This window comes from Parachitinimonas caeni (assembly GCF_030129945.1).
GTDB lineage: Bacteria > Pseudomonadota > Gammaproteobacteria > Burkholderiales > Chitinimonadaceae > Parachitinimonas > Parachitinimonas caeni.
Window position 1 is genome coordinate 112,943 of the sequence record NZ_JARRAF010000005.1, and the last position, 112,520, is coordinate 225,462.

Consider the following 112,520-nt stretch of genomic DNA (forward strand, 5'->3'; position numbering starts at 1 on the left):
CCGGCCAGGAAGATGTCGGCATCTGGCGTGTCAATCTGAAGACTGGCGTCGCAGAGGGCAAGCCGTTTTACGAGACCCGGACGTTTGATCCCCACAGCCGGATCGCCCGCGATGTCGAGGGTCTGACCATCTGGTACGGTCGCGACGGGCGTGGATATTTGCTGGCATCCAGCCAGGGCAAGGCGCATGGCAAAGTACCCAACCCGACGCCGGGCCTGGACAACACCTTTGCCGTGTTTATGCGCGAGGGTGATAACGCACCGATAGGCAGCTTCTCGATCGGGGCCAATCGTGGCCTGGGCATTGATGCGGTGCAGGAAAGCGATGGGGCAGATATTTCGACCGTGGCATTGCCCGGTTTCCCGTTCGGGGTGCTGATCACGCAGGACGGGTATAACGATGATCTCAATCATCTCGATGGCACGGTAAAGGCCACCAACCTGAAATTCACGCCGTGGCAGCGGGTGGCCAATAGCTTTTCAAAGGCGCTGAGTACCGACAGCAACTACGATCCACGCAACCCTTGATCTGGCTTGGCAACAGGGCATAGGCTCTGTTGCCTTTCACCATCAAGTGCCCTTGGGGGGCCTCCGCCATGATCGACTTTCCGTTACAGCTTGATACCTCACGATTGCTCCTGCGCCAGTTCAAGCACGACGATTGGGTGGGTCTGCATGATCACTACAGCGATGCTGAATGCACCCGCTTCACCTTCCGTCGGGCGCTGACCGAGGGCGAAAGCTGGCGCGCCATGAGCAGCATGGTGGGGCATTGGACGCTACGTGGATATGGGCCTTACGCGGTCGTTGAACGGAGTACTGGCAAGGTGGCGGGAGCAGTAGGGCTTTGGTATCCCAATGATTGGCCGGAGCCGGAGATCAAATGGGCGTTGGCGAGACAGTTTTGGGGTAGGGGCTACGCGTCGGAGGCCGTCCGGGCGGTGCAGGCGCCGGCCCGCCAGCATCTGGGCAAGGCACCGATCAGTTTTATCAACGCCGAGAACGAACCCTCGATCCGGCTGGCGCTGGCGGTAGGAGCTACCCATGAAAAGACCGTGGAGTTCAGAGGCTCGCCCTGGCATGTCTATCGCCACCCAGGTTGATCGGCAAAAGGACCTGAGCGCTGTTGCAATTTTGTTTTCGGATCGCGTTTCGTCGGATTTGGGCCTGATGCAAGGAGAAAAACGCGCCGCCTAGGGTAAGCCATGCGATTTCCCATCTGAGCGCACAGGCTATAAGGCTTGCGTTGCAAGCCAACAGCCTGGCCGTCAACGCAGCAGCAGGCCCAAATCCGACGAAACCCTTTTTCCCTGCAAGGGGGACGCCGTGGCTGTAAGCCCCTTTGCGGCAATAGCCACGCAAGGCCGGGGTCGTGAGGTGGGATCGCTTATTTAGCTCGCTAAACGGCACTTACTCGGCCTCGCCCAGCCCCAAAACTCGGCCCAGCGCGACCGGAAACAAAACACCAACAGAGCCTGGAAGATTGCCACTATTTAGGGTTGGCCCAGGCAATCGGTGAAATCGCTTGTGTGGCACATTTCAATAAAAAGCGGCTCGATTGAGCCGCTTTTGCTTTGGTTTGATGTGTAGCAATAACGGGTTGAGGCTTAAAAAGAAAACCTCGCCGTAAACCCGGATAGCTGCTTGGCCAGATTTGATAGATGCGCAGCGGCGGTGGCGACTTCGCGGGTGGCGAGGTCGTTTTCGTCTGCCATGGCGGCAATGCGCTCGACATTCTTGGCAATTTCCTCGTTGGCCTTGCTTTGCTCACGGACGGACGAAAAGATCTGCTCAACCCCGCTGCTGGATTGGGTAACCGCGCCGGCAGCCTCTTCCAGAATCGAGCTGAGCTCCTTCAGGGCATGCTGGCTTTCATTGAGCGAGTTGAGCCCCCGTGTGACCACTGCCGCTACCGAGCGTGACTGGCTGGCAATCTGCTCGGTGACAGCGCTGATCTGGCCGGCAGAGGTGCCGGATTTTTCAGCTAATTGCCGTACTTCATCGGCCACCACGGCAAAACCCCGGCCTTGCTCGCCAGCGCGGGCGGCCTCGATGGCCGCGTTGAGGGCCAGCAGATTGGTCTGTTCGGCCAGATTCTTCACTTGCCCGGTGAAGGTGGCGATCTGGTTGGTGCTATCCACAAAAGCCCGCACGCTGCTGGCGATTTCCTGCACATCGCGGTTCAGAGCAGCCATGGCATCGCTCATGGCATGCAGTCCTTCCTGCCCGGCGCGCGTGCCGCTCAGACCTTGGGCGGAAGCCTCGGCGGCATCGCTGGCGTGGTCGGCTACCATGCTGATGCTGACGGCAACCTGCTGAACTGCAGCCGCAGTGGTGGCCGAAGCATCTTTCTGCGCCCGCGATGCGGTGGCTACCTGATCGGATGTCTGTGCGAGCTGGGTGGCGTCTTCGGCTACCTGCAGCGATGAATCGACCATACCCTGCAAAACGGTGGCGAGGCGGCCGGACGTTTCAGAAATCGCCATCAACAAGGCGCCGGCTTCATCTTCGCTATGCGGCTTGGGGCGATAGGTAAAGTCGCCATCGGCCAGCTTGCGCGCGGCGTAGACGGCCTCGGACAGCGGCTTGCTGACGGTGCTGCGGATGGTTAGCCAGAGCAGGCTGCTCAGCAGCAACAGTAAAGCTACCGTGCCGCCGATCAAAACCAGCTGCACATGGCGGGCGCCAGCCAGAAATTCGTCTTTGACACCCACCACGACGATGCGCCAGTTCCATTCAGGCAAGGATGACCATGCTGCCAGCGTGTTGCCGAGCTTCGGGTCGTGATATTCGAGTTTGCCTTCGGGTTTGCTCAGAATCTCGCTGATGTAGGCGAAGCCATCGGCGTCTTTGGCGTCTTTGATCACTTCCCCTTCGGTGCCTGGGTGCAAAACCACCGTGCCGGCAGACTTGGTGCTGCTGTCGATGGCGAATACATAGCCGCTCTGGCCGATACGCAGTGCCCCCAGCTTGCTCTTCAGGGCTTTTAGCCCCTCCGTAAAATCAAGGCCAATGTAGCGGGCCGCTACCACTTTGCCCGCATCGTCTTTGACCGGCTCGTAGCCTGTCATATAGTCGCGCCCAAACAATCTGGCTTTGCCGATGTAGCTGTCCCCGCGTAGCAACAAGGGATAGGCTGGGTGATCGTGAGCGAGGATGGTGCCAACAGCACGATCACCATTTTCTTTCTTCACCGACGTGGCCACCCGAACGAAGTCCTCGCCCTTGCGCACAAAAATGGTGGCAGTGCTGCCTGTGATCTGCGTAAAGGCATCTACCTTGGCGAAGTTGAGGTTCTGCACTTCGCCATTGGCCTGCAGGCTGGGGGTTTCATGCTCGCCCACTTTGACCACATTGCCGGCATCGACCGTGATCGGGCCGAGTTTGTCTTTCAGAACGGAGAGTAAGCGCGCCGACTGCTCGGACAGGCTGTCGTTGTATGCCTTGGTCAGATCGGTCGCCAGCCGGTTGAGGGCGCTGACTTCCTCATTGGCGATATGCATGAAGGCATTGGTGATGAGCTGCGAGGCAATCAAGGTCGCCAGTGACATGGCTACCAGCAGGGTGAGTGCCTGACCAAAGATCAGCTTGCCGCCGATCGACAGTTTTCGATAAACACGCATGAGACTTCTCCCAACAAAGACAATCAAAGTTCTTCATCGAGCCGAGGCAGTGAGCGAGTTTTTTGAATGTTTATGGTGCTTCGGCGGGCTGATGCGAATCCGGCTACCGATGCAGGTAGCGGGCGGCCCGGTGATATTGCTTCAAGCTGGTTACAAATGGCCGGGCGAAATAGGCACTCAATTACTATAGACAGCATTCTGCAAGTTTGAACCTCTTTATCCGTTGTGCGCCGGTTTCACGTCGTTCAACACCAGCGTTTCCCAGTCCACAACTATCTTGTTGTCCCACAGGAACGCGGCGCAATGATGCGTCTCGTAGCTGGCGGCATAGACCACGTGTTGGGCTATGGCGCGTCGCTGCCATTCGTTCGCCTCATCATGCTTGCCCATTTTCCAGGCAACCAGACCGCGCAGCCACAAGGCGGTGCCGTAGTTCTCATCCATCTTCAGCACCGCATCCAGATCCCGTCTCGCTTCCTCCAGATAGCCGGTCATCAGGAAGACCTCGGCCCGGGCGCGGCGCATTTTGTAGTGCTGGTTGTACAGAATGTACTGGTCCAGCGTATCTCCTGCTCGCTCCTCTAGCCCCAGCCAGCAGGCGGTTATGATGGCCTCGAAGGCCGCTTCATTCAGCAGGCAGGTCTGAACAGGGGGGTACAGGGTGGCAGCGCGTTCCAGATAAGGCAGAGCCTGCTCGACGGCGCCAACATCTTTCATCCGGCGCCCCATGCCATAGCAGGCCGGGTAATACCCTGGGGCCAGTTGCGCGGCCTCACGGTAATACAGCCACGCTAGCCGCTTGTCATTCATTCGCTCGGCATCGGCAGCTGCCTGGTAAGTCTGAATACCTTTAACGGTCACGCCTTCCCGCAGGATGGACTCTCCATTGAGCAAGGCCTGCCGGATGGCGCCGAGATCCCAGCACGCGGAGTCATGCCAGTCTTCATCGATAAGGTATTGATGCTCATCCCGCAGTACATAACGGGCGTCATGCCACGGAATCACTGTACCCGGCAAACTGCTGTGATGGCTGTAATCCCAGTTAGCCAGCAAAAACACCAGCGTGTCCCGGGATAGCTTGATATCGCTGACGCTGTAAAACCAGCTGAATAGATATGGGGTGTTGAGCGTGATGCGGGGGCTGCTTCGCACGGCCTCATGGTCATCGGCATACAGCTGGGCGAAATACTTGACATGCACCGTTCCCATGCACTGAAGGCTCTCCTCTTCCAGATAGAGCTCGTCTGCATGAACGTCACCTGTTACCCACAGCGAGAAATTCGTGCCATCGCTTACCCGTAAATTGCCTTCCACCAGCAGGATGCATCGCCCTGTCCGGGAGAAAGCCAGTGCTTCATCCCAACGGCTATCCAGCGTGTAATCCCCTCTCAGGTATACCACCTCCAGTGCATCATGGTCGTCGATGTCCCAGTCTTCCGCATCAAACTCAAACTGGGTGAAACGCGCCAGCGCCGCTGCCAGCGACAGGACTTCATACTGGTCCGGCTCGGGGATACCTTCAGCTCCAGCAACCATGGAAACACTCCAGCAAAGGTGGCAGGCGTCCCTGCCATGAATCGGACAACTAAGCGGCGCGCTTACGGCCTTGCATCAGGCCCAGATCTGACGAAGCGCGATCCGAAAACCAGACGTCAGCAGAACCTGGGCAGCATATCTGCAAGTGTGAACCATGCTTGGCGATTCTGGGTGCTGTGGACGTGGCGCTGTCTGAGCGGCAATGAAATGTCCCCTGCGCTTTGGGTATTCCCCCACAGCAGTGCCGAACAGACATTCCGAGAGATCGGCAGACTCGTCCTCAAAAAGTTCAGGATGGCTGAAAGTTTGTTGAGGTGAGGTCAAGGCAGATTCAAGCCCGCCTGAAACCTGGCATTCCGTCGGCGTACTACGATGCCGGGCCGGCCGCCACCTCTGGCGCCAACACTGAAGATATAGAAAGCTGATGCAAAGACCTACCCGTTATGGCGACGAAGTCGTCACCCTTGATCGCGTCGCCCGCGAGGCCGGGGTTTCACCCAGTACGGTGTCGCGCATCCTCAATGGTACCGCCAGGGTCAGCGAAGCCAAGCGTGATGCGGTTGAGCAGGCCATTCGCCGCTTGAACTACCAGCCGAATGCCGTAGCGCGCGGCTTGGCCAGCGGCCGTACCCTGAGCATTGGCGTGCTGGCGCCGGACATCGCCAGCCCTCTGTATGCCGACGCCTTGCGCGCTATCGAACAGTCATTGGCTGATCAAGGCTATTGGCCTTTGTTCGTGAGTCGGCAGGGTGATGACAGGCACGAATATGCCCAGCTGTGCCAGCTGGCTTCACGCCAGGTCGATGGCGTGATCTTGCTTGCCGGACAAGTCGAAGATGAACGGTTGCGCGACTACGCCTTGCGAACACCGATCTGTCTGATCGGGCGTCAATTGCAGGCCCCCAATGTGCAATCAGTTGTTGCGGATATCTCGGCAGGGGCGAGCATGGCAGTGCAGCATCTGCTGGATCTGGGGCATCGGCGGATTGCTTACATCGGCCCGGCGGGAGATAGCCCGGAAGCGCAGGCCTGTCTGCATGGTTATCAGCAAACCCTGCGGCAAGCTGGTTTGGAATTCGATCGGCGTCTGGTGCTGGGGGCGGAGGGGCAGGGTGCTGGCGGTATGCTGGCGATGCAGCGTCTGCTGGATTCGCGGCTGGATTTCTCCGCAGTGTTTGCCGGTGACGACCAGCTGGCCTTGGGTGCGCAACTGGCGTTGCGTCGGCGCAATCTGCGGATACCGGATGAGATGTCGCTGGTGGGCTTTGGTGACTTGCCCGTAGCGCCTTACACCACCCCGCCACTGACGACCGTACGCCTACCCGGCCACGAGCTGGGCAGCCTTGCGGCGAAAGCGATTGTCAGGTTGATCGACGGCGAAACGCCCAGACTCGAAGTGCCACCCTTGCAGCTGGTGATTCGGGAATCTACACGCCGATTGCGGCGCTGAATGCTAGGTTCTGTTGACGTAAGGTTTGCGACTGTAAACCTTACGTCAACAGAACCCAGGCACGGCAGAGCAAGTCTGCCGTGCCTGGCAAGAGGCAAGGGCAAAACAGACAGGCTTACTTGAAAGCCCAGCGCTGTGCTCTGGTGCCGTTGCAGCTGACGATCTGGATTTGCGTACCATCGCTGGCGTCGCCGTTAGCGATATCCAGGCACTTGCCACCCGGACCCCGGATTTCACCGTTGGCCAGTGTCCAGCGTTGTGCCTTGGTGCCGTTACATTCCCAAAGCTGGACGCGTGTGAAATCAGCGGTCGAGCCGTTGTCCACATCCAGGCACTTGCCTGCCAGACCACGGATTTCCCCGGTCTTGGCAACAAAGTTCCAGGCCTGCGCCTTGGTGCCATTGCATTCCCACAGTTGAATGCGTGTACCGTTTTCGGTCATCTGGTTATCGACATCCAGGCACTTGCCCATAGCTTGAATCTGATCAGCGTAAGCCGATACAGGGGCCAGCAGACAGGCGGCTACCAGGGTCAGGGCGAATTTTGAAGTCTTGCTCATTGGCTTGCTCTCGAAATGAGTGAATAAAATCATCGCTTATGCAAATAAAGATAAAGCGATTGGCGGATATATAGAGGTCAGTGATATTCAAATGAAACGATGGTGGCTATTTGGCTGATCGAGTCGAGTTATTCACTCGGTAATACAATCTTGATTGCCTCAGCGTATTAAGCGCCATCGCTGCATCGGACTCTGCCTCGATCCAGTGGCTGCAGAATGCGATGACGGGTCTGATAGGGTCAAATAATCACCGCTAATCTCACTAAGCAAACGCTAACGGGCCTTAACGACACCAGGTTTCATCAGGCTTTGGTGGACTGGAGCATTGAAGCTGGGTTTGCCCCGGATGCAGCAAAATGCAGTACACGATTTCGTGAGGGATGGATAAATATATGGTGAGTGAAGACACGCATTGGGGTGAGCGTGTTGCGGTGCCGACATGGATCCGGGAAGGCCATGAGCACAGGAATGGATTGAATCAAATAATTGATGGTTTTTCTATGTGTCTGCAAGTATTTGGATTATATGCGAGCAAACTATATCGGGTTGTGCAACGCAGTTATTGACACCTTTGGGTGGTGGACATTCAGCTGCCATGATGTAAAAGTAAATGCCTGCCCGATGGTAGGGTGGAATATCTAAAACAAACTAAGAGTATTTTATATGAAAAAAAGTGTTATTGCGTTAATGATGCTATCTGGTTTAAATGTTTTATCTGTTGCCCATGCAGCAACACCAGGGCAGGAAGCATTTGTAGACCGCATGTATCGCCAGGCTCTGGGGCGCGCTCCCGAGCCAAGCGGATTTGCCAGCCATATCCAGTTCATCAATAGCGGGTTTTGTACTAAGGAGCAGGCTGGTCAGGTAGCCAGAGGGTTCTTTGACTCTGCAGAGTTCAAGAGCTTCAATCTTACCCCCACTGAAGCCATTCGCCGGGTCTATCGTGCCGTGCTGAATCGTGAAGCGGAACCGGAAGGTTTGGCAAATGCTGTTGCGGCAGTGAATGCAGGAACCTCTGTGGCAGCCATTGCGGCCTCATTTACCAATTCGCAGGAGTTTATTACGACGCAATTGCCGACTTACTGTAATGGCGCACCGCCTGTGAATTGTAATGGCGCTGCGGTCGGAGCAACCAAGGAAGAGTATTGGCCATTCCCTGAATATGATTTTCCACGCCAGATAGGAACGACTAAAGATTTCCTGGGGCGCGAGGTTTTGCTCTGCCAAAAAACAAGATACAGAGTCTATAACAAATTTGTTTGCAACTCTCAGGGGGCGTGGATTCAGGAGTTTCCAAGAACTAGAGTCTTTGATGGGTTTGAAAGCTATCAATCATCCGGATTTATCTGCTTTTGATTGAGTAAATGAATGAATAAAAATGGCCAGCATTAAAAGGTGCTGGCCATTTTTATTGATATTTTCGGTTTTTTTAGGGGTTCTGATGGTTGGGGCATTTCAAACCAATAGCCATCTGTATTGGCTCATTCATGCGCTTTTGCCCACTCGACCACTCGCTGTGTCAAAGTCATTCGCTGATCATTGAACCCGTGGTCCGTATCGAATCGGTAGTCGGTGACCCGGCTCCGGGCACGATAGAGGTCGGCCAGGCTGGGGCCGGGTGGTGGCTCAGCGCCGGTGCCTTCACTGGCGACGATGATTAGCAAGGATTTGCCTGCAAGGGCGTCGGTAATAGCGGTTGGCGACCAGAAATCAGCGTCGTGCAGAATCTCATCGACATAGGCCGTGGCCGACTCGACTGTCACCATTCCCAGCGATTGCAGCCAGTTCATGAAGGGCTGTGGTGCTTTGCGCAGCTCTTCTATTTCGCTTCGCATATCCGTGCCATCAATCAGCGCTACGCCGCGAATCCGGGCGTCTGCGGCGGCAGCGCGTAACACAGCAGGGCCACCCAGGCTGTGCCCCAGCAACATCAGGCGTTCCGGGTCGATGCGGTATTCCTGCTGGTTACCTGCGGTTCTTAGAAAACCAACGGCGGCTTCGATGTCTTGCAGGGAGTGTCGAAGTGAAAATGTGCCGGGTGAGCCCCAGCAGCCACGGTAATTGAAACTGAGCACGTTGAAACCCGCTCGCCGCAACGCCATACCGACATCCAGACTGCCGAGGGCATCGGGTAAGCCGCGTGCCAGAATCACAGTTGGATGTGGTCCGGGTCCATCAGCCAGAAACAGTCGCCCGGCTAACTGGGCGCCTTGGCTTGCGAAGCGGACGTCTCTGGCCGTGGCAGGATGCGAGGTGCTACGTTGTGCGGGGTCTTGGCTGAGGGGATCGAAGTGGCGGACTGGGGTGCAGGCAACCAGACCGGCCAGCAAGGTTAAGGCCAGACAGCGCATGGGTACTCCCTGGTTGGATGGGGCTGAGATGCGGCGGGTGTGGCAACAACCCGAACCCGGTCAGGTGGTGACGGGGTCCGGGTCTGCGGGGAATTTTGGCTAGCGTGGAGCCAGGCGCAAGGCGCCATCCAGGCGGATGGTTTCACCGTTGATCATGGCGTTTTCGAAGACGTGGCGGACCAAGGCTGCGTATTCGTCGGGTTCGCCCAGGCGGGCCGGGAAGGGAGTTTGCGCGCCGAGTGAGTCCTGAATTTCCTGTGACATGCTGGCCATCATCGGTGTCTTGAAGATGCCTGGGGCGATGGTGACGACACGAATGCCGAGTTTGGCCAGCTCGCGTGCGGCGGGCAGAGTCATGCCGATTACACCGGCTTTCGATGCCGCATAGGCAGCTTGTCCAATCTGGCCTTCATAACCGGCAATCGAGGCGGTATTGATGACAACGCCGCGCTCACCGCCGGCGTTCGGAGTGTTCTTCGACATGGCGTATGCCGCCAGTCGCATCATATTGAAGCTACCCACCAGGTTGATGTCGATCACGCGTTGGAAATTGGCCAGCAGATGCGGACCTTCGCGGCCAACGACGCGCTCACCGGGGGCGACGCCTGCGCAGTTGACCAAGCCGTCGAGCTTGCCGTGACGGGCGACAGCCGTGTCGATGGCGGCCTGGGCACTGGCTTCGTCGGTGACATTGGTGCTGACGAATACCGCGCCGACTTCTTGCGCCAGGGCCTCACCGGCTGCGGCATTGACGTCGGCAATCACCACTTTGGCACCTGCCGCGCTCAGCATGCGCACTACTGCGCCTCCAAGGCCGGATGCGCCCCCTGATACAACAAATGATTGGTTTTCGATCTGCATCGTGCATTTCCTTTTGAGAATGAACTGGCTAAACAGCGTGGCCGCTTCTGGCAGCCTGAGAACCTGCCTGCGACTGTTGACGCCGGGCGCAGAACAGGTCTCTGGGGATTTGGGGCGGGGAGCCTAGGCTTTGGCGGGTTCGCGCACAATCAGCGCCATCATGCGGTCGGCCAGCTCGTCGATACTGAGGCTGCCCTGCCGGTTGTACCACTGGATGGTCCAATGCAGGCCACCGAGAACCAGACGGCGTAGCAGCGAGGTGTCTTCGGGGACCAGGCCTGCGCGTGCGGCTTCATTCAAGATGTCCTGCCACAGGGTTTCATATTCGTCCCGCAAGGGCACCAGCTGGTCGCGCGCTTTCGAGGAGAGGCTGGGCCATTCATAGAGCAGCACGGATAGCGCGCCCTTGTCTTCGCCCAGCAGGGTGTTCAGGTGAACCCGAAACAGCGTCGTCAAACGCTCACGCGGGTCGTGGACATCTTCGAGTGCTTCGCGCAGGCAGTCGGTGATGTCGCCAATACCGGCAGCCATTACGGCAACCAGCATCTCTTCTTTGGTGCGGAAATGGTAGAACAGACTGCCAGATTGCATGCCGACCGCCTGGGCCAGATCACGCACGGTGGTGCGCTCATAGCCTTTCTCGCTAAATAGCCGGGCAGCGGCGGCGATCAGTTCGGTTCGGCGGGTTTTTTCTTCTGCGGTTGTCATCGTCAAGCTCATGGGTAGGGCACGAAGGCCATGTAATTGTTCTGGCTGCAAATTTACAGCGTGATCCTGAATCATCCAGCAATGCCGGTAGCGGCATCCTGTTCAAGAACCATGCCGGCTTGGCGATATTGTGGTACAAGCGGGCGCTCTTTGTCAGCCGGAAGTCGAGCAGTTGCTCGGTTTTTTCTGCCGGAACAAGCAGGGCAAGAAGGGTGGAAGGCAAGCCTGGGGCGCTTCCGAGCGTGAAATCATGCGGCCTGCCACCTAATATCCCAATAGGCTGATTCGCGATTAAGCACATCTCCTTTTTAATACCCTCATCGAGGTCCTCATGCGCCATCTGACGCTTGCCTCTCTCGCTGTATTGGCATCCACCCGGCTCTTTGCTGCCGAAATCGAAATGTTTGCGCCTCAAGGGGCCGTCACTCAGGTGCGTCAGGTCAAGGCACGCTTTTCCGCGCCGATGGTGGTGTTTGGTGAGCCACGCCTGCCCGCGCCCTTTGAAGTGAGCTGCCCGGAGAAAGGGAGCGGACGCTGGATTGACGAACGGACCTGGGTGTATGACTTTGAACGTGATGTGCCGCCGGCCGTCAGCTGCCACTTCAAACTCAAGGCCGGCCTGAAAACGCTGGCTGGCGAGGTTGTGAATACCCCGGCACCTGCCGCAGAGGGGGAGGCTGCGGGAGTGGCTCGCGTCAGTACCCTCAGTTTCAGCACGGGCGGGCCGGAGGTGATCCAGCACTGGCCGCAGACCTATACCGCTATCGACGAAAATCAGGCGTTTGTGTTGCGCTTTGGCGCCAGACCGACGGCTGCCAGCCTGCAGCAGAAGGCCGGCTGCCTGGTTGAGGGCGTGGGCGAGCGCATGCCTATCAAAATCCTGACTGGTAGCGAGCGGGAACGGATTCTGTCAGCGGTCTTCGGCAAAAATGGGCGACCGGACAATCTGGAAGTCGTGCGCTGCCAGCGCACCTTACCCAACGGAGTGGGGACAACCCTGCTGCTCGATGCGGGCCTGGCAACGGCCAATGGAGCGACCTCGGCGCAGCCTAACAAGCTGGAATTCCGGGTGCGTGAACAATTTACCCTGACCCAGTATTGCGAACGTTCCAATAGCAAAGCCGGCTGTATACCGATATCCGATCTGCGCCTGCGTTTTTCCTCGCCCGTCCCTTGGGCGCAGGCACAAAAAATCGCGCTGACTACGGCAGATGGCAAAACCCGCTTCAAACCACGACGCGATGAGGAAGAGCCAGATGCCAAGTCGGTAGACGGCATCCGCTTTGCACCGCCGTTTCCCGAGAGCGCGGTGCTCAAGTTGACGGTGCCGCCCGACTTGCGCGACGAAGAGGGGCGCAAGCTGGAAAACGCCAAGTCCTTCCCGTTGTCGATCAAGATGGATGCCTACCCGCCGCTTGCCAAGTTTGCGGCCAACTTCGGCATCATCGAACGCAATGCCGGGGCTTACCTGCCGGTTACCGTGCGGAATGTGCGGCCAGATCCCGCTGCCGAGAAACCCAAGCAGGAACGCAGCCTGCTGGGCACCCTGGCAGATGCTATCGGTTCCAGCAACAAGGCGCCTGCTGCGCCTGCCGGGCTGCCTTACCGGATTCTGACCCTGACTTCGGATGCGGACATGATCGCCTGGTTCAAGCGGGCGCAGCGCGGGCCGGAGCAACCCAAGGAAGGCACGCCTGGCGTTACCGTGGATGCGCGCAGCTGGTCGTTATTGTCCAATCAGCCTCTGGCCAAGCCTTATCAGCTACCCGTGCCCGCTGATGACAAGCCGGCCGAGGTTATTGGCGTGCCGCTGCCCAGCTCGGGCTTGCATGTGGTGGAAGTGGAAAGCCGCCGTCTCGGCGATCGGCTGCTGGAGCCAACGGCGTCCATGTATGTATCGGCTGCGGCACTGGTGACCAATCTGGGCATCCATTTCAAGGAAGGCCAGGACAATGCGCTGGTGTGGGTGACCACGCTCGATAAAGGCTGGCTGGTGAATGGCGCCACGGTTGCGGTGTACGACTGTAATGGCAAGCCACTGGCCAGCGGCAAAACCGACAAGACCGGCCTGTTTCAGATCGGCAAGTCTCTCGCCAGGAAAGATTGCAACCGCTTCATCATCGCCCGTGTTGGCGATGATATGGCGCTGGCTTCGTCAGACTGGGATAACGGTATCGAGCCCTGGCGCTTCAATCTGAACACCGCCTATCAGTACGGCAATCAGGATAACCGCCTGCTGTTCCATTCGATTTTCGATCGCTCCCTGCTGCGGCCGGGCGAGACCATTTCGATGAAGCATGTCGGTCGTCGTCAGAGCATGCTGGGGTTTGATCTGCTGGGGGATAACCAACAACCGAATCAGATGGCGCTGGTTCATGAAGGCTCGGGCGAGCGGGTGACGGTGCCGCTGAACTGGACCCGCAGCGCCTCGGAGGCCAAGTGGAAGATTCCCAAGGAGGCCAAGCTTGGCCGCTACGATGTGGTGCTGGAGCGAACAAAGGCCACAGGCAAGAAAGAGCCGCAAATTGAAGCCAGCTACCATGCCGGCAGCTTTACCGTGGGGGAGTTCCGGGTACCTTTGCTCAAGGGCTTCGTCAAGCCCGCGACGTCGCCGTTGATCGATGCCTCAGAGGCCAATCTGGCCTTGCAGCTGAGTTATCTGTCCGGCGGTGCCGCATCGGGTGAGCCGGTGGTGCTGCGGGGAGTCGTCCGGTCTCGTTACCTTGATTTCGATGGCTGGGACGGTTTCACCTTCAGCAATGGTGATTTGCCGCCCGATGTACTGTCCGGCGCCAGCAAGACCCGAACGGAAAACGAGGAAGGCTCGGAGGGTGTTGAAAGTGGTGAAGCCGGACCACAGGACCAGCTGCTGGAGACGCAAAAGCTGGTGCTGGATAAGAACGGTGCCGCCGTCGGCAAGCTGGTCGGCATTACCAAACAGCCGTATCCGACCGAGTTGCTGGCTGAAATGGAGTATCGCGACCCGAATGGTGAGCGCCGGACGACTTCGACGCTGGTGCCGTTATGGCCATCCGCCAATGTGACCGGGGTGCTGGTGGATGCCGAGCGCAAGTCTGGCGATGCCATGCCGATCAAGTTGGCTGTGGCCGACTTTGCAGGCAAGCCCAAACCTGGTGAAAGCGTCGAGCTGTATGCCTATCGCCGCAAGGTGATTTCGACTCGCAAGCGCATGCTGGGTGGTTTTTATTCTTACGATCATCAAACCAGCTATCAGGTACTGGGCAAGGTGTGCAGTGGCAAGACCGATAGCAAGGGCGTGCTGGCCTGCAGCTTCGCCAGCAAGGAAAGCGGCGACATTCTGCTGCGCGCCGTCAGCCGTGATGCGCAAGGTCGTCAGAGCGTGGCCCACACCGAGTATTCGGTTTACGCCGGTGGCGAAAGCTGGAATGAAGTCGGCAACACCGATCGCATCGACGTGATTCCCGACAAGAAGCAGTACGAGCCAGGGCAGGTGGCCAAGCTGCAGGTCAGGATGCCTTTCCGTGAGGCGTCGGCACTGGTGACGGTCGAGCGCGAAGGCGTCATAGACAGCTTCACCACCACTCTCAAAGCAAACAGCCCGATCGTGCAGGTGCCGATCAAGGGCCACTATGCACCGAATGCGTTTATTTCTGTGTTTGTCGTGCGGGGCCGGGTCGGAGATGTTCAGCCGACCGCCATGGTCGATATGGGCCGACCCGCCTTCAAACTGGGGATTGCCGAGGTTCAGGTGGGGGGGCGTGCCAATCAGCTTGATGTGAAGTTGACGGCCGATCAGCCCGTCTACGAGACCCGTGCCAAGGCGAAGGTGAAAGTACAGGTGAAGACGGTTGATGGCCGACCGCTGCCCAAGGGTGGAGAAGTGGCCTTCGCTGCGGTGGATGAAGGCTTGCTGCAGCTGATGCCGAACGAGAGCTGGAAGCTGTTTGACGCGATGATGGCCAAGCGCCCCTACGCAGTCAAAACGGCTACTGCGCAGATGGAGATCATCGGCAAACGCCACTTCGGCAAGAAAGCCCTGCCACCTGGTGGCGGTGGCGGTCGCTCATCCACCCGCGAGCTATTCGACACGTTGCTGAAGTGGCAAGGCAGGGTGGTTCTGGATGACAAGGGGATGGCCGAGATCGAAGTACCGCTCAACGATTCGCTGACGGCCTTCCGTCTGGTAGCGATTGCGACGGCGGGCAGCGACCGCTTTGGCACCGGTGAAACCAAGATCCGCAGCAATAAAGATGTGATGGTGCTGCCAGGATTGGCGCCACTGGTACGGGAGGGCGATAAGCTCGATGCCCTCTTTACCGTGCGCAATACCACCGCCAAGCCGGTCAGCCTGACGGTGAGCGCCAAAGTCACCGTACGCGGGGCGGCTAATTTCACGCCAGAACCGCAGACGGTGGAGTTACCGGCCAACGGTGCCCGTGAGATCGCTTTTGCTTATGAGGTGCCTTTCAATGCCAGCAACCTCAGCTGGCAGGTCGAAGTGCTTGGGGCGGATGGTAAGCGTTTTGATTCGTTGAAACTGGGGCAGGCCGTCAGCGCTGCGGTGCCGGTCAGAGTCTGGCAGGCCAATTTGTCCCAGCTTGATGGCGAAAGCAGCCTGAAGGTTGAACGGCCTGCCGATGCGCTGCCCGGCCGGGGCGAGGTGCGGATCGGCTTGTCACCCAGCCTGGTCAATATCGGGTTGGAAGGGGTCGATCGCTATATGCGCAACTACCCTTACGTCTGCCTTGAGCAGAAGACGTCGAAAGCGATTGCCCTGCGCGATAAAGATCTGTGGATCGACATTACCCGCCGTCTGCCGATCTACATCGACGACGATGGCCTGGCAACTTACTTCCCACGCACCGGGCGAGGGAGTGACACGCTGACGGCTTACTTCCTCTCGATTGCGGCGGAAGCAGGTTGGGAGATTCCGAATGATTCGAAAGAACGGCTGTTGGCGGGCCTGACGGCATTTGCCGAAGGCCGTCTGGAACGCAAGCTCTACGAGTGGGATCTGCGCAGCCGAAGCGCCCGTCAGCTGGCTGCGGTGGCCGCCCTGGCCCGCCACGGTGCTGCGCGACCAAAGCTGCTCGAATCGATTGTGATCGAACCGAATCGTTGGCAGACCGGGGCTGTGCTCGACTGGCTGGCCATCTTGCAATACAGCAAAGATTGGCCCAATCGTGCCAACCTGATCAAAGCCGCCGAGCAGGTGTTGTGGGGGCGACTGGATCTCTCGGGCACGGTCGCACGTTTCTCGACAGAGCGCGACGATTACTGGTGGTGGCTGATGCAATCCCCCGACGCCAACGCCGTGCAGGCACTGCTGTATGCCGTCAACTCCGACAGCTTCAAGGCCGATGCCGGCAAGCTGGCGCGTGGCGCCCTGGCACGCCAGCGTGAGGGGCACTGGAATACCACACTGGCCAACGTCTGGGGGGTGGTGGCGATGGATCGCTTTGCCAAAGTATTCGAAAAAGTGCCGGTTGCTGGCGTGACCTCGGCCAGTCTGGGCGGCAAGAGTGACAACCTGAACTGGACCAACAAGCCAGAGGGCGGATCGCTGGTGCTGCCGTGGCCCGACAAGCCGGGAGCCCTGGCCGTGAGCCACCAGGGGGCTGGCAAGCCATGGGCAATGGTACAAAGTCGAGTGGCCATGCAACTGAAAGAGCCTTTCTCCGCCGGGTTCAGCGTCAAAAAGACGATCACTGCTGTCGAAGCGGCTGGCACTGGTTATTCGCGAGGCGATGTCTGGAGAGTGAAGCTCGATTTCACTGCACAGGCAGACATGACCTGGGTTGTCGTCAATGACCCGATCCCGGCTGGCGCCACTTTGCTCAATCGAGGTTACGGCGGCGACTCTGCCATTCTTGGCGCTGCCGAGACCCGCACAGGGGCCTGGCCAACCTTTGAAGAGCGGGCATTTGATGGGTATCGCGCGTACTACGAGTACCTGCCCAAAGGCAGTCATAGCATTGAATACACCGTGCGTCTGAACAACCGTGGCAACTTCAACTTGCCGCCAACTCGGATAGAGGCCATGTACTCGCCAGAAACTTTCGGCGAAAATCCCAACCCGAACTGGCAAGTCAAGTAGCTTTTGTACATACAATGAAACAAAACCCAGCTGCTTCTTTTGCAACAAGCGATAGGTTCGGCGTGGCGAAAGTGCAGACTTTCCAGGCGCCAGGCATGAAAATCGTATGATCAAACATCTAGTCTGGATCGGATTGTTACTAGGCCTCACTGGCTGCGAACGTCTCAATGACATCGCCAATCAGGCCAAAGCCAACGGCAAGGCCGTTGGCGCGGCCTGCCGTCATAGCGGCAGGGCGTTGGAGGATTGCTATCGGCGCAATCCCCGCATCGCCAAGGCTGACATCTATGCAGGCTGGAAAGAGATGAACGAGTACATGCTGACCAAGAAGATCGAAGTCGTGCCGCCGCCAGAAGATCCCGAGCCTATCAAGAAGGCCAAGAAATCTGTGCCGACGGTCGAGATCGGCGGTGGTGAGACAGCTGGCGCAGACAAGCCCTCGGGCGAGCCGGACAAAGCCAAAGCACACGGCGCCGCTGAATAGCAGAACAGCAGTTGGATCATTGCACTATGCAGCGTAGAGTCCCGGTCGTATCTGGGCTACGCTGTTCCCTATCAAACCAAAGCGATGGAGGGCCGCATCAGCGGCATGCGTATGGCAGCATCTCTTAAGCAGATCCCCCTGTTTTCCGGTCTCTCAGATGAAGAGTTTGCCAAGATCGAGGCATCCTCAAGTACCAAGACATACAACAAGGGCACCATCATCATCAACGAAGGCGACTCAGGCACTTCGATGTATATGCTGCTGTCCGGTCGGGTCAAAGTGTTTGTGTCCGATCAGCATGGCAAAGAATACATCCTGGCCGTACTGGGACCAGGCGAGTACGTTGGCGAGCTAGCCTTGCTGGACGATGAGCCGCGTACTGCCTCGGTAGAAACAGAAGAGCAATCAACCTTTCTGGTAATCCAGAAAGACGATTTCCTGAAGTTGGTGGCAGCGCATTCTGACTTGCAGTTCAAGTTGATGCTGAACCTGGTTGGGCGGGTTCGCAGTCTGACCGAAGCCGTCAAAAACCTCGCTTTGCGTGATGTTTATGGACGTGTTCGCCTGCTGCTCGAAGACATCGCAGTGAATCGCGATGGTGTTGTGATCGTTGAGGAGCCTTTGACCCAACAAGCGATTGCCGACCGCGTCGGCTCCTCACGCGAGATGGTGGCGCGGATCATGAAAGAGTTGGTATATGGCGGCTATGTGAGAATCGAGAACAAACGCCTCATCATTCTCAACAAATTGCCAGAAAATTTCTAAGCATCTGGCAAGGGGCTAAGTCGCCCCCTGACGCAAAAAAGCAACATGACAAACAGCCGGTTTTGATACCGGCTGTTTGTTTATGGGCCTAACAATCCAAGCGGGCATCAGCCTGCAATGAATCACTGGCAGTAATCAGCCCCTCACACCTCAATAACCTCGAAGTCGTGAGTGATTTCTGCCGTCTTACCGAGCATGATCGACGCAGAGCAGTATTTTTCCGCAGACAGCTGAATGGCCCTCTCTACGGCCTCGTGCTTGAGTCCACGACCGCTGACGCGAAAGTGGAAATGAATCCGGGTAAAAACCTTGGGTTCGGTGTCGGCACGATCTGCGGCGACCGCCACTTCGCAATCCGACACGTTATGCCTGCCCTTCTTCAGGATGTGGACGACATCAAAGGCCGTACAACCTGCGGTACCCATCAATACCATTTCCATCGGTCTGAGGCCGAGATTCCGGCCTCCGCTGTCGGGTGGGCCATCCATCAAAACGGCATGGCCGCTCTCACTCATCCCCAGAAAACTGGCTTCTTCTATCCACTTGACTCTTGTTTTCATGCTGACTGATCTCTTGATTGAAAAGTGCAAAAATTGCGGCAATGCGACATTTGCGGCATGGCCTTCGTCATTCTCATGTGGAGTGTAATGGCAAAATTTCTAGAGTTATTCACCTATTTTTGCAAAGGTCTTTTGTTTGCTTGTTGGATTTTATACTGCGCCGCACAAAAAATTGCTTGCAATCTTTGCAGTGCAACGGCATAATTGGTTCTGCATTAGGGCATTGCACGCAATGTGAGTGCTTTGATGTTGTCTCCTCCATCCTCCTTCTTTGGTGGAATTCTGCGCAACCCCAAAATCGGTTGCGCTTTTTTTTGCCTGTTCCACACAAATTCGAGTGATCTGCAGGATGATTCTGGGCGGTAAGAACGAATCGACCAAAGGCGTTTGACACCGGCTTGCCGATTCCCATAGAATTACCGACTTTCCGAAAATTGAACAACTGGAAGAGCAGTCATGAAAACCTTTTCTGCCAAGCCGCATGAGGTCAAGCGCGACTGGTACGTGATCGACGCGTCCGATAAAGTTCTGGGCCGTCTCGCTGCCGAAGTTGCTCGCCGCCTGCGTGGTAAGCACAAGCCTGAATACACCCCTCACGTTGATACCGGTGATTTCATCGTTATCGTTAACGCAGGCAAGCTGCGTGTGACGGGTGATAAAGCACAAAGCAAGAAGTACTTCCGCCACTCGGGTTACCCCGGCGGTATCTACGAGCGTACTTTCAACGAAATGCAGCAGAAGTTTCCTGAGCGCCTGATCGAAAAGGCTGTAAAGGGCATGTTGCCGAAGGGCCCGCTTGGTTATGCGATGCTCAAGAAGCTCAAGGTTTACGCGAGCTCCGAGCACCCGCACTCGGCTCAGCAGCCTAAAGTTCTGGATATCTGAGGATAATTATCATGGTAGGCAAGTACTACTACGGCACTGGCCGTCGCAAGAGCGCCGTTGCTCGTGTGTTTTTGGCCAAGGGCAGTGGCAAGATCACTGTTAATGGCAAGCCTGTTGACGAGTTTTTCTCTCGTGAAACTGGTCGTATGATTTGTCGTCAGCCTCTGCTGATCACCGACAACCTTGAGTCGTTCGACATCCTTGTCAACGTAACAGGTGGTGGTGAATCTGGCCAAGCTGGTGCAGTTCGTCATGGCATTACCCGTGCTTTGATCGACTACGATACTGGTCTAAAGCCAACTCTGTCGCACGCTGGTTTTGTTACACGTGATGCCCGTGAAGTTGAGCGTAAAAAGGTTGGTCTGCACAAGGCCCGCCGTCGCAAGCAGTTCTCGAAGCGTTAATTACACGTCTTTCAGACTGCCTTCCCGGAAAGCCGCCACAGCTATGTGGCGGCTTTTTGTTTATGTGCTGCCGATGAGTCGGCTATTATTTGCTGTTGGCTGTGCAGGAGAGAGCAAAATGATAAAGGTGGGAATTGTTGGTGGTACTGGCTATACGGGCGTCGAGTTGATTCGCCTGCTGTTGGGGCATGGTGGTGTTGAGCTGACTGCGGTTACTTCGCGCAAAGAGGCTGGTATGCCGGTTGCGGAAATGTTTCCCAGTCTGCGCGGGTTTGTTGATCTCGCATTTTCCGATCCGGAGTCTTCCGATTTGAACCGATGCGATTTGGTGTTTTTTGCAACGCCAAATGGTATTGCCATGCAACAGGCAAGGTCGTTACTCGACGCGGGTGTCCGCGTTATTGATCTTGCAGCAGATTTCCGCATCTCTGATGTGCAGGAATGGGAAAAATGGTACGGCATGAGCCATGCCAGTCCCGAGCTGGTTGCTCAGGCCGTATATGGACTGCCTGAGGTGAATGCGGAGGCTATACGGTCCGCGCGTTTGGTGGCGAATCCAGGTTGTTATCCTACCGCTGTTCAGCTTGGATTCCTGCCGCTGATCAAGGCTGGGGTGATTGAGCTGGATAGCCTGATTGCCGATTGCAAGTCTGGCGTTTCTGGTGCGGGGCGCAAGGCTGAAGTACATACCTTATTCCCTGAAGCGGGTGATAACTTCAAAGCCTATGGGGTGAGCGGGCATCGGCACTTACCCGAAATACGCCAAGGCCTGTCTCGGGTCGCGGGACAGTCTGTTGGTTTGACCTTCGTACCGCATCTCACGCCTTTGATCCGTGGTATTCACGCGACGCTCTATGCGCGCCTGAAGTCGGATGTTGATCTGCAAGGGTTGTATGAGCAGCACTACAAAGAGGCGGCCTGCGTAGATGTTCTGCCCAAGGGGTCTCATCCTGAAACACGATCTGTGCGCGGTGCAAACGTCTGCCGCATGGCAGTCCATCGGCCTCAGGCAGGAGATACCGTAGTTGTGCTCTCGGTGATTGATAATCTGGTCAAGGGTGCTGCGGGCCAAGCTATTCAGAATATGAATCTGATGTTTGGGCTGCCAGAGTCCCAAGGGTTGCGCCAAGTGCCGTTGTTGCCTTGAGTAAGTCATTGATGCGCCGGTTGTCTCGCCGTGGTAATCCACTGTCAACTGCCAGGTTGACAGTGAAGACCCATATCAGCTGGCCTTTACGCATTGTATTTGCGCTCGGTTGTGCTTTGGGTCTGTTTGCAATTGGCTACTTTCTGTATGAATTTGGTCGGCAGAAGGGGACTGAAGAGGTGCTGGCTGATCAGCGACTTCGTTCCATCCAGTCTGAGAATGAATTGCTACGGCGTGAGCTGGTTGACCAGAAGGGACGCCAGGCGGGTCAGGCGCAGACGTTGAAAGTCGAATTGACTACACGAGAAAGCCTCATTGACCAGTTACGCCAGTCGCAGTCAGAAAATGCCAAGTTACGGGAGGAGGTGGCGTTTTATGAAACACTCCTCACCAAGACTGATCGTTCTCCAGCGCTGAGCATTGAGTCTTTCCGTGCTGAGCCACAGGGCAGTGGCTATCGTATTCGTCTTTTGTTGCTGCAGGGGCAGAGTAGTCCGGAGCCATTCAAGGGAGAAGTGGAATTCAAGCTTGTCGCCAAGGGTAATGGTCAGGCGCATGCAACGCTCTGGCCAGTCGGGCATCGCTTGCCGCTTGATGTCAGGCGTTTTGCCAGGATTGAGCAGGAAATTCCGGCCTTGCGGTTACAGCAGGTGGAAGTTCGAATCTATGCTGCCGGAGATAGCAAAGTCCGGCTTTCCCGTACTTTCGATGTGAAAGGGTGATCGTGTTTGGTAGCAAAAAGCAGAAGGCATCAACGCGAATTGACAGCTTGATTGGTGTGGAAGCGAAAATACAAGGCAACATCATGTTCGCAGGTGGCTTGCGGGTAGATGGCGAAATCGTTGGTGATGTCAGTGCTAACGATGACAAGCAGAGCACATTGGTGGTCAGTGAGAAGGCAAAGATCAGTGGTTCAATTCAGGTTGGCCATCTTGTTTTAAATGGGATGGTTGAAGGACCCATACATGCGACCCAATATCTGGAATTGCAGTCCAAGTGCAAGGTAGTGGGGGATGTCTTTTACGCCACGCTGGAAATGCACCCTGGTGCAATTGTCGATGGCAAGTTGATCCACCTGAATGGTGCCAACGGTGCGGCGGCAACGATGATTGACCCGCCCAAGCCTGCGGCGGATAATTTATAAATAAATTGCGTGATCAAATACTTGATTGGAGTTTGCCATGAATGCGGCTACTGAAATTCCTGTACCGTTTGTGTTTACCGATAATGCTGCTGCCAAGGTCAAATCCTTGATCGAGGAGGAAGGCAATCCAGATCTGAAACTGCGCGTGTTTGTGACGGGCGGTGGCTGTTCCGGCTTTCAGTACGGTTTTACTTTCGATGAAATCGTCAATGACGATGACAGTGCCTACGAGCGTAACGGTGTTACCCTGCTGATTGATCCTATGAGCTACCAGTACCTGGTGGGTGCCGAGATTGATTACAGCGAGAGCATCGAGGGCTCGCAGTTTGTGATCAAGAATCCCAACGCAACATCGACCTGTGGTTGCGGTTCTTCGTTCTCAGTTTGATTGGAGAGCGTGATTGACCCGATAGCGGCAGGCTACTGGGCAAAAAAGGCAGTCGTCCCCATGTGGGATGGCTGCCTTTTGTTTTTTGCGGATGCGAGCTGTATCGGGCGCATCCGCAAGGTCTATGCTGAAACCGGTAGACCATTCCAATGAACTTGGCGGGCATGAATATGAGTAGCCATCAAGGAGTTGTGCAGGATGTTTGAAACGGCAGAACTTGGTCACAAGCTGGATAAGGCGATCTATCGGCAAGAAGAGCCCGGCCTGAGGCAGGCCTTGCTTGAAGCTCAGTATGAGCTGAAGCAGCGTAGCGAGTTTGCCGTGGTCATTCTTATCAATGGTGTGGATGGGGCGGGTAAAGGCGAAACGGTGAATCTGCTCAATGAGTGGATGGATCCTCGGTTGATTCAAACCCACGCTTTTGGGGCACCTTCGGATGAGGAGTCTGACCGTCCGCGCATGTGGCGCTATTGGCGTGCCCTGCCGCCGAAGGGGCGTGTGGGAATCCTGTTTGGCTCCTGGTACAGCGAGCCGATTCTGCAAAGAGTATCGGGTGACATCAAAGCGGCTCGATTCGAGCAGGAAAACGAAGAGATCGTGCGCTTTGAGAAGATGCTGGTGCATGAAGGGGTTCTGCTCTTCAAGTTCTGGTTTCATCTGGCGAAGGATCGGCAAAAAAAGCGGTTGAAAGAGTTGGAGAAGGACCCGCGCACCCGCTGGCGGGTGACGGATGCTGATTGGGAACACTTCAAACACTATGATGAGTTTCGCGAAGTCAGCGAGAAGAGCCTGCTTAAAACCAGCAGCGCCGAGGCGCCGTGGGTGGTGATTGATGGCGAAGATACCTGCTACCGCAGCCTGACCGTGGGCCGGCTGCTTTTGGCCGGGATACGCAAGCGCCTGGATCAGCCGGATAGCCGGGTGATGGCGATAGAAGCCGCCCCGTTGCTGCCGCCACTGGACAAGCTCTACTTGCTTGATCGCCTGACCCTGAATCAAACCATGGAGAAAGCCGATTACGAGCGTGAGCTGGAAGCGTGGCAGGGAAAACTGAATACGCTGTCTCGTCATCCGGCATTTACCAAGCGAAGCGTCGTTGCCGTGTTTGAGGGGCATGATGCGGCAGGCAAAGGCGGGGCAATCAGACGTCTGACGGCCGCCCTTGATGCCCGGCAGTATCAGGTGGTACCCATTGCCGCGCCGACAGAAGAAGAGCGGGCACAGCCTTATTTGTGGCGCTTCTGGCGGCATTTGCCCCGCCGTGGCCGCCTGACGATTTTTGATCGCTCATGGTATGGGCGCGTTCTGGTAGAGCGGGTTGAGGGATTTTGCGCCGAGGCTGACTGGATGCGGGCTTATGCGGAAATCAATGATTTCGAGCGTGAGATGGTTGAAAACGGTGTGATTGTCGTGAAGTTCTGGCTGGCAATAGATCAGGACGAGCAACTCAAGCGATTCAACGAGCGTGAGCAAATTGAGTTCAAGCGCTTCAAGATCACTGAGGAGGATTGGCGCAATCGGGAAAAATGGGGGCAGTACGCGGTTGCTGTGCACGATATGGTCGATAGAACCAGTACCTCGATAGCTCCCTGGACTTTGGTGGAAGCCAATAACAAGTTGTATGCCCGAATCAAGATCCTCAAGACCCTATGCAAGGCGATAGAGTCTGCCTTGGCCGCCCCCAAAGGCGAGCGTAACGGTTAGGTGTTCTGAAGGCATTGCATATTGAGCATCCATCGCAAAGTGGCCTTCAGTTGTGGCGTAAATGTTTACACGGGTATCCTCGCGATGCCCGTAGTCAGGGCTCCAAGGTTTTCCTGTTTTTGATTTAACTGAACACGGCGAAATCAGTCATGCCGGATAAGAGGGAATAGATGCAACAAGTATTGGAACAAGCCGCGCTGGATCAATTATTCAACCACGCCCGCACCAACAGCCATTGGCTGCCAAGAGAAGTGTCTGATGAAACTTTGCAAGCGGTATACAACCTCGCCCGTATGGGCCCGACCAGCGCCAACAGCAGCCCGGCGCGCTTTGTTTTTGTGAAGTCTGCAGAAGCCAAGGCCAAATTGAAGCCTGCGCTGGATGCCGGCAACATCGAGAAGACGATGGCAGCCCCTGTGACAGTCATTGTTGGCATGGACTACGCGTTTTATGAGCAGATGTCCAAGCTATTCCACGACCCGAGTGCGCGGTCCTGGTTTGAAGGCAAAGAGCTGGTGATTCATAACACCGCATTCCGGAACAGCTCGCTGCAAGGCGCTTATCTGCTGATGGCGGCGCGGGCCATGGGGCTCGATTGCGGCCCGATGTCCGGTTTCAACGGCCAGCTGGTCGATGAAACCTTCTTCGCAGGTACTCAGATCAAATCGAATTTCCTGATTAACCTGGGCTATGGTGATCCGGCCAAATTGCATCCCCGCAATCCTCGGCTGGCCTTCGAGGAAGCGTGCAGCCTTCTGTAAGAGGGATCGGCAATGGGAAACATGCTGTTCGGGATCGACAAGCAGAAGAAAACCGAGACATGGGACGTGTGGAAAGAGCTGGATGACCTGCGGCAAGGTCATAAAGAGCTAACCCACATCTTTGCCCGTGTTGGCTTATCGATTGAAATTGCCCAGATGTCGAATAGCTTGCGCCTTGATTTGCAGCGCCGCCCTCCGGCGGCGCCGCTGATGACTGGTGAGCGTGACAAGGATGCGCAGCTGGTTGAAGAGCATAAAAGGCTGTTCCAGAGCCATTACGAAGAGATTTTTTTTAAGATTGACAGCTTTCTGCATATGCCGTGGCTGAATGAAGCGGCGCCTATGGCGGCAGAAGTTAGAGCAGAGCTGGAGGCCCAGCGTCGCTTTCTGGCCAAGCAACCGCTGACGCCACCGATTCTGGACCGGCTGGATGAGCTGATCGTGCGCTATTCCAGTCTGGAGGCAATGTCGGATCGGATCGACAAAGGCCCGATTGAAGAGCGGCGGCAGCTATTGATTGATGTATTGGGCTTTCCCCTGACCGTCAAACGTCAGCTGGCTCATCCGGAATGGGATCTGATGCCCCCGCTGGCGAGTGATGGCTATCAGCAGATGCTGTCGTCCAAGATGGCGACTTACCGCCAGACTGACTGGCTGCACAACCGGCTATACGATAAATGGTTTGTAGCCCTGGAGTTTGACGCGATCTGGGCACGCCTGAAGCGCGATGCTAATGATCGGCAGCGGATTATTGGGCAGCTCAAACTTAATTGGCCCAAGCTGGGCAATTGGGTGCCAGAGTTTCCTCATGCCGATCTTGTCTGGTATCTGCTGCTGGTACTTTCTACCGTGGTTGCGCTGTTTGTAGAGTGGTGGTGGACGGCAGCGGGCTTGCTGGTTTGGCTGCAATTGTCGGTGATTGTCGAAAAGCACCATGCGCAGCTCGTCAATAAACGTCGTCAGGCATTGCTGTTGGAATGTGGACGATTCAAACGCCTACGCGACCAGATTGCCACCGGAAAATATGACCCAACCTGGGCGCTACGGCAGATCAAGCAATTCAATTTCCGCCACTATGTTTCTGATCAATGCATGTCCATGCTGCAGGCGCAGTCCATGCACGGTGGGAAGCACTAGGTTCTGTTGACGCGTTGTTTTCCGGTATCCCCTCGTGGGGACTTCGGGGTTCGCCGGCTAGGGGCCTGCTGCCGCGTTGGCTGCCAGGCTATTGGCTTGCATCGCAAGCCTTACCGCCTGTGCGCCCAGACGGAAAACTGCGTGGCTTGCCACTAAGCGGCGCGCATTTCTCGCTGCGCAGAGGCATACTTCAAACACCCGCCCGGCACGACCAGACTTCACCCTATCCAATCCAACCCAGCCCCCTGGTTTGGAACTTGCCACTGCGAGGCGGCCCGCTAGTTTGTGGGGAGCCTGTGCGGCGCCCCATCGACAAACATCAGAATTTCCCCGGTTCGCATCGCCGTCCAAACTTCGTTGTCCGTTAAAGGTTGGGTGGCAATAACGGCTACCCGATCATCGGGTGTTGTTACCTCGCTGAAATCGATCGAGACATCTTCATCAACCAGATGAGCAACCGTGAAGGGCGCCTGCCGCACCAAATAGTGCAGATGGGTAGCGCAGTGCGCAAACAGGCACTCGCCGTTACTCAGCATGAAGTTGAACACACCCCGTTCGGCCAATTGCGCTGCGAGATCGGCAATATAAGGAAAGAGCTCGTCACGGTGAGGCCGGTCTTCAAAGCGTTGCGCCAGCTGATCCAGCATCCAGCAGAAAGCATGTTCGCTATCCGTCGTGCCAACCGGCTGGAATCGTTTTCCAGTCAGATTGGGTAAGGTTTTCAGATCGCCATTGTGGGCAAAAATCCAGTATTGCCCCCACAACTCGCGCCGGAAAGGGTGGGTGTTTGCCAGCCCGATTTCCCCCTGTGTCGCCTTGCGGATATGTGCGATTACATTCGTTGACTTGATCGGGTACTGCCGGACAAAAGCGGCGATTGGCGATGTTGCCGATGGCTGATAGTCCAGAAACAGGCGGCAGCCTCGGCCTTCAAAAAAGGCAATCCCCCAGCCATCGCTATGATGATCGGTCAGGCCGCCGCGGCAGCTGAATCCTTCAAATGAAAAGCAGATGTCGGTAGGAACATTGCAGTTCATGCCCAGTAATTGGCACATGGGTGTTTCCTCAAAATGGGGCCGTGTTATCGGCACATCCGGCTACAACTTAAACTTTTTCAAGCGTATGATAATCAAACGCTTATTGCGTGCCTGGCAGAATCCGGCTAGCGGTTTACCGGTCTTTTTCTACGTCAGGCGTAATGCAATTTCATGCCCGAATCCACGCGGTACCGGATGGTGACAAGGTGGAAGGCCGCTATGAATATTGATAGCTTGAGACGTGCGATCAGTCTTGACGACGTATCGTCGCCAGTTACGGCGGTGAGTGCGTCGGCACGTACCGCATCGTCTCGCCCACTTGGCATTGCGCCAGATTATCTGCAGGCTTCTGTTTCGTCACGCGTACAGATCTCCGATCAGGGCCGGTTGCGCGCCGCATTGGCTGATTTTCAGACCGCTGTGGGCGAGTTCTCCAGCGCGGATCGCATTGCTCCCATCATTGCCGAGTCGGATAACACCCGGGTATCTGCGACGGTTGAAAGTAGTGAGGGCTTGCCCAAGTCGCTCGAAGTCAATGTGTCACAGCTGGCGCAGTCGCAGCAATTGCAGAGTACCGACTTTGCAGATCGCGATGCTTCACTGGTGGGAACAGGTACCTTAACGCTGGAGTTTGGTCGATATAACCCCAGTGGTAATACTTTCAATCAAGGATTTTCTCCAACCCGTACCGTCAAGATAGAGGTCAACGACGGCACGGTTGCCGGTATTGCGAAGACCGTTAATCTCGCCAATACCGGCATTTCTGCACAAGTTCAGGTCGAGAATGGCCGATTTCGTCTGAGTTTTACCACCGCTTCCGGGGCTGAACAGTCTGTGCAGATAGCCGTCGATGATTCGGACGGTAGTAATCGGGATGATGCTACCGGCCTGTCCCGACTCTCTTTCATTCCCTCCGAGCAACCGGCAACCGGGCGCAATCAGACCGAGGTGACAACGGCGCAGGATGCCTTGTTAACCGTGAACGGCGCGCCGGTGATCAGCAGCGAAAATACGGTGCGTAATGCCATACCGAATGTCAGTCTTGATCTGAAAGAGGCAGGGCTTGCAACCATTACGTTCCGCCGGGATGTCGATGCAGCAGTGCGCAACCTGCAGTCGTTGGCAACGGCCTATAACGACTTCCGTGGCAGTGCGGCATCATCAGCGACCCGGCAATCAACGGATGTGACCGGAAAGCTGGCAGCGACATTGCGTAGCACTCAGCTAGAGAATACCGATACGACGCTAACGCTTGCCGATGTCGGGTTGGAACTGTCGGATGAGGGCGAGTTGGTGGTTAACGAAGCTAGCGTGCGTGCGGTATTTCAGTCTCGTCCGGAAGATGCCGTCACGCTGATTGCCAGTGCAGCCCAGCAACTCTCCGATACGGCGCGGAACGAGCTGGGTGCTTTGCCGGAAATCAAGGACACGCGGGTTGCGGCGGGAGATGGTGGCGAGAACCCGTTTGTTGCCAATGCAAGATTGCAACAGCTGCAATCGGTGTTGAATGGCCAGCCGACCTTGCTGGCCGCGTCGTTGAGTACGCGCAATCTGTATGGACTAGCGCAGTATCTGGCGATTGCCCAGCTATGAAAAATAAAATGACTTGAAATAATCTGCAGATCAGTCAGGTCAGTATGAGATAGGTCTGGGCGTAAAAAAGCCGTTTACCCAGCAAGGTAAACGGCTTTTTTACGCCCTCGTCATTTCTGCTAAAGCAGGGGGAGATTACTGCTTGCCACCCAACAACGCACGTTTCAATGTCGGGTCTGCGGGGCGTTCGCCGAGCCAGATTTTCAAAATTGAATTGTAAAAAGCTTGCTCAGGCAGATCCACATTCACCGGCTTGTTGTTGATCTGAACCAAAGTTGCATGGCCGTTCCAGTCCACGGTGATGGTGTCTTTTTCCTTCAGCTTTCGTACTGAGCCGAAGATTTTGCCGATTTCCAGCATCTGGTTAAAAAACTTCAGCTTTTCATCGTTGGATGTGTTGTTGTTGATACCGTCAATCAGGCCTTGGCTCATGGTGTCGGCATTTACTTCGCGCAACATGGTCAGCACGACACGTTTGGGGCCGGGTAATGCCAGCACTTCTTCTGTGCTGGTTTTTTTATCTCCGGCATAAATGGCCGCTACATATACTTTAAAAAAACCTTTATAGCGAATACCTGCACCATTTAATTTAAGCTCGGTATTGCCGATTTTGGTGCTTTCATCAACATTGATGCCAGATACTTCCAAAGCAGCGCTGGCACTGCTAATGGCAAAAACGCTGCCAGTAATAATCGCGGCTTTTTTGAGGATGTTTACGATATTCATATTTAATGTCAGCTCCGAAATATTTGAAATGGCACATGAGGGGATTGCCACGCTCATGCTGATGCGGCGTCTTCTTGTCGCGGCAGCGAGTATCAGCCTGCATCACTCTGGCCACTGGTCATGCGATACGCTTCAGAAAATACTGTAACTCTCTGAAAACGAACATTTTGCCGGCCATAAGCAAACGCTAATGCTATTTCACCACAGCTTTGAAAGACATGCTAGTTCTAGCAAGCAGCAGCTTGAATATATATGTATTTTCCTGAGGTTGGTGCGAATGTTTTTAAACTGAGCATTCAGTAAGTAAATGGGCTGTTGTCAGTGAGGTGTCAGTTATTTGTAAGTTGATAGGCAAATATCCCGTAAATGCAAATGGAATAAATGATTGAATGCGGTAATGGAGGGAAACTTAATCAAGCGTAATCGCTAAAAAGCGCGATTGGGTAGAGGTGGCGACATTGATGTGATGGGTTGTCTCGCCGGAGACATCCGAATCAGGAAGCCGTGCATGCCACCTGACGTTCCATAGTGCGGAAGCTGTCAGATGGCAGGGGGATTTCGGTTGTAACGGTGGGGGGCTGGTGGAACCCAACACCTAGGCAATGGCAGGCAGAGTGGCCAGATCCCAGCGCGGGCGCACGGTGTAGCCGCCCGCGGCCTGGGCTTGTGTCAGTCGCAAGGAGCCGGCAAAGGCAATCATGGCGCCGTTATCGGTGCACAAGTCCAGAGGCGGGTAATACACCTTGAAATGCCGGCGTTTGGCGCTCTGGTCGAGTGCAGCGCGTAGTTGCCGGTTTGCCCCTACACCTCCCGCAACCACTAGTTGATCCATGCCGGTTTCTTTCAGGGCTTTCTGACATTTACTGACCAGCACTTCAACCATGGCAGCCTGAAAGGCGGCGCAGATGTCGGCCCGGGTGGCGTCGTCGAGTGGTGCTTGTTTGTTGGCCAGGGTTAAAACGGCCGTTTTAAGGCCGGCGAAGCTGAAGTCCAGATCGCCGGAATGTAGCATCGGGCGGGGCAGGGTAAAGCGCTTGGCATCGCCCTTGTCTGCCAGCTTCGAGAGTGCCGGGCCACCAGGATAGCCAAGGCCCAGCAGCTTGGCGGTCTTGTCGAAAGCTTCGCCTGCAGCATCATCGAGCGTTTCACCGAGCATGCGGTATTGACCGACCCCTTCGACGGCCATCAGTTGGCTGTGTCCGCCAGAGACCAGCAATGCCACAAACGGGAAGGCAGGGGCGGGATTTGCCAGCATAGGCGAGAGCAAATGCCCTTCCAGATGGTGAACAGCAATAACCGGCTTATCGAGCGCAAAGCCCAGTGCCTGGGCAACCGATGCGCCAACCAGCAGGGCACCGGCCAGCCCGGGGCCTTCGGTGTAGGCGATGGCATCAAGGTCGGCTAGGGTCTTGCCTGCCTCCTTGAGGCATTGCCGGGTCAGCGGCAGTACCCGTCGGATATGGTCACGCGAGGCCAGTTCGGGCACGACGCCACCATACTCGGCGTGCATGGCGATCTGGCTGTGGATGTGGTGGGCGAGTAGCCCGGCTTCGCTGTCATACAGGGCGATGCCAGTCTCGTCGCAGGAGGATTCAATACCTAGTGTCAACATAGAGTGTGGTTCTAACAGGCCATGCCTGCAGTAATTCAATGAGTGCTGCCGATTGCCAGCAGATTGCGGGCGACCGAAAGCTCTTCTGGCGTTGGTGTGTGGTAGCGCTGCCAGCTGGCACGCAGTGGGCCGCCCATTTTCTGTTCAAGCGCCGTTTGGCGTTTCTCCAGGCTGGCGGGATACCAGAAACTCTCTAACCCTGACACCCCCAGCCGCTTTAAGTCGGCCGGGTGTGGCAGCCATACCTCGAAGGCGCGTATCGGTGTGCTTTGCAGCTGGCCCTGTCGGGCCTGCCAGCGCCCGTCGCTGGCCTGAACCAGATTTTCCCGCCGGGAACGCAAGAGTGGGCCGCCAGTGACCAGCGCAGAGAAACGGATGAGCGCCAGATTTACCCCATGCTTCTGGTAGAACGAGCGCTCGGTCTGCATGGCCGAGAGCAAGGCCAGCCGTAGCCGATGGTCCCAGGCTTCCCGTGCCGGCTGAGCCCGGCACATGGCTAAAGTCGGGCCACGCTGGAGGCGTTCCACCTCCTGTGCCAGTGCCACATCATCGCAGACCTCTTCGCAATCATACTGGTTGACCCCACCATGCCAACCGACAAAGGAGTCGGGCTCGACTGTCTTGTGACGGGCGGCAATAAACAGATAGTTGGCGCAGGCTGAAAGGCACAACCCGCGCACGGTCAAATCCAGCTGGTGTTGCTGGATGATGTCGCCGATTGCCATGGCGGTAACGAGGTCGCCGCCGGGCGTATCGACCACCACCCGCCGGATGCCCGGCTGGGTGGCTGCTTGTCGAAACAGCAGATCGTCCCCCCGGCTGATCTCGCCGCTGAGCATGATCTGACCGGGCTCCAGGCTTATATGGGCAGCCCAGGCGGATTGCGACAGCAACAAGACCAGAAGCAGCCGGCGCAAGTGCATGCTTAGCCGGCCTTCCGGACCAGCAAGCCCTTGAGGTAGTCGCTTTCCGGGAAGTTCAACGCGATCGGGTGGTCGATGTCTGCGGTAAAGCGGCCGACGATGCTGGCATCGGCGTGCGCATCCAGTGCAGCACCTGCGACGATTTTCTGGAACAGGTCGGCGCTCATGCCACCTGAACAGGTAAAGGTGGCGAGGTAGCCACCCGGTCGCAACAGCTTGAAGCCGTAGAGGTTGATGTCCTTATAGGCACGAGCGGCGCGCTCAACATGCTGTGCGGTCGGGGCAAACTTCGGCGGGTCCAGCACGATCAGATCAAAGCTGCGCCCGGCATCGCGCAGTTTGCGCAGATGCTGGAACACGTCGGCTTCCAGCCATTCTGCGCGATCTGCCGGTAGTTGGTTGAGTTCGAGGTTGGCGCGTGCGGTATCGAGTGCTTCGGCTGAAGAGTCGATTGACAAGACCGACTTGGCGCCGCCACGCAACGCGGCCAACGAGAAGCCACCGCTGTAGCAGAAGCAGTTGAGTACATCGCGGCCTGCGGCCAGTTCGCCTACGCGGCGGCGGTTGTCGCGCTGATCAAGATAAAAGCCGGTCTTCTGGCCTTCCGCCACGTCAACACGATAGCGCAGCCCGTGTTCGATGATTTCAACACTGCCGGGCAGACTGCCAGCCAGCAGGCCGGTGCGTTGTTCCAAGCCTTCCAGTGCCCGCACATCGGCATCTGAGCGCTCATAGATCGCTGCAGCGCCGGTCAGCTCCTGCAGCAGCGGAATCAGCGTGCCGCGCCAGGCTTCGACACCCGATGCCAGCATCTGTACTACCAGTACATCGCCGTAACGGTCCACGACCAGACCCGGCAGGCCATCTGATTCCGCGTGGATCAGACGAGCCGCATTGCCGGCCTGTGCCAGTGATGCGCGTGCCGACAGAGCGGCCTGCAAACGACGGCGGAAAAAGTCAGCGTCGATACGGTCGTTTTCATCAAAACTCCATACCCGCACCCGAATCTGCGACTCCGGACTGTAGGCGCCCCAGCCAAGAAAGCGGCCATCCTGGGCGACGATACGGACGGTTGCACCCGGAAACGGCTCACCTTCAACTTTGGCAATGCCACCCGAGAACAACCATGGGTGGCGTGCCAGCAGCGATTTTTCGCGGCCGGCTTTCACTACAAGACGTACTGTCATTTCAACTCCAATTCAATATCTCCGGTCTCGGCGGCCGCCTCTTTGATCAGGCTGACCACATCGTCAAACCATTTGCCAAGACGCTTGCGTGCATCACGCGAGTCATGCCAGACGATCTCGATCGGTGGCTCGACCAGACCGGTGAGGGCGTCATAGAGGGCATCCAGGTTGTGGCCGAAGCCATCTCCCAGATCCAGTTGCTGACAAAACTGGTTATAGAAATCGGCGGCGGATTTTACCGACACCAATTCGCAACGGCTTACCGACATGCTGCTATCTCCTCGAAGTGGCTGTAATGGTCAACCGTCACAAAGCGACGGCCATTGGCACGGGGTTCGAACAGCAGGCGCTTGGCACCACGCCGACCTCCTTTGTAGTCCAGGTCTGCTTCACGCCAGTCGCCCCGAGGCAGGGCGCGTTCCCGGTTGCCGAAACGGTCGCCACCGATGCTTTTGCCGTCCAGACCCGGAACCTGCCACAGGTCCCGCCCTGGCTTCCAGCCGGCAGCGTTGGCATCCCGCTTGGTCATGAAGCGTTCAGGTAACCGGCCATCGCGATTGAGAACTGTCAGCGTCGCGGCCAGCTCCGCCGCATCCAGCTTGGGGGTGAGGCGGCTGTTCAGTTGGTCGGCCACCTGCCTGCAGTCCGCCGCATGGGCAGCTGCGGCAAGCAGGCTCAGGGTAATTAAGAGTGTCTTCATAATGAATGTGAGTAGGTCAAACCTTGCGCGTTAAGCATTGGGTAACGGGATATCCGATGGGTGGCCCTACGGCGCTTCCTTCGAGAATTCGGCCAGATCCGGCGGCAGGCTCCAGTCAGGGTAGCGCTTGCGTAACTTGTCGAGCTCCTCGCGCGCGGCCTTGTGCTCGCCGTGGTTGATCAACTTGCGAATCCGGTTGGCCCACTGCTCTGGGGAGGCTTCGTCTACTGCCGATTCTGTAGACGTCGCACCGAGTAGCCTGCGGGTCGAGTTACGCTCGCTGGTTATCGGTGAGGCGGGTTTGGCGGTAGGAACAGCAGCATCTGCACCGCTACCCGCACCACTTCGGCTGGCCGCTGTGGGCGGGGCCACCGATTCAGCTACCGTCTTTTCCTGCAAGCGATCGCGTTTTGCATCTCGCATCGGTACGGGTTCGGGTGCCGCCATAACGGGTGGTGCATCCGCTGCCGGCATGGCCGGAGCTGACATGGCCGGAGCTGACATGACGGGAGCAGGCTTGACTGGCGCTGGTGCGACGTCCTTGGCTTTGCTGGCTGCAGCAGGGGCATCCTCGACGCTAAAGACCGGCGGGGCGGATTTCTTCTCGGCTTTCTGCAGTGCCTGGGGCGGCTTTTCCGCGACTGCTGCTTCGTTTGGCATCGCGGCCTTGGGTGGCTCGGCCAGAGGGGGAGTGGCACCTTCGCTGGCTGGTGCAGGGGCAGCAGCGGGTGCCGGAGCATCGGCAGCCGGAGCGGGGGGCGGCTCGGACAGCGTCACCGCCTGCTCCTGTCGCGAGGGCGCGTGATCGCGGACCAGTAGCGCTACGGACAGCGCGACCATCAGTGTGGCCGCCGTCGCCAGCGGGGCGGTCCAGCTGGATTTGAACCAGCGCATGGCGCGCGGGCCACTGCCAACGGCCCGGCGTGATGCTGCAAGTATTGCGTCGTCGATGTCCGTGGCTGGCTCTTCCACCGCCAGTTTCCGGTAAAGGGCCGAGAGCTCAGCGTCGTGCGGTAATTGCGGGTCGGGTGTCGTGTTCATGCCAGCAACCCTCCCAGACAGTTGCGCAGCTTACTGATGGCGTAGCGAATCCGGCTCTTGATGGTTTCAGCATTCACCCCAACCAGCTGGGCAATGTCGTCCAGGCTGAATTCGCCTTCTTCTTTCAACAAAAATGCTTCGCGCTGCTGGGGGGGTAACTGCGACAGGCAGTGCCTGAGGCGGTCGGCCTCCTGTCGCTGGTCCAGCTGCCGGTCAGGTTGCCAGCAGGCTTCAGCGGGCGGTTCTGGCGCATCCTCGTCCAGTGCTTCGAGCCGAACCTTGCCATGACTGCGAAACCAATCCACGAGACGGCTGTGGGCAATCTGGTAGAGATAGGTACTGAATTTGGCTGATACCACATAGCGCTCCCTGCTGCGGATCAGCGTCATCCAGACTTCCTGATACAGCTCTTCGCCAGCCGCTGGGCTGCCGGTTTCATGGCTCAGGAATCGGTAGAGCCGGGCACGGTGACGGCGGTAGAGCACATCGAATGCCCCGGCATCGCCGTCACGGTAAGCCAGCATCAATTCTTCATCGGTTTGGTTCTCGGACATCCAGCAAGTTTACCCGAGAACCTGTGGTGCTTCCTGCTGACAGCACCTGGCACTGAATATTGTGGGTATCGCCATTAACGGCTGATCTGTGCAGATTGCATGCCTGGCTTATTTGGTCGATCCAGCGATCTGGCTTGGTCAACCAGCTGCATGAATTCACCTCTATACCCCCAGCGATCGTCGCCCAGTGCAGATTGCGCCAGTTGTTTGATGGCGGCGTAGTCGAGGTTGGCGGTGTGGAGGCCGCCACGCAGTCGTTGGCCAAAGCCGGCGACGGCGGCGGCGAAGCGCAGATCGGTGCTGGCCTGATCAAAGCTTGGCAGGATGTCACGTTGATGTAGCGGGGTTTCCATCAGCTTGCTGGTATCACCGTCGGGGGCCTTGTAACGCAGGCGCAGGAAGGCCAGTTCTTCGGGTTTGCCACCTTCGTTTTTCGGCTGGGTGCCATAGCGTAGCGGATCGACCTGGGTAGGCTGGCCTTTCAGGGTGATTTCGTAGAGGGCGGTGACGGTATGTCCGGCTCCGATTTCCCCGGCGTCGATTTTGTCGTTATTGAAGTCCTCGCGCTGCAGCTGGCGGTTTTCGTAGCCGATCAGGCGGTATTCCGAAACGGCGGCCGGGTTGAATTCGACCTGGATTTTCACGTCCTTGGCGACAGTTGCAAGGGTGGAGGTCATTTCGTCCACCAGCACTTTCCGGCCTTCATTCAGCGTGTCGATATAGCTGTAATTGCCATTGCCGACATCGGCGATCTGCTCCATCAAGGCTTCGTTGTAGTTGTTGGTGCCAAAGCCCAGGGTCGAAAGTGAAACGCCGCCTCTGCGTTCGGTCTCGACCATTTCCTTGAGTTGGTTGGTATCGGCGATGCCAACATTGAAGTCGCCGTCTGTGGCCAGCAGGATGCGGTTGATGCCGCCTTTGACGAAGCTGCGATGCGCCATCTGGTAGGCCAGCCGTATTCCGGCTTCGCCTGCAGTCGAGCCTCCGGGTTTGAGCTGGTCAATGGCGGCAAGGATGCGACCGGGGTCGCTGCCAGACGTCGGCGGCAGGATGACGCCGGTGCCGGAGGCGTAAATCACCAGCGATACCTTATCTTGTGGCCGCAGTTGCTTGACCAGCAGCTTGAGAGACTGTTGCAGCAAGGGCAGTTTGTTGGGCTCATTCATCGAGCCCGATACATCCACCAGAAAGACCAGATTGGCAGGCGGCAATTCGGCTTTGGCCAGTTCCTGGGCCTTGATGCCGATTTTCAGCAGATGGGTCGTGCGGCTCCAGGGCGAGGGGGCAACTTCGGTATGCACGGCAAACGGCCTGCCGTTGGCCTGGCTTGGATAGCTGTAGGGAAAGTAATTGATCATTTCTTCGACGCGTACGGCATCTTTGGGGGGCAATTGCCCACTATTCAGCAAACGCCGGACATTGGCATAGCTGCCGGTATCGACATCTATCGAGAATGTCGAGACCGGAGCTTCGCTGACCTGCTTGATCGGATGGTCTGTCACCTTGCCATAGCGCTCGCGGTTGCCGTCCTCCGGGGCGACCGCCACGGCTTCAGCCACGACGCCACTTGCCAGCGCCTTGGCTTTCATGACTTTCTTTTCGGCCCGATGATGGCTGCCGCCCGCAACAGGGCTGGCTGGCGGCTCTTCCTTCAGGCTGAGCATGGCATCTGCGCTGTGGGGGCTTCCAGCATCCTGCAACCGGAGGGTTGCTGCCTGGTTCGCTGCCGGCTTGGTGCTTTCATCGGTCTTGATCGGGTGGGTAGTCCCCTCTTGTTTGCTGGAACAAGCGGCCAGTGCAAGGGCCAGCGACAAGGCCAGCAGGGTAGGGGCGGTGTGGCGGGAAGTACGCATCGCATTCTCCTGAGTGATACGGGATGGGAATGACGATGAAACGGTTGACCGCTGCTTTCGGGGTTAGGCTCTGTTGAAATTTTGTTTTCGGTCGTGCCGGGTGCTGTTGGTGTATTGCCACAGACTGCTGAAAAACTCAGCGATATGGCACCTGCCTGCTATACCAAGAGTGTCGATCCATGCGTAGAACGGGATGGGGCGTGAATGGCTGAATTGAAAAAAATACTGTACGTGGAGGATGAGCCGGATATCCGTACTGTGGCGAAGCTGGCACTGGAGATGGTCGGAGGCTTCACGCTGGAAGTTTGCAGCTCGGGAGCTGAGGCGCTGGAGAAGGGGCCGGGTTTTCAACCACAGTTGATTTTGCTGGATGTCATGATGCCGGGCATGGATGGCCCGACCACGTTGGGGGAGTTGCGGAAGTTGCCGGGGTTTGCCAGCACGCCTGCCATTTTCATGACTGCCAAGGCACAACCTTCCGAAGTCGCCCATTTTTTGAGTCTGGGCGCTGCGGAGGTGATTCCAAAACCATTCGACCCGATGTCTTTGGCCGAACAGATACGCGCGGTGTGGGCAAAGCTCGGATGAGGTTGGAGGTCTGGGCGCGCCAGCAGAGAGGTCAACAGAGCCTAGATGCTTTTGGCCTTGTATTCACATAAATCGACGATGACGCACCGGTTACAGTCTGGTTTACGGGCCTTGCAGATGTAACGGCCGTGCAGGATCAGCCAGTGATGGGCATCCAGCTTGAATTCGGCAGGCACCACTTTCAGCAGCTTGTCCTCAACGGCTCGAACGTCCTTTCCTGGTGCCAGACCGATGCGGTTGGATACCCGGAAGATATGCGTGTCGACGGCAATGGTGGGTTGGCCGAAGGCGGTGTTAAGTATGACATTGGCCGTTTTGCGGCCGACACCCGGCAGAGCTTCCAGAGCTTCGCGGGTTTGTGGGACTTCGCCATCGTGCTGCTCCAGCAGCAGTCTGCAGGTTTCCAGTAGGTGTCTGGCCTTGGAGCGAAACAGGCCAATGCTGTTGATATAACTCTCCAGTCCATCCTGCCCCAGCGCCAGGATGGCAGATGGCGTATTGGCGACTGGAAACAGTTTGCGCGTGGCTTTGTTGACGCCGACATCGGTGGCCTGTGCCGAGAGCAGGACCGCCGTCAGCAACTCGAACGGGCTGCTGTATTCAAGTTCGGTGGTGGGGTGCGGATTGCTGGCGCGCAAACGCTCGAAAATCTGGCGGCGAATGTCAGCGTTCATGTTGAACCGTGCAGAAGAAAAGACGTTGATTGTAACGGTCGGCATCTGCTGGCGGACAGGGAAGATCGTGCGCCAAGGCAGATTCGGGCGGGAAACAGGTTCTGTGGGGTGCCGGAGTTTGCTCCGGATGGTTGGCATTTCTAAATATGGGATGTGTTCGACAGGAGGGCTGACATGGTGTTGACGACTTTTCGATTGGGGGCTGGCTTGCTGCTTGGGCTGGTGAGCATGGTGAGTGTTGCACAGGCAGAGGATAAACCGGCGACAGTCAAGCTGTGCTTTGAGAACGAGGATGTCTTTCCCTGGATCTTGAAGAATGGCAAAGGCTTGAATCTGATCATGGTCGACATGATCAGCCGTAAAGCAGGCATCAAGATCGAGCCGGTTGGCCTGCCCTGGAAGCGCTGCCTGAACGAGCTGCAGTCCGGGGGGATGGATGGTGCGTTTGCCGCCAGCTATAAGGATGACCGTGCGGTGTTTTCGGTATATCCGATGAAGGATGGCAAGCACGATCCCAGCCGCCGCATGATGATGGACAGCTACAGCCTGTTTCGTGCCAAAGGGGGCGGGATAGGCTGGGATGGCAGCAAGCTGAATGGCTTGAGCGGCCCGATCGGTGCGCAGCCTGGCTATTCGATCATCGACCAGCTCAAAGCGGCAGGGGCAACCGTAGACGATGGCGGCAAGACAGCCGATGACAATCTGCGCAAGGTGCTGGCTGGGCGGGTTGCTGCAGCAGCTTTGCAGACCCTTGAAGGTGACAACTCGCTACATACTGCCGAGTTCAACGGCAAGCTGGAGAAAGTCTCTCCGCCGCTGACTGAAAAGCCTTACTACATGATTTTTGCCAAGCCTTTCCAGGCCAAATACCCGAAAGCGGTCGAAGATCTATGGGCCGCCGTCGCGGCAGTGCGCGAGTCTCCTGACTACAAAGGCGCCGAGAAGGAGTTCTTCAAACGTTAGGCGCGGTTGACACTTTATTTTCGGATCGTGTTTTGCTGGATTGGGGTCGGATACAAGGCTTTCCTTGGTGCCGGGCTGCAATCCTGCATTGCCATTGCTGCGTGATGAACAGGATTTGATTTCGATCTGTAACAGCGGCCAGCTCCGGGTGGTGCGGCCTGCCTACACTGCCAGAATCGACGAAGGAGGTCTCATGCGTAACATCTTGTTTGCGAGCCTGTTGCTGGCTGCTGTGCCGGTGGCTTGGGCCGGTCCGACGCAGATCCATGCCGTGCCGGCTGCGCCGTGGAGTTATCCGGAAATGCCGGGGACAGGCATTGTGCCCGAGTATTTCAAGTATCTGTTTGGTAAGGCGGGGGCTGAGATGACTGTCCGCACGATTCCCTATTTGCGGGTGATCGAAGGGCTGAAGGATGGTAGTAGCGAAGCGACGTTGCTGATTCCGGATGCGGAGCGCGATGGGTTTGCGCTCAACCTGTGTTCGCCAACCGAAATCCACGCGGGGGTGCTCTACAACAAGTCGAAGTTCACGCCCAAGAGCATGAACGATCTGGCAGGTAAGCGGGTTGGCATGCTCAGGGGCACCAAGGCCCTCGACAAGCTGAAGACCGTGAGCGGGATTGTCGCCAGCGATATTGAAAACGTTGGCCAGGGCTTGAAGATGCTGGCAGCGGATCGACTGGATGCAACCTTTATTTCCTCTCCCGGTTCACAGGTGCTGTTGAAGGATGCCGGGCTGGCGGCTGATCAATACGGCTTTCTGGAGGTCGATGCCAACCCCGTGGCACTTTATGTCTCGCGCAAGTCGGAATTATTCAAGAACGAGGCACTCATGAAGAAACTGAAGACCGAGTGTGAAGCCAGTAAAGAGTTCATGAAGACCTTGATGCAGAAGTATCGCTGAAGCGAAGCGATGGATTCGGGGGCGGGAAGATGGCCCAGAAAAACAGCCTGCAACAATGTTGCAGGCTGTTTTCGTTTACCACCGGCCATGTGTCGATAAAGGTATATGGGGTGGCGGATTGACGGTGGTCAGACCGGTCGGTCGGGCTTGGATTGGCCGAACCGAGGTGTCTGGGTTAAATGGTTGATCAGCGGTGTTGCACAGTTCATCAGCAGTACCGCCAGAGCCATTCCGTCGCCGACATGCCCGAGTGTGGGCAGCACAGTCAGCAGGATGCCTACCAGCGTGCCAAAGATCAGCCGGCCTTTGTGTGTGCCAGGGCTGCTGGCCGGATCTGGTGCAATGAAAAAGCCGCATAGCACGCTACTGACCAGCAGGGGTTGCAGGCTGACCGGCGTGGTAAAGCCCAATCCCATCAGCAGCAGGCCGGTTACCACCGAGGCAGACAGGCAGGTGACCGGTATCGGCCAGCGCACGCGCTTTTGCCAGAGCAGGTATAGACCACCCAATAGATAGGCCAGACTTTGCCAGAACAGGTCTTGCCTGCTGGCGGCGGGCAGATCGCTGCTTTGGCCACCCGCAACGCTGAAGATCCGTGTCAGCTGTTCAGACAGCGGCAGCGCCGCGCCCGACAGGCTGCCAGACCACTGGCCCAAGTGCGCTGGTCCGATTGCCAGTACGGCCAGCAGACCGATCATCGCCGGATTGAAACGGTAATCCGCCAGCCGGCTGCTGAAATGTCGGCCAAGCAGGGTGCTGGCGAGGGTGGCGATAACCGTCAGCCACCACGGTGCTAGCGGGGATAACAAAACCGTGAGCTGCCAGGCGTTCAGTAGGGCACTGCCATCGAAGAGGTAGAGGCGCCAATCACGCTTGCGCAGCCGTAGCGCCAGGGCATCCACAATCAGGGCGGTGGTGCTGGCAATCGCCAATTGTACGACCAGCCCCAGCCCGAATAGCCCTGCGCTTACCGCGATGCCCGGCATCAGTGCCAGCAAGCCTTGCAGCATGATCTGCCTGACGGTGGTTGCACGGTGCAGATAAGGCGCGTTCACTTGGCCTCCTTGCGGCCTGCCACGGGGGAGGGGGGGGCAGCCGGCGCCGGTTCGGTCGCGGCTGCTGGCGCCTGCATGTTCAGCTGAACTTTAACCGGCGTTTCCATTTGCTGTTTGGCGCGGTACTGCTGCAGGAATTTCATGACGAACATCATGAGCACCATAAAGCCGATGGCGGCGAATACCAGGGACAGCTTCATGGCCCGTTTGCGCCGGGCCAACATTTTTTGCATGGCATCACTGGCCATAAGGGTTCCTTAGTTGAAATTGGCGGGCACCCGCATACGCACCGGAGGTGCCGCAGTCATGGTGCCGATGAAGTAAATGCCGTCATAACCAAAAGGTTCGATCTGGGCTTGCTTGAGTACCCCATACTGACCCGCTGGTTCGGTGACATCCCCGCCCGGCTGGTAATAGGCACCGCAGCCTTTATCCTGGCAGGCCCACATGAAGCCGGACTGGTAGCTCATGCGGTACGCCAGCGGCTTGAACTCGGCCAGCAGGTAGCCGACAGGTTCGTATTTGGGATTCCAGCCATTGCCGAGCTTGCGGCTGGCCCGTGGCGGGGTGGTCACGACCAGCGCTGCAACCTCCTTGTCGGCCTGCAATGCTTGCTTGATGCGCTTGACGCTTTCCTCCTCGGTGCCACCTACCGCCAATACCTGCACGGCAGCGCCACCTCGCTTCAATCGGCGCACGGCCTCGATGAGCTCCATCACTGCCACGCTGGCCCGGCCGTCGTTGACCAGCCAGTGCTGGTTGTTGAACAAGCGACTGACGTCAGCGGGCTCGCCGGGTGACGCCAGATAGGTGTCGAGCGGGGTCTGTTCGGTGGGGGGAAAGTCCAGCGTCAGCAACCAGGGACGGCCAGCTTTCAACCATTCGCAGCCAGCTTTCAGAACAAAGCGTGGCGATTCGTACGTACCTGTCAATTCCCCCAGCAGAACGACGCGGGCCTTGGTGGGTATGCCACTAGCTGGCCCGGCAGGTGGGCAGGCGGAAAGATCGGCTGCCTGCGCGCCGAGGCAGATCACACCAGCAGCGAGGGGTAGAAAGGCGTTGGTCAGGGCAGATCGTCGAACTCGGTTCATGATTTGGGCTCTGCGGGTTTGTCGGTTGCGGCGGCCTGTGCCGCTGCCCGCTTGGCGGCCGCGCGTTCCATCGCAGCCTTGATTTTGGCGGCGCGTTCTGCGTCAGCGGGGTCGCTTGAAGCGGTGGCGACCTCATGCTTGGCTGCCGCCTTGGCTGCCAGCCGCTCAGCTTTTTCCTGCTTGTCTCGTTCCAGCCGGAACTGACGGAATTCGTGTCGCTGCCGGGCCTTGTCTGCTGCTTGCTGGGCTTCGGTGGCCTGCACGATCTCTTGCTTGGTCACACGGAAGGTGCTGGCCAGGGGAATCCGGCTTGGGCAGACATAGCTGCAAGCACCGCATTCGATGCAATCGAATAGGCCGTCGGTCTGGGCTTGATCAATGGCTTGTTGATTAAGACTGTGCCAGAGCTGCATCGGTTGCAGGCGGATTGGGCAGACTTCGGCGCATTCCCCGCAGCGAATGCAATCGCGGGTGGGCTCGGTGGTGGGAAACAGGGTCTGATTCATCGCGATCAGCGCCTGGGCGCCGGCACCGATGACCGCATCCGTTGTTGCGAGGGTTTCTCCTGTCATCGGATTACCAACCAGATAGCCTGTGCTATGCGGCTGTTCACCGGCAAGCTGGAGTAGATGCGAAACCGGCGTACCGAAGGCAACTCGATAATTGCCAGGGCGAGCGACATTGCCGGCGATGGTGACGATGCGGGAAGTCAGGGTCTCTGCGCGCAGAATCGCACAGCCAATGGCGTGGACCGTGGCGACATTGAAGCTTTGTATTCCGAACGATTCAAGCGACTGGCTGGCCGGGATTTCCTGCCCGGTGAGGCGATAAGCCAGCTGCCGGTCTTCTCCGGCCGGATAGAGCGGGGGTATCGAAACCAGCTGTATCCCGGCCGGTAACACGGCCTTGAATGCTGCCTGTGCAGCCGGTTTATCCTGGCCGATGGCGAGCGTGGTGTGCTCTGTATCCAATTGCGTCTGTAACCAGCGGATGCCCGCCACAATTTCGTCAGCGTGCTCGCGCATCAGGCTATCGTCACAGCTGAGCCACGGCTCGCATTCCACGCCGTTGATGATCAGCGTCTTGATCGGTGGCGTGACGCCATGCAGCCTGAGGTGACACGGCAGGCCACCACCGCCAAGGCCAACCAGTCCGAGAGTCTGTAGGGAAAGGTGGTCTGGCTTGTCCGAAGCGGCGAGTGGAGTCGCCTGATAGGGGCTAGAGGGATTGGCGACTTCGATGGTGATGCACCAGCCAGGTTGGCCAGCCAGTTCCGCCAGCGCTTGTTTGCCGATCGACAGAACTGTGCCGGCTGCAGGCGCATGGATGGCGACGGTATTTGGGCCGCTTGCATCGGCAATTTTCTGACCGGCCTGTACCTGTTGCCCTGGCACGACGCAACTGCGCGCGGTCTCGCTGAGTGCCGTTTGCAACGGCACATGCAGGCAGGTTGGCAGCGTGGCGGTAATGATGGGCCCTCGGTGGGCTTGGGCAGTATTGTCTGCCAGCCGGATACCGGCCGCCATACGATAAGGGGGGCGATTCACCATATATCTGGGTTTGTCTGACCTGTGTGAAGGAAAATTGGCTCAGGCTCGGTCAGGCCGGGAGCCCGCCTGAATCTTGATTGGAAACACCGGATAGCGGCGGCGGATTTTCACTGGCGCATCCGGGTCTACCATGCTGATGCAGTCAACCGGGCAGGGGGCGACACACAGTTCGCAGCCCGTACATTCCGAACGGATGACGGTATGCATATGCTTGGCCGAACCAAGGATGGCATCAACCGGACACGCCTGGATGCACAAGGTACAGCCAATGCACACCGATTCATCAATCAGTGCCAGTCGCTTGGGCTTGTGTTCGCCGTGGCTCGTATCCAGTGGCTTGGGGTCTCGTCCCAGCAAAGCTGCCAGTTTGGCGATCCCTTCATCTCCTCCAGGTGGGCACTGGTTGATGTCGGCCTCACCCTTGGCAATCGCTTCAGCGTAGGGCCGGCAGCCTTTGTAGCCGCACTGGGTACATTGGGTTTGCGGCAGAACAGCATCGATTTGCTCTGCCAAGGGCAGTTCGGGCGGGGTGGGTTGTGGCCGAGGTCTGGTCTTGAGCTGGCGAGCGCCAAGTAGCAGCGCCAGTCCAAGCAGGATCAGGGCAATAAGTAATAGTCCACTCACAGTGGGGTACTCCAGCAAACCTTGCCGCAGTGATGCGTGAACAAGGTTGGTCAAAATGGGGGCGTATGGGTCGGGTGGGGCAAGAACCGATTGGTCGGCTGTTTAAGAATGGGTGTTCAAGTCTGCGCCACCAAGGTTTGCCATTGCTGACGGGTCAGGCTGTATGCGGCGCAATCCACCGGCTGGCCCTGCCACATCAACCCGGCAGCGCAGATGCATTCAAAATTCAGCCCCGCTCGCTCGGCGGTGCGGCGGCTGGCGAAATTGCGTACATCGGCAGAAATCTCCACCCGATGAATGGGCAATTTAGTAAAGCCATAGGCAATCACCAGCCTGACTGCACGTGCCATGGTGCCCCGCCCGGTCGCTGAGTTTCGTAACCAGTAGCCGATATTGCCGCAGCTGGTGACGGGGGTCATTCTGGCCGCAAGACCAATACAGCCAAGAATCCGGCCATCGGTAAAGTCTTCAATGATGAATGACTGCTCGCCTTTGTTTTCACGCCAGCAAACGATGCGGGAAGCCACCCAGTATTCCGCATCGCTACGCGAATAGGCGGGTGTTGCCCACGGTAGCCACTGGCTGAGGGTGTCGATGGATTCGCTGGCCGCCTCGAAAAAGCCATCCACATCTTCAGCCCGAAACGGACGAATGCGGATTACGCCATCATCAGCGTGGTAATCGGGTTGTAACGAGGTCATGGCCGGTTTCAGCTCCCTTGCTTGATTCGGGGGCGCACTGCACGGGCGCACTCGCTGACCAGATCCGGGCCGCGATAGATGAGACCGGAGTACAGCTGGATCAGGCTCGCGCCTGCATCCAGTTTCTCCAAGGCATCGGCCCCGGACAAAATACCGCCAACGCCGATGATCGGAATCCGCCCACGCAGATGGCCGGCCAGTTCGCGAATGACGGCGGTTGAACGCTCGCGTACTGGTGCGCCTGACAGACCACCGGCTTCATTTCCATGCGGTAGTTCCTCAACACCCACCCGCGATAGTGTTGTATTGGTGGCGATAACACCATCAAGCTGATGATCCAGCAGCAGACCTGCGATGTCGGCAATCTGTTGGCTGTCGAGATCCGGCGCAATTTTTACGGCCAACGGCACATAGCGACCATGCTGCGTTGTCAGCTCGGTCTGTCTGGCCTTGAGTTTTGCCAGAAGCCCGCCCAGCTCATCCACTTGCTGCAACTGACGCAGGTTCTTGGTGTTCGGCGATGAAATATTGACGGTGATGTAACTGGCTTTGCCATAGACACGCTCCAGGCCGATCAGATAGTCATCCGCGGCTTTTTCGATGGGGGTATCAAAATTCTTTCCGATATTGATACCGAGCACGCCTTTGAAATGGGCTTTCTCCACATTGGCCAGCAAAGCGTCAATGCCGGCGTTGTTAAAGCCCATCCGATTGATGATGCCTTCCACTTCCGGCAGGCGGAACAACCGGGGCTGCGGGTTGCCAGGCTGCGGACGGGGGGTGATGGTGCCGATCTCGATGAAACCAAAGCCCAAGCTGGCCAAGCCATCAATATGCTCGCCATTCTTGTCGAGGCCAGCGGCCAAGCCGACCGCATTGGGAAACCGAATGCCCATGACTTCAACCGGCGCATCAGGCACATTGCCTCTTAACAGGCCGGTCAGGCCCAAAGAGCGGGCGGTATCCAGCCACTTGAAAGTGGTTTGGTGAGCCTTCTCGGGCTCCATGCAAAAAACCAGCGGGCGCAGCAGGGAGTACAGCATCTTTGTCTTGCTCCGGATTTAAGCGGTGCGATGCATATAAGCATCGAAAGTGTTCTGCATCAGCGTGGCAACGGTCATTGGCCCGACGCCGCCGGGCACAGGGGTAATCCAGCCTGCACGCTGCGCCGCAACGTCATACGCCACATCACCACAAATCTTGCCGCTCTCCAGCCGGTTGATGCCGACATCAATCACGATCGCGCCAGGCTTGATCCACTCGCCCTTTACAAACTCAGGGATGCCTACGCCCGCAACTACAATATCTGCACCAGCCACCTTGGCTGCGAGATCACGGGTTTTGCTATGGCAGACCGTCACGGTTGCCCGCGCCAGCAGCAATTCGAGGGCCATCGGGCGGCCAACAATATTGGAGGCCCCAACGATCACGGCATCCTGGCCTTGAATGGCCATGCCAGTCTTTTCCAGCAATGTCATCACGCCACGTGGTGTGCAGGGGCGTAGCAGCGGCATCTTGAGTGCGAGGCGCCCGACGTTATAAGGATGGAAACCATCTACATCCTTCTCTGGCGCAATTGTTTCGATTACCCGATCCGCATCAATGTGCCCAGGCAGGGGAAGTTGAACCAGAATGCCGTCTACGTCGCTATTGGCGTTGAGCTGTTGGACCAAGGCCAATAACTCTGCCTCACTGGTGCTGGCAGGTAGCTCGTGCGCGACCGATACCACGCCGGCGAGCTCGCATGAGCGCTTCTTGTTACGTACATAGATTGCAGATGCCGGATCATCTCCCACCAGCACAACTGCCAGCACGGGCGCACGTTTACCTGCGGCAATACGGGCATCCACCTTGATGCGGGTTTCGGCGAGCAGCTGATCGGCAATGGCTTTGCCATTAAGGATTTGTGCAGTCATGGGCGGGCTCCAGCAAACAGCAATTGAGTAAGGAAAGCCTTGTATTGTCGCATTTTTTGACCGCCCACCCAAGTTTCCAGCCCTTCTGTGTGGCTTGTACAAGCGCACTTGTTTGCACTTTTTTTAAGAATTTTTTGGAAAACGCTTGCCAAGTAATCTAAGGCTAGGTATAGTTCGGACCTCTTCGGGGTGTAGCGCAGCCTGGTTAGCGCACCTGATTTGGGATCAGGGGGTCGTGAGTTCGAATCCCACCACCCCGACCAGATTTCTTAGTTGTTTGTGATTTTGTGCCCCGGCTTGGGATGCGCCCGTAGCTCAACTGGATAGAGCACCAGCCTTCTAAGCTGGGGGTTACAGGTTCGATTCCTGTCGGGCGTGCCAAAAATATAAATAACAAACTTAAGAAGTCTAGTCGTTCGAAGAGTTCTGCAGTTTCTGTGGTGGATGTAGCTCAGTTGGTAGAGTCCAGGATTGTGATTCCTGTCGCCGTGGGTTCGAGTCCCATCATCCACCCCACCTAAGCTTTATCCTTATTAAGTTTCCCTTCATTATATTCTCTCCTGCTTGGCGTTTTTTTTCTGCCTGCTTTTTCATTTCAGTTTCGCTTTCTGAGTACCTGCTTCGGGTAACGGCTTTGTGCTGTGGGCGTGTTCTGCCTAGCAATATCAATCCTTTTCTTCTATCTTGTATTCTGCAGCATCAATTTTAATCTGATTCAGGCATTGCTAATGTGGATTGAAATATTGCTGTTGTTGCCCACGGTCAATTAAAAATCAGGTACGGGGCATCTGGGGCGGGGTGAATGAAGACATTGCATTGCAACTAATTGCTTTCTTTCGCTCGGGGTGCGCGGCATGTCGCTCGTATATAGCTCTCCTAGCCTATTGAAGTCGATAATTGCGATTACCGAACAGCGAGACCGCGGCAAGCTTGAATCGAGCTTGGTGCGAGGTTTGTTTGAAACGATACGGGCTCGGCATGTTACTTTGCACAAGCTGTTCCAGGCAGATGGCGAGGACCGGGTATTTGCGGTTGTTGAGTTTTCGAATGGCAGGCAGGTCCAGTTACAGGACGAAGATATCGTCTTTGAAAATGGCTACCCTCTCAGTGACAGGCCAGAGTTCAGTGCTTGTTATCGGGATGGTCAGCCTTTGACGTTTGAACAACCCGAGCGTAAGTGCTTTCGCTATCTCTACCCGATTCGCAAGCGCGGTTCGGTTATGGCGTTTCTCGAAATCAACCACGATGCCGCGTTGGATGAGGCGTCGCAACGAGTGATTTCGGGGATACTGTCGATTTACTGTAATTTTCTGGAAATCCTTGATTACAGTGAGCACGACACGCTGACGGGTTTGCTCAACCGCAAAACCTTCGATACCAATCTTCTCAAGATTCTCGCGGGCTTACAGCCAAGCGAGGCTGCCAAGGTGCGGCCAACGCTTTCCCGCCGCCGATCCAGGCAGAGTGACTTCAAGCACTGGATGGGTGTTATCGATATCGACCATTTCAAACGGATTAATGATCAATTTGGGCATTTATATGGGGACGAAGTGCTGCTATTGCTGGCGCGGTTGATGCGCGAGTCATTTCGTTTCCAGGATAAATTGTTTCGATTTGGTGGTGAGGAGTTTGTGGTATTGCTGGCGCCTACCGAATTCAGTAATGCGTTATCCGTCTTTGAGCGCTTTCGGCAGAATGTGGAGGAGTTTCATTTCCCACAAGTTGGCAGGGTGACGGTGAGTCTGGGTTTTACGGAGATTCAGCTTATCGACAATCCAACGGTGGTATTCGGACAAGCTGATGAGGCGTTGTATTTTGCCAAACAGAATGGCCGGAATCGAGTTTGCTCTTATGAGAAGCTGGTTGAGTCGGGGGAAATAGAATCTCAGGATACGACGTCCAACATTGTCTTTTTCTGACGATATTCGATGTCGAAGATTCTTTTTCAGAGGAGTAAGATAGTTTCACTGTGGAAGTTTTGTATCTGCCGAGTAGCGGTCTCAAAGGTATTGATGTGTCATGCAGGGCGGGATGATTGTCCTGCTTGATTTTTCTGTATTCTTTGCAATTTATGCTATATAGATTGAGCGATTCAGTGTGGTCAGTAATCCTGTATAACAAAATATATAATCTGGCGATACAACTGTATTAATGCACATGCTTGATGCAAGATCTTTGTGAAGGATTCGCGAGTTGCATTATTCATAATGCTGATGGTCGAATGCTTCGGGAGTTAGCCATGCAAACCGCCGTGGTCATCAATCTGGATTATGAAATTCTTTCTGCTGATCGTGGGCAGAAAATTTGGCGAGAGCTGGAAAAGCGGATGCTCGCTGCAGGTTTTGCGCGCGACTATCGGGTATTTAAAATGGATGCGCCACCGGCTGTGGCATTTCCACGGGCAAGAGCCGTATTAAGTGAATTCGAGCCATTTCTGAAACAGCAGGGTTTGGCGATGTTTGATGTGGTGCGCGAGTTCTATGGTTTTGAAATGGAAAACTGCACGAATTTACTGGAGCCTGCACAGAGCGGCATTGAAGTACAGGTTATCGAAGATTGGCTGCCGGTTTAGGCTCTGTTGATATTTTATTTCCGGATCGCGTGTCGTCGAATTGGGGCCTGATGCAAGGCGACAAGCGCGCCGCTTATGGTAAGTCACGAAGGTGCACAGGCTGTAAGGCTTGCATTGCCATCCAACGTCCTGGTAGTCAACACCGCAGCAGACCCCAATCCGACGAAACGCGATCCGAAAGCAAAACATCAACAGAGCCTGGAAAGCCCTTTTAAATCTCCCTGCTGTGTGAGGTTGATTCTGAAATTGGGCGCAGGTGTTTGCCGACAGATTTTTAAATTCTCAAAAGTCCCTCTTGCCATACAGGCAAGCGTGCATTCAGGACGTAGTTTTTTATCCTGAATGCACTGCCCATCTTTCAGGTCTTGGTCTGATAATCAAACGACGCCATTTTGTTTGAACCAAGCCTGCAGACGCTTCCAGCCGTCGTCTGCGGCTTCCTTGCGGTAGCTGGGGCGATAGTCAGCGTGGAAAGCATGGGGGGTGTCTGGATAAACAATGATTTCCCCTGGCTTGTTGGCGGCCTTCAAGGCTGCCCGCATCTTATCGACACTTTCTACCGGGATGCCCTGATCGGCGCCGCCATAGAGTCCGAGCACCGGTGCTTTCAGGTCGGCGACGAGGTCCAGCGGATGCTTGGGGGTCAGGGGTTTGGATTCCCCTAGCAATCGCCCATACCAGGCAACGCCGGCTTTCAGTTTGGGATTGTGGGCTGCATACAGCCAGGTAATCCTGCCGCCCCAGCAGAAGCCGGTAATACCCAGTCTGGCCGTGTCCGCCTTGCCACTACCTTGTGCCCATGCCACGCAGGCATCCAGATCGGCCATGACCTGCTCATCGGGTACCTTGGAAACAATGTCCTTCATCAGTGCAGTAATGTCGCTGACCTTGGAGGGATCTCCCTGCCTGGCATACAGCTCCGGCGCAATGGCGAAGTAGCCCAGCTTGGCAAAGCGGCGGCAGACATCACGGATGTGCTCATGGACGCCAAAAATTTCCTGTACGACCAGAACCGTGGGGTAGGGCCCCTTGCCATTGGGCATGGCGCGGTAGGCTGGCATGTCGCCGTCTTTTACCGGGATCTTGACCTCTCCTGCTTCCAGGCCGTCGCTGCTGGTTTTGATCTGCGTGTCGGCCATGACGGGTTCGACAGCCAGGGCAAAGCCGGCGGCAAGCGAGGTCACCAACATTTCGCGGCGGGAAAAGCTGGACTTCGGGACAAAATTGATCGCGTCGGGGTCGACAGTCGGCATGCTGGTCTCCTATTCATAAATAAGTGATCCGTATTAACTTGGTTGATGAAGTGCTTGACGTCAAGCGAGAAGGTTGTGAACGTCAAGCCCGAGTCAGTGAACGGGCCGGCTGTTGCAGGCGATCTTGCCTGACGGTCTGGACCCCTGAATGCCATGATCCCCCTATCGTCGGAGCCCGCTTATGCAAGAGCCGAGTCGTATCTGGTTTGCCTGGTTTGTTTTTTTTCTGAGTTGTCTGTTATCGGCCTGTGGAGGAGGTTCGGGTTCCACCCAGACGCAGACGGCCGCCGGTGAGACGTTGACCGTGAATGGCACGCTGGCTGATGGCTCTTCAACCAACCGCTTTGCGGCAGGTAGTGCGCTGTCGCTGTCGATCAGGCTGACGGACAGCAGCGGCAAACCCATCCAGAATGCCGTGGTTGGTATGACAGCCAACAGTGAAGTGGCTCAGCTCACGCCGGCTTCGGGCAAGACGCTCACTGATGCGAATGGCGCTGCAACGGCAACGCTGACCGGGGTCAAGCAGGGAGTAGATGTCCTGTCGATCAGTGCAGTGTTTACCGATAGCAAGGGGGCGGCAAAGACCCTGACTGCCAGTCTGACCTATGAAGTCCTTGCCGGCTCAACGCCGACCACCACTCCCAGCCCCAGCGTGAAGCTGGCCTTTACCGGCGATAACCGAGTCGCCACCGGGGCGCAGTCAACGCTGGAAGCAACTGTGCTCGATGGCAAAGGCCAGCCGGTTCAGAACACGCTGGTGACTTTCAAGAACGATGATAGCTATGCCACGTTCAATCCGGCTGCCGGCACGGCCCTGACCGATAGCAAAGGCAAAGCCAGCATCGGCATGATCGGCACCAGCAAACAGGGGGCGGACAAAGTTACGGCAACCGCCGTCGTGCCCGGTAGTGCCGGGGTGGATGAAACGGCAACGGCTTCGTTGAATTATCAGGTCGTGGCGGGGGCGGCTCAGTCCAAACCCAGCATAACGCTTGCCTTGGTGAATACCGTCGGGCAGGCAATCAGCAGCGTCAGCTACGGCAAGGATGCCCAATTGCTGGCAACGCTGCGCGACGCCAATGGCAGCCCTGTCAGCAACACTTCGGTCAACTTCGAAGCAGATACCACGACTTTGGTCCAGCTATCGGCGTTGACGGATCTGACGGATGCCAGCGGGGTGGCCAACACCTCGGTCATCGGTCAGACCGTGACCATTGATGGCACCACGACGATCCCGCGTGGTGTGGTGACGCTGACGGCAACGGCCACCCTGAATGGTCAGCCGGTTAGCGGAACCTTGCGCTTTAGCTACATCCCGCCGACACCTACCCCTCAGAGCCTGCGCGTCAATTACCAGGCAGGTAGCGCCAGCCTGCCGGCAGGTGGCAGCGTCGGGGTCTCGGTGAATATCGTCGATACCGCCAGCAACTCGGCCTACCTCGAACCGATCAGTGTGGCGTTTACCAGTGCCTGCGTGCTGTCCGGCCGGGCACGGCTGACGACGCCTGCGATCAACATTAACGGCGTGGCAACGGCAACCTATACCGATCTGGGCTGCAGCGGTAGCGATACCCTGACCGCCACGGTAGTTTTCAATAGCCAGACCCGCAGCACCTCCGGGGCACTGGCTTTGGGGGTGGCCACACCAAGCTCGCTGACTTTTGTGGACGCCAACCCAAGCACGCTTGGGGTGAAGGGCAGTGGCACTGGAGAAATTTCGCAAGTGCGCTTCAAGCTGGTTGATGCCAACGGCAATCCGCTGTCTGGCCGGCAGATCGACTTCCGTTTGCTGTCTGCACCCGGCGGGGCGGTCTTGAATACCAGTGCTGCCCAGACCGATGCGAATGGTCTGACCACGGCCTTGCTGCAATCGGGCACCGTGGGGGCACCGCTGACGGTGATTGCAACGCTGCATGACAACACCGCCATCTGGACACAGTCGGCACAGCTCTACGTTTCAACACGCATCCCTCATCAGAACGGCTTCTCACCGGCAGTGACCACGATCAATCCGGAATTCCTTGATCACAATGGCGAGGTCGATGTAATCAGCGTTCACCTGTCCGACCGCTTTGGCAACCCGGTGCCCGACGGCACGGTAGTGAATTTCCGCACCGAAGGCGGGGTGGGCACCATCATTGATCCGAACAATTCCACCGCGCCGGTTGGCGGGTGCATTACCAAGAATGCCCTCTGCACAGTCAATCTGATCAGCGGCGGCAACCGGCTCGCAATCAATGGTGGCAATGGCAATGGGTCGGGCCGCCAGTCGGTGCTGGCTTATGCCGTAGGCGAGGACAGCTTTTCGGATGAAAACGGCGATGGCCTGTTCTCGGTCGGAGATTTCTTCCCACCATTCGGTACCGGCTATCTGGCAGGGGAGGCATTTGTTGATGCCAACTTCAACGGTTCTCGTGAAAACGGCGAAGAGTTCATCGACTTTAATGGCGATGGGCTCTACAACGGGCCGGATGGCCTGTACCGTGGACTGTTGTGTGGGGCTGGTGCCAATTGCTCCAGTCAGACGCGGCGCCATGTCTACGCCAATATCCAGCTGATCTGGTCCGGCAGCCGGGCACTGTTCGAGTTGCGTGACCTGACGCCCGCTGATACCCCGGCCGTGACGTCGATCAACCTCACTACCACCACGGCTTGCCCTGGTGGCGGTGGTCAGGTCAGTGCGCTGAAGCGCTACCAACTAAGGCTCACCGACGTCAACGGCAATATCCTGCCGGCTGGTACCACGGTGGCGTTGGCAACCGCCAATGGCAAGCTGGATACCACCAGCACGACCTTCACCGTACCCAATAGCAGCACCGTGCCGACGATGACTATTTTGATTCAGGGTGACAAGACGCTCGATCCATCCACTGGCGCCTGTGCCACCGATACCACCAGCGCCGGCGCTTTGACGGTGACTGTGACCACGCCAAAAGGCATTGTATCGACACAGAGTTATGACGTTGTGGATTGATCGGGAAGATTGGCCCAAGAGAGCCTACCTGCGCGGTGGGCTCTGACCTGTAAATGAATAGCGCTCATGCGAGGGACAGTGACTGCGCTTAACGCTAAACCACCCCCCAATAGCCTTGCGGGTGGCAATTGGGCGCGGTGGTTCAAGTTGTTCTTACACGGTTTACTTTGACCAGCAGTGAGCTACTTCAACTGCGGCTGCTTTCAGGGCTTCCAGCGTTTCGGTCATCAGAGCAGAGGTGGTGTTGAACCATCGGTCAAACTGCTGCTGGCGTGCCGCGTTAAGTTGGCGGCGAGCGTTAGTGCGGGCAATTGCGTCAATTGCCACCTGGTTTGAGTCGCGAATCAATGCGTCAAATCGGGTTTGGAAAGAAAGGGTCGGACCGCCAAACACCATATGCTCGACCAGTCTCCTGATACTTTGGGCGAATTGAGAATAGCGCCAATCGTTGGTAGGGTCGCCCTGGCCGTGAGGAGCAGTACGGAAATCTGCATGATTTCGCGCGCTGATGAACTGAGTGGCGAGGCTTTGCAACCGGGTGATGGCTACCTCTGCATGGGTATAGTCCTGATTGCGATCTCTGGCGCGCGCTTCTTCCCGAGCGGTGGCCAAGACTCCTTGAATATGGGGAATCAAGCTTTGTGCCAAATCGCCAACAGCATTGAAAACATGTTCACCTTGAGCACTCATTGGGATAACTCTCTTCTAATGGATTGGATGTTTGAACTGGGCATTTATTGCCCGTTTTTGTTGATCAACGCATAGGTGCAACGATTGGGTAAAACAGCGTCTGGCGTAGTGGTGTCGAGTTCCGAATTGTTGATTAGATTGCGAGAGGTTATGCCAGATGCAATTCTGGTTCAATAATTTGCATAAATGTACTGAACAAACTGGTTCATTTTTATGAAGCATGCCGTGGATGCTTAAAGTGCAAAGACGGTGTGAAGAGTCCCTGCCGGTTTCAGACAAAGCATGTGAGCAAAGTAGTGGTGATGGTTGTTCAGTTTTGTGCCCGCTGCCGACCCGACCACCACAGCCCGGCAAAGATGGCGGCGATGCCGGCGGCGTGAAAGCCTTCAAAGGACTCATTGAGAAAGACGATGGACAGCAGGGTGCCGAAGACCGGCATCAGATGGATGAAGCTGCCGGCGCGGGCGGCTCCGACTTCGGCCACGCCCCGGTTGTAAAACAGGTAGGCCAGCACCGAGGGGAAAATGCCGACATAGGCGAATGTCGCCAGATTGCCCGGCGTCAGTGCTGTGCGCTTGCCGGCCAACAGCTCTGCCACAAATAAGGGTGCGCAGCAGGCCAAACCCACCAGGATCAGCGCCATCAGCATGCCCAGACGATCGACACGAGAGTCGAGGCCACGCAGGATCAGCGTATACAGCGCCCAGTCGAGCGCTGCCGCGAACAGCAGCAGATCGCCTTGATTGAACGACAGTGCCTGCAGTCGTGCCCAATCCCCCCGGCACAGGATGATGGTTACTCCGATGAAGGAAATGGCGATGCCGACGAGCTGGTTGGCAGATAAGGGTTGCCGCCAGAACAGTCGGCCCAGCAACAGAATCAGGATGGGGATGAACGAATTCATCAGCACTGCATTGGTGGCGGCGGTGTACTGCAGGCCGGCATAGGCCAGGCTGTTGAAACCACAAATGCCAATGGCGCCAAGCAGACACAGGCGTTTCCAGTATTGCCGCAACAAGGTGCGTTGCCGCCAGGCAGTGCCCAAGGCAAATGGCGCCAGCAGGACCAATGCAACAGCCCAGCGCATGAACGAGAGCGTCATGGGCGGGATGGCGGCATGCATGGCGCGGGCCAGCACAAAATTTCCTGCCCAGAACAGGCTGGTGAGCGTGAGTAGCAGATAAGCCAGCCGGGGGGATGCGGGCATGGGAACTCCTGGGTTGGCTGGCAAAAACGCAATCGGCAGTTTTGCGAACCATGGCGTTTGTTTCCCCGCAGAGGGCCATTGCTGGCCGCGCCAGGATAATCTGGCACGGCTGAAGCCAGCGATGAACTATAGTCCTGCCAGGGTACGGATATGGGCCGTGGCGCTACGGCCCAGTGCTGACAGGCAGTAGCCTCCTTCGAGCGAGGAGACGATGCGGTCATCGCAATGGCGGTCTGCGACATCCATCAGCCGCTCGGTGACCCAGCCGTAGTCATCATCACAGAGCGCCATCGAGGCCATGTCATCGTCGCGGTGGGCATCGAAACCGGCAGAAATGAAGATGATGTCGGGCTTGAACCGATCCAGCTCAGGTAGCCAGAGTTTTTCCACGACCGCCCGGAAAGCGGCGCTGCCACTGCCGGCACGCATCGGCGTGTTGTGCATATTGATGCCCAGTGGATGCTCGCCGCTGTAGGGATAGAACGGGTGCTGGAAGATCGACACCATCAATACCTTGTCATCGGCCTTGAAGATGTCTTCCGTACCATTGCCGTGGTGAACGTCAAAATCGACGACAGCCACCTTGCGTATACCTTGTCGGCTAAGTGCATGACGCACGCCGACCGCGACGTTATTGAAAAAACAGAAGCCCATGGCTTTTTCAATTTCGGCATGGTGGCCAGGCGGGCGCACGGCACAGAAGGCATTCCGGACTTCACCGTCGACCACCAGATCAGTCGCCTTGACCACAGCGCCAGCCGCATGCAGGGCAGCCTGCCAGGTGTGGGGTGCCATGGCGGTATCCGGGTCGAGATGGACGATGCCCTGCTGGGGTGACAACTTGCGCAGGGCCTCGACATAAGCATGCGGATGTACCCGTTCCAGCTCGTGCATGCTGGCGGCTGGCGCCTCGACATGCTTGAGGTGATCCCACAGTCCGGCTTTCATCAGGGCGTCCTGAATCGCAGCGAGGCGGTCTGGGCATTCCGGGTGATAAGTGCCCATCGAATGCAGTACGCAGTCTGGATGGGTCAGGTAAGCAGTGGGGGCAATACGCCGTTTGCCGAAGATGGAGGGCAGTCCGAGGCTCATGGTTATGCGGCTTGTGCTCTGTTGCCAGAACGTTGAAGGGAAGGTGGGATTATGCGCCCGCCGTCGCTTGCGGGCTACTCACCCAGAATCCGCCGGTATTCGCTGCTGTCCCGGATATTGACCAATTCGCCCCATATCGTTTCCGCTTCGCGATTGGCGCGCTGGTAATACGAGCGGGAGAAAATCAGGTAGTACGATTTCTTCACCATCGGTTCATTGGCGCGGCGAATCTTGTCTGTCCATTCGGTATTCTGTTTGCGCAGCGAATCCATCGAGTCTGAAAAGCTGACGACAGCGTCAACACGGCCCGCCAGCAATTTACGTACGCTGTTGATCAGGTCGGACGTGAGGTCGATCTCGACGCCCAGATCATTGAGCTGGTGGTTGATCGAATAACCGGGGTGCGAGGCCACTCGCTTCACCGGGCCGCTGAATTTGCCCTTTTGCCAGTCAAAGCCAGTGTCACTGCGGAAGTACACCTCGTAGTGGCTGACGAACAGTCGCCGGCTCTCGTCCACCTGCCCGGCCGGGGTGGTCGGGAACACGCTGAATACGGCGCGTTGTGGCGTGTAGCTGGCCCAGGCTGCGGCATCGCTGGTGCCTAGTTCCACTTCCTTCAGGCAGCGCGGCCAGGATGTGCCATTCACGTCAAAACGCAGCCCGGTTTTTTCGGTCAGTCGGTCAAACACCCAGTTGATGCGTGTCGCATCGGTTGGTGATGTCAGACTGGTGCCAATATCGCCTTCAAAACATACCTTGATCGGCGCCGCCTCGACCACTGCCAGGCAGGCCAGTGCCAGCCAGCCTGCGAAAAGGCTCAGCAACTGGCCGGTGGTTCGGTCGCTCAGTCGTCGTGCAAACCGGTTCCTTGCCATGTCACTCTCCTGGCCGATCAAGATTGCCGCTGCTGGAATCGTCAAGCGCTAACCATGCCTTCCAGTTCCTGCGTGACGTTCTTTCTGGCGGACTACTGCCCGCGCATGCTCAGAAAACTGCTTCTTTCGATTCGAACCTGCTGTGTCTGAATCTTAGTCCACGTCGATCGACATCGCCTTGCAGAAACCGGCCCGGCGCGACCGGAAACAAAACGTCAACAGAGCCTAGTCCTTTGCCGGACAAATCAGCTATATCGACAACTGGCATCGTGCATTGCAGTGGCAGGCTCGCGGTGACGGGGTACACTGCGCCAGCCACGGCAATGCCTGCTGGTCTCGGACAGACTTTCCTGCCTCTTTCAACCCCAACTCAACGACAAGCGAGCTTTATGGATCACGCCATCACTACCCGCCTGCACAGCGCTCTGGCACAGATCAATGGTCTGATTCTGGGCAAGAAGACGCAGATCGAACTGGCGGTTGCCTGTCTTCTGGCGCGTGGTCACCTGCTGATCGAAGACGTGCCCGGCGTGGGCAAGACAACGCTGGCCCACACACTGGCCGCAACACTGGGCCTGGCGTTTCAGCGCGTGCAGTTCACCAGCGACATGCTGCCTGCCGACCTGATCGGCGTGTCGATTTACGAGCGGCCCACCGGGGAATTCCGCTTTCATCCCGGCCCGATTTTCAATCAGGTGATACTTGCCGACGAAATCAACCGGGCAACGCCGAAAACCCAGTCTGCCTTGCTTGAAGCGATGGAAGAGCGGCAGGTAACTCAAGATGGCGTTACCCGGCCCTTGCCGGACCCGTTCTTTGTGATTGCCACCCAGAACCCGGCCCATCAAATTGGCACGTTTCCGTTGCCAGAATCACAACTCGACCGGTTTCTGATGCGGATCACCCTTGGATATCCCGATCCAGCGGCCGAGCGGGCCATGCTGATGGGCGAAGATCGCCGCGAGTTGCTGCAGCGCCTGGCGCCAGCGTTGACGCCCAGCGATCTGGGCGCTTTACAGGCAGAAGTACGCAAGGTGCATGTGGCACCCGCGCTGGTGGATTATCTGCAAGCCTTGATCCACGCCAGCCGCGAATCGGCTGAATTCGTCAATGGGCTGTCGCCGCGTGCCGCATTGGGCCTGCTGATGGTGGCACGCGCCTGGGCGCTGCTGGCGGGCCGGCATGCCGTGTTGCCGGATGACATCCAGGCGGTGTTTCCCGGCGTGGCGACCCACCGCCTGCTGGCGCGTGGCAGCAATCGTCCGCAACCCGAACTAGTCGCCAAGCTATTGTCCGATGTCGCGATTCCGTGAGTCCTTCAAGCGCTTGCGCCAGAGCTGGTTTGTCCGGCGGCACAAGCGCATTGCCCTGGCTATCCGGCTTGAGCAGCGACGGGTGTATATCTTTCTGACACGTCCCGGCATCGCCTTTTGCCTGATCCTGCTGGCCATGCTTGGCGGTTCGGTCAATTACGATCTGTCGCTGGGCTACATTCTGGTATTCCTGCTCGGCTCCATGACCTTGGTGTCGATTTTTCATACCTTTCGCAATCTGCTCAATCTGTCGCTGCAGCCAGGGCGTTGCGATCCGGCCTTTGTGGGCGAAGCCGCACGCTTTGAAGTGCTGGTCGAGAACAGTGGCAATCTGGTCCGTCGCAACGTGCAACTGATATACGAAGAGGGCATGCCGGTCGCGGCGGATATCGAAGCGAATAGCCGCAGCGCGCTCTGGATGACTTTGCCGGCTCAGCAACGAGGCTGGCTGGTGCCGCCACGGCTGACGGTCTATACCGCGTATCCGCTCGGGCTGTTCCGGGCGTGGTCGTATTGCTGGTTTGATCAGCGCTGTCTGGTCTATCCACGGCCCGAGCTGTACCCACCGGAGTTGCCCGACCCCGGCGAAGGGGATGGGCCCGGCGCCCACACTCGTGCCGGGCATGATGACTTCGCCGGCCTACGCCAGCACACCCCGTCCGATTCCCCCCGCCATATCGCCTGGAAGGCCGCTGCCCGCGATGAAACGCTGCTGCTGACCAAGCAGTGGAGCGGGGAGGTCGCACTTTCCCTGTGGCTGGAGTGGGACATGACGGGTGACGATCTTGATGTCGAAGCCCGTTTGTCCCGCCTGACCGCCTGGGTACTGGATGCCGAGGCGCGTGAACTGACTTTCGGCCTGCGCCTGCCCGGCAAGGTGATCGAGCCGGACCGGGGCGGTAATCACCTGAATGCCTGTCTGGCCGCCTTGGCCCTGTATGGGGTGAAGTCATGAGGGAAGGGGAAATCCAGCTCAACCGGGCGAATCTCGCCAGCCTGATTGCGGTGCTGGCATTGTTGATTGTCCCGCATGGCGACCATCTGCCCTGGTGGCTGATCGGTGTGCTGGGCCTGCTGTTTAGCTGGCGCCTGTTTCTGATCTCGATTCAAGGACGGCTGCCACCAAGCTGGCTGCTGCTGCCGTTTACCGTCAGCCTGATCATTGGCGTCTATGTCGAGTTCAAGACGCTGTTCGGCCGCACGGGGGGCGTCGCACTCCTCTCGGTGTTGATCGGGCTCAAATTGATGGAGACGCGAGGGCGGCGTGATGCCTTGCTGCTGGTATTCCTGGGTTACTTTCTGGTCGTCACCAACTTTCTGTTTTCGCAATCGTTTGCCATGGCGGTGTATCTGCTGCTGATTGTGACCGTGATCACGGCATTGCTGGTGGGCTGGAACAGTGTTGGCTGGAACCGGTTGGAGGGTTTCTCGCCGCTGACGCATCTGGTCACCGCCGGCAAATTGTTGCTGCAGGCGGTGCCGCTGATGGTGTTGCTGTTTGTGTTCTTTCCTCGAATCGAAGGCCCCTTGTGGCGGCTGCCGCAAGATCGGAGCAGTGCCAAGGGTGGGCTGGCCGATAGCATGTCTCCCGGTAGTTTCAGCAACCTGTCACAGAGCGATGAAGTCGCCTTTCGCGTTGAATTCCTGGGGACGGTGCCGCCCCATGGCGCGCTGTATTGGCGCGGTCCGGTATTCGAGCAGTACGACGGCACAACCTGGAGTCAGATTCCTCTGGGTAGCGAACCGCCAGCACCGGTCGAAGGGATAGGCCCGGCGGTGCAGTATCAGTTGACGCTGGAACCCCATCAGCGCCCCTGGCTGCTAGCCCTGGATGCCCCGGCGCAGAGTCCTGGCAATGGCCGGATCTCTGACCGCATGCAGGCCGTAGCGAATGGCCCGGTGGTCAAGCGTGATCGTTATGCGCTGGCCTCTTGGCTCGACTACCGGATGGGCAAGCAGCAGGCAACACTGATGTTGCAACGCTCCCTGCTATTGCCGCGTGGCAACCCGAAAGCCAGGGCTTTGGCGGCCGGCTGGAAGGCACTGCCTCCGGCACAGCGCGTGACGGCGGCGCTGGCTTACTACGATAGCCAGCCCTTTACCTATACCTTGCAGCCACCGCTCTATCAGGGCGACGCGATCGACCGCTTTTTGTTTGAAGGACGGCAGGGGTTTTGCGAACACTATGCAGGCAGCTTTGTGTTTCTGATGCGGGCGGCTGGTGTGCCGGCGCGGGTGGTGGGCGGTTATCAGGGGGGCGAACTCAATCCAGCCGGCAATTATCTGATCGTGCGTCAGGCCGATGCACATGCCTGGGCCGAAGTCTGGCTGGAAGGGCGCGGCTGGCAGCGGATTGACCCCACGGCGACGGTGGCGCCAGACCGCGTTGATCTGGGCCTCGCACGTTCAGTGGCACAGTCGGAGTCGCTACCGATGATGGTACGGGTGGATGCCAACTGGCTACGCGGTGTCCGCCTCGGCCTGGATGCGGCGGTGAATGCCTGGAACCAGTGGATCATCGGCTACACCCCCGATCAGCAAATGAAGCTGCTGCGTCAGCTGGGCATCAGCAATCTGGCCTCTTATCAATTCGTTGCCTGGTTTTTGGGCATGATCATGGCCATGACGCTGCCGTTGGCGGCATGGTTACTCTGGCATTTGCGTGGGCCAAACCCGCCACCCGAAGTCAAAGCCTGGCGCAGCTTCTGCCACAAGCTGGAAAAAGCCGGGGTCGAGGTTCGTCCTTCCGAACCACCGCTGGCGCTTTCCCAGCGGGCCTGTGCGGCGTTGCCGGAGCATGCAGAGGCTATTGCCACGATTATCGGGCAATATCTGGCCCTGCGTTATCTGGGCGAAGCATCAGCAGAGGGCATTGTGCAGCTCAAGCAGCAGATTGCCGCCTTCAAGCCTCGCCGAACCTGAGCGCATTCCCACCAAACCTGAAAAACTTATTCAACCAACGGGGGCAGCATTGAAGATTCCGAGAGCAACCATGGTCACCCTGGGCGTGGCCGACCTTGACCGTGCCACGCGTTTTTACGAAGCGGTGCTACGTACACCAGCTAATTGCCAGCACGACGGCATCCGCTTTTTCGAAATGCCCGGTATCTGGCTCAGCCTATACCCACGCGACAAGCTGGCGGAGGATATTTCGCCAACGCTGGATGCGACGCCAGCGGCCTTCAGTGGCATGACCATCGCGTACAACGCCCGTAGTCAGGAGGAAGTCAGCGCCATCATGCAAACGGTCAGCCTGGCTGGCGGGCGCATTGCCAAGCCGGAACAAGAGACATTCTGGGGCGGCTTCAGCGGCTATTTTGCTGATCCGGATGGCTATTACTGGGAGGTGGCCTGGGGGCCGATGTTTGAGTTCGACTCGCAAGGTGGGCTGTTGCCGGCGCCTTTGTCGGGCGAATAAAAAAGAGCGAGGCGGTTGATGCCGCCTCGCTCAATGGCTACTGCGCAGAGCCTGTATGCGTCTGTGCCACGTCAGCCCGATGTCCGGGCTGCGGGGATCAGTAAACGCGGATGATCCGATCCTGCTTGCCAACCGTCAGCGGCTGGCTCTTCTTCAGAAATGCTTCAAAGGCGTCGAGATCTTGCGCGCCACCCAGACGGTTCTGGCCCTGTTTGAAAGCCTTGAAGCCATCCCCTCCATCCGCCAGGAAGGCGTTGGCGGTTACACGGTAGCTGGCCTTGGGGTCGATCGGCTTGCCGTTGAGCTTGATCGACGTGATTTCCACACGCTCGCCAGCCGGCTTGCGGTCGTCGTATTCGTAGCTGAAGCCAGCCGATACCTGCAGGATGCGGGGCTGGGGCTGGTTCAGCCACTGTTGTTCCAGAATCTGGTCGATCTGCTCGCCGGTCAGGCTCATGGTAACCAGGCTGTTGCCAAACGGCTGGACGGTGAAGGTCTGGCCGTAGGTCACATCGCCATTTTCCAGCGGTACCAGATCGGCACGGATGCCTCCGATGTTCATGAAAGCGATGACTGCGTTGCCGGTGTCGGCTGTTGCGGTGGCGGCCAGTTGTCCATCGGCAATCACGTCACCCAGAGGCGCTTCGCCGGCGGCGTTAGGCTTGCGCGAGATACCTCCTGCGACCACCTTGCCGATCACCCGGTTTTCCTGCACGGCGGCCAGCGGGCTGTAGTGGCTGATCAGCGCCGTCTGCACAGCATCTTTGGCCCCCTTCGGGTCTACTACCAGATTGGTGGCTTTCTTCTTGATGATGTCGCGGCTGACGGGGTCCAGCTCCAGATCAATGTCGGTCAGCATCTGGCCGTACTGGAAGGCGCTGGTGACCGGAATGCCGTTGATCGCGCAGTTGTATGGCTGATGGGTATGGCCGCTGATCACAAAGTCAACCGACTTGTCGAGCTTGTTGACGATATCGACGATCGCGCCGGAGATGCCCTTGCAGTCATTCAGAACGCCAGTCTGGAAGCCACCTTCGTGCACGACAACGATGATCGCCTCAATGCCCTTGGCTTTGAGCTCGGGGATCAGCTTGTTGACGGTTTCTGCTTCGTCGAGGAATTCCAGACCTTCCACGCCCTTGGGCGCCACGATGCCAGGTGTACCTTTGAGCGTCATGCCGATGAAAGCGACCGGGATGCCATCGTAGGTTTTGACTTCATAAGCGGGGAACAGGGTGTTGCCGGTGCTCTTGTCCACCACGTTAGCGGCCAGGAAGCGGAATTTGGCGCCTTCGAACTTGCCGGTCTGACCCTTGCAGCTGTTCGGGTCGGTTGGGTGGCAGCCGCCGACCTGCATCCGGGTCAGCTCTTTATGGCCGTCGTCGAATTCATGGTTGCCAACCGCGTTGATATCAAGGCCCAGCAGGTTCATGGCTTCGATCGTCGGCTCGTCATGAAACAAGGCAGAGAGCAGCGGGCTGGCGTTGATCAGGTCACCGGCTGAAACCACCACGCTGTGGGGGGTCTTGGCACGCAATTCCTTAACCTTGGCCGACATCAGCTCAATGCCACCACCGGGAACGGTGATGATTTTTGCTTCATCCGCCGGGTCATGTACTTTCACCATGCCGGTCGGCTGCTTCAGGTTGCCGTGGAAGTCGTTGAAGGCGATGACCTTGAGCGGAACCGGGTTCGTGGAACCGCCTGTGGTGGCACAACCGGCCAGCAAGGCAGCGCTCAGGGTGGTCAGGGCGAAAAGCGGAATGGTCTTCATGGAAAAGCTCCGGCTAGTAGATAGCAACCGACAACGGCAAGAATCCGGGCACCGCAAGCGCGGGGCGATCTGGAGGCCATAACCATCGCTTTCCTCGAAGGGGCGACGGCAGTGACTAGCCTTGGCAGACCGGCCTTTATTGTGATTTTTTCCTGGCGTTTGCGAAGCAACTGGGCTATGCGCTTCGCGGCAAAGGGCGGCAGCATATAGCGAGCGTGCAGCTTTGACTACCGCTTATTGTCAAAGGCGGGTTGGAAACCGGTAGGTAGGGAGATTTTTGGTAAGGGTTTTCCCTAGGTTGGGCGCGATCTGCCGGCCTGCCAGCCCTGCCGACTTAGGTCGATTGCACTGTGGTAAGCGCGAGACAACTGGTAGCGGCAGGTGAGGGTCATCGTCATCAATCGAAATGCCTGCCGAGCTGATGGATCCGGACTGATGAAGTTTGAATGTGGCTGGCGTCGCCCCAGCCGCAATTCGTGCCGTTTTCGCTGTTGGGCTCTGTTGATATTTTGTTTCTGGTCGCCCTGCCCCAAAACTCGGCCCGGCGCGACCGGAAACAAACGTCAACAGAGCCTAAAACATCCATTGCCTTGATCAATCAGTTGGGAGCGGCTTTCATGGCTGAGAGCAAGGTGCTGAAGTTGTAGCGCCACATGGCGAGGTAGTTGGGGGCGCTTTCCGATGGGCTGGAGAGCGCGTCGGAATACAGCCGGCTGCCCACGCTGGCGCCGGTTTCGCGGCTGATCTGCTCAATCAGTTTGGGATTGGAGATGTTCTCGACAAAGACGGTTTTGACCTTCTCCTGGCGGATCTGCCGGATTAGCCGGGCTACCGAGCCGGCTGAGGCGTCAGACTCGGTGCTCATGCCTTGTGCTGCCAGAAACTGGATGCCAAAGCGACGGCCCAAATAGGCAAAGGCATCGTGAGAGGTAATGATCTTGCGTCGGCTGGCCGGTACTTTGGCGATTTCCTGAGTGGCCCACTGTTCCAGTTCCTGCAGCTTCTGGTCGTAGGCGGAAGCGCGCTGTTGGTAGTAGGCGCCATTGGCCGGGTCGGCCTTGCTGAGCCCATCGGCGATATTGACGACGTAACGCCGGGTGACGCTCAGATCCTGCCAGGCATGCGGGTCGAATTCATGGCCGGCGTGGCCCGCATGGTCATGGCTGGACTCCGACTTGAGTGGGGTGATGCCCTGGCTGGCGACGACTACCAGCCCGCCAAATCGACTGGCCTTGATCAAGCGCTCCATCCAGCCTTCGAACCCCAAACCATTCACTACCATGACCTTGGCACCGGCAACGGTCTTGAGGTGAGTGGGGGCTGGTTGAAAGACGTGGGCGTCAGCATCCGCACCGACCAGGGTTTTCACGGCGACGCGGTCGCCCCCGACCTGCCGAACCAGATCGCCAAGAACGCTGAAGCTGGCGACAACCGGCATGGGTTCGGCTGCGAAGGCGGATGGGAGGATCAGGCCGGCGAGGGCTGCGAGGAGTGATTTCATGGTGTCGGTCTGGGTCTTATGGTGTTGTTGGAGGTACTTCGTCTGCAGTGGCGGCAGCGCGGCTAGCCGGCTGAGCCTAGGGCAGCTGATCGGGCAGCACATTGCGATGCCTGCGCTGGCCGGGTCAACGTTCGAGGTGGCGGCTGCGCAACCAGCGCCAGACCAGCCCACCTTCGCGCCCTGCCAGCAGCGACAAGGCATAAGCGATGCCTGCTGACAGCACAATCGCCGGGCCGGAGGGAAGGTCGGCGTGGTAGGACACCAATAAGCCGCAGTAGCTGGAACCCAGCGCGATCCCAACGGCGACGCCGATCAAGCCTCCCAGCGAACGTGCCCACAGGCGCGCCGTTGCGGCGGGGAGCATCATCAAGCCGACGGCCATCAGGGTGCCCAGTGCCTGAAAGCCGGCAACCAGATTCAGTACCACCAGAACCAGAAACGCCAGATGGGCGAAGGTACCGCCGCCGCCATTGGCTCGCAGGAAGTCGGGGTCGAAGCTCTCGACCACCAGTGGCCGATAGAGCAGGGCCAGCGCAATCACGGTGATGCTGGATACGACGGCCAGAAACAGCAGGGCGGTGCTATCGACCGCCAGCACGCTGCCAAACAGGATGTGCATGAGATCGACGTTATTGCCCCACTTGGAGACCAGCAGCACGCCACTGGCCAAAGACACCAGATAGAAGGCGGCGAAGCTCGCGTCTTCTTTGAGTCGCGTTCCTCGGCTGACCAGCCCGGCCGCGAGAATCACCACGATGCCGGCGATGAGCCCGCCAATGCTCATGGCGGTCAGCGACAGGCCATACAGGATGAAGGCGATGGCGGCTCCGGGCAGGATGGCGTGGCTCATGGCATCGCCGACCAGACTCATGCGCCGGAGTACCAGAAACAGACCGATGGGGGCGCAACCCAGGGCGAGCGCCAGGCAGCCGACCAGTGCATGCCGCATGAAGGCGAATTCGTCAAAGGGTTGCCACAAAAGCTGATAGAGCATTGCTTGTTTTCTGTCTGATGAGGTTGGGGGAATGCGGGCGGATGCCCGCTTCAGCGAACGGCCGGAGCGGCCTCGGGTGCCGGGTCGTCGCGGTGGCAGACCGGTGCCCGCTCATCCCAGGCTTGGGCCATGGCATTGGCGCGTGCCAGGTTGTGGGGGGTGAGTACGCTGTCGGTGGCTCCCCAGGCAATCACTTCCTTGGCCAACAGCAAGGTATGGGCAAAATGGCTTCTTACCTGCTCGAAGTCATGGAGCACGGCAATGATCGTCCGGCCTTCCTGCCGCCAGCGGTCGATCACGGCGAGCAGATCGGCCGTGGTCTTGCTATCGAGCGCGGTAAACGGCTCGTCGAGCAGGATGACCGGGGCGTCTTGCAGCAGGATGCGGGCAAACAACACGCGTTGGAATTGGCCGGCGGACAACTCATCGACATTCCGGCTCTCGAAACCGGCCAGGCCGACGGCTTCCAGCGCATGCTCGGCTTGATGGCGAGCACGGTGACTGACTTTGCCGAACCAGCCTGAACCATGCCAGTGACCCAGCTGGACGCAATCGGCCACCGAGAGCGGAAAGCTACGGTCGATGGCGGCCTGTTGCGGTAGATAGGCAATGTCGCGCCGGGTGCGTTGGCCGAAATCCACCCGGCCATGATTGGGTTTGAGCAAACCTACCAGCGCCTTCATCAGGGTGCTTTTGCCTGCGCCATTCGGGCCGACCAGCGCCGTGGCCTCGCCTTGGGCGAATTCCCCACTGGCGTGATGAACAACCGGGTGGCGGTGGTAGGTCAGGGTCAGATTTTCGATGCGTAAGGGGCTGGTCATGCCTCACCTTTCAGTGCCCACCAGACGGCCAGCCATAGCATGGCGACAAAGGGCAGTACCCGGAGCAGACGGTCCCAGGCCGAACGGGCCAGCAGGGAGGGCTTGCTCATGCTTCACCTGCCTGTTCCACCTGCTGGCAATTGGCACAAATGCCTTTTATTTCAATGTCCTGCTGTGACAGGCGAAAGCCCAGTCGCGCTGCATCTTCGGCTAGCCGCTCGGCCCAGCTTTCATCGGAGAGTTCGTGTACGCCCCGGCAGCGGTCGCAAATCAGCATCAGCCCGTGGTGATGGGTGTGATCCAGCTCGCGACAGGCGACAAAGGCATTGAGCGAACCCAGCTTGTGTGCGAGGCCGACGTTCAGCAGAAAATCGAGTGCCCGGTAGACCGTGGGGGGGGCCGCCGTTGGCTTGCGCTTTTGCAGTTCGGCCAGCAGCTCGTAGGCTTTGATCGAGCCATCGTGGGCCAGCAGCAAGGAGAGAACCTCCCGCCGCAGATCGGTCAGTTTTTCCCCGCGCTGCAGACACCAGTTGGCGGCAGCATCGAGTTCGTGTTCGAGATTGGTTTCGGTATTCATGGGACTGTGAGGCTTTCTATTGTTATATTATAACAAAACATTTCAATGCAGCCAGTTGCTTGATTCGATGCGCCATTCCGGCCGATAGGCGGGTGTCTTGCTGGCGGCGTTTCTGTCGAATGTCCGTCGAACCCCGTAATTATGAAAACTTTGGCGTTTTTTGCTGGATTGGATTGCGGGCGGAGTGCACAGAGCCTAGTGAAACTCGCGGGAGCGGGGGCTCAGATCGCCCAGCAGCGGAGTGGCATCGACCAGACGGCGAGCGAGCAAATGCACGACGTCGCCTTCCCGCTGGACAACGCCGTAAACCAGCATCAACCGTGATTCGAGCAGTTCGCGGCGTTGTCGATTCACCAGATCGCTCCAGACGATGACGTTGATGCTGCCGGTTTCGTCTTCCAGCGTGACAAATACCACGCCTTGGGCGGTGCCTGGTCTTTGCCGGCTGATGACGAGCCCGCCAGCTCTGGCCAGGCGGCCATTGGGCATGGTGCTGAGGGCCGTGGCGGTTACCAGCTTGCGCGTTGAGAGCTGTGGCCGCAGCAGGGAGATGGGATGTGCGCGTAGCGACAGGCCGACACTGTGATAATCGGCCGTGATGGCTTCGCCCAGCTCCGGTGCGGGCAGCGCCAGACTGTCGTCGATCGGCGCGGTGTCGAGCAGATCGTTATGGCGGGTCAGGCCGCTGACATCCCACCAGGCTTCCCGCCGGTTGCCTGAGAGCGCATGCAGGGCATCGGCAGTGGCCAGCGTGGCCAGCGTGGCCAGGGTGGAGGCGTCCAGTCGGGCCAACTGTGCCAGCTGTGCCGGACTCCGGTAGCCACCGGCCGGGCGCGCCGCTGCGATGCGCTGCCCGGCTGCTGTGCCGAGCCCCTCCACCAGTCGCAAGCCCAGACGCAAGGCAGGACCATTGGTTCCGTCTTCGAGCGTGCATTGCCAGTGACTGGCCTGAACATCAATGGGGCGGACTTCGACGCCATGTCGCTGTGCATCTTGTACCAGCTGGGCCGGGGCATAGAAGCCCATGGGCTGGGCATTGAGCAGTGCGCAGCAGAACGCGGCCGGTTCATGCCGTTTGAGCCAGGCCGAGCTGTAGACCAGCAGGGCGAAAGAGGCCGCGTGAGATTCCGGGAAGCCATATTCCGAGAATCCTTCGATCTGGCGGAAGATGCGGTCGGCAAAGTCCTGGCTGTAACCCCGTTCGAGCATGCCGCTGGTCAGGCGTGCCCGAAACGGTTCGAGCTTGCCGGTGCGGCGCCAGGCCGCCATGGAGCGCCGTAGCTGATCAGCCTCCCCCCCGCTGAAGCCTGCCGCAACAATGGCAATCTGCATGACCTGTTCCTGAAAAATCGGCACCCCCAGCGTGCGTTGCAAGACGTTTTTGACTGCTTCACTCGGGTAATCCACCTCTTCCAGCCCCTGCCGCCGCCGTAGATAGGGATGCACCATGCCACCCTGAATCGGCCCCGGCCGGACGATAGCGACCTCAATCACCAGATCATAGAAATGCTTGGGTTTGAGCCGTGGCAGCATCGACATCTGCGCGCGTGATTCGATCTGGAAGACGCCGATACTGTCGGCCCGGCCCAGCATGTCATATACCGCAGGATCTTCAGCGGGGATGTCGGTCAGCCCGAAGGGCTTGCCGTAACGGGCTGATACCAGCTGCAGCGACTCACGCAATGCGGTCAGCATGCCCAGTGCCAGAACGTCGATCTTGAGCATGCCGATGATGTCGAGATCATCCTTGTCCCACTGGATAACGGTGCGATCAGTCATGCTGGCGTTCTCGATCGGCACCTGGCGGCTCAGCGGTCCGTGCGAGATCACGAAGCCGCCCACATGCTGCGACAGATGGCGCGGAAAGCCGATCAGTTGGTTGACCAGTTGCAACAGCCACTGCACGGGCCGGCTGTCCGGGTCGCAGCCCGCATCGGCCAGTCGTGCCGGCAGATCATCGCGCTTGTCCCACCAGGCCAGGATGCTGGAAAGCCGATGCAGCTGCTCTTCATCAAAGCCCAGTGCGCGTCCAACGTCGCGCAGGGCACTGCGGGGCCGGTAGCGGATGACCGTGGCGGTCAGGGCGGCACGGTCGCGCCCGTACTTCTGATAGATGTACTGGATGACTTCTTCTCGCCGGCTATGCTCGAAATCGACATCAATATCAGGGGGCTCGTTGCGCTCTTTCGATAAGAAACGCTCGAACAGCATCTCGGTTCGGGCCGGATCGACGGCGGTAATGCCCAGTGCGTAGCAGACGGCCGAGTTGGCGGCCGAGCCCCGTCCCTGACACAGAATGCCTTGCCGGCGTGCCCAGCTGACGATGTCGTACACCGTCAGGAAGTAGGCTTCATAAGCGAGACTGCTGATCAGATCCAGCTCGCGGGCCACCATTTGCTGGACTTTGAGTGGCACCTGGCCGGGATAACGGCCGTGCAATCCGCTATGGACTTCTCGTGCCAGATACGAGGCGGGTGTCAAACCCGGCGGGACCAGTTCTTGCGGGTACTGATAGCGCAGGCTATCGAGGCTGAACTGGCAACGCTCAGCGACCCGCATGGTCTCTTCCAGCCACGCAGCCGGATAGAGCTGCGCCAGTCTGAGCCGTTGCCGTAAATGACGCTCTCCATTGGCATGCAAGGCGTAGCCGCACTCGGCCACAGGTTGGCCGAGCCGGATGGCTGTCAGGGTATCGTGCAGCGGACGGCGCGACCGTCGATGCATCTCGACGCCACCAGCCGCTACCACGGCTAAGCCAGTCTGCTGTGATAGCTGATGCAGGTGCGCCAGCCATTCCAGATCATCAGCATGGCCGTGCTGTTCGGCGGCGATCCACAACCGGCCGGAAAAATGCTGGGCCAGCCACTCGGCATCGGCTTGCCAAGTGGCCGGCGATGGGATCGGACCTCGTTCTGGCAGCCACAATGCCAGCAAATGCCGGCTGAAGTGTTGCAGATCGGCCCGCTGCAGGTGGTATTGGCCTTTGTCGGCCGCACGGCGCCCCAGGGTCAGCAGCTCGGAGAGGTCGCCATAGGCCGATAGATCGGGTGCCAGGACTACCAGATGTGGTCCGTCGGCCAGTGTGATATCGGCGCCGATCAACAGCTTGAAGCCGATGGCTTTGGCGGCCTCATGGGCTCTGACGACGCCTGCCAGTGAGCCTTGGTCAGTCAAGGCCAGGGCCCCGTAACCCAGCTCTGCGGCTCGCTCGACCAGCTCGGCCGGATGCGAGGCACCGCGCAGGAAGCTGAAATTACTGAAGCAATGCAGTTCGGCGTAAGCGGGCAGCATGAGTTGCCTATCGAGTCGGTTAAAGAAGCGTCACCAGGGCATCGAATCTGAATAAGCCAGCGTGGCGGGCGGGCTTGGGCCATAAAACGTCAACAGAGCCTAGTCAAATAAACCGTGCAGATACCAGCTCTGCTCCTTTCTATCGAAGTAGATCCAGTAACGGCGGCCGGATGGACCGCATGCCAGGTAGTAGTCGCGTGCAATCGGGGCGCCGTCCCACCAGCCACTTTCAATGCGCTCGGCCCGCCCCTGGCACTGCAAAGGCTCGCCAAGCCAGGGGCGGGCATCACGTAGTTCCAGTGGTTGTGGCGTGTGTAACAACCACGCAGGACGTAGGGTTGCCGGCAGCTGGGGGGCGTTGTCCGGCTGTTGGCTGGTTCGCCATGCCCGCTCCGGTCGATGGTCAGGGTGAGGTTGAATGCCGGTCAGCGCTTGGTCTCCAAGCCGAGCTTTCAACCGCGCCGCCAACAGCGCAAAGTCGGCGGCTGACTGTCCGTTGGAGAACAGATCGCTGACGGGTGCATCCAGAGCATGCAATACCCTGGCTTGCAGGGTTAGCCCCAGTGCGGGGGCTGGCAGTGGGTTGACCGCAAGTTTTTCTTTTAATACGCCCAACATCTCGGCAACTTCCCGGGTGGGGCGGCCAAATGCCAGCATCAGATCGAAATGGCTGCGGTTCTCCGGCAAGGCCGTGGCGTGATGGGGGGCCGATAATGGCTGGCTCTGCCCGGACTCCAGATCGGGACGCTGCTGCAGGGTCAAACGCAGCGTCACCTGCTGTACGCCTAGTCCTCGCCCCCGCAGAAAGCCTGATAGCTCGATCAACAGGCGTCGCCCGGCAAAGAGCAGGGCTTCGCTCGCTTGCACCGGATAGTTCAGATCCAGCTGACGTTCAAACTGGTCGGGCGGCTGATAAGGCTGCCTTGGATCGGCCTGCCTCCCCAATGCGCGGTCAAGCAGTTGGGCCAGTTGTAGGCCCAGGCGCCGGCTCAGCCCCCGGCTGGGCAAGGACTGGACGTCGGCCAGCGTCTGCAAGCCCAGTCGCCGCAGACTGGCTATTTGTTCGGCAGCCAGTGGCAAGCCGGTGAAAGAGAGTTGCCCGAGTGTTTCGGGCAGCGTTGCAAGTGCAACGGCCTCTGGTCTTCCCGCCTGTGCTAGCCACAGTGCGGCGAGCGGGGTGGGGGCACAGCCTTGCTGCACGGTATAGCCCAGGTCGATCAAACCGGCATCGACCTGCTGTCTTAACCGTTCCAGGCCACCAAAGTAGGCAAGGCAGCTGCCGATTTCGAGCAAGAGCGCAGGGGCTGGGTCTAGCGTGACCATTGGGCTGAACTGCAAGGCCCAGGCCGCCAGCGCGTTATGGGCGCGATGTTCGGCTGCTGTGTCGCGCCGCAGACAGCGCAGGCTGCTGGCGAGTGCTTCGGCTGCCGAGCGGCGCTGACCGGGGCGCACTCCCAGTTGTGCCGCTGTCTGGTTGCAGGCATGAACCCGATCAACCCGGCCCTGGCTGTCGATAATCGCCAGTGGCTCAGGCGGCGACGCGCAGGGTGCGCTCGGGAACGCTTGTAACGGTAGCGCTGGCAGGTAGAGGGCTAGCCACAGCATCGGCAAAGCGGAATGAGAGGGGCTGATCGCCAGCCCGGTTTTCATGAGGGATCAATACCGGGCGAGCCAAGGGGGCGCCGCGTCGCTTCAGAACTTGTACCGAGAGACCACCGGCTACCGGCTCGACCTGCAGGCGTAGGCCGACAGGGGAACTGGTGGAAGCGGTACCGCCTCGCAGGATAAAGCCGCTGCCGCCACCGGTTTCCGCTGCCAGTTGCAGGCGTCGCCACAGGCGGTCGGCCGGAGCACCCGCCAGCCAGCCAACAACGGCGCCAACCGAGGGTTCGCGCAGGGTTTGCTCAAGCGCCCAGAGTCGATCCCGCTCGTTATCGGCACGCAGCCACGATAACCGCGTCAGATCGACCCCGGCCGCCTGCCAGGCGGGGGCATAAGGAATATGCGGTGGGGCGATCAACACAATCTGCCGGCCAGCCTGGCTGAGTGCTGCCAGGGCAGGGAGCAGGAGACGTAGCTCACCACTGCCCGGTTGCCGGGCGACCAGATCGGTCAGGCCGCCAACCGGCCAGCCAGCTCCCGGCAGTTCGCGGTCGAGTGCCGAGTGACCGGTGGCAAGGCCGGGGTGCTCGGTGCAGGCGAGTTGGTCGCCACGCCAGATTTTGGGATGGTGCAGCAGGGCATCGACAGCGGGGTGCATGGGCGGCTCCTTGGAGTACGTTTGTTCACTAATAATAGGGAACGTTTGTTCTCTTTGTCAAAGCCGTCCGGTAAGTTTTTACAGAAAAATTTTGTTTGAAGATCCAATAAAAAAGGCAGCAAGCGCTTGCTTGCTGCCTGTGGCTAAAAACTTGATTCAGCGCGATTTAATGTGCCAGATGGACAGCCTCATAACGCTGGCTGCGCAACAGGTCTGCCAGACTTTCCTCTGGCGTGCTGCCCACGCCATAGCCAAGGTAGAGCGTGGTGCCAAAGGCAGTGCTCAGGTCTGCGTTTTTGATCAGATCAATCGTCAGTGGCTCCAGCGCACCGGCCCAGAATGCCTGTGGCTTGGTCGGGTTGTGGGGTTGCCAGTGAATGGCCGAGGCCATCAACAACCCCCCATCACTTGGTGCAGCGGCGATGAAGACATGGCCATTCTTCTGCAGATGGGCATCGGCGGGTGTCAGTTTGAGCTGGATGCTGCGACGATCTAGCGGACCTTGCACTACAGCGGACATTTCTGGCTGAGTGCCTCGGAATACAACAGGCCGCACCTGCAGTTTGCCAGCGTTACTCAGCGCGAAGTTTTGAGTGACTTGAACGTACTGCAAGGTGCCATCAGTCTTCAAATAGATGAATTGCTCCGGGCCTGCAGCAATGGCTTGGACCTGTTCACGGATTGTCTCGAAATACGGCTTGAGCTGAGGAACGCCCGACCATGCTGGAGGGTATAGCCAGCCAGCCAGCTGCAGTTCACCTTTCAGGGTCAGTGCCACGCTGAAGTTCTCGCCCGCTGCAATGGCTGTGTAGCCGCTACCCACCAGCTGAGGAGCGTCAAGGTTGTTGATATGGCCAGCCCCTAGTTGGCCACACTGATTGCGGCCCCATGTCCATAAACTGCCATTGGCTTTCAGGGCCAGGCTATGCTGCCAGCCGGCCGCAATGGCGGTATAGCCTTCGCCGATTTTGATGGGGACGGCACTCAATCGGTCAGCGCCAGGGTGCCCGAGTTGCCCCGCTTCATTACCGCCCCAGGCCCACAGGCTTCCGTCAGTTTTTAAGGCGAGACTATGGTGACCCCCAGCAGCAATTGCGCTGAACCCGTTACCGATCAGCACTGGCGTTGTGCGCTGGGTCTGGCTGCCGTCACCCAGTTGGCCAGATGTGTTATCACCCCACGCCCACAGGCTGCCATCTGCTTTCAAGGCCAGGTTATGAACATTCTGAGTTGAAATGGCGGTAAAGCCATGGCCAACTCGCAGGGCATCGGTAGAAAATTCTTTATCGCTGGCAACACCTAGCTGGCCTTCTGTGTTGCGCCCACGCGCCCACAGGCTGCCATCTGCTTTCAGAAACAAGGTGTGCCATAGGCCGCTGGCAACCGCTAGGGTTCCAGTGTCGATTTTGGTTGGAGAAAGCGTACTACCCAGGTCTTCACGACCTAACTGACCAAAGGAATTCGCACCCCAGGCCCAGACATCGCCATTTGGTTTGATCGCGAGCCCGAAATTGTTGCCGGCACTGACTGTGCTGAAATCACTTTGATGGCCATGTTCAGCGGCAAAAAAATCACCGTTCTTCCAGAAGACGAGTTTGCCTTCGCTGTTTCGGGCGAGTATGTCATTGCCCCGCAAGGCCATCGATTCAAACTGCAGCGGGTTGGCAAACAGGCTGGGTGAACGGGAACTCCCATTGACCAAAACGACCACACTGCCATCGTCTTTGATGCCAATACCTGTCTCATTGTCAATCAGAAAGTCCTTAAAACCGGGGGCAACGTAAGTGGGAGTGCTTAGGTAATCCCCGTTATAGCAATAACCGAAATCATAAAGTTGGCCCCATCTGACCAAAGTCCCATCAGTTTTCACGCCATAACGGATGGACCCGTTACTTGTTGCGCTGCGAAAACCATAGCCTATCAAGCTGGGGTTGCCTCCCCCCCATTCCCAAAGGCTGCTATCCGCTTTGATGGCAAAGCCGCGACCAGGACTCGCAAACAAGGCAACGTAGCTCGGATCGGTATCCAGTAGCTGGGGTAACCCTCGGCGTGGCGTGTTGATATTCCGCATATCCCCCCAGCCGAGCAGGTTGCCGTTATTTTTCACCGCAAGACTGAGTCCCTGCGCGGCGGCAATCAACTTGAAACCTTCGCCAACCAGACGTGGCTGAGGGTGATCCGCGAGATCGGTGTCCCCTAGCTGTCCTTCTTCGTTACTACCCCACGCCCAAAATGTGCCATCGGCTTTGATGGCCAGACTATGGGTGTTGCCGGCGGCGACAGCGGTATAGCCGGAGCCGATTTTTACCGGGTAATGCTCATAACGGGTGCTGCCATTGCCGAGCTGGCCGTGTTCATTATGACCCCAGGCCCAGAGCGTGCCGTTGTCGTCGATATAGAGGTAGTGCTGCTTGCCGGCAGCCATGGTGGCGGCGATGGCAGGGCTGGTGAGCAGAAGCAGGCCTGTCAGGGCGGCAAGCGTGCGATGGAGAGATCCCGAAGTGGGACGGATGCGAGACATATTCAGATGATTTCCGTAAAAACAACTAGATAGATTGAGTACAACAAAGCTTATTGGTGTTAAGGCCAGATTAGATATGCCAGACGTTTTCAGCTTTTCTGCGGGGGCGGGATTATAGAGGAATCCCATTCAGGGGAAATCGTAAATTGTGCAGGGCCTTGCTTGGTTGGCCGGTGGGTCAGGTTGCCGCAGCCGGCAACCCCGGCATATCCCGCCTAGGCACTCACCAGCTCGGTGTGTAACTCCTCCAGTTCCTGCAAATGGGTGCAGTCGTGCCGGTAGATGTAATGCGCCAGCTCTTCAATGGTGATGCGCTGCTGGCTGGCAAGTATGCCGAGCCGCTGCCGCTGGGTGGGGGGCAGGTCCTGCAGTGAGCGGATCAACGCCTGCCGATGCAGGGTAAACGTCTGCTCCGCCGCCTGAAGATCCTGTTCGAGGTAACGCCGCTGTTCGGCAACGGTGGTGCCATCGAAATCCTCAAGCTGGGGCAGCGTTTCATTAAGGATGCGGGACAGGCGTAGCTGGTAGCCCTCGTGCTCCAGATCGCGCAGGTGGCAAAGATGCTCGACCAGAGCAAAGCCGCAGGCAGGTTTCTGCTGCCATTGCGCTGGTGAAAAGCGCTCGACAATTGTGTGCAACCGGGCTGGCATCTGCGCGAGTTCTTCCAGTAGCGTTTCGAAGCTATGTTCGATGGGCAGGGCACTCCAGACTGCACCATAAGTGAAGTAGCCACCGGGCACACGGCCCCGGGGCCGCAGCAGTTCATGCCGGTGTCGTCGCATGATGTCTGCGACCAGTGCGCCGCAATACTGGCGGGCGGTGTCATGGTTGGCGACTTCTGGAAAATGACTCTGCAAGTCGTGGCAGAGCGCGGCAACGGCCGGAACTTCGATGCGCGATAACGCGGCGAACTCAATGTAGCGGTTCGGCGTGTCGATCAGCTGCAGCAGTTGTTGGCCAAGTGGCGTTTGCTGGAATTCATTGAAGCGTGAGTGCATGACGGGTGGGCCTCGGTGTGGGGGTCTATCAGTCAGGATCAAGCAATTCGTCTTATCCTGTCTTTTTATAACGTATCAAAATGAAACGGTATTGAAAAGGCTCATACGGAAGTTTTTGGAAGCGCAACGATGTCCGGCTGTACAGCCAGAAGTGAGTGCTATCGAGGAATGGGCTTGCATCTCGCAGGGTAGAACCTAGTCTGAAGATACTGCTTGGGTGGCATGTGCAGGGGCCTGCAACGTCATGGTCGGTAGTGAAGGTCAGAACGACGCCATGCCCCAATGCTCGGCCCGGCGCGACCGGAAATAAAATGTATCCACAGAGCCAGGAGCGGTGAGTGCATGGAGTTCTTGGGAAAGGCAGTGCCAAACTGGGTTTTCGACTGGACAGGTGCCGTGCTGGTGGTGGTGTCGCTGGTTTATTTGATCCGCAAGCACCTGTGGTACTGGCATTTTTCCAACGCCAGCCTGTTGCCGTACTTCGTACTTTTTGTGGTGACCCGGCAGTACATGCTGGCTGGGTTGCAGGTGAGCTATCTGATCTTTGGCGTACATGGCCTGTATCTATGGCATCTCGAACAGCGGCGTGATCAGCATGGCGAGCGTTTCAACGAGCGCTTCTGGTACAACCTCGGCTGGGTGCTGACCCTGCTGATCTTCGCCTACACCATCAGCGTGACCAGCTTTGGCGGTATTTGGGAATGGCTGCAATTTGCCATTGTGTCGGCTTCGCTGATTGCCAACTGGGCGACCACCCGCAAGTGGCTGTGGAGCTGGTATCTGTGGATCTCGGTGAATCTGCTGCAAATCGTCTATTTCGCCCAATTTGAGCTGTGGGCGCTGTTCGGGTTGCAATTCATCTTGATTGCCCTCTCGCTCAAAGGTGCGATCGAGTGGGCGCGAGACCGCCAGCGGCAAGGGCTGCCTGTCCATGTCTGAACGATTTACCCACGCCCTGATCGTTGGCAAATGTGCGCCCCCTCATCGGGGGCATCAGCTGGTGATCGATACAGCACTGGCCGAAGCGACCCGAGTGACGCTGCTGATCTGGTCAAACCCTGACTTTCCCTCAATGCCCAATGCGGTGCGGGCTGCCTGGATACGTGAGCTGTACCCACCTTTGCTGTTCCCGCAGCTGACCATTCATGTTGCGGATTACCCGCCCGTCAACAGCGAGCCCGATATTGTCCACCGCGAATACGTGCGGCAATGGGCGGTGCGCCACCATCTGTCTGATGTGGATGTGGTGTACACCAGCGAGGATTACGGCGATGGCTTTGCCGCACATATGGGGGTTACGCATCGCCCGGTCGATCGCGGGCGGACCCGGGTGCCCATCAGCGGAACCCAGCTCCGGGCAGATCCGCATCACTGGCGCGAGTTTCTGGATCCGCTGGTGTATCGGCATTTTGTCGAGCGCGTCGTGTTTCTCGGGGCGGAGTCCACCGGTAAATCGACTTTGACACGTAGTCTGGCTGATACCTACCAGACCAGCATGGTGCCGGAGTTCGGTGACGAAGTTTTTCGGCGCGAGGGCGGATGCTTGCAGCCGCATCACTACCTCGAAATCGCCCACGGCCACCGGGCGCTGGAAGATGCGGCGGCCTTGCAGGCAAAGCGCTTTCTGTTTTGTGATACCAATGCCATCACCACGTTGTCGTGGGCATTCCTGCTGAACCGCAGTGCGCCCGACGAACTGTTCCAGCTCGCTGATGAATGCCAGCGTCGCTACCGCCATGTTTTTGTCTGCGCCGATGATTTTGGCCATGTTCAGAATGGCTGGCGTGCCAATACCGAAGTCCGCCATGCTCATCAAGGCTTGATTTTGTATGACCTGGCTCGTCGTGGTATCCGCTACCACTACCTCGAAGGCACTTTGCCGCAGCGGATCAACAGAGTCTGCGATGTGCTCGAACTACGAGCCTGAGCGACACGCACGGCGCTGCCTTGCCTCCCGGATTCCTCTTCAGTGAAAGCATTGTCCTGTTCTGCGACATTTCCAATGGGTATCAGCATTCCTGCTGGAATAGAGCAGATTTAATTGGGAATTTTGATGTTATGTTATAACGTATTTATTGAATTGAAATATTATAACATTTTAAAAAAATCAAATGAACGGGGCTATAGAAGCAAATGCCGATATATCAAGCAATCAATCTGGCTGGGCTCTGCGCTGCAGTTGTTAAGCAGCGCTAAATTTCTGCTGTAAATGGCTGTCGGGAAAATGGCAGATTGTGTAAGTATTAGAAAAGACTAATGCGTGGACTTTTTATTGCTGTTTTCCGCTACTTCGTTTGTATGAGTTTGGGTGAGGTTGGGGCAGTATTGAACCTATTGCCTATGTGGATTTGTTTGAATGGGCTAATTCGAATGTGTGCGGCTTAAATAAATAAAATTTTTATAAATTGATTATCAGCCCATCAATACTGGGTTTGGTGAAGGCGCGGATTTGAAATAATTGTTTGGCATTGCCTGGGTGGGAAATGCGCAAAATCGTGCATTGGGCTTACTTGTGGTGAAGCTTATCTTAGGGATTTGAATCATCGAATTGCTGTATGGGTAGTGAATTTCACTGCTATGGCACGAATGTTCGATCGAAGTATCCATATCAGCCCGATGTTTGGGTATCAAAAGCATGGTTTTTGCCTGTGGTCAGGCAATGTGACCATCGAAATGGCATACGCAACGTAAAGCTGGATTTAACAGTATTGGGAGTGCGGATATATCATCAATAAATTCGGATTAGATTGCTTGCATTGCGGAAATATCCTGTTACTATTTCCTGTACATATTTATAAAAAGCTGGGTCGTCGCACTGGTATTGCCAGTGCAACAGCGGAAGATTGGGTGCCCTTTGCGAGAAGGGCGAAGCAAGCCTGGATATCTGGAAAGATGTCTTAAATAAGGGCGGTCAATGCACCAAAACCGGGTCTTGGAGCCGGAATGGTGCAGATCTTCAGATCGCCTATTCAAAATATGGCTCGCGCAGTCGGGTGTTTGCAAAAAAGAATGGCGTCAGGCCAGGGGATGCTTTTGCCTGTAATTCTCCGGATTGATGCAATTTAAAGGTATCTAATTGAATAGCCTCTTATTAGAAGGCGATTTGAGCGGATGCTGCGGCAAACATTGATTGCACCTCATTCTTCCTTTGAGACCCGACCCCAGACGGCCGCCGGAGAAACCGGCCGGATGGTAGCTGCCAGGCATCGCACCGGGCGGCGAAAGCGTCACAGCGTTCATCGACGCTTTGACAAATCGTTCGTGCTGATGGCTGCACCAACCCGGTGCCGCCTGGCGCGGAAAAAGCACAGCGGGAATCCCCGCAAACCGTGTCTACAAAGGAGCCTAGAAAATGAAGCAATCCCTCATCCCGGTGGTACGTCCGCTCGCGATGACCGTTCTGGTTGCCGCTGCCATGAGCAGCTATGCCGCAGAGCGCGTCAGTGTCGAAAACATCAAAGCCCCTGTCACGATCATGTCGGCAGGTGCTGGCGGCGTACACACAATGCTCGGCGTGAGCCAGGATGATCTGAAGCCAGTCCGTAGCGCACAGCTACCCAATGGCACTGTCGTAACCCGTTATCACCAATACCATCAGGGTATTCCGGTCTGGGGCGAGTCGGTGGTCGAGACCAAGAGCCCTCAGGCAGGTGCTGCCGCCAAGTTGAGCGGTACCATGCTCAAGGGCGTGGAAATTGATCTGCCATCTGTGGCTGCCAACATCAGCCCGGCAGAAGCCCTGCGTGTTGCCAAGAACCAGCGGATGGGCGGTATGTCGCTGGCTTCAACCACCACGCTCGAAAAGGCAGATCTATTTGTTCGCCTGGACGAGAAGAAGCAAAGCCAACTGGTGTATATGGTGTCCTTCCTGGTTGAAGGCGGCATCAAGCCAAGCCGCCCTCACTTCATTGTGGATGCCAAGAGTGGCCAGGTACTGAAACAGTGGGAAGGTATCGCCCACAAAGATGCCACCGGTCCTGGCGGCAATACCAAGACAGGTCAGTATGAGTACGGCACCAATTTTGGTCCGCTGGTGGTGACCGATGATTGCAAGATGCAGTCTGCAGAAGTGATCTCGGTGGATCTGGCCGGCTCGACCAATGGCTCCAAGACCACGCCTTATCAATTCACCTGCTCGCGCAATACCTACAAGCAGATTAACGGTGCGTTCTCACCCATCAATGATGCGCACTACTTCGGTAATGTCATCTTCAATATGTATCAGCAGTGGCTGAATACACGTGCCTTGACCGGCAAGCTGTATATGAAGGTTCACTACGGCAGCAGTTACGAAAATGCCTTCTGGGACGGTACCGCCATGACCTTTGGCGATGGCGCGACGACCTTCTACCCACTGGTATCGCTGGATGTTGCCGCACACGAAGTCAGCCACGGCTTTACCGAGCAGCACTCTGGTCTGGTCTATGAAGGCCAGTCAGGCGGTATCAACGAAGCCTATTCGGATATGTCCGGGGAGGCTGCCGAGTACTTCATGAAGGGAACCAACGACTTCCTGGTGGGGGCCGAAATCTTCAAGAAGGCTGGCGCATTGCGTTATATGGATGATCCGACCAAAGACGGCCGGTCTATCGGCAATGCGGCGGATTACTACGACGGCCTGGATGTCCACTACTCAAGCGGTGTTTACAACAAGGCGTTCTACACCCTGGCCAAGACGGCAGGCTGGAACACCCGCAAAGCTTGGGAAGTGTTTGCCGACGCCAACTCGATGCACTGGAACCAGAACACCAACTTCAATGATGGTTCCTGCGGCGTGATCAAGGCGGCTGAAGCCCGTAGTTATCCCAAGGCTGATGTGGAAGCGGCCTTCAAAGCGGTTGGTGTGACTTGTGGTACCACACCACCACCCGGCGGCGACACCTTGACCAAGGGGGTTCCGGTAACGGGCCTGGCTGCTTCGACGGGTGCAGCGAAGAACTACAAGATGGTCATCCCTGCTGGTGCCAAGAATCTGACCTTCAAGATCTCCGGCGGTACTGGCGATGCGGACATCTATGTGAAGTTTGGTTCGGCTCCGACCACCACCTCCTACGACTATCGCCCATACCTGTGGGGTAACAACGAGACAGTCACCATCGCAACGCCGAAAACCGGTACGTACTACGTGATGGTTCGTGCTTACTCCAGCTTTAGCGGTGTGACGCTGGTCGGCAATCACCAATAAACCAATCTAATTGACCCTCTGACACGTCCCCGGCTACGGCCGGGGCGGGGAGGGCTTGTCTGAATGTTTCTTGGTTGGCGCATGGCCAGCCATTGGGAGAATGTCAATGCAATTTCCGTTTCGTGCCTCTGTTGTCGTGGCTGCCCTGCTGGCAGCGGGCCTTGCTTCTGCCGCGACACCGGCCAAACCCGGCAAGGTCTGGATAACTGTTGGCGACAAGGCTTACAAAGTTCTGCAAACCATCGACAAGAAAGCGGTCAGCGTTGAGCAGAAAGTGTTGCAAACCCAGCGTGGCAATGCTTTTGAAGCGGATGCCACCGAGCTGGTGCATGTGGTCCAGATGGATGCAGGGGCCATGGAGCAGCTGTCGGAAGGCGTGCATGAGAACCTGCACCGCTGTGGCGGCTATATGGTCCATAACACCCTCGAAGAAGCCCGTGCTGCCCTGCAGCCTCCCAAGATGCTGGCGACACTCAGCCGCCCGACTTACAAGATTGATGATCAGACCACGATCAACCCGATGCTGACACAGGCGCAGGATTCGAATATCGCCGACACCATCGTTTCGCTTTCGACCAACTTTGTGAACCGGTACTACACCACGTCTGGAGGCAAGAACGCTTCGGACTGGATTGCCAATAAATGGCGCACCTTGGCCAATGGCCGCAGTGATGTGACGGTTGAACAGTTCACCCATGCCAATTGGCCGCAGAAGTCGGTGATTGCCACCATCAAAGGCACGGATAACAGTTCTGAAGTGCTGGTGCTGGGTGGTCACCTCGATTCGATCAACCAGAGCGGCACCAGCGAGACGACCAAGGCGCCGGGGGCTGATGACGATGCATCGGGTATTGCCAGCCTGACCGAAGCCTATCGGGTAATGATGGCCAATAACTACAAACCCCGTCGCACCATTAAATTCATGGCCTACGCGGCGGAGGAAGTCGGCCTGCGTGGTTCGGCAGATATCGCCAAGACCTACAAGGCGCAGAACGTGAATGTGGTGGGTGTCATGCAGCTGGACATGACCAACTACAAGGGCTCGGATGCAGACATCTATATCTACACTGACTACACCGATGCTGCGCAGAACCAGTTCCTGGTTGATCTTGCCAAGACTTATCTGCCAACCCTGAAGATTGGCTACGACAAGTGCGGCTACGCCTGTTCCGATCATGCTTCCTGGACCAATCAGGGGTATCCGGCCTCGCTGCCGTTCGAGTCGTCGTTCAATGGCGATGATCCCTATATCCACACCGTCAACGACACCTTCGCCAACACCGGCAATCAGGCGCTGCATGCACTGAAGTTCGCCAGACTGGCATTGGCTTATGCCGTTGAGCTCGGCAACGACGGGCCTTCTACCGGTGGTGGCGAAAAGACAGAGACCTTTAACGACTCCGTCGCCAAGGGGGCCAACAAGTATTACGGCCCATTCAAAGTGCAAGGTGGAACGACCTTCAAGGCTGGTACTACCGGCACTGGCGATGCGGATCTGTACGTACGCATTGGTGCTCAGCCCACCACCAGCAGCTACAACTGCCGGCCGTATCTGAGTGGCAGCACTGAAAACTGCTCGGTGAATGTCACCAGTGCCAGCGATGTGTATGTGATGGTGCGCGGGTATTCGGCCTCGACCTATACCCTGACCACGACCTACACCGCGCAGTAAGGGTTCTGACTGGTGGACCGGCTGGTGGGCTGGTCTGCCTAGTCAAACGCAGATGATCCCGACGGGATCATTCCTCTGGTTCAGCAGGTTGGATTTCTCTCCCAATTGGCCCCGCCTTGATGGCGGGGCATTTTTACGTTCTGACGGAAGCCGAGATACGGCAATCCAGCGCAATGATGCGACGGCCGCAGGCGTTGCCCGGCATTTCACGGATTACTCCTGCGGTACCTGCATACAAGCTAGAATTCTGACTTTTGGGTCGGTCATGTCGCACGAGAAAGCCCCCGTCACTGCTGCGATCCGGGTATTACGGCAGCACAAAATCCCCTTCACCGAACATCTGTACCACTACGAAGAGCGTGGCGGTACCGCCGTATCTTCACGCGAGCTGGGGGTGGAGGAGCATGCGGTGGTCAAAACCCTGGTTATGGAAGATGAAACTCGACAGCCCTTGCTGGTACTCATGCATGGCGACTGTGAAGTATCAACCAAAACCTTGGCGCGACTGGTGCAGGTCAAGACCATCACCCCCTGTGCGCCGGAGGTTGCCAATCGGCATTCCGGCTATATGGTGGGGGGGACTTCCCCGCTTGGCACGCGCAAGGCCATGCCAGTGTATATGGAACAGTCCATACTGAATTTGCCCAAGATGTATGTGAATGGTGGCAAGCGCGGCTTTTTGGTGGGCGTGGACCCCAAGGCGATTGCCAAAATACTGAACGCTGTTCTGGTTGAGATTGCCATTCCCCACCACGGAGAGTCCTGATGCGTGACAAACCCATTCTGAGCAACGGCGATGTGATCGTCAGGCTGGCCGAGCCCTCTGATGTCGCCGAGGTTCATCGTTTCTTCAGCGCTTATTGGCCCGGCTTTTCGGTCTACGTGCCGACTGCGGCGCCCGATGCCTATACCCTGAGTTTCTGGGAACGCGAGCTGGTGCTGTACCAGGAAGAGTACGAGCAGGAAAAGAGCTGCCGGATGTTCATTTTTGAAGCCAGCGATAATCGCACGGTGATCGGCATGCTCAATCTGAATGACCTGGCACGCGGCGCGGCCTTCCAGTGCCGGATCGGTTATACGATCGCACCAGATCAGGAGGGGCGCGGCCGAATGTATGCTGCCTGCAAGCTATGCATCGACTTTGCCTTCGGACCCCTCAATCTGCACCGGATTGAGGCGCAATACGTGCGTGGCAATATCCGTAGCGCCAAACTGCTGGAGCGCTTGGGGTTTCACACCGAAGGCATCTGTCGTGATTACCTGTTTGTACATGGTCGCTGGCAAGACCATGTGCAGGCCGCCCTGTTGAACCCGGCTTGGCGCAATCCCGCCGTTGCGAGTAGCTGAGCGCAATGCGCAATCCCAATATCCACTGAGCCTGGTTTTGAGTAATGAGTCATCGTTTAAGCAAGATCGTCACCCGAACGGGTGACCAAGGGACAACCGGTCTGGGTGACGGTAGTCGCGTAAGCAAGACCCATCCACGCATCGTCGCCCTCGGCGATCTGGATGAACTGAATTCCCAGCTGGGGGTTGTCAGGGCGGAGGCATTGCCGTTGGCGATTGATCAGAGCCTGCTGCGTATTCAACATGATCTGTTTGATCTCGGCGGCGAAATCGCTGTGCCGGGACGCCGGGCGCTCCGTGAACAACAGTTGTTGCGGCTCGAAGCCGAAGTCGAGCAGTTCAATGCCGAACTGGGGCCTTTGCGCGAGTTCATTCTGCCGGGCGGCTGTCGGGCGGCGGCGGCACTGCACGTCGCACGGGCCATCTGCCGACGTGCCGAGCGGGCCTTGCAGGCGTTGAGCGAGCAGACCCCTGAGCTGGAAGCTGGCAATCTGGCAGGCCGCTATCTGAATCGCCTGTCCGATTTACTGTTTGTTGCAGCCCGCTATAGCAATCGCACCTGCGGGCAGCCCGATGTGCTGTGGCAGCCAGGCCTTAACGCTACCGCGCAGGAGTCATAAGGTGGAGTGGCTGCAAGCCCTGTTGGATATGGATGGGCTGTTTCTGGTGGGGACAGTGTCCTTCACCATCAGCGGCTATCTGGTGGGAGTTCGCCATAAGTTCGACCTGCTGGGGGTGTTGATTGTGGCGCTGCTGACGGCCATTGGTGGCGGCATCGTCCGGGACATGATGCTTAACCGCATTCCACTGGTGTTCCATGATGGCAGTGCGCTCTATACGATAGGCGTGAGCCTGCTAGCCAGCAGGGTGTTTCGCCTGTCTCGCCGCAAGAGCACCACCCTGTATCGCCTGTTTGTGATAACCGACTCGATCGGCTTGGTTGCGTTCAGCCTCGCTGGCGCCGAGGTGGCGATTCATTACGGGCTCAACCTGTTCGGTGTTCTGGCGGTAAGCTTTATCTCGGCAGTGGGCGGCGGCATCGTGCGGGATATGATGGTGAACGAAGTCCCCTTTATCCTGCATCGCGATTTTTATGGCACCGTTGCGCTGGTTTGCGGCGGCGCGTTGTATCTCGCTGCACAATTTGGTTGGCATGGCCCGGCGCTGCAATGGAGTCTGTTTGCGGCGGGGCTGGCATTGCGACTGTTTGCCCACTCGCGTGATCTGCGTCTGCCGCAGGTGGAGCAGCCAGATTGACCCACCGCTGGTCCTGATCCGCAGATGACCGCTCCTCCGACTGCTATGATTTTTTCATGACACTGCATTCTGTTCCCCCCGCGCTTCAAACCCCGCTTGATTTTGAACAGGCCCGAGACTGGCTGGCCCATCGGCTTGATACCGTACACGCCCCGTTATCCGGTGATTTTGATACGGGTATCGAAACTACTCCGGCAGCGGTGCTGGTGCCTCTGGTGATGCGGGAGCAGGGCGTCTCGATACTGCTGACCAAACGTACCGAGAACCTGGCCAAACATCCTGGCCAGATCAGCTTTCCTGGTGGACGCATCGAGTATGAAGAAACCCCCGAGATGGCCGCGCTCAGAGAAACCGAGGAAGAAACCGGCTTAGCCCCGGATTTTGTGACAACCGTGGGGCGCCTTGCGCACTACGTCACGATTACCGGCTTTCGCGTGGTGCCGGTGGTGGGGTTGGTCCGGCCAGGGTTTGAGCTGAAACTTGCCGAGCAGGAAGTTGCCGCTGCGTTTGAAGTACCGCTGAGCTTTGTATTGAATCTGCAAAACTATCAGCAACATCCCTATCAGGTAACCAATAAGCGCGGGTTTTATCTATCGTTGAACTGGCAGGGGCACTTTATCTGGGGTGCAACCGCTGGCATGTTGATGACCCTTTTCAAGACGCTGAGCGACAAAGTCGAGCTGCGCGCAGAACCTCCCGCTTTCTGAATTCAATGAACTCAATCACACAAGATACGCCAGCCGACCATCGCGTCGAGCTGTATACCGATGGTGCCTGCAAAGGGAATCCCGGCCCCGGCGGCTGGGGCGCACTGTTGGTCTACAAAGGCCGTGAAAAGGAATTATTCGGTGGTGAACCGGATACCACCAATAACCGCATGGAGCTGATGGCGGTCATTGCCGGCCTGGAAGCGCTGACACGGCCATGTGCCGTTACCGTTTATCTCGACTCGCAATACGTCAAGAACGGTATTTCCACCTGGATTCATGGCTGGAAACGCAATGGCTGGAAAACTGCTGATAAAAAACCTGTCAAGAATGCTGACCTATGGCAGCGGCTGGATCAGGTCCAGGCGCGCCATCAGATCACCTGGCAATGGGTAAAAGGTCACGCTGGCCACGAGGGTAATGAGCGTGCCGATGAACTTGCCAATCGTGGTGTGCTTGCCTCTCGCGATTAGTTTTTTCCAAGAGCTTCTGGCGGGCTGCCAAGGGGCAGAGGTAACTGCTGATAGCCTGAATTGACAAGGGTTTCAGAGTATCGTGCCTGATCGGAACGGCTTTGCAATAGCCTTGAAAATGCTCGGAAATCCTCAGCGAGTCTTAAGTTTTCTTCGTTGTATTGTCGCCAAGAATTGGCTGGGCGACGCATTTTCGACAGCAAAAGCGACAAGGTGCTGTCATAATATCTAAAATATATGACATCCTCATTTTGAATTGAATCAAAATAGGGGATAAGGAAAGTAGTGCTACATGCGGCAAATCATTCTGGATACTGAAACAACTGGCTTACGGGCGGAAGACGGCAACCGCATTCTGGAAATCGCTGCGGTGGAGATGATCAACCGCAAGCTCTCTCCGCCAGATCGGCATCTGCATCGCTATATCAATCCCGAACGCGACAGCGAAGAAGGGGCGTTGCGTGTTCACGGCCTGACGACCGAGTTCCTTGCCGACAAACCCAAGTTTGCTGACATCGTTGATGAGTTTCTGGAATATGTCCGTGGTGCCGAACTGATCATCCACAACGCACCGTTTGATATCGGCTTTCTGAATGCCGAGCTGGAACGGCTTGGCCGAGGTCGCATCGAAGACTATATCGGCGGTGTGATCGACACCCTGGCCAGAGCCAAGGATATGTTTCCGGGCAAGCGCAACTCGCTGGATGCGCTTTGTGACCGCTTCGAAGTTGATCGTTCCGCGCGTACCTTGCACGGCGCCTTGATTGACTGCGAGCTGCTGGCCGAAGTTTATCTGTCCATGACCCGTGGACAGGATAGTCTGCTGGTGGATCTGGAGGTCGAGTCGGTTGCAACGCACATGGTGCAGGACCATAGCCGATCCAACGTTGTGCGGGGCCCGCTGAAAATCTTGCAGGTTAGCGACGAAGAATTGGCGGCCCATGCGGCGTATCTTGCAGATCTGGACAAGGCGAGCAAAGGGCAGTGCATCTGGTCTCGGCTGACTACCGTGGCGGAGGCTGGCTGAGCGATGGCTGGCAAATGTGTAGGGTTGATACCTGCTGCGGGTTCCGGGTCGAGAATGGGGGCGGCATGTCCAAAGCAATACCTGCCATTACTCGGCCGCCCGGTGTTGTTTCATTCTGTGGCGGCAATGGCCAGATTGCCTTGGATTGAGCGGGTATATGTGGTGTTGTCGCCTGCCGATCAGGATTTTGTTCAAACTGACTGGCGTGGCCTTGTCGACAAAATCGTACCGTTATATGTGGGCGGGGAAAGCCGCGCCGAAACAGTGCGTAATGGATTGGCCGCAATTGGTCACGATCTGACGGAGATGGACTGGGTGCTGGTCCATGATGCGGCTCGCCCTTGTTTGTCTTCAAATGATTTGAATCGTTTGTTGAGTACCCTGCAGGATGATCCCGTGGGGGGGCTGCTGGCGATTCCGGTCGCCGATACCATCAAACGTGCTTCGACAGATGGCACGGTGGCTGTGACGGTGGCACGTGACATGCTGTGGCAGGCTCAGACACCGCAGATGTTCCGTTATGGAGTGCTTCGCCGGGCGTTGGCCAGTGGGGCTGATGCGGGAATTACTGATGAAGCCTCGGCAGTTGAAAAATTGGGCATGGCACCTAGACTGGTGGCGGCCCAGGACAATAATTTCAAAGTGACCTACGCGCAGGACCTGTTGCTCGCAGAGCAGGTGCTAAGAAGTCGTGGGCTGTTGGAGGAATAATGATCCGGATTGGACAGGGATGGGATCTGCACCAGCTGGTAGAAGGTCGCAAGCTGATACTGGGGGGAGTGGATATTCCGTTTGAAAAGGGGCTACTCGGCCATTCTGACGCCGATGCCCTCTTGCACGCGATTACCGATGCGCTGTTGGGCGCTGCCGCCTTGGGTGATATTGGTCGCCACTTTCCAGATACCGACCCCCGCTATAAGGGCGCAGATAGCCGAGTGCTGCTGCGGGCGACAGCCGAGCTGGTTACTGCTGCCGGCTATCGGATTGGTAATATTGACGCCACGATTATCGCGCAAGCCCCAAAGATGGCGCCGCATATTCCCCAAATGATTGAATACATTGCCGAAGATCTCGGGCTCACATCTGCTATGGTCAATGTCAAGGCCAAGACCAGTGAGCGGCTTGGCATTGTTGGCCGTGGCGAAGCAATTGTTGCTGAAGCCGTGTGTCTACTATATTCAAAGGAGGCTTGACTGTGGGGTGGCGCGAACTGGCCTGCTTAGTGGTTACTTTGGCGCTGACTTCCTGTGCCACTGCCCCGCCGCCAGCGCCGCCGCCGGTCAAAGTCGAACCACCTCCGCCGGTAGTGCCAAAGGAAATTCACGACAGTGATTACCTTGCTGCCGAAGCATTGGAAGCAAAATGGTCTTCACAAGGTATCAAGCCACAAATGATGGTCAAGGAGACGGTAGAGTCTTCGGGTGACAGGCTGATTGTGCTGAAAATGCTGACGGTACCAATCGGCGATAACTACGGTGCACTTTGGTCGCTGGTAGATGATGTGGCGATACTGGCCGCCAAGGCCAAACGGCCTGCCACCTTGTCGGTGCGGGTCAAGAACCGGCAGCAGCAACAGGCGTTTGCCGGGCGAATCAAAGCAGCCGCAGTGGCTAGTGGCGGGAAGAATTCGGTGGTGCTGGACTACAGGATCAGTGTCGCAAATCCAATTCAACTGACAGTGCAATTTCAACCATGAGTGCTCGAACAGCGAATCCAGCCAGTGCAGCTCAGGCGCCTAGTCGTCACACCCCGGCCTACCGCGATCCGGATACCTCGGTACGCGCTGAATGGGATGCGATGCGAGAGGGCTTGCCCGACAAGATTGACGAGATCATCGAGTCGTTCAAGGAAGACAAGATCGAGATTGTTCCGCGAAAGCCAGTTCCTGTCGTTAACGATATGGTGCAGGTGACGGCTAAAGAGCCTTCGCGTGGCCATAAAGTATGGATGCCATTGTTGCTGGCAGGGCTGCTCGTCATAGTTGGTGTTGCCTATTGGATGGGGGGGCAATCTGCCAAGGACGGACACCCGCCGGGCGGGGTATCGACACCTGGCGCGGGAGAGTTGAAGTCGATGCATCCTGAGCAGCCGGTCGTAGGTACCAGCGTTATTACCGAGGTGCCGAAGGTGACTACTGCGCCTCCAGGGCCGACTTCAGATCGTCTCGCTGCCAGCAGCGAGTCTGTCGCTGCCGTGGGCGAAGGGGCTGAGGATGCATTGGTGAAAGTGCCAGCCAAGCCAGCGGCGGAGGCTGAGCCAGCCACCGCTATCACAGCCAAGGCCGCAGAGCCGGTGTTGGCCAAACCCAAGCCTGCAAAAAAGAAAGCGGCTAAGGCTGAGGATACTGAAGTGCGGTTTACCGAAGATATCACCCCGTTACTGCGAAAGGGTTCGCATTGAGCAAGCACGCATTGCTGGTTTCTGTATCCGATTTAGCCAAACATCGCAGCCATGGAAACTGGATTATCGTGGATTGCCGGCACGATCTGATGCAGCCGGGCGCAGGTCGGGCTGCCTATCAGTTTTCGCATATCCCCGGTGCTGTCTTTGTCGATGTGGATCTTGATCTGTCCGCACCCAAAACCGGCAAGAATGGTAGGCATCCACTACCCGATCCTGAGGAATTCGCGGCACGCATGGCCATGCTGGGCTTGGATCAGGATGCACAGATCGTTGCGTATGATGCCAGTGGTGGTATCTACGCAGCCCGTTTCTGGTGGATGCTGCGCTGGATTGGTCATGCCAATGTAGCGGTTCTGGATGGTGGCTTTGGCGCTTGGACCTCGGCGGGATTGCCTGTTGAGTCAGGGGAGAATCGGCGAGCCGCCGGGCGTCTGTCCTGTGAGCTTCGTCGGCAATCGACGGTGTCGGCAGAAGACCTGTTGGCCAAGGATGCGTCGTGGCAGGTCGTCGATGCTCGCACTGCAGAGCGTTATGCGGGCATTGGCGAAACGCTTGATCCGGTGGCGGGGCATATTCCAGGGGCGCGTAATCGCTTCTATATGAGGAATCTGACCCAACACGGTTTTTTCAGACCGGCGCCAGAGCTGGTTGCTGATTGGCAAGATGTCATTGGAGATACCCCGACGGCACAGTTGGTAATGCAGTGTGGATCGGGAATTACCGCCTGCCACAATTTGTTGTCTCTGGAGCTGGCAGGTATCTCTGGCGTGCGGCTCTACCCCGGCTCTTGGAGTGAATGGTGTAGCGATGCTAGCAGGCCAATTGCAACCGGGCCTCAACCCGGCACAATGTGATTTCCCCGAGTAGCGTGTTTGTGGTGGTTTGATCAGGCAACCAAGGTGTCGGAGAGCTTCTCTTTGGCTTGGTGGTAGGCGTTGACTGCCGCAGAACTCATCCGGTTGCTGGCAAAATTGGCCACTTGGCGTGTCGCTTTTGAAATCGAATCATAGGCGCAGCCACTCACACACACGGCAGACCTGACGGGTTCCAGAACTTGGCGAACCGAGCTTTCATCAATCCGACGTAATACGGTCCTTTGGCTTTCTGAAAATAGCCGCTCTGTCAGTAGCATCAATTCGGTTTGCGTCTGCACTTGGGCAATGAACCAATCCCGGCTGAACGAGACGGTGTTTTCAATTTGCCGGCTAAGTCGCTGGGTGGTTTCCGATGGGGAAGGGGAAGGGTTGATTTCGTGCTCTTCCATTTCAGCCAGATTTTCCTGCCAAGCATCAAGCTGAATATCGCTAAGACGTTCAAAACATCGAACAGCCACGTCCGCAAAGCCTGACATGAATTCGAACTGTTGTCTGGACAAGAGACTTAACGGTGCGAGCATGGATTTCCCTTCCGTGAAAAACAAACAAGTAAACAAAATGTTTCACTTGCTACGTTTCTGTGAACAATCACGTTGAAATGCGGGCCTAGTCTATGCTTTTCATGCGCTCTGTCAACGAGCTGTAAGTTGTATAGTCTATTTGTCTGACATATTCAAATGACAATATTTAAATAGGAGGCTTGTTGATATTGGTTTCTTTTAGCGTAATACCTTTTTCATTCCATTGCAGATATCCACCTTGTCCACCGTACCAATCTGGCAACACCCAGCGTGAGCGGTGTTGTAAGTCGAGATCATATTGATGGTGTGCTGGCCGATGCGTGTGGCCATGAATTAATTGATGATCAGGAAAGCGTCGGAGCATTTCAACTACGGAGTCCAGGTTTACATCCATGATTTCACTGGATTTTTCCTGTTTGGCGGCTTGGCTGGCCATTCGTATGCGCAGCACTTCAGCTTGTCGATCAGGCAATGGTCTGGCCAAAAATGCGGCCTGCCAATCGGGGTTTCTGACTAGTGCTCGAAACTGTTGATAGCTGACATCATCCGTACAAAAAGTGTCGCCATGACACAACACTGCCATTTGCCCTTCGTGCTCAATGCAAACGGGCTCACTCAACAGTGTGACTTTGGCTTGCTTGGCCCAGGTTTCACCGATCAAGAAATCCCGATTTCCATGAATCAAATAGACTGGCGTACCCGATTCAACTAATTCCTTGAAGGCTTCTGCCACCTCTTCCGCCAGGGCATCCGCACCGTCATCTCCAATCCAGTACTCAAACAGGTCACCCAATACGTAGAGCCCATGCGCTCCGCGTGCGCAGGTCTGCATAAATTGCTTGAATGCTTCGAAGGTCGGAAGATCTGTGGTTGAAAGATGCAGATCAGAGATGAACAGTAGAGTCCGGTGCATGGGGAAATTAGCAGAAAGGATTGATAGAAAAGCCGGCAACATTTGGCCGGCTTTTCTGCTTACTGCGGCGGATGCCGGGCAGTATTACTCGACGATCTCAGCCGACAGGATCAGCACATCTTCAACTGGAACATCCTGGAACATGCCTTTGTTGCCGGTTTTCACCTTGCGAATGGCATCTACAACCTCGGAGCCGGCTGTTACTTTGCCAAACACGCAATAGCCAAAGCCTTGGGCTGTGGGGGCGGTGTAGTTCAGGAAGTCGTTATTGACGGCGTTGATGAAGAACTGGGCCGATGCAGAGTGAGGGTCTGGTGTGCGGGCCATCGCAATGGTGTAGGCATCATTACGCAAGCCGTTATTGGCTTCGTTCTGAACCGGATCGCGCGTAGGCTTCTGCTTCATACCGGGCGCGAAGCCGCCGCCTTGAACCATAAAGTTGCCAATAACACGGTGGAACAAGGTGCCACTGTAATGCCCGTCCTTTACATATTGCAGGAAGTTCTCGACGGTTTTGGGGGCGCGCTCCGCGTCGAGTTCAAGGGTAATGTCGCCTAAGCTGGTGTGCAGAATGACACTCATAGTGTGCTCCAGGTGGAAAATTATTGGGCTGCAGGTGCAGGTGCAGGTGCAGGTGCAGGTGCAGGTGCAGGTGCAGGTGCAGGTGCAGGTGCAGGTGCAGGGGTTTCTTGTGTGGCTGACGCCTTGATGACCGTAGCCTTCTTGATCAGGATGGGCTTGGCCGGCACGTTGGCGTGAGGGCCACTATTGGTGGTTTCAACCTTCACGATCTGGTTGGCCACGTCCATGCCCTTGGTCACCTTGCCAAAAACGGCGTAACCCCAACCACGTGGGGATTCTTCACGGAAGTTCAGGAAGGCGTTGTCGGCGACGTTGATGAAAAACTGGGCCGAGGCCGAGTGTGGGTCCATGGTCCGGGCCATTGCAATCGTACCGATGGTGTTTTGCAGACCATTCTTGGCTTCGTTCTGAATGGGTGCCCGTGTGGTTTTTTCTTTCATCTCCGGGGTCATACCACCGCCCTGGATCATGAAGCCGGGGATCACGCGATGAAAAATGGTGCCATCGTAGTGGCCCGACTTAACGTACTTCAGGAAGTTCTCGACCGACTTGGGTGCCTTCTCCGGATACAGTTCCAGTTCGATGTCACCCATGCTGGTGCTCAATTTGACCTGCGGGTTTTCAGCTGCCCAAGCGGTACCAAATGCCAGAGCACAAAGAAGTAGAAGTTTGCGCATGATTTATCAAATGTAGGCTGAGTTGCGACGCCGCATGATAGCACGCTGAGAATTTGCGCCAGTGCGCTTGGCAGAGGGATCGTGGGTGTCGAGGGGGGAGAGGTCTGATGTGCCGCCTACGCGGAGCCAGAATGACACCAGCGCACCCATAGATGGCATCAGGCCGCCTTTGATGGCTTGGGCCTGTTCAGGGTGTGACTGTTGGATTGCCATACTGGATCCGCAGTCGCCCGCTGTGGCGAGGCGGGGGTAAAATGACGCCAGATAATTTATGGTGAAACGGAGTCGAGGCCCAGATGGACCGCTTTATTGTTGAATTCGACAAGGCTTTGCGAACGGTGTTTGCGCCTGCTCGTAGCGTTAGGCCGCACCCGGATGCGCAGCAGACCGAGGCCGATCTGACCGCTGCCGACAAGCAGCACGCAGCCGGGTTGATGCGTGTGAATCATTGTGGGGAGGTATGTGCGCAGGCGCTTTATCAAGGCCAGGCATTGACAGCGCGTGATCCGGCAACTCGCGCAGCGTTGCAGGAAGCGGCTCACGAGGAAACGGAGCATCTGGCCTGGACAGAGCAGCGGCTGCAGGAGCTTGGCAGCCATAAAAGCGTGTTGAACCCCCTATGGTATGTGGGTTCGCTGGCAATTGGCGTATCGGCCGGGCTGGTGGGGGACAAGTGGAATCTAGGCTTCTTGGCAGAAACCGAGCGTCAGGTTGGGGCGCATCTGCAGAGCCATCTCAGCCAATTGCCTGATCAGGACGCCAAAAGCCGGGCGATTGTCGAGCAGATGCGAATTGATGAAGCCAGCCACGCGGAGACGGCAACGCAGCTGGGCGGTGTTGAGCTACCCAAGCCCCTTAAGGATTTGATGCAGTTGAGCTCTAAAGTGATGACCACTTTGAGTTACCGAATCTGAACGATCAGACCTGGCTTGGCGCGGGTGGCGTTTTGTTCCGAACTTTAGGAGCAAAACGTCAAAGTGCCTGGATGCCAGGTTATGGAGTGGTGAGGCCCTGCCATCACGGAGAGAGTCTCAGTGATGTTGTACGGTGATGCTGACCAAGGCGCCACCCAGCCTTGATCTGGCAATTTGCAAGTTACCATCGTAAGCCTGTGCGATATCGGCAACGACATCAAGGCCGATCCCCTGGCCTGGTGTTGATTCGTCTGCTCGGCCATGTCGTTTGAGCACATGTGCAGGGTTGGCAATGCCGGGGCCATCGTCTTCCACGCCAAGGGTGATTCGGCCGGCTTCGATCTGCGCAAAGAGCTGCACCGTATGCCGCGCCCACTTGCAACCGTTATCTGCCAGATTTCCCCACGCTTCAAACACGTCGCCCGAATCGAGCCGGGCTGTCAAATCTGCCGGTACCTGCACCGAAATGGTGAGGGATTTGTCCCGATAAACCTTCTGCAGCGAGGCGGCAATCCGGTCGGCAATTGGCTGCAACGCAATCGGCTCGGCCAGCCGGGAAGCGCCTGCCGTGGCGGCACGTTGCAATTGATGTTGAACGATATGATCCATGCGGACGACTTGCTCGGAAACCGTGGCCTGGAGATGGCCAGGGTCAGACAAAGCCGCTCGCAGCACCGCCAACGGGGTCTTCAGACTATGGGCAAGGTCGGCCAGGCCATTGCGGTAGCGCTCGCGTTGGGCCTGCTCGCGTGCCAGAAGATGGTTGAGGTTGTCGGTCAGCAGTCGAATTTCAGCGGGGTAATCGTTGTCCAGCCGTGATCGGTTGCCGGTTTCAACTTCTTTGAGCTCCTGCGCGACGCGCCGCATTGGCGCCAATCCCCAACGCAACAGCAAGATCTGGGCAAGTAGCAGCAAGCCCGCCAGCCCACCCAACCAGCCCCATAGACTCCTGCGATAGACGCCGATCTGCTTCAGGTAATCCGCTTTGTCTTCGCTGACACTGAAGGTGAGCAGGGCGTTTTGATTACCGGTTGCCCATTTCACACCAAAGCCAAGTACGAAGTAAGGTTTGCCAGTCTTGTCTGCGATTTCAGTGAATTCCTGATGACCGGCTTCCAGACCGCGCAAGAATGGTACGTTCAAACCGAGAGTGGAGTTGGACTGCCATTCGACTTTCGCTGCGAGGTGCGAAACATTGGCATACAGGCCGGATGATGGGAGCGACAGGCGTGGTTCGGCCAGCTGGGGAGGCATCAGAATGCCGCCATCTGGCGAGACATCGGCCGCGGCCATCAGCAGGTAAGCCTGGCCCAGTAACCGTTCGTGTCGTGCCGCCTGGGCGCTCTCCTGGAATGCGCGATCAAGTGCTGCACCGGTTGCTACCAGGAAAGCCAACAGAATCAGCGTTGCTGCAACAATGATGCGGCCATTGATGGAGGACGGCAGCACGCGACTCACGTCAAGGTGAAGCGGTAGCCACGTCCGCGCAGGGTTTCGATCGGCAGCAAGGTTCCGTCCGGATCAAGCTTTTTCCGCAGGCGGCCGATCAAGACTTCGAGCACATTACTGTCTCGATCTTCGTTGTGAGGGTAGAGGTAATCGGATAGCTCGATCTTCGATACCACTTTGTCGCGATGCTGAACCAGATATTCGAGCAGGCGGTATTCAAAGGTGGTCAGGTCTACTTCGGCACCTTCGCGCCATACTTTCTGCGCTGACCAGTCCAGTGCGATGGGGCCAAAGGTGAGCCGATTGCCGGTTGCGCCGGCTGCGCGTCGCAACAATGCCTTCAGACGAGCCAATAACTCAGGGAACTCGAAGGGCTTGACCAGATAGTCATCGGCGCCTGCCTCTAGCCCTTCAACTTTTTCTTGCCAACGCCCCCGTGCAGTCAGGATCAGGATGGGCAGGCTGACGCCTTCTTCGCGTAAGGTCTTGATCAACTCAATCCCAGGCAATTTGGGCAGGCCGAGATCGACTACGGCGGCATCGAACGGGTATTCGCGTGCCAGAAACAAGCCGTTTTCGCCATCTGCTGCTTCGTCCACTCTATAGCCTTCGGCCTCTAGCTGTTGCCGCAAGGAGAGGCGAAGTGCAACTTCGTCTTCAACGATCAACAAACGCATTATTCGGCTGCTCCGGTTTCAGCATTGATCGAGATGACGCGCACCTCTCCACTGGGGGTAAGCACCTTGACCCGATAGACCTCCCGTCCGCCTGCCCTGGCTTTGTCTACCGACAAGACGCGCCCACCGGCCATGCGCTGGGCGGTAGCGGCAGCCTCGTCCCGGCTGATTTGGGCCAGTGCGGGTGCGGTCGCCAAAATGAGCGTCAGAGCGATGAGTGGGGCGTAAAAGCGTTGCATGAGCATCTGTTCCTGTGGGGTACGTTGAGCGAATCCAGCTGGTTGGCGGTACTTTTACCGCCAAAGCCGGATTCATATCATTGCTGGGGCTCAACCGAAACCCTTACGCGCAATTCGCGGCCGGGGTCGTTCGGCATAATCGTTGTGTAACGACGGCCGGCGTATTCGTATTCAACGCGATAACCGGTGATACGGCTCTGCCAGTTGTCAACCTGACGGCAACGACGCACTTCACGTGAGCGAGGCTCTTCGTACACCGTGGTGCTGCCATCACGGTTTTCAACGCGGTCGCCGATCAGGGCGCCTGCAACGGCTCCGGCTGCCGTGGCCGCTTCACGGCCATGACCTTGTCCGACTTGGTTGCCGATCAGAGCGCCAGCGATACCACCGATGATTGCGCCACCGACATTGCGCCCGGATTCAACGCGACGGGGCTCGACTTGTACTTGCTCAATCGAGCACTCCTGGCGAGGCTGATTGACTCGCTCGTATTCAGGGGTCGCACTGCGGACACGAGCGTAGTCGGAGAAGTCGGAGGCGCTGGCCTGTCCGACTGCGACCAGTGCGGCGGTAGCGAGAAGAATGCGGGCGGTTTTCATATTTGGAACTCCTAATTGCTGGGTTGATAGGTGCATCGTAGGCGCTTGGTGCTTAACCGGAACTGAACGGTTCCCCCAATGGCTTTAGGTAAAATTGACGGCCTTTGTGTTGCGGGGCCGGCTTCTGGGCTTGGCGCCATTGATGAGTAAAGCCATTTCGCGAACGGCTATGAATAGCTACGCAAAAGCCAAGCAAAGCCATAACAGCCTGCTGCGACTAAGAGTGTGACGATCAGTCGCTGAACAAGTTTCATCTGATTGCCTGCTGTCGTGGCGTAGCAGAGCAACAGGTTGATGAGGAGTGCAGCAGGCAGCTGCAGCTTGCCTTGGCTGATCAGGAAAGGTAGCCCGATAACGATGCAACAGACCATCCCCAACACTGCGGCTAGCCAGCCACGAGCAGCCGTTGCAACGGGTGGTACGGGCCTCAGTTGCAGGCAGTTTGCGAGTGGCTCGGTCAGTGCCGTATCGGGATGGGTTCTCAGTGCTGTGGCCAGTGATTGCGCTTCACTCAGGGAATAGCCATGCGAGGCCAGTAATCCCGTCAGGCCAAGCGTCATTTCCAGATCTGGCAGGTCTTCGCGTACTGGCTGGTTGGCTTGTTGGTCTGGCGTCAGGGCGGCTTTCAGCTGCCAATGTGTACGCCATCCCAGCGTGATCGCTGTGAATAGCGCAATGAGCCATACCGCCAGTTGCTGAGTCGCTAACAGGCTGTTCATCCCTGTCAGCAAGGCAAGTATCGCCAGGCAAGGCAGGCGGGCGGCGTCAATAGCGTGCAGACTGGTTTGCAGGGTATCTGGCAGATGCCGAGGGGGGCGATACACCGACAAGCCAGGGATACCCAGTATGGTCAGGACCGGCAGGCTGTTCCGGATGCCCAGCATCGGCAGCATTCGCGTCAGAAGGCTTACCAAGCGAGACGGCGACGACCGGCCAGCGTTGGAGTCTGCAGGAAACTGTGCAGCGGCAATTTCGAGGAACCACCACTGACGGGTGGTGCCGGATTCGAGATCGGCCAGTAAAACAAGTAAGTGCCGGATGTCTTTAGGCTGCAGTGTTACCAAGCCATGCTTCCTTGGAATGGCGTAGTGGCTTCAGGCCGCATCTGCGAGACGTCGCCAGCCTTGCTCGGTCAGTACCTCAATGGGGCGGTACTGTGTTTTATATGACATCTTGCGACAGGCCTCGATCCAGTAACCCAGATATAGATGCGAGAGGCCAAGTGCCTTGGCATGGTTGATTTGCCATAGCACGTTATAAACGCCATAACTTGCTTGCGGGTAGTCGGGGTCGAAGAAGGTGTAAACCGATGAAAGGCCGTCAGTCAGCCGATCAATCAGGCTGACCATACGCAGCTGGCCATTGTCGTGGAATACGGCGAGAAAGCTGTCTACGTTGCTCTTCAGAATGAAGTTCTCATATTGCTCCCGGCTGTCCTCATCCATGCCGCCGCCAGCATGGCGTGATTCCTGATACCGCCGGTACATCTCGTAATGTGCTTCGTCGAAGCGCAGGGGCTCCAGGGTGACCGAAAGCCCTTCCTGTCGTCGCCAGATCCGCCGTTGTGTGCGGGATGGCGTGAAGTCGCGCACCGGCAGGCGTACGGGCACGCAGGCTCTGCAATTGTCGCAATAGGGACGATAGGTGAAGAGCCCGCTACGTCGGAAGCCATTGCGCACTAGCTGGCTGTAAACGAAGCCGTCGATCAACTCGCTGGGAATGGCAACCTGCGAGCGGGCCTGGTGGTCGTCCAGATAAGAACAGGGGTAAGGTGCTGTGGCATAAAACTGGATGCGCACCGTTTTGTGGTCATAGGGGTGGCTCATGGCTTAGGCTCCGCTAGGCTTGCGCCAACCGTCACGTCGTATTGCCAGCGCTGGGGAGGCTCGCCCTCGGCGATCAGTCGGGTCAGATTCTGCAAAAACAGATCGCGATCAATCTGTCGGCCGCCCAGCGAGGCCAGATGCTCCGTCTTCATCTGACAGTCAATCAGCCCGAAATTTCTGCTCTCAAGCCAACGTACCAAATGCACGAATGCCAGTTTGGAGGCATCGCTTTGATGGGCGAACATAGATTCACCATAGAACATGCGACCGATGGCGATACCGTAGAGGCCCCCTACCAGCTTGCCTTCGATCCAGCATTCGGCGGAATGGGCGTATCCGAGTGCGTGCAGGGCGCAGTAACCGTCAATGATGGCGGGGCCGATCCAGGTGCCATCCTGACCGCGTCGAGGAGTGGCTGAGCAGGCCTGCATCACCTCGCGGAACGCGGTATCGAAGCGGATGGTATAGGCTTTGTTGCGCAGGGTCTTGGCCAACGAGCGCGAGACTTTCAGCTCGTTCGGATACAGGACCATTCTAGGGTTCGGGCTCCACCACAGGATCGGGTCACCCTCATTGAACCATGGAAAAATACCGTGCTTGTATGCCGCCAGTATCCATTCAGGGCTGAGAGCCCCACCGGCGGCCAGCAAGCCGTTTGGCTCAATCAACGCTTGCGACAGGGGGGGGAAGGCCGGACGCCGGCCAAGCCACGGGATCATTGCAGACTCAGGAGTGGGAGGTCGCGGATTTGCCTTTGATGTCTGTCTTGAGTTGGCACTCGCCACAGACGCCGTACAGATACATCTCGTGCTCTTCGATCTTGAAATTGTGGGCGGCAGCAATGGCTTCCTGTCGCGCTTCAATTTCGGGATCGCAGAATTCCTCGACCTTGCCGCAACGGACGCAAACCAGATGGTCGTGATGACTACCCTTGTTCAGTTCATATACCGCCTTGCCGCTTTCGAAGTGGTGACGCACCAACAGATTGGCTTGTTCAAACTGCGTCAGAACCCGGTAAACCGTTGCGAGTCCAATGTCTTCCTGTTCGGCCAGAAGTAAACGATAGACATCTTCGGCTGTCAGATGACGCTCGTTACTGTTTTCAAACAGATTGAGGATTTTGAGGCGGGGTCCGGTTGCCTTGAGTCCGATATCTTTTAGGTCGCTGGCTTTGCTCATGGGCATTGTGGTGTGGAAAGTATGTTGTGGGTATGATAAAGCGTTTCGTTACCCGCCGCACGGCACACCTTGCCTGAAGGCCGGTATCACAAATCAACCCCCCCATTCCTGTTCCAATGATCAAACCTGCATTTGCCCTCGCTCTCGCTGCCTGCCTGACTGGCTGCTCGTTCCTCACGCCTTACAAGCTCGATATTCCACAAGGCACCCCGATTACTGCAGACCAGACCGCCAAACTGAAGCTTGGCATGACCCGTTCACAGGTTCGTTTTGTGCTGGGTAGCCCCCTGCTGCAGGATGCTTTCCACGGCAATCGCTGGGACTATGTGTTCTATGAAAGCAAGGGCGGCAAAGTGAGCGAGCAAAAGCGCTACCACGTCCTCTTCGATGGTGACCGGTTGGTCGGAATGGGGGGCGATACACTGCCTGCCCGAAACGTGACCGTGATTCCTGCGCCTGGCGGTACGACGCCAGAAGCTGCCAAGGCAGGGGGCTGATCATGGCCGATTTGCGTGTCGCAATTGCCGGTACTTCGGGCCGGATGGGCAAAGTGCTGATCGAGACCGTGCTGGCGACACAGGGCTGTCGCCTGGTAGCGGCGCTCGATAGAGATGGCGCGCCTTCATTAGGAGTCGATGCGGGGCAGTTTCTTGGGCGGGTCACAGGCGTCAGCATTTCGTCCGACGTGGTTGCCGCACTGCAAGAGGCGGACGTGCTGATCGACTTTACCCGCCCGGAAGGTACCCTGGCCCATCTGGCAGTTTGTCGTCAGCTTGGGGTGAATATGGTGATTGGTACCACAGGTTTCTGCGAAGAGCAGAAACAGCAGCTGACCGATGCGGGTAAACAGATCGGGGTGGTATTTGCTCCAAACATGAGCGTTGGCGTCAATCTGACCTTCAAACTGCTGGAAATGGCTGCCAAAGTACTGGCAGAAGGCTACGACATCGAGATCGTCGAGGCCCACCATCGTCACAAGGTGGATGCCCCGTCCGGCACCGCTTTGCGCATGGGGGAGGTGGTTGCCGATGCCTTGGGTCGTTCACTGGAGGAATGTGCGGTGTATGGCCGTGAAGGCGTCACCGGGGAGCGGGACCCCTCCACCATTGGCTTTGCTACCGTGCGTGGCGGCGATGTCGTCGGTGACCATACGGTTATGTTCATGGGGACTGGCGAGCGCGTGGAAATCACTCACAAGGCGTCCAGTCGCAGTACCTTTGCCCAAGGGGCCCTGCGTGCCGCACGCTGGCTTACGGCACAGCCTGCGGGCTTGTACGATATGCAGGATGTCCTGGGGTTGCGCTGATCCGGCGCGATATATCGCATGCAGCAAGACAGGGGCGCTTTGGCGCCCTCTTTTTTTGTCCACTCCAGTGCTGATGGCGGGTGGCTTTGAACCAACCGCACCAACTTTGTCGTGTCCATCCAAACAAGGGGAACCAGAATGAGCTTTTTAACCACAGACCTATGCGATGCCAATGCCGAGCTGGTGAGGGTTGCACAGCCGATGTTCGCTATCTATGGTGGACGTAAGCGCTTTTGTGGCGAGATTGCAACGATCAAGGTGCATGAAGACAACGTACTGGTAAGGGACGCCCTGTCGCAACCTGGAAAAGGCAAGGTGCTGGTGGTGGATGGAGGGGGCAGTCTCCGTTGTGCCTTGATGGGGGACTTGATCGCCGCGCTGGCGGTGCAAAACGGCTGGGAAGGTGTGGTGATTTACGGTTGCATTCGTGATTCGGTGGCCATTGGCGCACTCGATATTGGTGTGCGTGCCTTGAACACCCATCCTCTAAAAAGCCGAAAGAAAGGCGCTGGTGACACGAATCTGGTGGTGACATTTGCAGGGGTGGATTTCGTGCCGGGCGAGTTCCTGTACGCAGATGAGGATGGCATTATCGTTTCCCGGCAAGCGCTCAAGCTGACCGCAGCCAACTGAGTGGCGAAGGCATCGGAGTGCAGTGGTCGCACGTGGCCGCTGCATTCACGGTTTCAGGATGATTTTTGCAAGCAACTGGTAAGAATTCATGACGATGTTTTACAAGTCTGCCGACCTGGCCGGATGGATAGGTCGTCATTTGCTGACTGGAAAAACGCTATGTTGCTGATCTGATGAACTTTGTCTGTTTTTTGTTGCAGTGCGACTTGCGTGTCTCGATTATGCACCTTTACCTTTAAGTAATGTTAAGAATGAATTGAACTGAAACAATTCCATGTGCATAATTTGCAGTTTTTTCGGGAAGGAGGGCTCATGAACTTAAGTGAATTTGGCAAGATAGAACTCCGCTTGCACGATCGCATGCGCTCGCTGTTTGGTGTGCGCGTCAAACGCAGACGTCCACCTGCAGGGCCTCGCCCGATGCCTGGTGCAACCATTGCACGAGGTGAAGTGGCGATGAAAATTCTGAATCCGATGCCGGAGGATGTATGGCAATGGTTGAGCATGATTGGCTGGCGCCAACTCAATCTCAACAAGGAACGGCGTCGGTATCGGGTATTGCCCAGCAAGTCCTTCAGCAAATTGCTGGAGGTGAAAACCAACGATGAGCGGGAAAAAATCGTTGCGCAGATGCTGAAGGATGCCCAGAAACTGGAGTTGGAAAAATTGGGGCACGGCGGGCATTAAGAAGCTGCAGCCATCAAGTTTTTCCGAGATTGCCGGCCGATTTGCCCAGGGTGAATCGGCCGGCTTTGTTTTCAGGAGCGCATTGGCGCGAGCCCTTGTTGCTGCCCTGTCATTTCAACAATTCCACCCCGCGACCACGCCTGATGACCAGGCCCATTGAAAGTTGTAGCCACCCAGCCAGCCTGTGACATCGGTTACTTCGCCGATGAAGTACAGACCAGGCTGGCGATTTGCCATCATGGTTTTCGACGACAAGGCGCGTGTATCAACCCCGCCTCGCGTCACTTCCGCCTTTTTGTAGCCCACCGATCCATTCGGTTTGACTCGCCAGTCATGCAGCCGGGCGGCAATTTCTGCACGTTCCTTGGGGGTGTATTGCTTCAGGGGCTTATTGGCAAAGTTTGCCTCGCAAAATGCGGTGGCAAAGCGTTTTGGCAGCCAGCTGCTCAGTACATTGCCGAGCAGTTGTTCGCTACGTGCGGCTTCCTCCAGCAGCTGGCCTGCGTCGTGATCGGGCAGCAAGTCGAACTGTAGCGTGTCACCTGGGTTCCAGTAAGACGAAATCTGCAAGATGGCAGGCCCTGATACGCCCTTGTGGGTCAGCAGCACGTTTTCACGGAAGGCGGGGGCTTTTCCCTCGGCCAATTGCACGCTCACATCCAGAGATATCCCCGACAAATCAGCAAACAGATCTTTTGGGTCGAAGCTTAGCGGCACCAAGGCCGGGGCCGTCGGCACAATGGCCAGGTCGAACTGGCGAGCGATGTCGTAGCCCAGTCCGGTTGCGCCAATAGGAGGGATGGACAACCCGCCGCAGGCTACCACCAGCGAAGCACAACGCCAGTGCTCACGACTGGTCCGGACTTGATAAGCCGTGCCATCGTGGCTGATTGCTCCGATGGAGGTGCCCATGCGCCATTGCACGCCTGCCTGGTCGCACTCGGTTTTCAGCATGTCGATGATGTTCTGGGCGCTGTCATCGCAAAACAGCTGGCCGAGTTTTTTCTCGTGGTAACCAATGCCATAACGTTCAACCAGGCCAATGAAATCTCGCTGGCTGTATTGCGCCAGGGCGGACCGGCTGAAGTGGGGATTTTGCGACAGATAGCACTCGGGACGGGCGTTGATGTTGGTGAAATTACAACGACCGCCACCGGAAATGCGGATTTTTTCCGCCAATACGGTGGCATGGTCGATGAGTACGACACCCCGGCCACGCTGCGCGGCTGTTGCGGCGCACATCATGCCTGCCGCGCCGGCGCCAATGATTACTACGTCGATTTCTGTGGTCATAAATTGCTTAGTGCTTAGAGTCTGGCGCCTAGTATGAATACTCGAAACTGGTTATAGTGACGGCGCGATAAACCGCGCCACAGCGCGATCCGCTGCTGTTGGCGGCGTACCACGAGCTGGTCTGAAACGGGCTTGCATCACTCGGTACGTAACAGGTTCTGCCGGGTGATTCGAGTTTTTACACAAGAATCCAAGCGCGGTTGACACTTCCTCCGGTGAAACGCGACCGCGTGAAAGTGTCAGCAAAGCCTGGGCAGAACTGGGCTTCCATCCTCAAATAAAGATTGGTTTGGAACCGGGTCGCTGCAGGCGGTCATGCCGGCTATCCGGTGTGGTTCTCTTCTCTATAAAGACGCTAATTGTAAATCGGAGCGGACATCCAATGATTCGTCACACCAAGAAACTTCTGGGCCTTGCCGTCGTAGCTGCGCTGTCACAGAGCGCATTTGCCGTGCAGTATTCCAATACCGTGTTCTTTGGCGATAGCCTGACTGATACGGGAGCCTTTGGTGGCCTTGGCCCGCTGCCGGCAGGCGCACGCTGGACCGTCAACGATGCCGATATTTACGCTTCGCTGATTGCCAAGAAGTACGGCGTAACACTGACCCCGACCAACAAGGATAACCCCAAGCTCGGCGCGGGCAATAACTATGCCCAGGGTGGCGCACGTGCCGTGGAAGTCACCAATTCCCAGCCATTCGGCAATATCCGCGATCTGCCGACGCAAGTGACAGATCATCTGACTGCCAAGGCTGGTGTGTTAGACCCGAACGCGCTTTATACCGTTTTCATTGGAGGCAATGATATTCCCGCTGCGCTGACAGAGTCGGCAACCAAGGGTTCGGCAGTGGGTCAGGCCATGATCACCGAAGCGGCTGCCAGCACCGTCAAGCAGGTTGGCATCCTCAAGGCCAAGGGAGCCAAATATGTTGCCGTGGTCAACCTGCCCGATCTGTCGCAGACCCCTTCGGTTCTGCTCTCGACCATTGGTGCGATCAGCCAGCAGCTGGCGGCCAAGAATCCGGCCTTTGCTGCCAGTGCTGCAACGGTCAACGCCAAGGCTGTTGATACCGCGCGTAGCTTGCTGAACGCTGGCAAAACTGCCGACGAAGCATTGGCAGGTGCTCAGGCTGTCTTCGTTGGTGCGTTGATGCAAGGTGGCGTTCCGAAAGATACGGCTGCAGCACTCCTGCCGGTTAGCACCTTTACCAGCACTTACGCCACGATCAAGGGCGGTACTGCCCAACTGACGAGCCTCTATAACACGGTGCTGAATGCCGGGCTGACTCAGGTTGGCGACGTTATCCAGATTAACTCCACGGCTTTGCTGAACGAAGTCATTGCCAATCCGAAGGCGTTTGGCATCGACAACACCAGCGGCATGGCCTGTGGCCTGTCTAGCGGCTTCAGCTCGCTGGTCTGCAACGATACCCAGCCTGATTTCGACAAGTCGAAGACCTATCTGTTTGCGGATGATCGCCATCCGACACCGGCTACTCACGCCGTATTGGCGCAATACATGGCCTCGGTTCTGGATGCCCCGATGTTTGCATCCCAGCTCCCGAGCATTCAGGCGATTACCCCTGCCATGCAGCGCCAGGCTCTGGATGCGCGTCTGGACGAGCCACACAAAGCTGGTGAAATTGGCGTCTTTGCCAACTATGGCTACACCTCGAACGATCAAAAAGAAACAGTTGACTCCTACAAGAGCGATGGTCGCAACCGTGGCGTGACTGTGGGTGTGGATTATCAGCTCAATGACAAGATCACCACCGGTCTGGCCATGACCTATATCTACGGCACGACCGATTTCTCCATGGGGCGTGGTCGTTTCGAAGCGCGTGATTATCTGCTGACCTTCTTCGGTGGCTTCCGTATGGGCGATCTGTCGATTAACGGCGATATGGGCTTTGGTTCGACCCGTTATAACCAGATCGAACGCAATGTGGTGCTGGGTAACCTGAATCGCATCGAAATGGGCGATACCTCGGGTAGTCAGATCACGATGCGGGTAAACGGTGGCTACGATCTGCACTTTGGCAACATCACCACTGGCCCGACACTCGGTTTCGCCTGGCGCAAGTCCAAGGTCGGTGCGTATGCCGAACGCAACAACGCGGCAGGTGTACCGAACAGCACCACCATGAAGTTCGACGAGCAGGAAATCGACGCTATGCTGTGGTCTGCCGGCTGGAAGGTTGCTGCCGATTTCGAGCAGGTGAAGCCGTTTGCTTCGGTGATGTTCTACCACGACAGCAAGGATAGCGACCGCAAGCTGCGCGCCGGTCTGGTCAGCCAGTCCTCCTACTTCGAAACCCCGGTGTACACCCCGGACAACAGCTACGCCACGCTGAGCCTGGGCACCAACTTCGCCTTGGGCAAGTCATGGGGTGGGTATGTGCAGTACACCCATACCACAGGCTTGTCGGACGAGCGTCGCCGCAACTACTCCATTGGTCTGCGCGGAACGTTCTGATCCAGCGGCGCCGGCCGGCTTGCGCTGGCCTGGTGCTTCTGCAGGCACATCAAAAACAAAAGCCGCTGTAATAGCGGCTTTTGTTTTTTTGATGCGTGCGTTGTCAGATCATGCCGTTGTGACGCAGCAGGGCGTCGATGGATGGCTCGCGGCCACGGAAGGCACGGAAGCTATCCAGCGCTGGCCGACTGCCACCAACAGCCAGCACTTCTTTCCGGAAGCGTTCACCGACAGCAGGGTCCAGCGTATTCGCTGCCGACTGCTTTGAGGCCTCTTCTTCAAACAGGCCATAGGCATCCGCAGACAGCACCTCGGCCCACTTGTAGCTGAAGTAGCCCGCACTGTAGCCACCCGCAAAGATGTGGCCAAAGCTATTCGGGAAACGGTTATAGGCAGGTGGTTGAATAACGGCGACTTCGCGGCGCACTTCATCCAGTAGCCCCATCAGCTCGGCGTAAGTAGCGGGGGTCTGGCGGCTATGCAGTAGCATGTCGAACATCGAAAACTCGATCTGCCGAACCGTAAACATGCCGCACAGATAGTTCTTGGCGGCCAGCATCCGGTCGAACAAGGCACGCGGCAGTGTTTCGCCAGTCTCAACGTGCTGGCTCATATGGCTGACGACATCCCATTCCCAGCAGAAATTTTCCATGAACTGGCTGGGTAGCTCGACGGCATCCCACTCCACGCCGTTGATGCCGGCCACAGACAGTTCATCGACCTCCGTCAGCAACTGGTGCAGGCCGTGACCGAATTCATGGAACAGCGTGGTGATTTCGCTGTGAGTGAACAGGGCCGGTTTGCCATCGACCGGGCCGGAGAAATTGCAGGTCAGGTAGACGACCGGGGTCTGAACCTTGTCACCGATACGGCGGCGGTTGCGGCAATCATCCATCCAGGCGCCACCGCGCTTGCCTTGGCGCGCATAGAGGTCGAGATAGAACTGCCCGACCAGCTTGCCCGAACGGTCGGTCAGCTTGTAGAAGCCCACATCGGAATGCCAGACCGGAGCGGTATCGGGCGAAACCTTGAGCGAATACAGCGATTCGATTACGCCAAACAGCCCGGCCAGTACTTTCGGCTCGGTAAAGTACTGGCGCACCTCCTGTTCGGAGAAGCTGTAACGGGCCTGTTGCAGCTTGTCCGAGACAAAGGCCACATCCCAAGGCTCCAGCTTGTCCAGACCCAGCTCAGTCTTGGCGAATGCTTCCAGCGCGGCACGGTCCTGCAGGGCAAAAGGCTTGGCGCGGCTGGCCAGATCGCGCAGGAATTGCACCACCTGGGCGGGTGATTCGGCCATTTTGGTGGCCAGCGAGTAGTCGGCAAACGTTTCAAAGCCAACCAGCGGTGCCATTTCTGCTTTCAATTGCAGAATGCGCTCAATGACGGGTGTGTTGTTGAGGGCTTCTGGGCCGAACTCGGCGGCGCGGGTGGAGTAGGCGCGGTAAATTTCTTCACGCAATGCCCGGTTTTCGGCGTATTGCTGCACAGCCAGATAGCTGGGCATATGCAGGGTGAGCTTGTAGCCGGGTTTGCTATCCCGCTCGGCGGCATCGCGTGCGGCGGTCAGCTTGTCAGCCGGCAGCCCGGCCAGCTCGGCAACGTCCTCAATGAAACGACCATAGCTATCTGTCGCATCGAGTAGGTTCTGCTCGAATTTGGCGGAAAGGCTGGATAGTTCTTCTTGAATTTCTGCGAACCGCTGCTTCTGGGCATCGGGCAATTCTGCGCCGGAGAGACGGAAGTCGCGCAGCTCGTTCTCGATGACTTTCTTGCGAGCCGGGCTCATGCTGGCAAACTCGGGGCTGGCGGCAAGTTGCTTGTAGCGTTCAAACAAGGCGAGATTCTGACCGAGCTCGGTGTGAAACTGGGTGATCTTCGGCAGATTGGTGTTATAAGCCTCACGCAACTCCGGGGTGTTCACCGTTGCGTTCAAATGGTTGACGGCGCCCCAGGCGCGGCCGAGCTGGTCGAGCACGGTATCTTGCGGTTCAACAAAATTGGCCCAAGTTGGGTTGCTGAGCTTTTCCACCTCCGCAATGGTGGCCCGGGCTTGTGCCAGCAATTGTTCGATGGCGGGGGTGACGTGCTCCGGCAGAATTTCGCCAAAGCGATTGAGATCGGAAAAGTCGAGTAATGGGTTGGTCTGACTGGGCATCTGGGTATCCTAGGTTAAACTTTGGGTTCTGTTGATGTTAGGTTTGCAGCCGCGTTTCACCGGAAAACGGCCTGGAACAAGGCGCAGAACGCTCCGCATAGCATTCTATGCAAGCGTTCTGCAACACCGGGCCAGGCCATTTTCCGGCGAAACCCTCCGTCCCCGCCAGGAGGATGCCGTGGCTGTAAGCCGCTACGCGGCAACAGCCACGCAAGGCCGGAGTCGATTTTTGGGGCAGGGCGTTGTTAGGGTTCGCTTGTTTAGCCCGCTAAACCACGCTTACCCTGCCGTGCGTGGTGGTTGGGGCTTTAGCCCCTTACCGGCCACGGCCTACCCCTTGCGGGTATAGCCCTGCCCCAAAACTCGATCCGGCGCGACGGCAAACCTAACGTCGACAGAATCGAGGGTCTTCGCGGCTTTATATGCTGCCGCCTTTGGGGTTTCCAAGCCTCTAACCACCAATTTGCGGGCTGGAAGATGCCTGGTGGGAAAGTGTCTGCTCCGAAACGTCAACAGAGCCTATATGGCAATCACAAACAGATTCTAAACAGACAGATTCTAAACGATACGGGATTACCCTATGGCAATCAGTTTATTTGCGGGCACACAGCCCAAAGTGGATGACAGCGCTTATGTGCATGAGTCGGCGCAGGTGATCGGTGATGTGGTGATCGGCGCCAACAGCTCGATCTGGCCGATGGCCGTGGTACGGGGGGATGTCAATTACATCCGCATCGGTGCAGACAGCAATGTGCAGGATCTCTGCATGCTTCATGTCTCGCATCGGCGCGAGTCCGATCCCGAGGGGGCGCCGCTGATTATTGGCGATCGTGTGACCATTGGCCATTCCGTGGTGTTACACGGTTGCACGATCGGGGATGAATGCCTGATCGGCATTGGCACCATTGTCCTGGACCGCGCCATCATTGAACCGCAAGTCATGGTCGGGGCGGGTAGTCTGGTGCCCCCGGGCAAGGTGTTGAAGTCGGGTTATTTGTATCTGGGGCGGCCGGTCAAGGAAGTTCGCAAGCTGACCGATGAAGAGCTGGCGCATTTCAGCTATTCGGCCCAGCACTATATCCGCCTGATGAACCAGTACAAAGGCGGTTGAAGATGCCAACGCTTCCCCTGATCAAACCCCGGCGACTGGCCCCCGGTGCTTGCATCGGTGTTACGGCGCCGTCTGCACCCACGCATGTCAGCTGCCATGAGCGCTATCAGAAGGGCCTGGCTAATCTGCGACGGCTGGGTTTCAAGGTCGTCGAAGGCGATCTGGTTGCTTCCGGCCAGCAGCAGGGGTATCGCACGGGGACGCCCCGCCAGCGCGCCGAGGAATTGATGGCCCTGTTTCTGCGGCCGGAGGTTGACGCCATCATGACCACGATTGGTGGCGCCAATTCATCCAGCTTGCTGCCCTACCTCGACTTTGCGGCGATTCGCGCCAATCCGAAGTGGTTTATTGGTTACAGCGATGTCA

The 112,520-nt window shown here is 57.3% G+C and carries 106 protein-coding genes, 3 tRNA genes and 1 pseudogene (2 of these 110 running past the window's edge); 54 read left to right on the forward strand and 56 right to left on the reverse strand.

Features of this window, described 5'->3' with window-relative positions; genetic code table 11:
* Both PZA18_RS05925 and PZA18_RS05930 read left to right on the forward strand, forming a co-directional pair.
* On the forward strand, positions 1–527 hold the 3' portion of the coding sequence (locus PZA18_RS05925; RefSeq protein WP_284099884.1) for a phytase. The gene continues 793 nt to the left of window position 1, outside the view; only the last 527 of its 1,320 coding nucleotides appear in the window; its start codon lies off the left edge, out of view; the stop codon is at positions 525–527.
* Between the two features lie 68 nt (positions 528–595).
* The gene (locus tag PZA18_RS05930) at positions 596–1,102 is read left to right on the forward strand and encodes a GNAT family N-acetyltransferase (protein ID WP_284099885.1); all 507 of its coding nucleotides are present in this window, start codon (positions 596–598) and stop codon (positions 1,100–1,102) included.
* A gap of 504 nt (positions 1,103–1,606) precedes the next feature.
* Here the strand turns inward: PZA18_RS05930 and PZA18_RS05935 are convergent.
* Positions 1,607–3,622, reverse strand: a complete 2,016-nt coding sequence (locus PZA18_RS05935; RefSeq protein ID WP_284099886.1) for a methyl-accepting chemotaxis protein — start codon at positions 3,620–3,622, stop codon at positions 1,607–1,609.
* Between the two features lie 216 nt (positions 3,623–3,838).
* Positions 3,839–5,158, reverse strand: a complete 1,320-nt coding sequence (locus tag PZA18_RS05940) for a tetratricopeptide repeat protein (protein ID WP_284099887.1) — start codon at positions 5,156–5,158, stop codon at positions 3,839–3,841.
* Positions 5,159–5,582: 424 nt separating this feature from the next.
* On the opposite strand from PZA18_RS05940, the gene PZA18_RS05945 reads away from it, so the two are divergent.
* Positions 5,583–6,608 (forward strand): LacI family DNA-binding transcriptional regulator, encoded by a 1,026-nt coding sequence (locus PZA18_RS05945; protein ID WP_284099888.1) that lies wholly within the window; start codon positions 5,583–5,585, stop codon positions 6,606–6,608.
* A gap of 115 nt (positions 6,609–6,723) precedes the next feature.
* Here PZA18_RS05945 and PZA18_RS05950 read toward each other — a convergent pair whose 3' ends face one another.
* Positions 6,724–7,167 (reverse strand): ricin-type beta-trefoil lectin domain protein, encoded by a 444-nt coding sequence (locus PZA18_RS05950; protein WP_284099889.1) that lies wholly within the window; start codon positions 7,165–7,167, stop codon positions 6,724–6,726.
* 663 nt (positions 7,168–7,830) lie between these two features.
* Here PZA18_RS05950 and PZA18_RS05955 point away from each other — a divergent pair.
* Positions 7,831–8,523 carry a DUF4214 domain-containing protein gene (locus tag PZA18_RS05955; RefSeq protein WP_284099890.1) on the forward strand — a complete coding sequence of 231 codons (693 nt, stop codon included), beginning with the start codon at positions 7,831–7,833 and terminating at the stop codon, positions 8,521–8,523.
* Positions 8,524–8,648: 125 nt separating this feature from the next.
* Here the strand turns inward: PZA18_RS05955 and PZA18_RS05960 are convergent, their stop codons facing one another.
* The 4 genes from PZA18_RS05960 to PZA18_RS05975 all read right to left on the reverse strand — a co-directional run bounded on the left by PZA18_RS05960 (position 8,649) and on the right by PZA18_RS05975 (position 11,427).
* Positions 8,649–9,518, reverse strand: a complete 870-nt coding sequence (locus PZA18_RS05960) for an alpha/beta hydrolase family protein (RefSeq protein WP_284099891.1) — start codon at positions 9,516–9,518, stop codon at positions 8,649–8,651.
* A gap of 99 nt (positions 9,519–9,617) precedes the next feature.
* Complete coding sequence (locus PZA18_RS05965) at positions 9,618–10,379, reverse strand: SDR family NAD(P)-dependent oxidoreductase (protein ID WP_284099892.1); 762 nt, start codon at positions 10,377–10,379, stop codon at positions 9,618–9,620.
* A 123-nt stretch (positions 10,380–10,502) separates the two neighbouring features.
* On the reverse strand, positions 10,503–11,087 hold the full coding sequence (locus PZA18_RS05970; RefSeq protein ID WP_284099893.1) for a TetR/AcrR family transcriptional regulator: 585 nt from the start codon (positions 11,085–11,087) through the stop codon (positions 10,503–10,505).
* Entirely contained in the window at positions 11,023–11,427 is a 405-nt protein-coding gene (locus PZA18_RS05975; RefSeq protein WP_284099894.1) for a hypothetical protein, read from the reverse strand. Before PZA18_RS05975 ends, PZA18_RS05970 begins: the two co-directional genes overlap by 65 nt.
* On the opposite strand from PZA18_RS05975, the gene PZA18_RS05980 reads away from it, so the two are divergent.
* From PZA18_RS05980 to PZA18_RS05990, 3 genes are all read left to right on the forward strand, one after another.
* Positions 11,419–17,166, forward strand: coding sequence for an alpha-2-macroglobulin family protein (locus PZA18_RS05980; RefSeq protein ID WP_284099895.1), 5,748 nt, complete (start codon positions 11,419–11,421; stop codon positions 17,164–17,166). The two genes, PZA18_RS05975 and PZA18_RS05980, sit on opposite strands and share 9 nt — an antisense overlap.
* 106 nt (positions 17,167–17,272) lie before the next feature.
* Positions 17,273–17,650, forward strand: coding sequence for a hypothetical protein (locus PZA18_RS05985; protein WP_284099896.1), 378 nt, complete (start codon positions 17,273–17,275; stop codon positions 17,648–17,650).
* Between the two features lie 111 nt (positions 17,651–17,761).
* Positions 17,762–18,415, forward strand: a complete 654-nt coding sequence (locus tag PZA18_RS05990) for a Crp/Fnr family transcriptional regulator (RefSeq protein ID WP_284099897.1) — start codon at positions 17,762–17,764, stop codon at positions 18,413–18,415.
* A 143-nt stretch (positions 18,416–18,558) separates the two neighbouring features.
* Here PZA18_RS05990 and PZA18_RS05995 read toward each other — a convergent pair whose 3' ends face one another.
* A complete protein-coding gene (locus tag PZA18_RS05995; protein ID WP_284099898.1) occupies positions 18,559–18,975 on the reverse strand; it encodes an OsmC family protein in 417 nt (138 codons plus the stop codon).
* Positions 18,976–19,431: 456 nt separating this feature from the next.
* Between PZA18_RS05995 and rplM the strand changes: the two genes are divergently transcribed.
* The 9 genes from rplM to PZA18_RS06040 all read left to right on the forward strand — a co-directional run bounded on the left by rplM (position 19,432) and on the right by PZA18_RS06040 (position 26,545).
* Entirely contained in the window at positions 19,432–19,860 is a 429-nt protein-coding gene (gene rplM / locus PZA18_RS06000) for a 50S ribosomal protein L13 (RefSeq protein WP_284099899.1), read from the forward strand.
* An 11-nt stretch (positions 19,861–19,871) separates the two neighbouring features.
* Positions 19,872–20,264: a 30S ribosomal protein S9 gene (gene rpsI, locus PZA18_RS06005; RefSeq protein WP_284099900.1), complete on the forward strand. Its 393-nt coding sequence runs from the start codon at positions 19,872–19,874 to the stop codon at positions 20,262–20,264.
* Between the two features lie 118 nt (positions 20,265–20,382).
* Positions 20,383–21,411 (forward strand): N-acetyl-gamma-glutamyl-phosphate reductase, encoded by a 1,029-nt coding sequence (gene argC / locus PZA18_RS06010; protein ID WP_284100022.1) that lies wholly within the window; start codon positions 20,383–20,385, stop codon positions 21,409–21,411.
* A gap of 62 nt (positions 21,412–21,473) precedes the next feature.
* Complete coding sequence (locus PZA18_RS06015; RefSeq protein WP_284099901.1) at positions 21,474–22,133, forward strand: DUF6776 family protein; 660 nt, start codon at positions 21,474–21,476, stop codon at positions 22,131–22,133.
* Positions 22,134–22,135: 2 nt separating this feature from the next.
* Positions 22,136–22,555 (forward strand): bactofilin family protein, encoded by a 420-nt coding sequence (locus PZA18_RS06020; RefSeq protein WP_308447334.1) that lies wholly within the window; start codon positions 22,136–22,138, stop codon positions 22,553–22,555.
* A 37-nt stretch (positions 22,556–22,592) separates the two neighbouring features.
* Complete coding sequence (gene erpA, locus PZA18_RS06025; protein ID WP_284099902.1) at positions 22,593–22,943, forward strand: iron-sulfur cluster insertion protein ErpA; 351 nt, start codon at positions 22,593–22,595, stop codon at positions 22,941–22,943.
* 198 nt (positions 22,944–23,141) lie between these two features.
* On the forward strand, positions 23,142–24,647 hold the full coding sequence (gene pap / locus PZA18_RS06030) for a polyphosphate:AMP phosphotransferase (RefSeq protein WP_284099903.1): 1,506 nt from the start codon (positions 23,142–23,144) through the stop codon (positions 24,645–24,647).
* 170 nt (positions 24,648–24,817) lie between these two features.
* The gene (locus PZA18_RS06035; RefSeq protein ID WP_284099904.1) at positions 24,818–25,408 is read left to right on the forward strand and encodes a malonic semialdehyde reductase; all 591 of its coding nucleotides are present in this window, start codon (positions 24,818–24,820) and stop codon (positions 25,406–25,408) included.
* Between the two features lie 12 nt (positions 25,409–25,420).
* Positions 25,421–26,545 (forward strand): hypothetical protein, encoded by a 1,125-nt coding sequence (locus PZA18_RS06040; RefSeq protein ID WP_284099905.1) that lies wholly within the window; start codon positions 25,421–25,423, stop codon positions 26,543–26,545.
* A gap of 278 nt (positions 26,546–26,823) precedes the next feature.
* Here the strand turns inward: PZA18_RS06040 and PZA18_RS06045 are convergent, their stop codons facing one another.
* Positions 26,824–27,600 carry a class II glutamine amidotransferase gene (locus PZA18_RS06045; RefSeq protein WP_284099906.1) on the reverse strand — a complete coding sequence of 259 codons (777 nt, stop codon included), beginning with the start codon at positions 27,598–27,600 and terminating at the stop codon, positions 26,824–26,826.
* 201 nt (positions 27,601–27,801) lie between these two features.
* Here PZA18_RS06045 and fliD point away from each other — a divergent pair, with 201 nt between their 5' ends.
* Positions 27,802–29,175 (forward strand): flagellar filament capping protein FliD, encoded by a 1,374-nt coding sequence (gene fliD / locus PZA18_RS06050; protein ID WP_284099907.1) that lies wholly within the window; start codon positions 27,802–27,804, stop codon positions 29,173–29,175.
* A 135-nt stretch (positions 29,176–29,310) separates the two neighbouring features.
* On the opposite strand, the gene PZA18_RS06055 is transcribed toward fliD, so the two are convergent.
* The 9 genes from PZA18_RS06055 to PZA18_RS06095 all read right to left on the reverse strand — a co-directional run bounded on the left by PZA18_RS06055 (position 29,311) and on the right by PZA18_RS06095 (position 37,771).
* Positions 29,311–29,901 (reverse strand): chalcone isomerase family protein, encoded by a 591-nt coding sequence (locus tag PZA18_RS06055; protein WP_284099908.1) that lies wholly within the window; start codon positions 29,899–29,901, stop codon positions 29,311–29,313.
* A gap of 595 nt (positions 29,902–30,496) precedes the next feature.
* Positions 30,497–31,513 (reverse strand): tRNA (adenosine(37)-N6)-threonylcarbamoyltransferase complex transferase subunit TsaD, encoded by a 1,017-nt coding sequence (gene tsaD, locus PZA18_RS06060; RefSeq protein ID WP_284099909.1) that lies wholly within the window; start codon positions 31,511–31,513, stop codon positions 30,497–30,499.
* 35 nt (positions 31,514–31,548) lie between these two features.
* Positions 31,549–32,436, reverse strand: a complete 888-nt coding sequence (locus PZA18_RS06065) for a hypothetical protein (RefSeq protein ID WP_284099910.1) — start codon at positions 32,434–32,436, stop codon at positions 31,549–31,551.
* A gap of 2 nt (positions 32,437–32,438) precedes the next feature.
* Positions 32,439–33,623, reverse strand: coding sequence for a class I SAM-dependent rRNA methyltransferase (locus tag PZA18_RS06070; protein WP_284099911.1), 1,185 nt, complete (start codon positions 33,621–33,623; stop codon positions 32,439–32,441).
* A complete protein-coding gene (locus tag PZA18_RS06075) occupies positions 33,620–33,892 on the reverse strand; it encodes a barstar family protein (protein ID WP_284099913.1) in 273 nt (90 codons plus the stop codon). The genes PZA18_RS06070 and PZA18_RS06075 overlap by 4 nt, the downstream gene beginning before the upstream one ends.
* Positions 33,883–34,323: a ribonuclease domain-containing protein gene (locus tag PZA18_RS06080; RefSeq protein ID WP_284099914.1), complete on the reverse strand. Its 441-nt coding sequence runs from the start codon at positions 34,321–34,323 to the stop codon at positions 33,883–33,885. The genes PZA18_RS06075 and PZA18_RS06080 overlap by 10 nt, the downstream gene beginning before the upstream one ends.
* 66 nt (positions 34,324–34,389) lie before the next feature.
* On the reverse strand, positions 34,390–35,364 hold the full coding sequence (locus tag PZA18_RS06085; RefSeq protein WP_284099915.1) for a hypothetical protein: 975 nt from the start codon (positions 35,362–35,364) through the stop codon (positions 34,390–34,392).
* Positions 35,361–35,918, reverse strand: a complete 558-nt coding sequence (locus PZA18_RS06090; protein ID WP_284099916.1) for a sigma-70 family RNA polymerase sigma factor — start codon at positions 35,916–35,918, stop codon at positions 35,361–35,363. Before PZA18_RS06090 ends, PZA18_RS06085 begins: the two co-directional genes overlap by 4 nt.
* A gap of 74 nt (positions 35,919–35,992) precedes the next feature.
* Complete coding sequence (locus tag PZA18_RS06095; RefSeq protein WP_284099917.1) at positions 35,993–37,771, reverse strand: vWA domain-containing protein; 1,779 nt, start codon at positions 37,769–37,771, stop codon at positions 35,993–35,995.
* 204 nt (positions 37,772–37,975) lie between these two features.
* On the opposite strand from PZA18_RS06095, the gene PZA18_RS06100 reads away from it, so the two are divergent.
* On the forward strand, positions 37,976–38,359 hold the full coding sequence (locus PZA18_RS06100) for a response regulator (protein WP_284099918.1): 384 nt from the start codon (positions 37,976–37,978) through the stop codon (positions 38,357–38,359).
* Between the two features lie 41 nt (positions 38,360–38,400).
* On the opposite strand, the gene nth is transcribed toward PZA18_RS06100, so the two are convergent.
* Entirely contained in the window at positions 38,401–39,033 is a 633-nt protein-coding gene (gene nth / locus PZA18_RS06105; RefSeq protein ID WP_284099919.1) for an endonuclease III, read from the reverse strand.
* A gap of 174 nt (positions 39,034–39,207) precedes the next feature.
* Here nth and PZA18_RS06110 point away from each other — a divergent pair, with 174 nt between their 5' ends.
* On the forward strand, positions 39,208–39,996 hold the full coding sequence (locus tag PZA18_RS06110; RefSeq protein ID WP_284099920.1) for a substrate-binding periplasmic protein: 789 nt from the start codon (positions 39,208–39,210) through the stop codon (positions 39,994–39,996).
* A 193-nt stretch (positions 39,997–40,189) separates the two neighbouring features.
* Positions 40,190–40,900 (forward strand): substrate-binding periplasmic protein, encoded by a 711-nt coding sequence (locus PZA18_RS06115; protein ID WP_284099921.1) that lies wholly within the window; start codon positions 40,190–40,192, stop codon positions 40,898–40,900.
* 128 nt (positions 40,901–41,028) lie between these two features.
* Here PZA18_RS06115 and PZA18_RS06120 read toward each other — a convergent pair whose 3' ends face one another.
* The 8 genes from PZA18_RS06120 to folD all read right to left on the reverse strand — a co-directional run bounded on the left by PZA18_RS06120 (position 41,029) and on the right by folD (position 47,837).
* On the reverse strand, positions 41,029–41,955 hold the full coding sequence (locus PZA18_RS06120; RefSeq protein WP_284099922.1) for an RnfABCDGE type electron transport complex subunit D: 927 nt from the start codon (positions 41,953–41,955) through the stop codon (positions 41,029–41,031).
* Positions 41,952–42,155: a hypothetical protein gene (locus tag PZA18_RS06125; RefSeq protein WP_284099923.1), complete on the reverse strand. Its 204-nt coding sequence runs from the start codon at positions 42,153–42,155 to the stop codon at positions 41,952–41,954. The genes PZA18_RS06120 and PZA18_RS06125 overlap by 4 nt, the downstream gene beginning before the upstream one ends.
* A gap of 57 nt (positions 42,156–42,212) precedes the next feature.
* Positions 42,213–43,046: a hypothetical protein gene (locus PZA18_RS06130; protein WP_284099924.1), complete on the reverse strand. Its 834-nt coding sequence runs from the start codon at positions 43,044–43,046 to the stop codon at positions 42,213–42,215.
* Positions 43,043–44,596 (reverse strand): electron transport complex subunit RsxC, encoded by a 1,554-nt coding sequence (gene rsxC / locus PZA18_RS06135; RefSeq protein WP_284099925.1) that lies wholly within the window; start codon positions 44,594–44,596, stop codon positions 43,043–43,045. The genes PZA18_RS06130 and rsxC overlap by 4 nt, the downstream gene beginning before the upstream one ends.
* A gap of 39 nt (positions 44,597–44,635) precedes the next feature.
* Positions 44,636–45,220, reverse strand: a complete 585-nt coding sequence (rsxB, locus tag PZA18_RS06140) for an electron transport complex subunit RsxB (RefSeq protein ID WP_284099926.1) — start codon at positions 45,218–45,220, stop codon at positions 44,636–44,638.
* Between the two features lie 116 nt (positions 45,221–45,336).
* The gene (locus PZA18_RS06145; RefSeq protein ID WP_284099927.1) at positions 45,337–45,921 is read right to left on the reverse strand and encodes a GNAT family N-acetyltransferase; all 585 of its coding nucleotides are present in this window, start codon (positions 45,919–45,921) and stop codon (positions 45,337–45,339) included.
* A gap of 8 nt (positions 45,922–45,929) precedes the next feature.
* Positions 45,930–46,964 (reverse strand): quinone-dependent dihydroorotate dehydrogenase, encoded by a 1,035-nt coding sequence (locus PZA18_RS06150; RefSeq protein ID WP_284099928.1) that lies wholly within the window; start codon positions 46,962–46,964, stop codon positions 45,930–45,932.
* Positions 46,965–46,982: 18 nt separating this feature from the next.
* Entirely contained in the window at positions 46,983–47,837 is an 855-nt protein-coding gene (gene folD, locus PZA18_RS06155; RefSeq protein WP_284099929.1) for a bifunctional methylenetetrahydrofolate dehydrogenase/methenyltetrahydrofolate cyclohydrolase FolD, read from the reverse strand.
* A 185-nt stretch (positions 47,838–48,022) separates the two neighbouring features.
* Here folD and PZA18_RS06160 point away from each other — a divergent pair.
* The 5 genes from PZA18_RS06160 to PZA18_RS06180 all read left to right on the forward strand — a co-directional run bounded on the left by PZA18_RS06160 (position 48,023) and on the right by PZA18_RS06180 (position 50,409).
* A tRNA-Pro gene (locus tag PZA18_RS06160) sits at positions 48,023–48,100 on the forward strand.
* Between the two features lie 41 nt (positions 48,101–48,141).
* Positions 48,142–48,218, forward strand: a tRNA-Arg gene (locus PZA18_RS06165).
* Positions 48,219–48,277: 59 nt separating this feature from the next.
* Positions 48,278–48,353 (forward strand) — tRNA-His (locus PZA18_RS06170).
* Positions 48,354–48,691: 338 nt separating this feature from the next.
* Entirely contained in the window at positions 48,692–49,756 is a 1,065-nt protein-coding gene (locus PZA18_RS06175; RefSeq protein ID WP_284099930.1) for a GGDEF domain-containing protein, read from the forward strand.
* A gap of 320 nt (positions 49,757–50,076) precedes the next feature.
* Entirely contained in the window at positions 50,077–50,409 is a 333-nt protein-coding gene (locus tag PZA18_RS06180) for a hypothetical protein (RefSeq protein WP_284099931.1), read from the forward strand.
* Positions 50,410–50,786: 377 nt separating this feature from the next.
* On the opposite strand, the gene PZA18_RS06185 is transcribed toward PZA18_RS06180, so the two are convergent.
* Positions 50,787–51,662, reverse strand: a complete 876-nt coding sequence (locus PZA18_RS06185) for a dienelactone hydrolase family protein (protein WP_284099932.1) — start codon at positions 51,660–51,662, stop codon at positions 50,787–50,789.
* A gap of 181 nt (positions 51,663–51,843) precedes the next feature.
* On the opposite strand from PZA18_RS06185, the gene PZA18_RS06190 reads away from it, so the two are divergent.
* Positions 51,844–54,636 (forward strand): Ig-like domain-containing protein, encoded by a 2,793-nt coding sequence (locus PZA18_RS06190; protein WP_284099933.1) that lies wholly within the window; start codon positions 51,844–51,846, stop codon positions 54,634–54,636.
* Positions 54,637–54,798: 162 nt separating this feature from the next.
* On the opposite strand, the gene PZA18_RS06195 is transcribed toward PZA18_RS06190, so the two are convergent.
* From PZA18_RS06195 to PZA18_RS06210, 4 genes are all read right to left on the reverse strand, one after another.
* Entirely contained in the window at positions 54,799–55,326 is a 528-nt protein-coding gene (locus PZA18_RS06195) for a hypothetical protein (RefSeq protein WP_284099934.1), read from the reverse strand.
* Positions 55,327–55,636: 310 nt separating this feature from the next.
* A complete protein-coding gene (locus PZA18_RS06200) occupies positions 55,637–56,533 on the reverse strand; it encodes a DMT family transporter (protein ID WP_284099935.1) in 897 nt (298 codons plus the stop codon).
* A gap of 126 nt (positions 56,534–56,659) precedes the next feature.
* Positions 56,660–57,625, reverse strand: coding sequence for a histone deacetylase family protein (locus PZA18_RS06205; RefSeq protein WP_284099936.1), 966 nt, complete (start codon positions 57,623–57,625; stop codon positions 56,660–56,662).
* Between the two features lie 74 nt (positions 57,626–57,699).
* Positions 57,700–58,500, reverse strand: a complete 801-nt coding sequence (locus tag PZA18_RS06210; protein ID WP_284099937.1) for a substrate-binding periplasmic protein — start codon at positions 58,498–58,500, stop codon at positions 57,700–57,702.
* A 389-nt stretch (positions 58,501–58,889) separates the two neighbouring features.
* On the opposite strand from PZA18_RS06210, the gene PZA18_RS06215 reads away from it, so the two are divergent.
* The 4 genes from PZA18_RS06215 (at position 58,890) to PZA18_RS06230 (ending at position 63,231) form a co-directional block, all read left to right on the forward strand.
* Positions 58,890–59,813, forward strand: a complete 924-nt coding sequence (locus PZA18_RS06215; protein WP_308447335.1) for an AAA family ATPase — start codon at positions 58,890–58,892, stop codon at positions 59,811–59,813.
* Complete coding sequence (locus PZA18_RS06220; protein ID WP_284099938.1) at positions 59,797–60,768, forward strand: DUF58 domain-containing protein; 972 nt, start codon at positions 59,797–59,799, stop codon at positions 60,766–60,768. Before PZA18_RS06215 ends, PZA18_RS06220 begins: the two co-directional genes overlap by 17 nt.
* A complete protein-coding gene (locus PZA18_RS06225; protein WP_284099939.1) occupies positions 60,765–62,735 on the forward strand; it encodes a transglutaminase TgpA family protein in 1,971 nt (656 codons plus the stop codon). The genes PZA18_RS06220 and PZA18_RS06225 overlap by 4 nt, the downstream gene beginning before the upstream one ends.
* 70 nt (positions 62,736–62,805) lie before the next feature.
* Positions 62,806–63,231 carry a VOC family protein gene (locus PZA18_RS06230; RefSeq protein WP_284099940.1) on the forward strand — a complete coding sequence of 142 codons (426 nt, stop codon included), beginning with the start codon at positions 62,806–62,808 and terminating at the stop codon, positions 63,229–63,231.
* Positions 63,232–63,328: 97 nt separating this feature from the next.
* Here PZA18_RS06230 and PZA18_RS06235 read toward each other — a convergent pair whose 3' ends face one another.
* The 10 genes from PZA18_RS06235 to PZA18_RS06280 form a co-directional block, all read right to left on the reverse strand.
* Positions 63,329–65,005: a bifunctional metallophosphatase/5'-nucleotidase gene (locus PZA18_RS06235; RefSeq protein ID WP_284099941.1), complete on the reverse strand. Its 1,677-nt coding sequence runs from the start codon at positions 65,003–65,005 to the stop codon at positions 63,329–63,331.
* 598 nt (positions 65,006–65,603) lie between these two features.
* The gene (locus tag PZA18_RS06240) at positions 65,604–66,506 is read right to left on the reverse strand and encodes a metal ABC transporter substrate-binding protein (protein ID WP_284099942.1); all 903 of its coding nucleotides are present in this window, start codon (positions 66,504–66,506) and stop codon (positions 65,604–65,606) included.
* Between the two features lie 124 nt (positions 66,507–66,630).
* Complete coding sequence (locus PZA18_RS06245) at positions 66,631–67,500, reverse strand: metal ABC transporter permease (protein WP_284099943.1); 870 nt, start codon at positions 67,498–67,500, stop codon at positions 66,631–66,633.
* A gap of 50 nt (positions 67,501–67,550) precedes the next feature.
* Positions 67,551–68,321 carry a zinc ABC transporter ATP-binding protein AztA gene (gene aztA, locus PZA18_RS06250; protein ID WP_284099944.1) on the reverse strand — a complete coding sequence of 257 codons (771 nt, stop codon included), beginning with the start codon at positions 68,319–68,321 and terminating at the stop codon, positions 67,551–67,553.
* Between the two features lie 106 nt (positions 68,322–68,427).
* On the reverse strand, positions 68,428–68,898 hold the full coding sequence (locus tag PZA18_RS06255) for a transcriptional repressor (protein ID WP_284099945.1): 471 nt from the start codon (positions 68,896–68,898) through the stop codon (positions 68,428–68,430).
* 195 nt (positions 68,899–69,093) lie between these two features.
* Positions 69,094–72,189, reverse strand: coding sequence for an error-prone DNA polymerase (locus tag PZA18_RS06260; RefSeq protein WP_284099946.1), 3,096 nt, complete (start codon positions 72,187–72,189; stop codon positions 69,094–69,096).
* A 99-nt stretch (positions 72,190–72,288) separates the two neighbouring features.
* The gene (locus PZA18_RS06265; protein ID WP_284100025.1) at positions 72,289–73,794 is read right to left on the reverse strand and encodes a Y-family DNA polymerase; all 1,506 of its coding nucleotides are present in this window, start codon (positions 73,792–73,794) and stop codon (positions 72,289–72,291) included.
* The gene (gene imuA / locus PZA18_RS06270; protein ID WP_284099947.1) at positions 73,718–74,449 is read right to left on the reverse strand and encodes a translesion DNA synthesis-associated protein ImuA; all 732 of its coding nucleotides are present in this window, start codon (positions 74,447–74,449) and stop codon (positions 73,718–73,720) included. The genes PZA18_RS06265 and imuA overlap by 77 nt, the downstream gene beginning before the upstream one ends.
* A gap of 166 nt (positions 74,450–74,615) precedes the next feature.
* Positions 74,616–76,970, reverse strand: coding sequence for an RCC1-like domain-containing protein (locus PZA18_RS06275; protein ID WP_284099948.1), 2,355 nt, complete (start codon positions 76,968–76,970; stop codon positions 74,616–74,618).
* A gap of 215 nt (positions 76,971–77,185) precedes the next feature.
* The gene (locus PZA18_RS06280; RefSeq protein ID WP_284099949.1) at positions 77,186–77,968 is read right to left on the reverse strand and encodes a DinB family protein; all 783 of its coding nucleotides are present in this window, start codon (positions 77,966–77,968) and stop codon (positions 77,186–77,188) included.
* Positions 77,969–78,331: 363 nt separating this feature from the next.
* Here PZA18_RS06280 and PZA18_RS06285 point away from each other — a divergent pair, with 363 nt between their 5' ends.
* From PZA18_RS06285 to PZA18_RS06360, 16 genes are all read left to right on the forward strand, one after another.
* Positions 78,332–78,907 carry a nicotinamide mononucleotide transporter family protein gene (locus tag PZA18_RS06285; RefSeq protein WP_284099950.1) on the forward strand — a complete coding sequence of 192 codons (576 nt, stop codon included), beginning with the start codon at positions 78,332–78,334 and terminating at the stop codon, positions 78,905–78,907.
* A complete protein-coding gene (locus tag PZA18_RS06290; protein WP_284099951.1) occupies positions 78,900–79,895 on the forward strand; it encodes an AAA family ATPase in 996 nt (331 codons plus the stop codon). Before PZA18_RS06285 ends, PZA18_RS06290 begins: the two co-directional genes overlap by 8 nt.
* Positions 79,896–81,320: 1,425 nt before the next feature.
* Positions 81,321–83,153, forward strand: a complete 1,833-nt coding sequence (locus PZA18_RS06295; protein WP_284099952.1) for a M4 family metallopeptidase — start codon at positions 81,321–81,323, stop codon at positions 83,151–83,153.
* A 106-nt stretch (positions 83,154–83,259) separates the two neighbouring features.
* The gene (locus PZA18_RS06300; RefSeq protein WP_284099953.1) at positions 83,260–84,825 is read left to right on the forward strand and encodes a M28 family metallopeptidase; all 1,566 of its coding nucleotides are present in this window, start codon (positions 83,260–83,262) and stop codon (positions 84,823–84,825) included.
* A gap of 265 nt (positions 84,826–85,090) precedes the next feature.
* Positions 85,091–85,591: a Cys-tRNA(Pro) deacylase gene (ybaK, locus tag PZA18_RS06305; RefSeq protein WP_284099954.1), complete on the forward strand. Its 501-nt coding sequence runs from the start codon at positions 85,091–85,093 to the stop codon at positions 85,589–85,591.
* Positions 85,591–86,172: a GNAT family N-acetyltransferase gene (locus tag PZA18_RS06310; RefSeq protein WP_284099955.1), complete on the forward strand. Its 582-nt coding sequence runs from the start codon at positions 85,591–85,593 to the stop codon at positions 86,170–86,172. The genes ybaK and PZA18_RS06310 overlap by 1 nt, the downstream gene beginning before the upstream one ends.
* A gap of 44 nt (positions 86,173–86,216) precedes the next feature.
* Complete coding sequence (locus tag PZA18_RS06315) at positions 86,217–86,792, forward strand: cob(I)yrinic acid a,c-diamide adenosyltransferase (protein ID WP_284099956.1); 576 nt, start codon at positions 86,217–86,219, stop codon at positions 86,790–86,792.
* A 1-nt stretch (position 86,793) separates the two neighbouring features.
* Positions 86,794–87,429: a trimeric intracellular cation channel family protein gene (locus PZA18_RS06320; RefSeq protein WP_284099957.1), complete on the forward strand. Its 636-nt coding sequence runs from the start codon at positions 86,794–86,796 to the stop codon at positions 87,427–87,429.
* 56 nt (positions 87,430–87,485) lie between these two features.
* On the forward strand, positions 87,486–88,136 hold the full coding sequence (locus tag PZA18_RS06325) for an NUDIX hydrolase (RefSeq protein WP_284099958.1): 651 nt from the start codon (positions 87,486–87,488) through the stop codon (positions 88,134–88,136).
* Between the two features lie 5 nt (positions 88,137–88,141).
* The gene (gene rnhA, locus PZA18_RS06330) at positions 88,142–88,609 is read left to right on the forward strand and encodes a ribonuclease HI (RefSeq protein ID WP_284099959.1); all 468 of its coding nucleotides are present in this window, start codon (positions 88,142–88,144) and stop codon (positions 88,607–88,609) included.
* Positions 88,610–88,901: 292 nt separating this feature from the next.
* Positions 88,902–89,636, forward strand: a complete 735-nt coding sequence (gene dnaQ / locus PZA18_RS06335) for a DNA polymerase III subunit epsilon (protein ID WP_284099960.1) — start codon at positions 88,902–88,904, stop codon at positions 89,634–89,636.
* A gap of 3 nt (positions 89,637–89,639) precedes the next feature.
* Positions 89,640–90,347 carry a 2-C-methyl-D-erythritol 4-phosphate cytidylyltransferase gene (ispD, locus tag PZA18_RS06340; protein WP_284099961.1) on the forward strand — a complete coding sequence of 236 codons (708 nt, stop codon included), beginning with the start codon at positions 89,640–89,642 and terminating at the stop codon, positions 90,345–90,347.
* Entirely contained in the window at positions 90,347–90,829 is a 483-nt protein-coding gene (gene ispF, locus PZA18_RS06345; RefSeq protein ID WP_284099962.1) for a 2-C-methyl-D-erythritol 2,4-cyclodiphosphate synthase, read from the forward strand. The genes ispD and ispF overlap by 1 nt, the downstream gene beginning before the upstream one ends.
* Positions 90,830–90,831: 2 nt before the next feature.
* Positions 90,832–91,332 carry a hypothetical protein gene (locus tag PZA18_RS06350; RefSeq protein ID WP_284099963.1) on the forward strand — a complete coding sequence of 167 codons (501 nt, stop codon included), beginning with the start codon at positions 90,832–90,834 and terminating at the stop codon, positions 91,330–91,332.
* Positions 91,329–92,036, forward strand: coding sequence for a hypothetical protein (locus PZA18_RS06355; protein WP_284099964.1), 708 nt, complete (start codon positions 91,329–91,331; stop codon positions 92,034–92,036). The genes PZA18_RS06350 and PZA18_RS06355 overlap by 4 nt, the downstream gene beginning before the upstream one ends.
* Entirely contained in the window at positions 92,033–92,893 is an 861-nt protein-coding gene (locus PZA18_RS06360; protein WP_284099965.1) for a sulfurtransferase, read from the forward strand. Before PZA18_RS06355 ends, PZA18_RS06360 begins: the two co-directional genes overlap by 4 nt.
* Positions 92,894–92,925: 32 nt before the next feature.
* On the opposite strand, the gene PZA18_RS06365 is transcribed toward PZA18_RS06360, so the two are convergent.
* The 4 genes and pseudogenes from PZA18_RS06365 to PZA18_RS06380 form a co-directional block, all read right to left on the reverse strand.
* The gene (locus PZA18_RS06365) at positions 92,926–93,435 is read right to left on the reverse strand and encodes a hypothetical protein (protein WP_284099966.1); all 510 of its coding nucleotides are present in this window, start codon (positions 93,433–93,435) and stop codon (positions 92,926–92,928) included.
* A gap of 166 nt (positions 93,436–93,601) precedes the next feature.
* The gene (locus tag PZA18_RS06370) at positions 93,602–94,390 is read right to left on the reverse strand and encodes a UDP-2,3-diacylglucosamine diphosphatase (RefSeq protein WP_284099967.1); all 789 of its coding nucleotides are present in this window, start codon (positions 94,388–94,390) and stop codon (positions 93,602–93,604) included.
* Positions 94,391–94,432: 42 nt separating this feature from the next.
* Entirely contained in the window at positions 94,433–94,930 is a 498-nt protein-coding gene (locus PZA18_RS06375; protein ID WP_284099968.1) for a peptidylprolyl isomerase, read from the reverse strand.
* Between the two features lie 125 nt (positions 94,931–95,055).
* A pseudogene (locus PZA18_RS06380) lies at positions 95,056–95,607 on the reverse strand (peptidylprolyl isomerase); the annotation flags it as partial.
* A gap of 296 nt (positions 95,608–95,903) precedes the next feature.
* On the opposite strand from PZA18_RS06380, the gene coq7 reads away from it, so the two are divergent.
* Positions 95,904–96,521, forward strand: coding sequence for a 2-polyprenyl-3-methyl-6-methoxy-1,4-benzoquinone monooxygenase (coq7, locus tag PZA18_RS06385; protein WP_284099970.1), 618 nt, complete (start codon positions 95,904–95,906; stop codon positions 96,519–96,521).
* A gap of 117 nt (positions 96,522–96,638) precedes the next feature.
* On the opposite strand, the gene PZA18_RS06390 is transcribed toward coq7, so the two are convergent.
* From PZA18_RS06390 to fur, 8 genes are all read right to left on the reverse strand, one after another.
* Positions 96,639–97,970 carry an ATP-binding protein gene (locus PZA18_RS06390; protein ID WP_284099971.1) on the reverse strand — a complete coding sequence of 444 codons (1,332 nt, stop codon included), beginning with the start codon at positions 97,968–97,970 and terminating at the stop codon, positions 96,639–96,641.
* 5 nt (positions 97,971–97,975) lie between these two features.
* Positions 97,976–98,647 (reverse strand): response regulator transcription factor, encoded by a 672-nt coding sequence (locus tag PZA18_RS06395; protein WP_284099972.1) that lies wholly within the window; start codon positions 98,645–98,647, stop codon positions 97,976–97,978.
* Positions 98,647–98,886: a PepSY domain-containing protein gene (locus PZA18_RS06400; RefSeq protein ID WP_284099973.1), complete on the reverse strand. Its 240-nt coding sequence runs from the start codon at positions 98,884–98,886 to the stop codon at positions 98,647–98,649. The genes PZA18_RS06395 and PZA18_RS06400 overlap by 1 nt, the downstream gene beginning before the upstream one ends.
* A 77-nt stretch (positions 98,887–98,963) precedes the next feature.
* Positions 98,964–99,485, reverse strand: coding sequence for a glycine zipper 2TM domain-containing protein (locus PZA18_RS06405; RefSeq protein WP_284099974.1), 522 nt, complete (start codon positions 99,483–99,485; stop codon positions 98,964–98,966).
* Between the two features lie 167 nt (positions 99,486–99,652).
* Complete coding sequence (locus PZA18_RS06410) at positions 99,653–100,549, reverse strand: hypothetical protein (protein WP_284099975.1); 897 nt, start codon at positions 100,547–100,549, stop codon at positions 99,653–99,655.
* 30 nt (positions 100,550–100,579) lie between these two features.
* Positions 100,580–101,311, reverse strand: a complete 732-nt coding sequence (locus tag PZA18_RS06415; protein ID WP_284099976.1) for an arginyltransferase — start codon at positions 101,309–101,311, stop codon at positions 100,580–100,582.
* Positions 101,308–102,030 carry a leucyl/phenylalanyl-tRNA--protein transferase gene (gene aat, locus PZA18_RS06420; RefSeq protein WP_284099977.1) on the reverse strand — a complete coding sequence of 241 codons (723 nt, stop codon included), beginning with the start codon at positions 102,028–102,030 and terminating at the stop codon, positions 101,308–101,310. Before aat ends, PZA18_RS06415 begins: the two co-directional genes overlap by 4 nt.
* Positions 102,031–102,037: 7 nt before the next feature.
* Positions 102,038–102,490 carry a ferric iron uptake transcriptional regulator gene (gene fur / locus PZA18_RS06425; protein ID WP_284099978.1) on the reverse strand — a complete coding sequence of 151 codons (453 nt, stop codon included), beginning with the start codon at positions 102,488–102,490 and terminating at the stop codon, positions 102,038–102,040.
* Between the two features lie 116 nt (positions 102,491–102,606).
* On the opposite strand from fur, the gene PZA18_RS06430 reads away from it, so the two are divergent.
* The 4 genes from PZA18_RS06430 (at position 102,607) to PZA18_RS06445 (ending at position 105,116) form a co-directional block, all read left to right on the forward strand.
* Positions 102,607–102,987, forward strand: a complete 381-nt coding sequence (locus PZA18_RS06430; RefSeq protein WP_284099979.1) for an outer membrane protein assembly factor BamE — start codon at positions 102,607–102,609, stop codon at positions 102,985–102,987.
* 2 nt (positions 102,988–102,989) lie between these two features.
* Entirely contained in the window at positions 102,990–103,796 is an 807-nt protein-coding gene (dapB, locus tag PZA18_RS06435) for a 4-hydroxy-tetrahydrodipicolinate reductase (RefSeq protein ID WP_284099980.1), read from the forward strand.
* A gap of 138 nt (positions 103,797–103,934) precedes the next feature.
* Positions 103,935–104,429: a ribonuclease E activity regulator RraA gene (rraA, locus tag PZA18_RS06440; protein WP_284099981.1), complete on the forward strand. Its 495-nt coding sequence runs from the start codon at positions 103,935–103,937 to the stop codon at positions 104,427–104,429.
* A gap of 312 nt (positions 104,430–104,741) precedes the next feature.
* Complete coding sequence (locus PZA18_RS06445) at positions 104,742–105,116, forward strand: hypothetical protein (RefSeq protein WP_284099982.1); 375 nt, start codon at positions 104,742–104,744, stop codon at positions 105,114–105,116.
* A gap of 114 nt (positions 105,117–105,230) precedes the next feature.
* Here PZA18_RS06445 and PZA18_RS06450 read toward each other — a convergent pair whose 3' ends face one another.
* On the reverse strand, positions 105,231–106,409 hold the full coding sequence (locus PZA18_RS06450; protein ID WP_284099983.1) for a BaiN/RdsA family NAD(P)/FAD-dependent oxidoreductase: 1,179 nt from the start codon (positions 106,407–106,409) through the stop codon (positions 105,231–105,233).
* Positions 106,410–106,791: 382 nt separating this feature from the next.
* Here PZA18_RS06450 and PZA18_RS06455 point away from each other — a divergent pair, with 382 nt between their 5' ends.
* A complete protein-coding gene (locus PZA18_RS06455) occupies positions 106,792–108,885 on the forward strand; it encodes an autotransporter outer membrane beta-barrel domain-containing protein (protein WP_284099985.1) in 2,094 nt (697 codons plus the stop codon).
* 103 nt (positions 108,886–108,988) lie between these two features.
* On the opposite strand, the gene PZA18_RS06460 is transcribed toward PZA18_RS06455, so the two are convergent.
* On the reverse strand, positions 108,989–111,043 hold the full coding sequence (locus tag PZA18_RS06460; protein WP_284099986.1) for a M3 family metallopeptidase: 2,055 nt from the start codon (positions 111,041–111,043) through the stop codon (positions 108,989–108,991).
* A gap of 580 nt (positions 111,044–111,623) precedes the next feature.
* On the opposite strand from PZA18_RS06460, the gene PZA18_RS06465 reads away from it, so the two are divergent.
* Both PZA18_RS06465 and PZA18_RS06470 read left to right on the forward strand, forming a co-directional pair.
* A complete protein-coding gene (locus PZA18_RS06465) occupies positions 111,624–112,154 on the forward strand; it encodes a gamma carbonic anhydrase family protein (RefSeq protein ID WP_284099987.1) in 531 nt (176 codons plus the stop codon).
* A 2-nt stretch (positions 112,155–112,156) separates the two neighbouring features.
* Positions 112,157–112,520 carry the 5' end (the start) of a S66 peptidase family protein gene (locus PZA18_RS06470; protein ID WP_284099989.1) on the forward strand. The gene runs 677 nt beyond the window's last position, so the window shows 364 of its 1,041 coding nt (coding positions 1–364); its start codon is at positions 112,157–112,159; its stop codon lies beyond the right edge, outside the window.

What these genes read in the sequence shown, in the direction of transcription:
- PZA18_RS06185 (WP_284099932.1), bottom strand. Translation starts at nt 51,662, where the DNA reads ATGCCGACTGTCGACCCCGACGCGATCAATTTTGTCCCGAAGTCCAGC.
- PZA18_RS06405 (WP_284099974.1), bottom strand. Translation starts at nt 99,485, where the DNA reads ATGAAAACCGCCCGCATTCTTCTCGCTACCGCCGCACTGGTCGCAGTC.
- PZA18_RS06235 (WP_284099941.1), bottom strand. Translation starts at nt 65,005, where the DNA reads ATGAAGACCATTCCGCTTTTCGCCCTGACCACCCTGAGCGCTGCCTTG.
- PZA18_RS05930 (WP_284099885.1), top strand. Translation starts at nt 596, where the DNA reads ATGATCGACTTTCCGTTACAGCTTGATACCTCACGATTGCTCCTGCGC.
- PZA18_RS06100 (WP_284099918.1), top strand. Translation starts at nt 37,976, where the DNA reads ATGGCTGAATTGAAAAAAATACTGTACGTGGAGGATGAGCCGGATATC.
- PZA18_RS06055 (WP_284099908.1), bottom strand. Translation starts at nt 29,901, where the DNA reads ATGAATATCGTAAACATCCTCAAAAAAGCCGCGATTATTACTGGCAGC.
- PZA18_RS06130 (WP_284099924.1), bottom strand. Translation starts at nt 43,046, where the DNA reads ATGAACCGAGTTCGACGATCTGCCCTGACCAACGCCTTTCTACCCCTC.
- PZA18_RS05950 (WP_284099889.1), bottom strand. Translation starts at nt 7,167, where the DNA reads ATGAGCAAGACTTCAAAATTCGCCCTGACCCTGGTAGCCGCCTGTCTG.
- fur (WP_284099978.1), bottom strand. Translation starts at nt 102,490, where the DNA reads ATGAGCAAAGCCAGCGACCTAAAAGATATCGGACTCAAGGCAACCGGA.
- rnhA (WP_284099959.1), top strand. Translation starts at nt 88,142, where the DNA reads ATGAACTCAATCACACAAGATACGCCAGCCGACCATCGCGTCGAGCTG.
- PZA18_RS06450 (WP_284099983.1), bottom strand. Translation starts at nt 106,409, where the DNA reads ATGACCACAGAAATCGACGTAGTAATCATTGGCGCCGGCGCGGCAGGC.
- PZA18_RS06400 (WP_284099973.1), bottom strand. Translation starts at nt 98,886, where the DNA reads ATGCAACGCTTTTACGCCCCACTCATCGCTCTGACGCTCATTTTGGCG.
- PZA18_RS06115 (WP_284099921.1), top strand. Translation starts at nt 40,190, where the DNA reads ATGCGTAACATCTTGTTTGCGAGCCTGTTGCTGGCTGCTGTGCCGGTG.
- PZA18_RS05935 (WP_284099886.1), bottom strand. Translation starts at nt 3,622, where the DNA reads ATGCGTGTTTATCGAAAACTGTCGATCGGCGGCAAGCTGATCTTTGGT.
- ybaK (WP_284099954.1), top strand. Translation starts at nt 85,091, where the DNA reads ATGTCGCACGAGAAAGCCCCCGTCACTGCTGCGATCCGGGTATTACGG.
- PZA18_RS05990 (WP_284099897.1), top strand. Translation starts at nt 17,762, where the DNA reads ATGGCAGCATCTCTTAAGCAGATCCCCCTGTTTTCCGGTCTCTCAGAT.
- nth (WP_284099919.1), bottom strand. Translation starts at nt 39,033, where the DNA reads ATGAACGCTGACATTCGCCGCCAGATTTTCGAGCGTTTGCGCGCCAGC.
- PZA18_RS06075 (WP_284099913.1), bottom strand. Translation starts at nt 33,892, where the DNA reads ATGTCGGTAAGCCGTTGCGAATTGGTGTCGGTAAAATCCGCCGCCGAT.
- aat (WP_284099977.1), bottom strand. Translation starts at nt 102,030, where the DNA reads ATGATCCCGTGGCTTGGCCGGCGTCCGGCCTTCCCCCCCCTGTCGCAA.
- PZA18_RS05970 (WP_284099893.1), bottom strand. Translation starts at nt 11,087, where the DNA reads ATGACAACCGCAGAAGAAAAAACCCGCCGAACCGAACTGATCGCCGCC.
- PZA18_RS06460 (WP_284099986.1), bottom strand. Translation starts at nt 111,043, where the DNA reads ATGCCCAGTCAGACCAACCCATTACTCGACTTTTCCGATCTCAATCGC.
- PZA18_RS06205 (WP_284099936.1), bottom strand. Translation starts at nt 57,625, where the DNA reads ATGAGCCTCGGACTGCCCTCCATCTTCGGCAAACGGCGTATTGCCCCC.
- argC (WP_284100022.1), top strand. Translation starts at nt 20,383, where the DNA reads ATGATAAAGGTGGGAATTGTTGGTGGTACTGGCTATACGGGCGTCGAG.
- PZA18_RS06300 (WP_284099953.1), top strand. Translation starts at nt 83,260, where the DNA reads ATGCAATTTCCGTTTCGTGCCTCTGTTGTCGTGGCTGCCCTGCTGGCA.
- PZA18_RS06195 (WP_284099934.1), bottom strand. Translation starts at nt 55,326, where the DNA reads ATGAGTGCTCAAGGTGAACATGTTTTCAATGCTGTTGGCGATTTGGCA.
- PZA18_RS05945 (WP_284099888.1), top strand. Translation starts at nt 5,583, where the DNA reads ATGCAAAGACCTACCCGTTATGGCGACGAAGTCGTCACCCTTGATCGC.
- PZA18_RS06395 (WP_284099972.1), bottom strand. Translation starts at nt 98,647, where the DNA reads ATGCGTTTGTTGATCGTTGAAGACGAAGTTGCACTTCGCCTCTCCTTG.
- PZA18_RS06215 (WP_308447335.1), top strand. Translation starts at nt 58,890, where the DNA reads ATGGATCACGCCATCACTACCCGCCTGCACAGCGCTCTGGCACAGATC.
- PZA18_RS06240 (WP_284099942.1), bottom strand. Translation starts at nt 66,506, where the DNA reads ATGAAATCACTCCTCGCAGCCCTCGCCGGCCTGATCCTCCCATCCGCC.
- PZA18_RS06175 (WP_284099930.1), top strand. Translation starts at nt 48,692, where the DNA reads ATGTCGCTCGTATATAGCTCTCCTAGCCTATTGAAGTCGATAATTGCG.
- ispD (WP_284099961.1), top strand. Translation starts at nt 89,640, where the DNA reads ATGGCTGGCAAATGTGTAGGGTTGATACCTGCTGCGGGTTCCGGGTCG.
- PZA18_RS06125 (WP_284099923.1), bottom strand. Translation starts at nt 42,155, where the DNA reads ATGAAGCTGTCCCTGGTATTCGCCGCCATCGGCTTTATGGTGCTCATG.
- pap (WP_284099903.1), top strand. Translation starts at nt 23,142, where the DNA reads ATGTTTGAAACGGCAGAACTTGGTCACAAGCTGGATAAGGCGATCTAT.
- PZA18_RS06260 (WP_284099946.1), bottom strand. Translation starts at nt 72,189, where the DNA reads ATGCTGCCCGCTTACGCCGAACTGCATTGCTTCAGTAATTTCAGCTTC.
- PZA18_RS06255 (WP_284099945.1), bottom strand. Translation starts at nt 68,898, where the DNA reads ATGAATACCGAAACCAATCTCGAACACGAACTCGATGCTGCCGCCAAC.
- PZA18_RS06065 (WP_284099910.1), bottom strand. Translation starts at nt 32,436, where the DNA reads ATGCACTTGCGCCGGCTGCTTCTGGTCTTGTTGCTGTCGCAATCCGCC.
- PZA18_RS05960 (WP_284099891.1), bottom strand. Translation starts at nt 9,518, where the DNA reads ATGCGCTGTCTGGCCTTAACCTTGCTGGCCGGTCTGGTTGCCTGCACC.
- PZA18_RS06445 (WP_284099982.1), top strand. Translation starts at nt 104,742, where the DNA reads ATGAACTTAAGTGAATTTGGCAAGATAGAACTCCGCTTGCACGATCGC.
- PZA18_RS06265 (WP_284100025.1), bottom strand. Translation starts at nt 73,794, where the DNA reads ATGCTGTGGCTAGCCCTCTACCTGCCAGCGCTACCGTTACAAGCGTTC.
- PZA18_RS06190 (WP_284099933.1), top strand. Translation starts at nt 51,844, where the DNA reads ATGCAAGAGCCGAGTCGTATCTGGTTTGCCTGGTTTGTTTTTTTTCTG.
- rpsI (WP_284099900.1), top strand. Translation starts at nt 19,872, where the DNA reads ATGGTAGGCAAGTACTACTACGGCACTGGCCGTCGCAAGAGCGCCGTT.
- rraA (WP_284099981.1), top strand. Translation starts at nt 103,935, where the DNA reads ATGAGCTTTTTAACCACAGACCTATGCGATGCCAATGCCGAGCTGGTG.
- PZA18_RS05940 (WP_284099887.1), bottom strand. Translation starts at nt 5,158, where the DNA reads ATGGTTGCTGGAGCTGAAGGTATCCCCGAGCCGGACCAGTATGAAGTC.
- PZA18_RS05980 (WP_284099895.1), top strand. Translation starts at nt 11,419, where the DNA reads ATGCGCCATCTGACGCTTGCCTCTCTCGCTGTATTGGCATCCACCCGG.
- aztA (WP_284099944.1), bottom strand. Translation starts at nt 68,321, where the DNA reads ATGACCAGCCCCTTACGCATCGAAAATCTGACCCTGACCTACCACCGC.
- PZA18_RS06465 (WP_284099987.1), top strand. Translation starts at nt 111,624, where the DNA reads ATGGCAATCAGTTTATTTGCGGGCACACAGCCCAAAGTGGATGACAGC.
- PZA18_RS06290 (WP_284099951.1), top strand. Translation starts at nt 78,900, where the DNA reads ATGTCTGAACGATTTACCCACGCCCTGATCGTTGGCAAATGTGCGCCC.
- PZA18_RS05965 (WP_284099892.1), bottom strand. Translation starts at nt 10,379, where the DNA reads ATGCAGATCGAAAACCAATCATTTGTTGTATCAGGGGGCGCATCCGGC.
- dnaQ (WP_284099960.1), top strand. Translation starts at nt 88,902, where the DNA reads ATGCGGCAAATCATTCTGGATACTGAAACAACTGGCTTACGGGCGGAA.
- PZA18_RS06145 (WP_284099927.1), bottom strand. Translation starts at nt 45,921, where the DNA reads ATGACCTCGTTACAACCCGATTACCACGCTGATGATGGCGTAATCCGC.
- PZA18_RS05975 (WP_284099894.1), bottom strand. Translation starts at nt 11,427, where the DNA reads ATGGCGCATGAGGACCTCGATGAGGGTATTAAAAAGGAGATGTGCTTA.
- imuA (WP_284099947.1), bottom strand. Translation starts at nt 74,449, where the DNA reads ATGCACCCCGCTGTCGATGCCCTGCTGCACCATCCCAAAATCTGGCGT.
- PZA18_RS06220 (WP_284099938.1), top strand. Translation starts at nt 59,797, where the DNA reads ATGTCGCGATTCCGTGAGTCCTTCAAGCGCTTGCGCCAGAGCTGGTTT.
- rplM (WP_284099899.1), top strand. Translation starts at nt 19,432, where the DNA reads ATGAAAACCTTTTCTGCCAAGCCGCATGAGGTCAAGCGCGACTGGTAC.
- ispF (WP_284099962.1), top strand. Translation starts at nt 90,347, where the DNA reads ATGATCCGGATTGGACAGGGATGGGATCTGCACCAGCTGGTAGAAGGT.
- PZA18_RS06415 (WP_284099976.1), bottom strand. Translation starts at nt 101,311, where the DNA reads ATGAGCCACCCCTATGACCACAAAACGGTGCGCATCCAGTTTTATGCC.
- PZA18_RS06225 (WP_284099939.1), top strand. Translation starts at nt 60,765, where the DNA reads ATGAGGGAAGGGGAAATCCAGCTCAACCGGGCGAATCTCGCCAGCCTG.
- PZA18_RS06365 (WP_284099966.1), bottom strand. Translation starts at nt 93,435, where the DNA reads ATGCTCGCACCGTTAAGTCTCTTGTCCAGACAACAGTTCGAATTCATG.
- PZA18_RS06325 (WP_284099958.1), top strand. Translation starts at nt 87,486, where the DNA reads ATGACACTGCATTCTGTTCCCCCCGCGCTTCAAACCCCGCTTGATTTT.
- PZA18_RS06180 (WP_284099931.1), top strand. Translation starts at nt 50,077, where the DNA reads ATGCAAACCGCCGTGGTCATCAATCTGGATTATGAAATTCTTTCTGCT.
- PZA18_RS06200 (WP_284099935.1), bottom strand. Translation starts at nt 56,533, where the DNA reads ATGCCCGCATCCCCCCGGCTGGCTTATCTGCTACTCACGCTCACCAGC.
- PZA18_RS06210 (WP_284099937.1), bottom strand. Translation starts at nt 58,500, where the DNA reads ATGGCAAGGAACCGGTTTGCACGACGACTGAGCGACCGAACCACCGGC.
- PZA18_RS06280 (WP_284099949.1), bottom strand. Translation starts at nt 77,968, where the DNA reads ATGCACTCACGCTTCAATGAATTCCAGCAAACGCCACTTGGCCAACAA.
- PZA18_RS06090 (WP_284099916.1), bottom strand. Translation starts at nt 35,918, where the DNA reads ATGTCCGAGAACCAAACCGATGAAGAATTGATGCTGGCTTACCGTGAC.
- rsxC (WP_284099925.1), bottom strand. Translation starts at nt 44,596, where the DNA reads ATGGTGAATCGCCCCCCTTATCGTATGGCGGCCGGTATCCGGCTGGCA.
- PZA18_RS06375 (WP_284099968.1), bottom strand. Translation starts at nt 94,930, where the DNA reads ATGAGTGTCATTCTGCACACCAGCTTAGGCGACATTACCCTTGAACTC.
- PZA18_RS06430 (WP_284099979.1), top strand. Translation starts at nt 102,607, where the DNA reads ATGATCAAACCTGCATTTGCCCTCGCTCTCGCTGCCTGCCTGACTGGC.
- coq7 (WP_284099970.1), top strand. Translation starts at nt 95,904, where the DNA reads ATGGACCGCTTTATTGTTGAATTCGACAAGGCTTTGCGAACGGTGTTT.
- PZA18_RS06355 (WP_284099964.1), top strand. Translation starts at nt 91,329, where the DNA reads ATGAGTGCTCGAACAGCGAATCCAGCCAGTGCAGCTCAGGCGCCTAGT.
- PZA18_RS06080 (WP_284099914.1), bottom strand. Translation starts at nt 34,323, where the DNA reads ATGAAGACACTCTTAATTACCCTGAGCCTGCTTGCCGCAGCTGCCCAT.
- PZA18_RS06370 (WP_284099967.1), bottom strand. Translation starts at nt 94,390, where the DNA reads ATGTTGCCGGCTTTTCTATCAATCCTTTCTGCTAATTTCCCCATGCAC.
- tsaD (WP_284099909.1), bottom strand. Translation starts at nt 31,513, where the DNA reads ATGTTGACACTAGGTATTGAATCCTCCTGCGACGAGACTGGCATCGCC.
- PZA18_RS06035 (WP_284099904.1), top strand. Translation starts at nt 24,818, where the DNA reads ATGCAACAAGTATTGGAACAAGCCGCGCTGGATCAATTATTCAACCAC.
- PZA18_RS06095 (WP_284099917.1), bottom strand. Translation starts at nt 37,771, where the DNA reads ATGCGTACTTCCCGCCACACCGCCCCTACCCTGCTGGCCTTGTCGCTG.
- PZA18_RS06040 (WP_284099905.1), top strand. Translation starts at nt 25,421, where the DNA reads ATGGGAAACATGCTGTTCGGGATCGACAAGCAGAAGAAAACCGAGACA.
- PZA18_RS06070 (WP_284099911.1), bottom strand. Translation starts at nt 33,623, where the DNA reads ATGACAGTACGTCTTGTAGTGAAAGCCGGCCGCGAAAAATCGCTGCTG.
- PZA18_RS06455 (WP_284099985.1), top strand. Translation starts at nt 106,792, where the DNA reads ATGATTCGTCACACCAAGAAACTTCTGGGCCTTGCCGTCGTAGCTGCG.
- PZA18_RS06085 (WP_284099915.1), bottom strand. Translation starts at nt 35,364, where the DNA reads ATGAACACGACACCCGACCCGCAATTACCGCACGACGCTGAGCTCTCG.
- PZA18_RS05955 (WP_284099890.1), top strand. Translation starts at nt 7,831, where the DNA reads ATGAAAAAAAGTGTTATTGCGTTAATGATGCTATCTGGTTTAAATGTT.
- dapB (WP_284099980.1), top strand. Translation starts at nt 102,990, where the DNA reads ATGGCCGATTTGCGTGTCGCAATTGCCGGTACTTCGGGCCGGATGGGC.
- PZA18_RS06150 (WP_284099928.1), bottom strand. Translation starts at nt 46,964, where the DNA reads ATGCTGTACTCCCTGCTGCGCCCGCTGGTTTTTTGCATGGAGCCCGAG.
- PZA18_RS06275 (WP_284099948.1), bottom strand. Translation starts at nt 76,970, where the DNA reads ATGTCTCGCATCCGTCCCACTTCGGGATCTCTCCATCGCACGCTTGCC.
- PZA18_RS06110 (WP_284099920.1), top strand. Translation starts at nt 39,208, where the DNA reads ATGGTGTTGACGACTTTTCGATTGGGGGCTGGCTTGCTGCTTGGGCTG.
- PZA18_RS05995 (WP_284099898.1), bottom strand. Translation starts at nt 18,975, where the DNA reads ATGAAAACAAGAGTCAAGTGGATAGAAGAAGCCAGTTTTCTGGGGATG.
- fliD (WP_284099907.1), top strand. Translation starts at nt 27,802, where the DNA reads ATGAATATTGATAGCTTGAGACGTGCGATCAGTCTTGACGACGTATCG.
- PZA18_RS06230 (WP_284099940.1), top strand. Translation starts at nt 62,806, where the DNA reads ATGGTCACCCTGGGCGTGGCCGACCTTGACCGTGCCACGCGTTTTTAC.
- PZA18_RS06245 (WP_284099943.1), bottom strand. Translation starts at nt 67,500, where the DNA reads ATGCTCTATCAGCTTTTGTGGCAACCCTTTGACGAATTCGCCTTCATG.
- PZA18_RS06310 (WP_284099955.1), top strand. Translation starts at nt 85,591, where the DNA reads ATGCGTGACAAACCCATTCTGAGCAACGGCGATGTGATCGTCAGGCTG.
- folD (WP_284099929.1), bottom strand. Translation starts at nt 47,837, where the DNA reads ATGACTGCACAAATCCTTAATGGCAAAGCCATTGCCGATCAGCTGCTC.
- PZA18_RS06315 (WP_284099956.1), top strand. Translation starts at nt 86,217, where the DNA reads ATGAGTCATCGTTTAAGCAAGATCGTCACCCGAACGGGTGACCAAGGG.
- PZA18_RS06045 (WP_284099906.1), bottom strand. Translation starts at nt 27,600, where the DNA reads ATGTGCCAATTACTGGGCATGAACTGCAATGTTCCTACCGACATCTGC.
- PZA18_RS05985 (WP_284099896.1), top strand. Translation starts at nt 17,273, where the DNA reads ATGATCAAACATCTAGTCTGGATCGGATTGTTACTAGGCCTCACTGGC.
- PZA18_RS06295 (WP_284099952.1), top strand. Translation starts at nt 81,321, where the DNA reads ATGAAGCAATCCCTCATCCCGGTGGTACGTCCGCTCGCGATGACCGTT.
- erpA (WP_284099902.1), top strand. Translation starts at nt 22,593, where the DNA reads ATGAATGCGGCTACTGAAATTCCTGTACCGTTTGTGTTTACCGATAAT.